This is a genomic window from Gordonia sp. NPDC003422, assembly GCF_053588675.1.
Map to the genome: position 1 here is coordinate 1 of NZ_JBSFQL010000021.1, position 106,058 is coordinate 106,058.

The 106,058-nt window shown below is 66.3% G+C and carries 93 protein-coding genes and 3 pseudogenes; 46 read left to right on the forward strand and 50 right to left on the reverse strand.

Annotation, left to right across the window (positions count from 1 at the left end; all coding sequences use genetic code 11):
* Window positions 1-206 (forward strand): annotated as a pseudogene (locus tag ACWDTF_RS17490) (HNH endonuclease); the annotation flags it as partial.
* Between the two features lie 57 nt (window positions 207-263).
* Window positions 264-716, forward strand: a complete 453-nt coding sequence (locus ACWDTF_RS17495; protein ID WP_449754751.1) for a hypothetical protein — start codon at window positions 264-266, stop codon at window positions 714-716.
* A gap of 64 nt (window positions 717-780) precedes the next feature.
* Here the strand turns inward: ACWDTF_RS17495 and ACWDTF_RS17500 are convergent, their stop codons facing one another.
* From ACWDTF_RS17500 to ACWDTF_RS17525, 6 genes and pseudogenes are all read right to left on the reverse strand, one after another.
* Window positions 781-1,437: an SRPBCC family protein gene (locus tag ACWDTF_RS17500; RefSeq protein WP_240855232.1), complete on the reverse strand. Its 657-nt coding sequence runs from the start codon at window positions 1,435-1,437 to the stop codon at window positions 781-783.
* 2 nt (window positions 1,438-1,439) lie between these two features.
* Window positions 1,440-2,297, reverse strand: a complete 858-nt coding sequence (locus ACWDTF_RS17505; protein WP_240855231.1) for an FAD binding domain-containing protein — start codon at window positions 2,295-2,297, stop codon at window positions 1,440-1,442.
* Window positions 2,294-4,708 (reverse strand): molybdopterin cofactor-binding domain-containing protein, encoded by a 2,415-nt coding sequence (locus tag ACWDTF_RS17510; RefSeq protein ID WP_433256971.1) that lies wholly within the window; start codon window positions 4,706-4,708, stop codon window positions 2,294-2,296. The genes ACWDTF_RS17505 and ACWDTF_RS17510 overlap by 4 nt, the downstream gene beginning before the upstream one ends.
* On the reverse strand, window positions 4,705-5,256 hold the full coding sequence (locus ACWDTF_RS17515; RefSeq protein ID WP_240855228.1) for a (2Fe-2S)-binding protein: 552 nt from the start codon (window positions 5,254-5,256) through the stop codon (window positions 4,705-4,707). Before ACWDTF_RS17515 ends, ACWDTF_RS17510 begins: the two co-directional genes overlap by 4 nt.
* A 135-nt stretch (window positions 5,257-5,391) precedes the next feature.
* Window positions 5,392-6,487 (reverse strand): annotated as a pseudogene (locus tag ACWDTF_RS17520) (vWA domain-containing protein).
* Window positions 6,484-7,374 (reverse strand): AAA family ATPase, encoded by an 891-nt coding sequence (locus ACWDTF_RS17525; protein ID WP_240855224.1) that lies wholly within the window; start codon window positions 7,372-7,374, stop codon window positions 6,484-6,486. Before ACWDTF_RS17525 ends, ACWDTF_RS17520 begins: the two are co-directional and overlap by 4 nt.
* 411 nt (window positions 7,375-7,785) lie before the next feature.
* Here ACWDTF_RS17525 and ACWDTF_RS17530 point away from each other — a divergent pair, with 411 nt between their 5' ends.
* From ACWDTF_RS17530 to ACWDTF_RS17560, 7 genes are read left to right on the forward strand one after another with little or no spacing between them, the layout of a single operon-like run.
* Window positions 7,786-8,910 carry an XdhC family protein gene (locus ACWDTF_RS17530; RefSeq protein ID WP_449754752.1) on the forward strand — a complete coding sequence of 375 codons (1,125 nt, stop codon included), beginning with the start codon at window positions 7,786-7,788 and terminating at the stop codon, window positions 8,908-8,910.
* Window positions 8,911-8,929: 19 nt separating this feature from the next.
* Entirely contained in the window at window positions 8,930-9,817 is an 888-nt protein-coding gene (locus ACWDTF_RS17535; protein WP_449754753.1) for an FAD binding domain-containing protein, read from the forward strand.
* A gap of 33 nt (window positions 9,818-9,850) precedes the next feature.
* Window positions 9,851-10,351, forward strand: coding sequence for a (2Fe-2S)-binding protein (locus ACWDTF_RS17540; RefSeq protein WP_240855220.1), 501 nt, complete (start codon window positions 9,851-9,853; stop codon window positions 10,349-10,351).
* Window positions 10,348-12,747 carry an aerobic carbon-monoxide dehydrogenase large subunit gene (locus tag ACWDTF_RS17545; protein ID WP_355278476.1) on the forward strand — a complete coding sequence of 800 codons (2,400 nt, stop codon included), beginning with the start codon at window positions 10,348-10,350 and terminating at the stop codon, window positions 12,745-12,747. Before ACWDTF_RS17540 ends, ACWDTF_RS17545 begins: the two co-directional genes overlap by 4 nt.
* A 33-nt stretch (window positions 12,748-12,780) precedes the next feature.
* The gene (locus ACWDTF_RS17550) at window positions 12,781-13,707 is read left to right on the forward strand and encodes an XdhC family protein (protein ID WP_449754754.1); all 927 of its coding nucleotides are present in this window, start codon (window positions 12,781-12,783) and stop codon (window positions 13,705-13,707) included.
* Window positions 13,704-14,588, forward strand: coding sequence for an AAA family ATPase (locus tag ACWDTF_RS17555; RefSeq protein WP_355278474.1), 885 nt, complete (start codon window positions 13,704-13,706; stop codon window positions 14,586-14,588). Before ACWDTF_RS17550 ends, ACWDTF_RS17555 begins: the two co-directional genes overlap by 4 nt.
* Complete coding sequence (locus tag ACWDTF_RS17560) at window positions 14,585-15,793, forward strand: vWA domain-containing protein (protein WP_449754755.1); 1,209 nt, start codon at window positions 14,585-14,587, stop codon at window positions 15,791-15,793. The genes ACWDTF_RS17555 and ACWDTF_RS17560 overlap by 4 nt, the downstream gene beginning before the upstream one ends.
* 28 nt (window positions 15,794-15,821) lie before the next feature.
* Here ACWDTF_RS17560 and ACWDTF_RS17565 read toward each other — a convergent pair whose 3' ends face one another.
* The gene (locus tag ACWDTF_RS17565; RefSeq protein WP_355278468.1) at window positions 15,822-16,790 is read right to left on the reverse strand and encodes a LysR family transcriptional regulator; all 969 of its coding nucleotides are present in this window, start codon (window positions 16,788-16,790) and stop codon (window positions 15,822-15,824) included.
* Between the two features lie 141 nt (window positions 16,791-16,931).
* Between ACWDTF_RS17565 and ACWDTF_RS17570 the strand changes: the two genes are divergently transcribed.
* The 3 genes from ACWDTF_RS17570 (at window position 16,932) to ACWDTF_RS17580 (ending at window position 19,379) form a co-directional block, all read left to right on the forward strand.
* A complete protein-coding gene (locus ACWDTF_RS17570; RefSeq protein ID WP_449754756.1) occupies window positions 16,932-17,705 on the forward strand; it encodes an MFS transporter in 774 nt (257 codons plus the stop codon).
* A 94-nt stretch (window positions 17,706-17,799) separates the two neighbouring features.
* The gene (locus ACWDTF_RS17575) at window positions 17,800-19,167 is read left to right on the forward strand and encodes a wax ester/triacylglycerol synthase domain-containing protein (RefSeq protein WP_449754757.1); all 1,368 of its coding nucleotides are present in this window, start codon (window positions 17,800-17,802) and stop codon (window positions 19,165-19,167) included.
* 44 nt (window positions 19,168-19,211) lie between these two features.
* Complete coding sequence (locus ACWDTF_RS17580; protein ID WP_449754758.1) at window positions 19,212-19,379, forward strand: hypothetical protein; 168 nt, start codon at window positions 19,212-19,214, stop codon at window positions 19,377-19,379.
* Window positions 19,380-19,616: 237 nt separating this feature from the next.
* On the opposite strand, the gene ACWDTF_RS17585 is transcribed toward ACWDTF_RS17580, so the two are convergent.
* On the reverse strand, window positions 19,617-21,260 hold the full coding sequence (locus ACWDTF_RS17585; protein WP_449754759.1) for a peroxidase family protein: 1,644 nt from the start codon (window positions 21,258-21,260) through the stop codon (window positions 19,617-19,619).
* A gap of 166 nt (window positions 21,261-21,426) precedes the next feature.
* Between ACWDTF_RS17585 and ACWDTF_RS17590 the strand changes: the two are divergent.
* The 3 genes and pseudogenes from ACWDTF_RS17590 to ACWDTF_RS17600 all read left to right on the forward strand — a co-directional run.
* A pseudogene (locus ACWDTF_RS17590) lies at window positions 21,427-21,579 on the forward strand (type II toxin-antitoxin system VapB family antitoxin); the annotation flags it as partial.
* A 230-nt stretch (window positions 21,580-21,809) separates the two neighbouring features.
* Window positions 21,810-22,052 carry a PIN domain-containing protein gene (locus ACWDTF_RS17595; RefSeq protein WP_240855204.1) on the forward strand — a complete coding sequence of 81 codons (243 nt, stop codon included), beginning with the start codon at window positions 21,810-21,812 and terminating at the stop codon, window positions 22,050-22,052.
* A 14-nt stretch (window positions 22,053-22,066) separates the two neighbouring features.
* The gene (locus ACWDTF_RS17600) at window positions 22,067-22,414 is read left to right on the forward strand and encodes a hypothetical protein (protein ID WP_449754760.1); all 348 of its coding nucleotides are present in this window, start codon (window positions 22,067-22,069) and stop codon (window positions 22,412-22,414) included.
* A 45-nt stretch (window positions 22,415-22,459) separates the two neighbouring features.
* Here the strand turns inward: ACWDTF_RS17600 and ACWDTF_RS17605 are convergent, their stop codons facing one another.
* Window positions 22,460-23,926 (reverse strand): MFS transporter, encoded by a 1,467-nt coding sequence (locus ACWDTF_RS17605; protein ID WP_449754782.1) that lies wholly within the window; start codon window positions 23,924-23,926, stop codon window positions 22,460-22,462.
* 156 nt (window positions 23,927-24,082) lie between these two features.
* On the opposite strand from ACWDTF_RS17605, the gene ACWDTF_RS17610 reads away from it, so the two are divergent.
* Window positions 24,083-24,655 carry a TetR/AcrR family transcriptional regulator gene (locus tag ACWDTF_RS17610; RefSeq protein WP_240855200.1) on the forward strand — a complete coding sequence of 191 codons (573 nt, stop codon included), beginning with the start codon at window positions 24,083-24,085 and terminating at the stop codon, window positions 24,653-24,655.
* 29 nt (window positions 24,656-24,684) lie between these two features.
* Window positions 24,685-25,527, forward strand: a complete 843-nt coding sequence (locus tag ACWDTF_RS17615; protein WP_449754761.1) for a Cof-type HAD-IIB family hydrolase — start codon at window positions 24,685-24,687, stop codon at window positions 25,525-25,527.
* 751 nt (window positions 25,528-26,278) lie between these two features.
* Here ACWDTF_RS17615 and ACWDTF_RS17620 read toward each other — a convergent pair.
* The 8 genes from ACWDTF_RS17620 to ACWDTF_RS17655 all read right to left on the reverse strand — a co-directional run bounded on the left by ACWDTF_RS17620 (window position 26,279) and on the right by ACWDTF_RS17655 (window position 37,040).
* Window positions 26,279-27,328 (reverse strand): agmatine deiminase family protein, encoded by a 1,050-nt coding sequence (locus tag ACWDTF_RS17620; protein WP_449754762.1) that lies wholly within the window; start codon window positions 27,326-27,328, stop codon window positions 26,279-26,281.
* Entirely contained in the window at window positions 27,328-28,323 is a 996-nt protein-coding gene (locus ACWDTF_RS17625; RefSeq protein ID WP_449754763.1) for a nitrilase-related carbon-nitrogen hydrolase, read from the reverse strand. Before ACWDTF_RS17625 ends, ACWDTF_RS17620 begins: the two co-directional genes overlap by 1 nt.
* Window positions 28,324-28,344: 21 nt before the next feature.
* Window positions 28,345-29,880: an APC family permease gene (locus ACWDTF_RS17630; protein ID WP_240855194.1), complete on the reverse strand. Its 1,536-nt coding sequence runs from the start codon at window positions 29,878-29,880 to the stop codon at window positions 28,345-28,347.
* 19 nt (window positions 29,881-29,899) lie between these two features.
* Entirely contained in the window at window positions 29,900-31,375 is a 1,476-nt protein-coding gene (locus ACWDTF_RS17635) for an NAD-dependent succinate-semialdehyde dehydrogenase (RefSeq protein WP_433256948.1), read from the reverse strand.
* Window positions 31,372-32,721 carry a 4-aminobutyrate--2-oxoglutarate transaminase gene (gabT, locus tag ACWDTF_RS17640; RefSeq protein WP_449754764.1) on the reverse strand — a complete coding sequence of 450 codons (1,350 nt, stop codon included), beginning with the start codon at window positions 32,719-32,721 and terminating at the stop codon, window positions 31,372-31,374. Before gabT ends, ACWDTF_RS17635 begins: the two co-directional genes overlap by 4 nt.
* A 62-nt stretch (window positions 32,722-32,783) precedes the next feature.
* Entirely contained in the window at window positions 32,784-33,644 is an 861-nt protein-coding gene (locus ACWDTF_RS17645; protein ID WP_449754765.1) for a universal stress protein, read from the reverse strand.
* Entirely contained in the window at window positions 33,641-35,602 is a 1,962-nt protein-coding gene (locus ACWDTF_RS17650; RefSeq protein ID WP_449754766.1) for a primary-amine oxidase, read from the reverse strand. Before ACWDTF_RS17650 ends, ACWDTF_RS17645 begins: the two co-directional genes overlap by 4 nt.
* A 10-nt stretch (window positions 35,603-35,612) precedes the next feature.
* Window positions 35,613-37,040, reverse strand: a complete 1,428-nt coding sequence (locus tag ACWDTF_RS17655) for an aminobutyraldehyde dehydrogenase (protein WP_240855187.1) — start codon at window positions 37,038-37,040, stop codon at window positions 35,613-35,615.
* 111 nt (window positions 37,041-37,151) lie between these two features.
* Between ACWDTF_RS17655 and ACWDTF_RS17660 the strand changes: the two genes are divergently transcribed.
* The 3 genes from ACWDTF_RS17660 to ACWDTF_RS17670 all read left to right on the forward strand — a co-directional run bounded on the left by ACWDTF_RS17660 (window position 37,152) and on the right by ACWDTF_RS17670 (window position 40,436).
* The gene (locus ACWDTF_RS17660; RefSeq protein WP_449754767.1) at window positions 37,152-38,708 is read left to right on the forward strand and encodes a PucR family transcriptional regulator; all 1,557 of its coding nucleotides are present in this window, start codon (window positions 37,152-37,154) and stop codon (window positions 38,706-38,708) included.
* Window positions 38,709-38,788: 80 nt separating this feature from the next.
* Window positions 38,789-39,241: a YceI family protein gene (locus tag ACWDTF_RS17665; protein ID WP_449754768.1), complete on the forward strand. Its 453-nt coding sequence runs from the start codon at window positions 38,789-38,791 to the stop codon at window positions 39,239-39,241.
* A gap of 541 nt (window positions 39,242-39,782) precedes the next feature.
* The gene (locus tag ACWDTF_RS17670) at window positions 39,783-40,436 is read left to right on the forward strand and encodes a hypothetical protein (RefSeq protein WP_449754769.1); all 654 of its coding nucleotides are present in this window, start codon (window positions 39,783-39,785) and stop codon (window positions 40,434-40,436) included.
* A 55-nt stretch (window positions 40,437-40,491) separates the two neighbouring features.
* Here the strand turns inward: ACWDTF_RS17670 and ACWDTF_RS17675 are convergent, their stop codons facing one another.
* The 3 genes from ACWDTF_RS17675 to ACWDTF_RS17685 are packed head-to-tail and all read right to left on the reverse strand — an operon-like array spanning window position 40,492 to window position 45,732.
* Complete coding sequence (locus ACWDTF_RS17675; protein ID WP_449754770.1) at window positions 40,492-41,928, reverse strand: wax ester/triacylglycerol synthase domain-containing protein; 1,437 nt, start codon at window positions 41,926-41,928, stop codon at window positions 40,492-40,494.
* 25 nt (window positions 41,929-41,953) lie between these two features.
* On the reverse strand, window positions 41,954-43,435 hold the full coding sequence (locus ACWDTF_RS17680) for an HAD-IB family hydrolase (protein WP_240855178.1): 1,482 nt from the start codon (window positions 43,433-43,435) through the stop codon (window positions 41,954-41,956).
* Window positions 43,432-45,732, reverse strand: a complete 2,301-nt coding sequence (locus ACWDTF_RS17685; RefSeq protein WP_433256936.1) for a glycerol-3-phosphate 1-O-acyltransferase — start codon at window positions 45,730-45,732, stop codon at window positions 43,432-43,434. The genes ACWDTF_RS17680 and ACWDTF_RS17685 overlap by 4 nt, the downstream gene beginning before the upstream one ends.
* Before the next feature lie 125 nt (window positions 45,733-45,857).
* Here ACWDTF_RS17685 and ACWDTF_RS17690 point away from each other — a divergent pair, with 125 nt between their 5' ends.
* Window positions 45,858-46,322 carry a cupin domain-containing protein gene (locus ACWDTF_RS17690; RefSeq protein ID WP_449754771.1) on the forward strand — a complete coding sequence of 155 codons (465 nt, stop codon included), beginning with the start codon at window positions 45,858-45,860 and terminating at the stop codon, window positions 46,320-46,322.
* 2 nt (window positions 46,323-46,324) lie between these two features.
* Here the strand turns inward: ACWDTF_RS17690 and ACWDTF_RS17695 are convergent, their stop codons facing one another.
* Complete coding sequence (locus ACWDTF_RS17695; RefSeq protein WP_449754772.1) at window positions 46,325-47,140, reverse strand: DUF1206 domain-containing protein; 816 nt, start codon at window positions 47,138-47,140, stop codon at window positions 46,325-46,327.
* Window positions 47,141-47,336: 196 nt separating this feature from the next.
* Here ACWDTF_RS17695 and ACWDTF_RS17700 point away from each other — a divergent pair, with 196 nt between their 5' ends.
* Window positions 47,337-48,161 (forward strand): SHOCT domain-containing protein, encoded by an 825-nt coding sequence (locus tag ACWDTF_RS17700; protein WP_240855173.1) that lies wholly within the window; start codon window positions 47,337-47,339, stop codon window positions 48,159-48,161.
* A 130-nt stretch (window positions 48,162-48,291) separates the two neighbouring features.
* Here the strand turns inward: ACWDTF_RS17700 and ACWDTF_RS17705 are convergent, their stop codons facing one another.
* Entirely contained in the window at window positions 48,292-48,735 is a 444-nt protein-coding gene (locus tag ACWDTF_RS17705; protein WP_240855171.1) for a nitroreductase family deazaflavin-dependent oxidoreductase, read from the reverse strand.
* A gap of 70 nt (window positions 48,736-48,805) precedes the next feature.
* On the opposite strand from ACWDTF_RS17705, the gene ACWDTF_RS17710 reads away from it, so the two are divergent.
* Window positions 48,806-49,789 carry an MDR family oxidoreductase gene (locus ACWDTF_RS17710; protein WP_240855169.1) on the forward strand — a complete coding sequence of 328 codons (984 nt, stop codon included), beginning with the start codon at window positions 48,806-48,808 and terminating at the stop codon, window positions 49,787-49,789.
* Window positions 49,790-50,196: 407 nt separating this feature from the next.
* Here ACWDTF_RS17710 and ACWDTF_RS17715 read toward each other — a convergent pair whose 3' ends face one another.
* Entirely contained in the window at window positions 50,197-51,117 is a 921-nt protein-coding gene (locus tag ACWDTF_RS17715; protein WP_240855166.1) for a LysR family transcriptional regulator ArgP, read from the reverse strand.
* A gap of 132 nt (window positions 51,118-51,249) precedes the next feature.
* On the opposite strand from ACWDTF_RS17715, the gene ACWDTF_RS17720 reads away from it, so the two are divergent.
* Entirely contained in the window at window positions 51,250-51,405 is a 156-nt protein-coding gene (locus tag ACWDTF_RS17720; protein ID WP_240855164.1) for a DUF6131 family protein, read from the forward strand.
* A gap of 10 nt (window positions 51,406-51,415) precedes the next feature.
* Here the strand turns inward: ACWDTF_RS17720 and ACWDTF_RS17725 are convergent, their stop codons facing one another.
* From ACWDTF_RS17725 to ACWDTF_RS17735, 3 genes are read right to left on the reverse strand one after another with little or no spacing between them, the layout of a single operon-like run.
* Complete coding sequence (locus ACWDTF_RS17725; RefSeq protein WP_240855163.1) at window positions 51,416-52,372, reverse strand: HpcH/HpaI aldolase/citrate lyase family protein; 957 nt, start codon at window positions 52,370-52,372, stop codon at window positions 51,416-51,418.
* A 57-nt stretch (window positions 52,373-52,429) separates the two neighbouring features.
* Entirely contained in the window at window positions 52,430-53,503 is a 1,074-nt protein-coding gene (locus ACWDTF_RS17730; RefSeq protein WP_449754773.1) for a phosphotransferase family protein, read from the reverse strand.
* A gap of 5 nt (window positions 53,504-53,508) precedes the next feature.
* On the reverse strand, window positions 53,509-54,624 hold the full coding sequence (locus ACWDTF_RS17735) for a hypothetical protein (protein WP_449754774.1): 1,116 nt from the start codon (window positions 54,622-54,624) through the stop codon (window positions 53,509-53,511).
* An 85-nt stretch (window positions 54,625-54,709) separates the two neighbouring features.
* On the opposite strand from ACWDTF_RS17735, the gene ACWDTF_RS17740 reads away from it, so the two are divergent.
* Window positions 54,710-55,318: a TetR/AcrR family transcriptional regulator gene (locus ACWDTF_RS17740; protein WP_449754775.1), complete on the forward strand. Its 609-nt coding sequence runs from the start codon at window positions 54,710-54,712 to the stop codon at window positions 55,316-55,318.
* Here ACWDTF_RS17740 and ACWDTF_RS17745 read toward each other — a convergent pair.
* On the reverse strand, window positions 55,302-55,922 hold the full coding sequence (locus ACWDTF_RS17745) for a DedA family protein (protein WP_355274611.1): 621 nt from the start codon (window positions 55,920-55,922) through the stop codon (window positions 55,302-55,304). The two genes, ACWDTF_RS17740 and ACWDTF_RS17745, sit on opposite strands and share 17 nt — an antisense overlap.
* Before the next feature lie 144 nt (window positions 55,923-56,066).
* Between ACWDTF_RS17745 and ACWDTF_RS17750 the strand changes: the two genes are divergently transcribed.
* On the forward strand, window positions 56,067-57,701 hold the full coding sequence (locus ACWDTF_RS17750; RefSeq protein WP_449754776.1) for an acyl-CoA synthetase: 1,635 nt from the start codon (window positions 56,067-56,069) through the stop codon (window positions 57,699-57,701).
* Window positions 57,702-57,848: 147 nt separating this feature from the next.
* Here the strand turns inward: ACWDTF_RS17750 and ACWDTF_RS17755 are convergent, their stop codons facing one another.
* The 11 genes from ACWDTF_RS17755 to ACWDTF_RS17805 form a co-directional block, all read right to left on the reverse strand.
* On the reverse strand, window positions 57,849-58,958 hold the full coding sequence (locus tag ACWDTF_RS17755) for an MSMEG_0565 family glycosyltransferase (protein WP_449754777.1): 1,110 nt from the start codon (window positions 58,956-58,958) through the stop codon (window positions 57,849-57,851).
* Between the two features lie 4 nt (window positions 58,959-58,962).
* Entirely contained in the window at window positions 58,963-59,814 is an 852-nt protein-coding gene (locus ACWDTF_RS17760) for a carbon-nitrogen hydrolase family protein (protein WP_355274614.1), read from the reverse strand.
* Between the two features lie 15 nt (window positions 59,815-59,829).
* Complete coding sequence (locus ACWDTF_RS17765) at window positions 59,830-61,272, reverse strand: MSMEG_0567/sll0787 family protein (protein ID WP_449754778.1); 1,443 nt, start codon at window positions 61,270-61,272, stop codon at window positions 59,830-59,832.
* 3 nt (window positions 61,273-61,275) lie between these two features.
* Entirely contained in the window at window positions 61,276-62,331 is a 1,056-nt protein-coding gene (locus tag ACWDTF_RS17770; RefSeq protein WP_449754779.1) for an MSMEG_0568 family radical SAM protein, read from the reverse strand.
* Window positions 62,332-62,385: 54 nt separating this feature from the next.
* Window positions 62,386-63,678, reverse strand: coding sequence for an MSMEG_0569 family flavin-dependent oxidoreductase (locus ACWDTF_RS17775; RefSeq protein WP_240855144.1), 1,293 nt, complete (start codon window positions 63,676-63,678; stop codon window positions 62,386-62,388).
* A gap of 23 nt (window positions 63,679-63,701) precedes the next feature.
* On the reverse strand, window positions 63,702-63,998 hold the full coding sequence (locus ACWDTF_RS17780; protein WP_240855142.1) for an MSMEG_0570 family nitrogen starvation response protein: 297 nt from the start codon (window positions 63,996-63,998) through the stop codon (window positions 63,702-63,704).
* The gene (locus ACWDTF_RS17785; RefSeq protein WP_240855141.1) at window positions 63,991-64,890 is read right to left on the reverse strand and encodes a carbon-nitrogen hydrolase family protein; all 900 of its coding nucleotides are present in this window, start codon (window positions 64,888-64,890) and stop codon (window positions 63,991-63,993) included. Before ACWDTF_RS17785 ends, ACWDTF_RS17780 begins: the two co-directional genes overlap by 8 nt.
* Before the next feature lie 2 nt (window positions 64,891-64,892).
* Window positions 64,893-65,417 (reverse strand): MSMEG_0572/Sll0783 family nitrogen starvation response protein, encoded by a 525-nt coding sequence (locus ACWDTF_RS17790; RefSeq protein ID WP_240855139.1) that lies wholly within the window; start codon window positions 65,415-65,417, stop codon window positions 64,893-64,895.
* 624 nt (window positions 65,418-66,041) lie between these two features.
* Entirely contained in the window at window positions 66,042-68,096 is a 2,055-nt protein-coding gene (locus ACWDTF_RS17795) for a heavy metal translocating P-type ATPase (RefSeq protein ID WP_433259671.1), read from the reverse strand.
* A gap of 54 nt (window positions 68,097-68,150) precedes the next feature.
* Window positions 68,151-68,780, reverse strand: a complete 630-nt coding sequence (locus ACWDTF_RS17800) for a TetR/AcrR family transcriptional regulator (protein ID WP_240855137.1) — start codon at window positions 68,778-68,780, stop codon at window positions 68,151-68,153.
* A 28-nt stretch (window positions 68,781-68,808) separates the two neighbouring features.
* Window positions 68,809-70,089, reverse strand: coding sequence for a competence/damage-inducible protein A (locus ACWDTF_RS17805; protein WP_355274628.1), 1,281 nt, complete (start codon window positions 70,087-70,089; stop codon window positions 68,809-68,811).
* 129 nt (window positions 70,090-70,218) lie between these two features.
* Here ACWDTF_RS17805 and ACWDTF_RS17810 point away from each other — a divergent pair, with 129 nt between their 5' ends.
* Together ACWDTF_RS17810 and ACWDTF_RS17815 are read left to right on the forward strand one after the other, a co-directional pair.
* On the forward strand, window positions 70,219-71,406 hold the full coding sequence (locus tag ACWDTF_RS17810; protein ID WP_355274631.1) for a DUF1214 domain-containing protein: 1,188 nt from the start codon (window positions 70,219-70,221) through the stop codon (window positions 71,404-71,406).
* Window positions 71,403-72,626: a sulfotransferase family protein gene (locus ACWDTF_RS17815; protein ID WP_355274634.1), complete on the forward strand. Its 1,224-nt coding sequence runs from the start codon at window positions 71,403-71,405 to the stop codon at window positions 72,624-72,626. The genes ACWDTF_RS17810 and ACWDTF_RS17815 overlap by 4 nt, the downstream gene beginning before the upstream one ends.
* A 4-nt stretch (window positions 72,627-72,630) precedes the next feature.
* Here the strand turns inward: ACWDTF_RS17815 and ACWDTF_RS17820 are convergent, their stop codons facing one another.
* The 5 genes from ACWDTF_RS17820 to ACWDTF_RS17840 all read right to left on the reverse strand — a co-directional run bounded on the left by ACWDTF_RS17820 (window position 72,631) and on the right by ACWDTF_RS17840 (window position 80,073).
* On the reverse strand, window positions 72,631-73,494 hold the full coding sequence (locus ACWDTF_RS17820) for an SDR family NAD(P)-dependent oxidoreductase (protein ID WP_240855130.1): 864 nt from the start codon (window positions 73,492-73,494) through the stop codon (window positions 72,631-72,633).
* A 44-nt stretch (window positions 73,495-73,538) separates the two neighbouring features.
* Window positions 73,539-76,529 carry an Ig-like domain-containing protein gene (locus ACWDTF_RS17825; RefSeq protein ID WP_355274637.1) on the reverse strand — a complete coding sequence of 997 codons (2,991 nt, stop codon included), beginning with the start codon at window positions 76,527-76,529 and terminating at the stop codon, window positions 73,539-73,541.
* 163 nt (window positions 76,530-76,692) lie between these two features.
* The gene (locus tag ACWDTF_RS17830) at window positions 76,693-78,327 is read right to left on the reverse strand and encodes an MDR family MFS transporter (protein WP_355274693.1); all 1,635 of its coding nucleotides are present in this window, start codon (window positions 78,325-78,327) and stop codon (window positions 76,693-76,695) included.
* 220 nt (window positions 78,328-78,547) lie between these two features.
* On the reverse strand, window positions 78,548-79,027 hold the full coding sequence (locus ACWDTF_RS17835; protein WP_240855126.1) for a MarR family winged helix-turn-helix transcriptional regulator: 480 nt from the start codon (window positions 79,025-79,027) through the stop codon (window positions 78,548-78,550).
* A 26-nt stretch (window positions 79,028-79,053) separates the two neighbouring features.
* On the reverse strand, window positions 79,054-80,073 hold the full coding sequence (locus tag ACWDTF_RS17840) for a LacI family DNA-binding transcriptional regulator (RefSeq protein ID WP_355274641.1): 1,020 nt from the start codon (window positions 80,071-80,073) through the stop codon (window positions 79,054-79,056).
* A 127-nt stretch (window positions 80,074-80,200) separates the two neighbouring features.
* On the opposite strand from ACWDTF_RS17840, the gene ACWDTF_RS17845 reads away from it, so the two are divergent.
* The 5 genes from ACWDTF_RS17845 (at window position 80,201) to ACWDTF_RS17865 (ending at window position 84,881) form a co-directional block, all read left to right on the forward strand.
* Complete coding sequence (locus tag ACWDTF_RS17845) at window positions 80,201-81,382, forward strand: Gfo/Idh/MocA family protein (RefSeq protein ID WP_355274644.1); 1,182 nt, start codon at window positions 80,201-80,203, stop codon at window positions 81,380-81,382.
* Window positions 81,383-81,427: 45 nt separating this feature from the next.
* Window positions 81,428-82,426 carry a sugar phosphate isomerase/epimerase family protein gene (locus ACWDTF_RS17850; protein ID WP_355274647.1) on the forward strand — a complete coding sequence of 333 codons (999 nt, stop codon included), beginning with the start codon at window positions 81,428-81,430 and terminating at the stop codon, window positions 82,424-82,426.
* Window positions 82,427-82,460: 34 nt separating this feature from the next.
* Window positions 82,461-83,468: a sugar ABC transporter substrate-binding protein gene (locus ACWDTF_RS17855; protein WP_449754780.1), complete on the forward strand. Its 1,008-nt coding sequence runs from the start codon at window positions 82,461-82,463 to the stop codon at window positions 83,466-83,468.
* On the forward strand, window positions 83,468-84,349 hold the full coding sequence (locus ACWDTF_RS17860; RefSeq protein WP_355274650.1) for a sugar phosphate isomerase/epimerase family protein: 882 nt from the start codon (window positions 83,468-83,470) through the stop codon (window positions 84,347-84,349). Before ACWDTF_RS17855 ends, ACWDTF_RS17860 begins: the two co-directional genes overlap by 1 nt.
* Window positions 84,350-84,491: 142 nt before the next feature.
* Window positions 84,492-84,881: a DUF5313 domain-containing protein gene (locus ACWDTF_RS17865; protein WP_355274653.1), complete on the forward strand. Its 390-nt coding sequence runs from the start codon at window positions 84,492-84,494 to the stop codon at window positions 84,879-84,881.
* Between the two features lie 36 nt (window positions 84,882-84,917).
* Here the strand turns inward: ACWDTF_RS17865 and ACWDTF_RS17870 are convergent, their stop codons facing one another.
* Window positions 84,918-85,754 carry an SDR family oxidoreductase gene (locus tag ACWDTF_RS17870; RefSeq protein ID WP_355274656.1) on the reverse strand — a complete coding sequence of 279 codons (837 nt, stop codon included), beginning with the start codon at window positions 85,752-85,754 and terminating at the stop codon, window positions 84,918-84,920.
* Window positions 85,755-85,827: 73 nt separating this feature from the next.
* Complete coding sequence (locus ACWDTF_RS17875) at window positions 85,828-87,054, reverse strand: NAD(P)/FAD-dependent oxidoreductase (RefSeq protein ID WP_355274659.1); 1,227 nt, start codon at window positions 87,052-87,054, stop codon at window positions 85,828-85,830.
* A gap of 328 nt (window positions 87,055-87,382) precedes the next feature.
* Between ACWDTF_RS17875 and ACWDTF_RS17880 the strand changes: the two genes are divergently transcribed.
* Together ACWDTF_RS17880 and ACWDTF_RS17885 are read left to right on the forward strand one after the other, a co-directional pair.
* Window positions 87,383-88,510, forward strand: coding sequence for a TDT family transporter (locus ACWDTF_RS17880; protein ID WP_355274662.1), 1,128 nt, complete (start codon window positions 87,383-87,385; stop codon window positions 88,508-88,510).
* Between the two features lie 180 nt (window positions 88,511-88,690).
* Complete coding sequence (locus tag ACWDTF_RS17885) at window positions 88,691-90,691, forward strand: OPT family oligopeptide transporter (protein ID WP_240855110.1); 2,001 nt, start codon at window positions 88,691-88,693, stop codon at window positions 90,689-90,691.
* A gap of 13 nt (window positions 90,692-90,704) precedes the next feature.
* Here the strand turns inward: ACWDTF_RS17885 and ACWDTF_RS17890 are convergent, their stop codons facing one another.
* Complete coding sequence (locus ACWDTF_RS17890) at window positions 90,705-92,006, reverse strand: aspartate aminotransferase family protein (RefSeq protein WP_355274666.1); 1,302 nt, start codon at window positions 92,004-92,006, stop codon at window positions 90,705-90,707.
* Window positions 92,007-92,072: 66 nt separating this feature from the next.
* Here ACWDTF_RS17890 and ACWDTF_RS17895 point away from each other — a divergent pair, with 66 nt between their 5' ends.
* From ACWDTF_RS17895 to ACWDTF_RS17905, 3 genes are read left to right on the forward strand one after another with little or no spacing between them, the layout of a single operon-like run.
* Window positions 92,073-92,678 (forward strand): maleylpyruvate isomerase family mycothiol-dependent enzyme, encoded by a 606-nt coding sequence (locus ACWDTF_RS17895; protein WP_355274669.1) that lies wholly within the window; start codon window positions 92,073-92,075, stop codon window positions 92,676-92,678.
* A 5-nt stretch (window positions 92,679-92,683) separates the two neighbouring features.
* Window positions 92,684-93,793, forward strand: coding sequence for an NAD(P)/FAD-dependent oxidoreductase (locus ACWDTF_RS17900; RefSeq protein ID WP_355274672.1), 1,110 nt, complete (start codon window positions 92,684-92,686; stop codon window positions 93,791-93,793).
* Window positions 93,794-93,815: 22 nt separating this feature from the next.
* Window positions 93,816-94,952 carry a lipase family protein gene (locus ACWDTF_RS17905; RefSeq protein ID WP_355274675.1) on the forward strand — a complete coding sequence of 379 codons (1,137 nt, stop codon included), beginning with the start codon at window positions 93,816-93,818 and terminating at the stop codon, window positions 94,950-94,952.
* 1 nt (window position 94,953) lies between these two features.
* Here ACWDTF_RS17905 and ACWDTF_RS17910 read toward each other — a convergent pair whose 3' ends face one another.
* The 3 genes from ACWDTF_RS17910 to ACWDTF_RS17920 form a co-directional block, all read right to left on the reverse strand.
* Window positions 94,954-96,336, reverse strand: coding sequence for a linalool dehydratase/isomerase domain-containing protein (locus tag ACWDTF_RS17910; protein WP_355274677.1), 1,383 nt, complete (start codon window positions 96,334-96,336; stop codon window positions 94,954-94,956).
* The gene (locus ACWDTF_RS17915; RefSeq protein ID WP_240855101.1) at window positions 96,257-96,997 is read right to left on the reverse strand and encodes a hypothetical protein; all 741 of its coding nucleotides are present in this window, start codon (window positions 96,995-96,997) and stop codon (window positions 96,257-96,259) included. The genes ACWDTF_RS17910 and ACWDTF_RS17915 overlap by 80 nt, the downstream gene beginning before the upstream one ends.
* 80 nt (window positions 96,998-97,077) lie before the next feature.
* On the reverse strand, window positions 97,078-98,484 hold the full coding sequence (locus tag ACWDTF_RS17920; protein ID WP_355274680.1) for an NAD(P)/FAD-dependent oxidoreductase: 1,407 nt from the start codon (window positions 98,482-98,484) through the stop codon (window positions 97,078-97,080).
* Window positions 98,485-98,588: 104 nt separating this feature from the next.
* On the opposite strand from ACWDTF_RS17920, the gene ACWDTF_RS17925 reads away from it, so the two are divergent.
* The 3 genes from ACWDTF_RS17925 to ACWDTF_RS17935 all read left to right on the forward strand — a co-directional run bounded on the left by ACWDTF_RS17925 (window position 98,589) and on the right by ACWDTF_RS17935 (window position 101,181).
* Window positions 98,589-99,227: a TetR/AcrR family transcriptional regulator gene (locus tag ACWDTF_RS17925; protein WP_240855096.1), complete on the forward strand. Its 639-nt coding sequence runs from the start codon at window positions 98,589-98,591 to the stop codon at window positions 99,225-99,227.
* A 45-nt stretch (window positions 99,228-99,272) separates the two neighbouring features.
* On the forward strand, window positions 99,273-99,929 hold the full coding sequence (locus ACWDTF_RS17930) for an O-methyltransferase (RefSeq protein ID WP_240855095.1): 657 nt from the start codon (window positions 99,273-99,275) through the stop codon (window positions 99,927-99,929).
* Between the two features lie 169 nt (window positions 99,930-100,098).
* Window positions 100,099-101,181, forward strand: coding sequence for an alpha/beta hydrolase (locus ACWDTF_RS17935; RefSeq protein ID WP_355274682.1), 1,083 nt, complete (start codon window positions 100,099-100,101; stop codon window positions 101,179-101,181).
* Between the two features lie 139 nt (window positions 101,182-101,320).
* Here the strand turns inward: ACWDTF_RS17935 and ACWDTF_RS17940 are convergent, their stop codons facing one another.
* The gene (locus ACWDTF_RS17940) at window positions 101,321-102,952 is read right to left on the reverse strand and encodes an FAD-dependent oxidoreductase (RefSeq protein WP_355274698.1); all 1,632 of its coding nucleotides are present in this window, start codon (window positions 102,950-102,952) and stop codon (window positions 101,321-101,323) included.
* 146 nt (window positions 102,953-103,098) lie between these two features.
* Between ACWDTF_RS17940 and ACWDTF_RS17945 the strand changes: the two genes are divergently transcribed.
* The 5 genes from ACWDTF_RS17945 to ACWDTF_RS17965 all read left to right on the forward strand — a co-directional run.
* Window positions 103,099-103,461: an ArsR/SmtB family transcription factor gene (locus ACWDTF_RS17945; RefSeq protein WP_279101584.1), complete on the forward strand. Its 363-nt coding sequence runs from the start codon at window positions 103,099-103,101 to the stop codon at window positions 103,459-103,461.
* A complete protein-coding gene (gene arsB / locus ACWDTF_RS17950; protein WP_279101586.1) occupies window positions 103,458-104,561 on the forward strand; it encodes an ACR3 family arsenite efflux transporter in 1,104 nt (367 codons plus the stop codon). Before ACWDTF_RS17945 ends, arsB begins: the two co-directional genes overlap by 4 nt.
* Window positions 104,554-105,237, forward strand: a complete 684-nt coding sequence (locus tag ACWDTF_RS17955; RefSeq protein WP_012832690.1) for an arsenate reductase ArsC — start codon at window positions 104,554-104,556, stop codon at window positions 105,235-105,237. Before arsB ends, ACWDTF_RS17955 begins: the two co-directional genes overlap by 8 nt.
* A gap of 40 nt (window positions 105,238-105,277) precedes the next feature.
* On the forward strand, window positions 105,278-105,703 hold the full coding sequence (locus ACWDTF_RS17960) for an arsenate reductase ArsC (protein WP_012832689.1): 426 nt from the start codon (window positions 105,278-105,280) through the stop codon (window positions 105,701-105,703).
* Window positions 105,700-106,058, forward strand: a 359-nt coding sequence (locus tag ACWDTF_RS17965; protein WP_449754781.1) for an arsenate-mycothiol transferase ArsC, incomplete at its 3' end; no start/stop codon positions are given. The genes ACWDTF_RS17960 and ACWDTF_RS17965, both read left to right, overlap by 4 nt.

Consider the following 106,058-nt stretch of genomic DNA (forward strand, 5'->3'; position numbering starts at 1 on the left):
AGGACCTGTTCCCGGGGTTGCGTCGTATCCGGTTCGTCGCGCCCGCTCAAGGCCCACCGACTGGTAACGCGCGCAACGATATTGCCACCACCCGCTCTCGTCGTGGTCGGGTGGCAGACAAACACGCCCGACGCCGGGCAGAAAGGAACCGCAACCGACGCGACCGCGACGAACGCGACCGCGCCGCAGGCCCACCACCCTTCTGACATGGAGGTGCGCGCAACCCACCGAGGGGTGCGCGGCGAATCATCTATCGTTGCCCCATGGCAGAGCTGTCTCGTCGGCGCGTGCTATGGGGCGGCGCGATCGTGGTCGTCGCAGTGGTTTTCGTCGTCGTCGCCCTGCTTGGGCGCGACGCGATCAACGAACGGGCGCAGGACGAGTCGCGCGCATCCGAGCGCTGTACCTCGATCATCCGCGGCGACATCGCGTCCCGGCTCGAGGCAGGTGGGAAGACTTCCGCGCAGGCCTCCTCGGCCGAGTTCAGCGATGTCACGACCGACAACAGCGGGCTGTCCATCTCAGACCTGAACGCATTGCGTGAGGCCGGCCGCGATCGATCCACCGTGGCCAACACCTGGCTGATCGCCGGCGACGTGCGCATCCAAGGCGATCTACCCAACGGGTCGGGACTGGGACCCACCAACACCTTTCGCTGTACGGCCGTGGTGTTCAACGACCGCGCTGTTCTGGTGGCGAGCCATCGGATCAACTGACATGCGGTCGAAGCGATGCGGCGATTGACCCCGAGACGCGTCGGCGTTCATCGAGAGCGAACGCTCAGCCACGCAACCGGCGCACCACCACGAACACTATCGCGCCCAGCACAATCGCCCCGACGATCGGTGCGACCCGCTTGAGCACCGAGCCCCCGGCATACGCCATCAGGTCGAGAGCCTCGGCCTCCTCCGGGGGTTGTTCCACCACACGGGGTTTCGACGTGTCGGGCGCAGCAGTTGCACTGGTAGCGGGCGAAGCCGGGGCCGCCGGCTCCGCGTCGCCGAGTTTCTTCGACAGGCACGACGAGAACTGGTCGATGATCTTGCCGCCCACGTCGGAGAGCATGCCTCGGCCGAACTGGGCCGGCTTGCCGGTGATCGCCAGATCGGTGACGACGCTGCCGGTGGTGGTGCCACCCTCGTCTTTGAGTGACATCGACACGGTGGCCTTTGCCGTGCCCTGCCCTCGCGATTCCTTGGCACTGCCCTCGATCACGGCGCGGTGCGCACCCTCGTCTTTCTCGATGAAGTTGCCAACACCCTTGTACACCAAGGCAACCGGGCCGATCTTCACCTTGATCTGTCCGGTGAACTTGTCACCGTCGACCTCGGTGAGCGTCGCCCCGGGCATGCAGCCCGCGACGCGCTCCGGTTCCACCAGGGCCGCCCACACGGTCTCGATCGGTGCGTCGACCGAAAAGCTGTGTTCCAGTTGCATGGTCAGACGCCTGCCGCTGCCACGACCGCTCGCCGGGTGAGCACTTTCGCCAGGTGGGTTCGGTACTCGGCGTCGGCGTTGGGATCGCTCATCGGATCGGTGCCCTCAGCGGCATGGTCGGCGGCCGCGCCGATCACATCGATGGCGGCCGACTGCCCCACCAGCGCCTGCTCCACGGCACGTGCCCGCATCGGCACCGCACGCATGTTGGTCAGGCCGATCGCGGCCTCGCGGATGATGCCGTCGTCGTCGACGTCGAGGGTGGCGGCCACGGCGATGATCGACCAGCTCTGGGCCACCCGATGGAACTTCTCGTAATGCGCCGTCCATCCGGTGTGCTTCGGAATGCGCACCGACACCAAGATCTCGTCGGGTTCCAGAGCGGTGCTGAAGATGTCGGTGAAGAAGTCCTCGGCCGCCACATCACGCTTGCCGTTGGGACCGACGACGGTCATCGTCGCATCCAGCGCGACGGCGACGGCACCCAGATCGCCTGCCGGATCGGCATGGGCGAGCGACCCACCGAACGTGCCCCGGTGGCGGATCTGTGGATCGGCGACGGTCTGCTCGGCGTCGGACAACAACGCCGCGTGCGCGACGACGAGAGAATCGGTCATCACGTCGTGGTGCGTGGTCATCGCTCCGACGACGATCGAGTCGCCGTCCTCACGTACGCCGCGCAACTCCGCGACCCGCCCGAGGTCGACGAGGGCGGTCGGCGAGTTCAGCCGTAACCGCAACACCGGCATCAGGCTTTGCCCGCCGGCGATCACCTTGGCGTCCTCGCCGGCGTCGGCCAGCGCGGAGACCGCCTCGTCGAGGGTGGTCGGGGCGAGGTAGTCGAACTTGGACGGAATCATTGGGCACCTCCCTGAGCAGACCGGGCTGCTTCGGTTTGAGCTGACTGGATGGCTCTCCACACCCGCATCGGACTGCAGGGCATCTCGACGTCGGCCACGCCGAAATGGCGCACCGCGTCGATCACCGAGTTGACGACTGCCGGGGTGGAAGCGATCGTGCCGGCCTCGCCGACACCCTTGACGCCGAGTGCATTTCCGGTGGCGCGGGTCTCGGTGCGGTCGGTGGTGAAGTGCGGCAGGTCGGGTGCTCCGGGCACGAGGTACTCGGCGAACGACCCGGACAGCAACGTGCCGGACTCGTCGTAGATCGCGTCCTCGTAGAGCGCCTGCGCGATGCCCTGCGCGAGTCCGCCGTGCACCTGCCCTTCGACGATCAGCGGGTTGATCACCGCGCCGATGTCGTCGACGCACACGTATTTGCGGATCGTCACCAGACCGGTCTCGGTGTCGACCTCGGCGGCGCACAGATGTGTGCCGTGCGGGAACGAGAAGTTGTCCGGGTCGTAGGTCGCGTCGGAGTCGAGATTCGGCTCGACGCCGTCCGGCATGTTGTGCGCGGCGAACACCGCGAGCGCGACGTCGGTGATCCCGACCGCCGCCTCGGTGCCCTTGACGGTGAACTTGCCGTCGGCGAACTCGAGATCGTCCTCGGAAGCCTCCATCAGATGCGCGGCGATCGGCCGGGCCTTGTCGACGACGCGGTCGGCCGCCTTCACGATCGCCATCCCGCCGACCGCCAGCGAACGCGAACCGTAGGTGTCCAGGCCGCGCGGCGATGTCTGGGTGTCGCCGTGCAACACCTCCACATCCTCGAAGGGCACGCCGAGCCGGTCGGCGACGATCTGGCTGAACGCCGTCTCGTGGCCCTGGCCGTGCGCCGAGACGCCGGTGACCACCTCGACCTTGCCCGTCGGCAGCATCCGGACCGTGGCGTTTTCCCAACCCCCCGCGCCATACGACAGCGAGCCGAGGACACGCGACGGTGCGAGCCCGCACATCTCGGTGAAGGTGGACACACCGATCCCGAGTTGCACCGTGTCGCCGCGGTCGCGTCGTTCCTTCTGCTCACGCCGCAGGCCGTCGTAGTCGAGCAGTTCGGTGGCCTTCGCGGTGGCCGCCTCGTAGTTGCCCGAGTCGTAGGTCAGGCCTGCGACAGTGTCGAACGGGAATTCCTCGTGTTTGATCCAGTTCTTCGCGCGCACCTCGAGCGGATCCATCTCGAGTTCGGCGGCGAGTTCGTCCATGATCCGCTCGATCGCGAAGGTCGCCTCCGGACGTCCGGCACCGCGGTAGGCGTCGGTCGGCGTCTTGTTGGTGAACACGTTGGTGCAGGCGAAGTGGTAGGCGGGGAACTTGTAGATGCCGTTGAACATGAACGCACCCAGAATCGGGACACCCGAGGTGACCAACCGCAAGTAAGCGCCCATATCCGCGAGCAACTCCACCTTGAGGCCCCGGACGCTGCCGTCGCGGTTCGCCGCCAGCGTCAGCTTCTGGATCTGGTCGCGGCCGTGATGGGCCGCCTGCATCGACTCGCTGCGTGATTCGGTGTATTTCACCGGCTTGCCGAGGCGCCGTGCCGCCAGCAGGGCGAGCACCTCCTCCGGGCAGACCTGCAGCTTGCCGCCGAAGCCACCGCCGACGTCGGGCGCGATCACCCGCACCTTGTGCTCGGGGATGCCGAGGGTCATCGCCAGCATCAGCCGCAGGATGTGCGGGACCTGGGTGGCCGACCACATGGTGATCTGTGTGCCGGTGGGGTCGACGACCACCGAGCGCGGTTCCATGAACGCCGGGATGAGGCGTTGCTGCCGGAAGGTGCGTTCGATCACGACCTCGGCGTCGCGGATCTCGTCGTCGACGGCGGTGCCGGTGCCCGCCTCGGCGGAGTCGAAGATCCACACCGCGCTCACGTTGGTGCCGAGATCGGGATGGACGAGGTCGGCGCCATCGGCGGCCGCTGCGGCGAGGTCGAGCACCACCGGCAGGTCGTCGTAGTCGACGTCGATCGTCTCGATGGCGTCCTGTGCCTCGGCGACGGTGCGCGCGACGACCATCGCGACCGCTTCCCCGGCGAACTGCACGGTGTCCACCGCGAGCGACGGAGCCGGCGGAGCCTTCATGTCCTCGGTGATCTGCCAGGCGTTCGGCAGGCTGCCTTGCTCCTCGGCGAGGTCGGCCCCGGTGTAGACGGCGACGACGCCCGGCATCGATCGCGCTTCTTCGACGTCGATGCTCGCGATCCGCGCATGCGCCATGGGACTGCGCAGCAGCGCGATGTGCAGCATGCCGGGCAGCACCAGGTTGTCCGTCCACTTGGTGCGTCCGGTGATGAGGTGGTCGTCTTCCTTGCGGACCCGGGCCTTGCCGATCTCGTGCTCGACGGCGCCCGGTTCGACGGTTGCGGTCATCGTGCACCCCCCGTCTCCTGCATCGGACGGCTGGTGTCCGCGCCGGCCGGCTGACCTGTGCGTTCCACCCGCGGCGATGCGTCGGCCTTCAACCGTTGCGCCGCATCCAGGGCCGCGCGGACGATGTTCTGGTAGCCGGTGCAGCGGCACAGGTTGCCTTCGAGGCCCTCCCGGACGTCATGCTCATCGGGGTTCGGATTCTCGGCGAGAAGGTCGATCGTCGACATGATCATGCCCGGGGTGCAGAAGCCGCACTGGAGTCCGTGATTGTCGCGGAACGCCTCCTGGACGGGATGCAAGGTGCCGTCGGCAGCCTTGAGACCTTCGACGGTGGTGACGTCGGCGCCGTCGGCCTGCACGGCCAGCACCGAGCACGACTTGACGCTGTGTCCGTTCAGCAGCACCGTGCAGGCGCCGCAATTGCTTGTGTCGCAACCGATCACGGTGCCGACCTTGCCCAGCTGATTGCGTAGATGATGTACGAGCAAGGTGCGGGGCTCCACCTCGTCCTCGTAGGTCGTGCCGTCGACGGTGACAGTGACACGCATGTTGGCCTCCAATGCGTTCGCCAAAGGTGGGCTGAGGGCCTGGCGAAGCCCTAGAGAACACTGTGCGCCTCCGCTGCGTGTCAGATGTCCGAAATCGCGGATCACGTGCTTCCGACGGGGGTTTTGGTGAGCCCCTCACGCCTCGCGGATGGCGGCGAGCAGCTCCTGCAGGGTGGCCAACGAGTGACCGGCCAGCAACCCGTCGAGATGCGGCAGTGCAGCGGCGATCCCGCCCTGGATGGGCCGGTAGCCGTCCATCCCGGCGTGCGGGTTGACCCAGAACACCGCTCGGGCCAGACGGTGCAACTGCGCCATCTGCTGGGCCAGCAGCGTCGGATCACCGCGTTCCCAACCGTCGGAGAAGATCACCACCACAGCGCCGCGCGCCACACCTCGGCGTCCCCATCGGTCTCCGAACGCCTGCAGGGTTTCGCCGAGGCGGGTCCCACCCGGCCCAGTCCGGCACCGCTCGACCGGCCGCCGACAGGGCCAGTTCCGGATCGGCTCCGCGCAGCGCGCGCGACAGTCGGGTCAGCCGGGTGCCGAGCGAGAACACCTCTGTCCCGCTCGGATTGGCTCGGGTCACGACGTGTGCGAACCGCAGCAGGGCGTCGGCGTAGGGGCTCATCGAACCGGAGACGTCGAGGAGCAGCACCACCCGTCGTGGACGGGTTGCTCGTCGGTGCCGGCTTGGGCGCACCGGCTCGCCGCCGGCAGCCAGCATGTCGCGCAGGGTCTTCCGGCGATCGACCTCACCGCGTCGTGCGGGAGCGTGACGTAGCGCCGGACGACGCGGCGGCATCGGTTTCAACGTCGCGATGAGCTCGGCGAGGTGGGCGCGTTCGGCCGCCGACAGCGTCGCGATGTCGCGATGCCGCAGCACCTCGGTGTCGTCGGCGGCCACCGCGAGGTGCGGACCCGACCCGCTCGTCTGCTGGGTGTCGGTGGTGCGCAGCGCGGCCATACGGGACGGTCGGGGTTGGGTGGGACGTCGCGTAGTGCGCGGCATCCGGTCCCCGAACCAGGCGTCGAAGGCCAGATCGAAACGGGGACGATCATCGGGATCGCGGCACAGTGTCGCCAGCCCCGCGAAGTACACCTGGTCGACGTCGGCGAGGTCGATCTCGCCCAGTGCGCGCACCCAGGTCTCCACCGTGTCCGTCGCGACCGGTAACCCCGCGTGGGTCAGACTTCGCGCGAAACCCGCGAATCCCACCAGTTCGCCGTTCATGCCAACAGTCGGTCCAGGCCGGCGCGCAGGACCCGGTCGGTGTCTTCGCGGTACTTCAACACCGCACCCAGGGTGGCCGCGGCGACCTCCGCGTCGAGCACGTTGCGGTCGAGTTCGGCGAGCGCGCGAGCCCAGTCCAGTGTCTCGGCGACGCCCGGTGGCTTGAGCAACTCCAGCTTCCGCAGTTCCTGGACCGCGCCGGCTACCTGCGCGGCCAGGGCGTCGGAGATGCCCGGCACGCGACGCGACAGGATGGCGATCTCACGGGCCAGCGAGGGGTGTTCGAGCCAGTGGTAGAGGCAGCGGCGTTTAAGTGCGTCGTGCACCTCGCGAGTGCGGTTGGACGTGAGGATCGCCAGCGGCGGGACGGCCGCCTGCACGTGCCCGAGTTCGGGGATCGTGACCGCGTTCTCGTCGAGCAGTTGGAGCAGGAACGCCTCGAACTCGTCGTCGGCGCGGTCGATCTCGTCGATGAGCAACACGCACGGCGCCTCGGTCAGCGCTTGCAACAGTGGGCGGGCGAGCAGGAATCGGTCGGTGTAGAGCGACGATTCGGCCGCATCGGCATCGAGCGGTCCGACGCTGGCCGCCTCGAGGGTGCGCAGGTGCAGGAGTTGGCGCGGAAAGTCCCAGTCGTAGAGCGCCTGCGAGGAATCGATGCCCTCGTGGCATTGCAGGCGGATCAACGGCAGGTCCAACGCTTGCGACAGCCCGACCGCGAGCGAGGTCTTACCGGTGCCGGGCTCCCCCTCGCAGAACAGCGGCCGACCCATCCGCAGCGCGAGGAAGGCGGCCATGGCCAGGCCGTCGTCGGCGAGATAGCCGGTGGCATCCAGCGCGGCCGCCAGTTCGGCCGGTGACCGGGGGAGGGGCGGTGCGTCGGTCATGACGCGAGCCTATGCCCAGGTGGGGGCCGAGGACTCGAACTCTTCGGAACAGCGACCTGACACGAAACCTGCCCACGATTGCGGCCCCAGGCAAAGCCGCCATCGACACATTGTCAACGGCGGCTCTCCCGAGGGCGCAAGTCTGGGGCGGTTTTCAGGTCTCGATTGTCCGGTCGGCGGGTGCCATCGCATTCGACGCGCGGACCGCCTCCGACCTCTGATGGACTGGGTTCATGGTGGGCATCGTCGCACGACCCGGCGACACTGCGGACGTATCGACGACTAAGGGTGCCCTGACCTCAGCAAACACTGAGGTTCCGGTTGACGTGCGGCAAAACCGGCGCACACTGGACGACGTCACACCACTGTGATCCAAACCACAATGGTGTCCACAGGATTAGAGGTGTCTGAATGCGAGACGTCCTGCCCACGCTCGCGGATCATTGGCGCAGAGGTGAGACGGTCGGGCTGACGACCGTGGTCGCGACGACGGGCTCGGCGCCCCGACAACCCGGGGCGTCGTCGATTCGCCTGGCGGATGGACGCGTCCTGGGGTCCGTGTCAGGCGGGTGCGTCGAAGGTGCTGTCTACGAACTCGCGGGTGAAGTCATGGCATCCGGCACTCCGAGCAGCGAGCGATACGGGATCGCCGACGACGAGGCGTTCGCCGTCGGCCTCACGTGCGGCGGGATACTCGACGTGTTCTGCGAATCCGTCAACCAGGAGACCTGGCCCGGTCTCGGCGACCTCGCCGACGCCGTCGCCGCCCGACGACCCATTGCGGTGGCCACCGTGACCGCCGGTGCGCACGGACAAGTGGGCAGCCACCTGACCGTCACCGCCGACGACGTGATCGGCACGCTCGGCGGACCGAACCTCGACCGGGCGGTCGCACAGGACGCGCGCGGCCTGCTGGATCTGGGCGAGTCGTCGACCCTGCGCTACGGGTCGGCGGGCGAGCGTACGGGCGACGGCGTCGCGGTGTTCGTCAACTCCTTCGCCCCGCCGCCACGCATGATTGTGTTCGGCGCCATCGACTATGCGGCCGCGGTTGCCGCGGCCGGTGCGGCGCTCGGATACCACGTGACGGTGTGCGATGCGCGCAGCGTGTTCGCCACCCGCGATCGATTCCCGGCCGCACACGAGATCGTCGTCGACTGGCCGCACCGCTACCTGCGTGCCGAGAACGCGGCCGGGCGTATCGATTCGCGCACCGCGATCTGCGTCCTCACCCATGACCCGAAATTCGACGTTCCGGCACTTCAAGCGGCCTTCGAAACTCCTGACGGGGTGTACATCGGAGCCATGGGCTCTCGGCGCACACACGACGATCGGCTGCGTCGGTTGCGACAGGAAGGCGTCACCGACGCCGATCTCGCGCGGCTGCATTCACCGATCGGCCTCGACCTCGGCGGGCAGACACCGGCCGAGACCGCCGTGTCGATCGTCGCCGAGATCATCTCGGCCCGACGCGGCGGCAGCGGCGTCAACCTGAACCGGCTCGCCGATCACATCCATCCCGACGCCGTCCGGTGATCGCAACAGAGGAGACATCATGCAGGTTCCGGCACCGTTCGAATATGAACGCGCAACCAGCGTCGACGACGCGATAAGGCTCCTCGGGCAGCTCGGCGACGAGGCACGGCTCATCGCCGGCGGCCACAGTCTTCTTCCGATGATGAAGCTGCGGCTCGCGACACCCGAATACGTCATCGACATCAACGATCTCCACGCCGAGCTCGGCTACATCCGCTTCACCGACGACGACGTCCGCATCGGTGCGCTCACCCGGCACTGCGAACTACTCGCCAACGAACCGCTGTTCTCGTCATTCCCCATCTTCCGCGACGCCGAGCGCGTGATCGCCGACCCGGTGGTACGCAACCGGGGAACCCTCGGCGGCTCGTTGTGCCAGGCCGACCCGTCCGAGGACCTGTCGAGTGTCTGCACCACCCTCGACGCGAGCTGCGTGATCCGCGGCGCAGACGGTGAACGGGTGGTCACGATGGCCGAATTCCACCGCGGCCCTTACGAAACCGCCGTCGAACAGAACGAAATGCTCACCGAGGTGCGCATTCCGATCCGTTCGGGCGGCAGCAGTGCCTACGAGAAGGTGGAGCGCCGCGCGGGAGACTGGGCGGTGGTCGCCGTGGGGGCAGCGCTGTGGCTAACCGACGGTGTCATCGCCGATGCCCGGGTGGGTCTGGCCGCCGTCGGACCCAACACCACCGGCATACCCGCGATCTCGGACGCGTTGCGCGGACAGGAACCCACCGAGGCGGCATGGACCCGCGCGGGTGAGATCGCCGCCGAATCCTGCGACCCGGCCACCGACGGACGCGGAACCGCCGACTACAAGCGGCATCTCGCCGACGAACTGACCCGACGTGCCCTCCGGCGGAGTGCCGCGCGCCTGGGCGTCGGTGCGGACGCCACCGCCTGAACTCCGGACAGCCCTGGAACAGAGGAGAATTCGATGCAAGTGACGATGACCGTCAACGGTGAATCGGTGACCCGAGACATCGAACCCCGTCTGCTGCTCGTGCATTTTCTGCGCGACACGCTCGCGCTCACCGGAACCCACTGGGGATGCGACACGAGCAACTGCGGAACCTGTGTGGTGCAGATCGACGGCGAACCGGTGAAGTCGTGCACCATCCTCGCCGCGATGGCGGGTGGGCACGACGTGCGAACCGTAGAAGGACTCGAACACGGCACCACCCTCGATCCGATCCAGCAGGGCTTCATGGAATGCCATGGGCTGCAATGCGGTTTCTGCACGCCCGGCATGCTGATGACCACCCGCGCACTCCTCGACACCAACCCGGACCCGAGTGAAGACGAGATCCGCGAGGCGATCAGCGGCCAGATCTGCCGATGTACCGGATACACGACGATCGTGCGGTCGGTGCAATGGGCGGCCCGGCATTCCGGTGACGAGGCCACCGACGACGTCACGGCAGGAGCGGCGCAATGACCATCACCACGCCCCCCGAACCGACCGCAGCGGACCTCGTCGACAACAACCAGAAACCCGTCGGATACGGGCGGATGCTGCGCAAGGAGGACCCGCGGTTCATCCGCGGGCTCGGCCGCTACGTCGACGACGTGCAGCTGCCCGGCATGCTGCACATGGCCATCCTGCGCTCACCGGTCGCGCACGCCAAGATCGTCGCAATCGACACCACCGCAGCCGAAGCGCTGCCGAAGGTGAAGGCCGTCATCACCGGTGAAACGCTCAAAGGCCTTGGCCTGGACTGGATGCCGACCCTGTCCAACGACGTGCAGGCGGTGCTCGCCACCGACAAGGTGCGCTTCCAGGGCCAAGAGGTCGCCGCCGTGGTGGCCGAGGATCGTTACGCGGCACGCGATGCCCTCGAACTGATCGACGTCGACTACGACATTCTCGAACCTGTCTGGGACGTCCGGACCGCGCTCGACCCGTCGGCACCGGTGATCCGCGACGACCTCGAGAACAAGACCGACAACCACGTCTTCGACTGGGAGACCGGTGACAAAGCGGCCACCGACGCGGTTTTCGCCACGGCCGACGTGGTGGTCAGCCAGGACATCGTCTACCCGCGCGTGCATCCGGCGCCGATGGAAACCTGCGGCGCCGTCGCCGATTTCGACCGTGTCGACGGAAAACTCACCCTCTGGTCGACGAGCCAGGCGCCGCACGCCCACCGCACGCTGTACGCGATCGTGGCGGGCATCCCGGAACACAAGATCCGCGTCATCTCCCCCGACATCGGCGGCGGATTCGGCAACAAGGTGCCGATCTATCCGGGATATGTGTGTGCGGTGGTCGGCTCGATCGTCACCGGAAAGCCGGTGAAATGGATGGAGGATCGCACGGAGAACCTGACCAGCACCGGTTTCGCCCGCGACTACATCATGCGTGGCGAGATCGCGGCGACCAAGGACGGTCGCATGCTGGCCATCCGCACCAATGTCCTCGCCGACCACGGCGCGTTCAACGGCGTTGCCGCCCCGGTCAAATACCCCGCCGGATTCTTCGGTGTCTTCACCGGTAGCTACCAGCTCGAGGCGGCCCACTGTGCTATGACGGCGGTCTACACCAACAAGGCGCCGGGCGGGGTCGCCTACGCGTGTTCGTTCCGGATCACCGAGGCGGTCTACCTCGTCGAACGGTTGGTCAATTGCCTCGCCTACGAACTGAAGATGGATCAGATCGCGTTGCGACGCAAGAACTTCATCCAGCCCGACCAGTTCCCGTACACCACCAAGACCGGCTGGGTCTACGATTCCGGCAATTATGACGAGACGATGCTCGAGGCGATGCGGATCGCCGACTACGACGCGTTGCTCGCCGAACAGGCGGCCAAACGCGAACGTGGTGAGTTGATGGGGATCGGGGTTGCGTTCTTCACCGAGGCCGTCGGGGCCGGACCGCGCAAGGACATGGACATCCTCGGACTCGGCATGGCCGACGGATGCGACGTGCGGGTGCACCCGACCGGGAAAGCCGTCGTCCGCCTGTCGGTGCAATCCCAAGGGCAGGGACACGAGACGACCTACGCGCAGATCGTCGCCGAAGAGCTGGGCATCCCACCCGACGACATCGACGTCGTCCACGGCGACACCGACAACACGCCGTTCGGACTGGGCACCTACGGCAGCCGCTCGACGCCGGTGTCCGGGGCCGCGGCGGTCGTCGCGGCGCGCCGGATCCGCGACAAGGCCAAGCTCATCGCGTCAGGCATGCTCGAGGTCTCGGTCGCCGACTTGGAATGGGAGAAGGGGACTTTCAAGGTCAAGGGCGATCCTGGCACGTCGGTGACGATCGCGGAGATCGCGATGAAGGCGCACGGCGCGGGCGACCTGCCGCCGGGTGTGGAAGGCGGGTTGGACGCGTCGGTGGTCTACAACCCCGCCAACCTCACCTACCCGTTCGGTGCCTACATCTGTGTGGTCGACATCGATCCCGACACCGCGGTCGTGAAGGTTCGACGCTTCGTCGCCGTCGACGACTGCGGTACCAGGATCAATCCGATGATCATCGAGGGGCAGGTGCACGGCGGACTCACCGACGGTGTGGGGATGGCGCTGATGGAGATCGTCTCCTTCGACGAAGAGGGCAACTGTCTCAACGGGTCGTTCATGGACTATCTGATCCCGACCGCCCTCGAAGTGCCGCACTGGGAAACCGGATTCACTGTCACGCCCTCGCCACATCATCCGATCGGCGCGAAGGGCGTGGGGGAGTCGGCGACCGTCGGTTCACCGCCGGCGGTGGTGAATGCGGTGCTGAATGCGTTGGAACCCTTCGGGGTTCGCCACGCCGATATGCCTCTGACGCCGTCGCGGGTGTGGGAGGCGATGCAGGGGCGGGCGCGGCCGCCGATCTGAGGAGTGTCCCGGACCACGAGAACAGGAGCAGGCATGCCATCGGAACCACGGCGCTTGACCGACATTGCTGCACAGTTCATCTCCGAACGTGTGCCGTTTGCCCGGGCGACCGTGGTGCGTGCCCAGCCACCGACCTCCGCGCATGCCGGGGATTTCGCCTTGGTGACCGCGGACGGGCGCATCGACGGCTTCATCGGCGGACAGTGCGCGCGGGAGTCGGTTCGTCTCGCCGCAACCGACGTCATCAACGCCGGCGAGGGAATGCTGCTGCGCATCGTGCCGGATGGCGGCGATCCGTTCCCGGAGACGCCGGGGGCGCGGGTGGCGGTGAACCCGTGCATGTCCGGTGGTGCCTTGGAGGTGTTCGTCGAACCGGTGCTGCCCGCGCCGATCCTCCACGTCGCCGGTGACACACCGATCGCCACGGCCGTCGCCGAACAGGCCCGTCTGCTGGGATTGGAGGTGACACAGCCTGATTCGTCGTCAGCCGCACTCGCCACGATCGTGTGCACGCACGGCGGCGACGAGGCCGGGCTGATCCGGTCGGCCCTCGAGGGTGGGGTCGGGTTCATCGGGCTGGTGGCCAGTCGCACCCGGGGCGCAGCAGTGCTGGATTCGATGGAACTGACTCCGGCGCAGCGAGACCTGATCCACACTCCGGTGGGTCTCGACATCGGCGCCGTCACCCCGGCCGAGATCGCGTTGTCGATTCTGGCACAAGTGGTCGCCGCCGTCCGGCGCGACGGCCTCCGGACACCGCGGATCGATGCCGACGATGCTTCTGCGGCAACGCCTCCGGCGCAACGGCACGAGGTCGATCCGATCTGCGGCATGACCGTCGTCGTCGCCGAGGACACACCTGGCGTCAGCGACGAATCCGGACAGCACTGGTTCTGCTGTGCCGGCTGCCTCGAAGCCTATCGCGCCCGGACGAGCGGCGACCTGCAGGCGATGAGATGACCGCTCCGGTCAGTCTGTTCGAGTCGCCCCGCGACGTCGTCGAACGCCTGGACGCCGTCGACTACCTGGCCGACGAGGGGATCGCCACCGCTCTGTATCTGGCCACCGCCCTGCAGATGCCTCTGCTCCTGGAAGGTGAACCGGGAGTGGGTAAGACGTCGGCGGCGATCTCGGTTGCGGCGGCCCTCGACACCGACCTGATCCGCCTGCAGTGCTACGAAGGTCTGGCGGCCCACGACGCCTTGTACGAGTGGAACTATCAGCGCCAGCTTCTGGCGATCCGGCTGTCCGAGTCACGGGCCGAGTCGATGTCCGACGCAGATCTGTACGCACCCGAGTACCTGTCCGAACGTCCGCTGCTGGCCGCGATCCGGCATCAGGGCCAGCGGCCGCCGGTGTTGTTGATCGACGAGATAGACCGTGCCGATGACGAATTCGAGGCGCTGCTTTTTGAGTTCCTCGGCGAGGGCGCGGTTTCCATTCCAGAACTCGGCACCATCCGGGCGCAGCGACGACCCATCGTCGTCCTCACCTCCAACCGCAGCCGCGAGCTCCACGATGCGTTGCGCAGGCGCTGTCTGTACCACTGGATCGCGTACCCGGGGGCCGCCCAGGTGGCGGCCGTGCTGCGCCGAACCGTGCCCGCCGCCCCCGAATCCCTCATCGCCGACGCTTCCGTGTTCGTGGGTCGGGTCCGCGAACTCGACCTCGACAAGCCACCCGGCATGGCCGAGGCGATCGACTGGGTGTCGGCGCTCATCACCCTCGGCGTCCCGGAATTGATGCCCGACGCGGTCCTCCCGACCCTCGGCACCCTCGTGAAGACCCCGGACGACCACGCCGACGTCGCCGACGCCCTCGCGCGGGGCGCCCTGTTGTGAACCAAATCCTGAGCCTGGTCGATCGAGCGGCGTTCGCCGCCGGGTTCACCGACCGACTCCGCCGCGCCGGTCTGGCCGTCGGTCAATCCGATGCTGCCGTGTTCGGCCGGGCTCTTGGTGCCGTCGACCGAGGTGTGCTGTCCGACCGGCAGAAACTGTACTGGCTCACTCGGATCGCGCTGGTACGCAAGCACTCCGACCTGGCCACCTTCGATGCCGTGTTCAACGCCGTCTTCAACGATGCGGTGTTCTCCCTCGATCCGGCGGCCCTGCGCGCCACCTCGACGGGACCGCGCGGCGAGCAGTCACTCGCGGTACCCGGCCCGCACGCCGCCGACGACCCGGACACCGAGGGCCTGCCGTGGGCGACACTGCCGCGGATGGCGGCGGGCGCGGACTCCGCAGACGACGAAGACGGCACGCCGGTGTGGATTCCCCGACCGAGCGCGATCGATTCGATCGCGCGGATTCCCTTCGACCAGTTGGACTCCCGGCAACTCGAACTCATCGATTCCTGGCTCGACGACGCCACCCAGCGCTGGCCGCGACGACGGAGTCGACGCGAGCGCGTGATCGGAAGCGGTCGGCGAATAGATCTGCGGCACACGCTGGTACGGGCTCGCCACACGGGTTGGGAGATCGCCGACGTCGCCTACCGGGGCCCGGTGTGGCGGCAGCGGCGCATCGTGATGGTCTGTGATGTGTCGCAGTCGATGCAGGCCTACACGACCGTCTATCTGCACGCGATGCGCGTCCTGTCGAGGCGTGGCCGCGCAGAGACATTCGCCTTTGCCACCCGGCTCACGCGGATGACATCGATCCTGGCGCGGTCGTCCATCGACGATGCGGTCGAATGGGCGAGCGAGAAGGTGGTGGATCGGTTCGGGGGCACCCGGATCGCAGCCAGCCTGGATGCACTCTTGCATTCGCCGCACGGACAGACACTGCGCGGGACGATCTGCGTGATCGCTTCGGACGGATGGGATTCCGGCGAGCCAGAGGTCATGGAACGGGTCATGTCGCGGATTGCGCGCCGCGCATTCACGGTGATCTGGCTCAATCCTCGTGCGGGCGTGCCGGGTTACGCGCCGCTCGTGGGCGGGATGGCGGCAGCGCTGCCGTACTGCGATCGACTGCTACCGGCGGGCACCGTCGACGACCTGCCCGCGGTGATCGCCGCCATCGCCGAGGCGCGTCGACGCTGACACAACAGTGGAATGACAAGCGGCAGAATCAGTTCCATAGCGTGACGTAGACCGCTGGACGGAAGTTCTTCACCGGTACGCCGGTGCCGCGCAGCATCGCCTGCATCGCCTTGGGCGTGCCGACAAACCGCATGAGTTCACTGGCCGTGCGGGTGGGATCGTGCGCCAGGGTCGTCGCGCACCATGTGTTGCGCCGATGCACCTGCTCGCCGTTCACGCGCACCAAGCGACCGTCGGCCACCTCCGTGCGCACCGCGAAGGTGGGCGCAAGGGTCAGCGCGCTGCCGCGTTGCGTCTCCTCCCAGGCGGCGGCATCGCTCTGGAAAATGCGCTGGCAGTCGTCGGGCACACCGAGCTTGCGGAGCATCGTGGGGATGGCTTCATGAACGGCGGCCGCGGACGGTCCGAGGTTCCAGGTCGCGTGCGCGAGTTCCTCCGGGCTGGCCCGGCGCTGAGTGAAGGGATGGCTCGGGGCCGCCATCGCCTCCACGTCGTAGGTGAGAAACTCCTTGATCGTCAACGCGTGACCGCCGTCGGTGACTTCCATGTCGGTCGGCGCCGGCCCGATCGCGACGTCCACCGCCCGCGACGCGAGGAGCGAGGCGAACCGATCCGGGGAGTGCACGCTCAGTTCGACCTCCAGGTCCTTCGCGCGCTTGGTGAACAGATCGATCAGACCGCTCGCCGCATGCTCGGCGAACAGACTCGATGACGCGAGCCGGATCGTGCGCCGTCCACCGGCGGCGGCACCGACCTCGCTGATCGTCTGATCTTGCAGTCCGAGGATCTCGACCGCGCGGGCCGCCAGTCGCAGACCGCCCGGGGTGAAGGCCAGCCCCGACCGCGTCCGACTGAAGAGCTGGTCGCCGAGACTCTTGCGTAGCGCCGCCACATGCATCGACACCGCCTGCTCGGTGAGGGCCAGTTCGGTGGCGGCGTTCTTGACCGATCCGGTCCGCACTACCGCGACGAAGGCGCGCAGCTGTGCCGGCGTCATGAGCTCCGCAACATCTGGTCTCCGTGTCGCACGTTGTCTGACACATGTCGATCCTAGACGCGCATGTACCCCCTCCGGGCCGGGCAGGTGACACGCCGGAGCAGCCGTGAACCTCGCGCCGACTGTGACAAAGTCGGACATATGTCGTCGACGCGAATATCCACACCCGCCGCGTGGGCGGTACTCGTCCTGTCGGTCGCACAGGCCCTCGCGGTGTTCATCCCGCTGCTGACTTTCGGCGGTCAGCCGAACGACGACGACGTCGATCTGTTCATCAGCCCGACCGGCTACGCCTTCGGTATCTGGGCGGTCATCTACCTGCTGTCGATCGCCACCGGTGTTGTCTTCGTGCGCACACGGACGACGGGGACCGGGTCGGCGCAGCGGTTGGCCATCGACCTCGCCGTGGCGTGCGGCGCGGCGGCGCTCTGGCTGGTGGTGTCCGCCGCGTCGATCGAGTGGCTGCCCGCGGTGCTGCTCACCGTGATGACCGTCGTCCTGCTCGATGCTGCTGTCATCGCGGCCGGTCCTGCGGACGATGCCCCACCCGCGGTCACGACGCTGGTGCGCGTCACGATCGGTGTCTATGCCGCCTGGGCGAGCGCCGCCGTGTTCGTCAACTGGGCATCCGACCTCGGGAGCAGTGTCGCCGACCCGACCTCGGCCGGCTGGCAGGTTGCCTTCCTGGTCGCTGCCGCGGCCCTCGGTTCCGCGGTCACGTTCGTGGTCGGCTCCTCGGTCATCGCCTATCCACTCACCCTGCTCTGGGCGTTTGTCGCGATCATCGTCAACGCGACGGGCGAGTCGACCACCGTCGTGGTCGTGGCGGTGGTGGGGATCGTCGCGGTCATCGTGGCCTACCTCGGATCGGTGAAGAGCCGCGAGCGCCGAGACGAGGTGAGTGCGCGGCGGTGACGTCGTGCCCGGTCTGGCTTGCCCAGCATGGGACCTTGGTACCGCAACTGGCCAAAAGCCCATGACGAGCGCCGCCACGGAGAACACTCGAGATATGAGTGACGACGTCGTCCGGATGACCCAAACGGACATGTTCTCCTGGCGCATGGAGCAGAACCCGATCCTGCGCTCGACCATCGTGGCAGTCGCACTGCTCGATGCCTCGCCGGATTGGGATCGTTTCGTCGCAACGGTCGAGCGTGCGACCCAGGTGCTGCCGGCGATGCGACGCAAGCTCGTGCCCGACCGTGGCCTCGCTCCACCGCGGTGGGTCGACGACCCCGACTTCGACCTGGGCTGGCACCTCCGCAGACTCGACGCCCCGCACCCCAAGAACTTCCAGGGAGTTCTCGAGGTCGCACGGACCGCGGGCATGTCGGCCTTCGACCCGGCCCGCCCGCTGTGGACGTACACCCTGCTCGACGGACTCGAGGAGGACGGCGCGGCGGCCGTCGTGATGAAGTTCCATCATTCCCTCACCGACGGTGTCGGTGGCGTCCAGATTGCCGCGGAAACAATGGATTTCGAACGCGAGGGCACCCCGCGCCCACCGGTGGCGGTTCCCGACGCGGTGACGCACAAGCCATCGCTGCGTGACACCGCGGGCTGGTACGCGTCATCGGCCGTCGGGCTCGCGCGTGATTCGGCCTCGGCGGCAGGCCGGCTCGCGGCCCACTCGATCACACGTCCGATTCAGGCGCTGCGCGACGTCGGCGGCACGGCACGGTCGGTGGCGCGCATCGTCGAGCCGGTCATGAGTACGGCGTCACCGGTGATGACCGAACGCAGCACCCGACGTCACTTCGCAACGCTGGACGTACCCGTGGAGAAGCTCGCGGCGGCCGGGAGCGCGGGTGGCGGGACCCTCAACGACGCGTTCCTCGCCGGGATCGTGCTCGGGATGCGCACCTATCACCGCAGCCACGACGCCGAGATCGACCACTTGCGCGTCACCATGCCGATGAACCTTCGGTCGGAGGAGGATGCGCTCGGCGGAAACCGAATCACGTTGCTGCGCTTCGCAGTTCCGTGCGACACCGATGAACCGAAGGAGGTGATCGGGCGGATGCACGAGATCGTCGCGAAGTGGCGGGTCGAACCGGCGGTGCCGCTCGCCGAACCGATCGCCGGAGCTCTCAACGTGCTGCCGTCGTCTGCCGTCGGCGCGATGCTCGAGCACGTTGACTTTGTTGCCTCCGACGTGCCCGGGTCGCCCGTGCCGCTCTACCTGGCCGGCGCGAAGATCATCCGGCAGTACGGATTTGGACCCACCATCGGCGCCGCGTTCAACGTCACCCTGCTGTCCTACGTCGGCGATTGCTGTATGGGCATCGACGTCGACGACGCCGCGGTTCCCGACATCGACCTCCTGGTCGAGAGTCTCGACATCGGATTTCGTGAGGTGTGCGAACTCGTCTCATGAAATGCCGTCGAGCGGATTCTGCGCACACGACCTACGATCCGCCCATGTCCAACAACGTGAAACTGGTCCTCGCCGGGGGCCGTCCGCTCGAGTACGACGAAGCGACCATCAGCATCGAACCCGGCGGCGTGCTCAAGGTGATCGAGACCACCGGCTACGTCACGTACTACGCACCGACCGAATGGCGCACCCTCGGGCACACCCCCGACTGATCCGAGGAGTTCGGTGACCAGCCTTCTGACCTGGGGAAACACGATGGCGCCGTGCCCGCAAAATCTAGGGGAAAAACTTCTTCCCCGGGTTTCATAGTCGTCCGCGAGAAATTTCTGGGGGAGGACTCCAAGGGTAGGGGAAGAAGTTTCTTCCCCTATTTTCTGTGGGCACGCGAGCAGATCGAAGCTCCCTGGATGTGAGGCGTCGGCGGGTGGGTCGCTGATCCGAGGAGTCTCTCAACACTTGAAACTGGCATCAACGGCGTCGGGGTCCGTCGCGTTCCTTTTGATGATCTGTTCGAGCGAGCGGGTCCCTTCGATGATGTCCATGCCCTTCTGGGTGAAGGTGTTGACGTTGAAGACCTCTTTGGCCAGAAGCGGATTGGTGAGTGCCTGGGTGAACGCGTCGTGGGCGACCATGGTGGTCATCGTCCACCCCATCATCATGTAGTCGGGGTAGTCCTCGGCGAAGATGCCGATGTACCACTCGAGATTGTCGATGTGGCCGTACATCTCTCGCAGGCGGTCTTGAACCGCTTCGTCGTCGGTGAGTTCGGCAAAGCTGTGTATTGGGTTGAGGCCGAAGTACTCTCGGTACTCGTTGAATGTCCGCAGCCGTGCATGACGCATGAGGGCGACCGTGCGCTCCTCGACGGATGCGACGTTGGGGTCCATCCGTTCCGAGAGGTAGTGGGGAGTGTTGAACAGACCGATCTTGCCCGACCGCTCGTGCGAGCACTGTGCGATCAGCGACTCGATGCCGCGCGAGAGGACGAGCGGGTTGTTGCTGAGAAAGTCTTTGGCTTCCAACCTGTTTGCGCCCTCGCCGATCCAGTCGGGCGCGAGTGGGTGCCAACGGTAGAGCAGGTTGAATTCGATGGCGCCGCGATTGGCACGATTCCAGCGTTCGCCGTCGGCCATGAACTTCACCATCTCGACGGGGAAGTCGAACGGGCCGATGTGCATGATGTATTCCTCGACCACCAGCTTCAGCAGGAGCACGATCATGATGTTGCGGGTGGTCTGGAACAGCCGTTCGTCGTTCCCCTCCCATTCCGGATGCGCAGCGTTCAGCACGTCGGCGATGCGATTGTGCTCGCGCAAGAAGATCGTGTCGAGCATCGTGTGACCGATCGTCGAATTGCCGTGCTCGAGGCCGACCGCGAAGACGAAATCCATTCGGTCGTCGGGGACACGCGCGAGGATCTCCTTGAAGAGGACATCCTCGTCGTGGAGACCCTTGAACTCCTCTTTGACGATCAGCGGGCCCTTGGGGTCACGGGGCTCGAACAGATAGGGCGGGTACTCCTCGCCCCTGATGCGCTGACTCTTCAGATGACCGCCCGTCTTGGAACGCAACTTGTCGGTCTTCTCGGCGCTGAGACCGTAGATCTGGCACAGGTCGATCTCGTGCGGAGAGGTGTTCTTGGCAGGGTTCTTGCGGTCGGTGCGCAAGAAGCTGTCGGTGAACCATTGCGCGAAGAACACGAACGTCACGCTGGTGTCTGTCGACTTCACTTCCTCATTGCGAGGTCGCCGGAACAGTGCGGTCACGTCCTGCTCGCTGGGTAGATCCTCGGGTGGGGTGGTACTGGGCGGCAGATGTCGCCCCGAGTACGTGCGGTCGGTGAGGCTTTGCCAGGTGGTGTAGTCGGCGGCCATCGAATACGGGTGCGGGCGCGGTGGTGCGGCATTCGCGAACTTGTTGATGGCGAATCGGCTCGCGGCGGTTCGGAATCCCGGAATCCGGCCGATGGGTCCAAGGATTCGCGGAAGCTCACGTTCCCAACTGTCGGGAAGGTCTGGTGGTAGCCGAAGGCGCAGCCGCCTCTCGATGGTCTCTTGTGGTCGACGAAGCAGGAGCATGGTCTGTGAGAGCATTCGTGCCTCCGGGGCGGAGCTCGGTGTGGTGGTGACCTCGTCCTTTCAGCGTCATGCGTGGCGCGCGCATTCTCGCGAGTAGTCGACTACCTGTCTTCGGACCGGGTTGAGAATGATGTTGGACATGTATGCTGGGTGCATATATCACCAACATCAGAGGTGTGCCGTGGCGGTGACTCAGATAGACCTGGACGATGCTGCGTTGGCAGAGGTCATGCGGATAGCCGGGGTTCACACGAAGAAAGAAGCGGTGAACCTCGCGATGCGTGACTATGTCGAGCGGTTCCGGCGCATCGAAGCTCTGGCTCGGAGCCGAGATCAAGCACAGAAATGGGATTACGCGGGCTGGCTCGAGGTACGGGCGGATGAGCGAGCCGTCGGACGGTGATCGGCTTCCTCGTGGACTCGTCTGCTGTTTGGCGACTGCAACGGCAACCGGGCCTCACCGCGACTTGGGAGCCCGCTTTGTTGAGTGGCGCTATCGGTTCGTGCGAACCGCAACGCGCCGAGTTCCGTCGATCTGCAAGAAATGCTGACGAGTTCGACGAGATGAGTCAGATGTTTCGTAACCTCTACCCCGACGTGCCGGTGCCGAAGTCGGTGTGGCAGTGGGCCGAATCCGCGCAGCACCAACTCGCGCGGGTCGGTTCGGCCAGGGCCTTGTCAGTGGTCGACCTGCTGGTCTGTGGTACCGCAGCCATCAAGGGTCTCGTGATCCTCCACGACGACGCCGACTTCGAGTTGGCCGCACGCCATCTCGCCGAGGTCGACGAGCAACGCGTCGTGGGGTGAGGATTCCTGCCGCGATGACCGACGCCTACCATGACCACCTCACGTATCTGGTCGCCTATGCGAACGACGACTGGGTGGGGTTCTCCCCGATCGTCGGCGCCGCCACCGCATTGGCGCGACCGACGCCGACCCGTGACCGCGTGACCGACCTCGTGCTCGGGCTGATCTCCGACTTGCTGGCAACGGGAGTGCTCCCCGGCGATCTCACCGATTCCGACGACGAAACATTCGTGCCGTGGGCGATCGATGTGCCCGCGGTCCTTGTGCGGATTCGCGCCGAGATGACGCAGTTGCCGGAACTCCCGGACTCCGGGGACATCTGCTGGTTCACAACAAGGGCCGGCGATGTCCCCGCTGGGTGACGCTCGGTGCGAAATGCTCACATCTCAGCTCGCGGAGGGGAACTCTCACGCACGCGCGAGGCTGTGTTCCTGATCGGTCGAGGCGTCGTCGGTCTCCGCGACGTGCACCGCGTCGTCGGGACCCGACCCGCGCGGAATCAGCGACGCGATCACCAGCGCCACGAGCGACACGCCCGCGCCGATGAGCAGTGCGACGTTGAATCCGGCCTCCGACGCCATCGTGTGGCCGCCGAACGTGATCGTCATCTGTGCGAGCACCGCACCGATGACGGCCGCGCCGATCGAGGTGCCGAGCGAACGCATCAACGTGTTGAAGCCGTTGGCCGCCGCGGTCTCCGACAGCGGGACCGAACCCATGATGAGCGCGGGCATCGCGCCGTAGGCCAGGCCGACGCCACTGTTGATCACCATGAGCGCCACCATGATTCCCCAGGCCGTGCCGGAGAGCAGCAGCGCCAGACCGTACCCTGCGGCGAGCACGGTGACGCCACACATCAGGGTGAGCTTGGGACCGCGGGCGTCGGTGAGTTTGCCGCCCAATGGGGAGACCACCATCATCATCAGACCGCCCGGCAGCATCCACAGCCCGGCTGCCAGCATGGATTGGCCCAGGCCGTAACCGGTGGCTTCGGGCAACTGCAGCAATTGCGGGAACACCAGCATGCTGGCGTACATGCCGATGCCGACGAAGATCGACGCGATGTTGGTCGTCAGCACGCGTGGGCGTGCGGTGGTGCGCAGGTCGATGAGCGGCTCGCGGGTGCGCAATTCCCAAGCGCCCCAGGCCAGTAGCGCGACAACCGCACCGATGAACAGTCCGACGATGCCGGCCGAGGTCCAGCCCCAATCGGCGCCCTTGGACACCGCGAGCAGCAAGCTCACCAGGCCGATGCCGAGCAGCACCGCGCCCGGGGCGTCGAATCGCTGGCCCTGTGCGGCAGGCCGGACGTCGGGGATCAGTGTCCACACCAGGACCGCGATGATGACCGCGAGGACCGCCGAACCCCAGAACAGCACACGCCAGTCGGCGTACTCGGCGACGGCCGCGGCGATCGGCAGACCGAGTCCGCCGCCGATGCCCATCGACGCGCTCACCAGCGCGATCGACGAACTCAACTTGTGCGATGGGACCGCGTCGCGCAGCAGCGCGATGCCCAACGGCACCATGCCCATGCCGAGGCCCTGCAGGCCGCGGCCGACGATCATCGGGACCACCGACGACGACAGGGCACACACCACCGACCCGACGGCCAGCGGCACGGTCAGCGCGAGCAGCACGCGCTTCTTGCCGAGCAGATCGCCCAGACGACCGGTCACCGGCACACACACGGCGGCGACGAGCAGTGTCACCGTGATGACCCACGTCGAGTTCGACGCGGTGGTGTTCAGGATTGCGGGCAGTTGGGGCAGCAGTGGGGTGACCAGGGTCTGCATGATCGCAGCGACCGTGCCCGCGAACGCGAGGGTGGCGACCACGCCGCCCGCCCGAGTGCCCGCTTCAGGCGTGCCTATCACGAGGTGCTCCTTTCGGAGTGTGGAAGCGCATAAGTAAACATGTGACTACATGACGGTAGGCTTGTGCGGGAGCTAAGTCAACGTGTGTTTACTTGTGAGTGGTCAACGTCACCACGACTAGGCTTGGGCCGTCGACAACAGCAAGGGAGTTCCATGTCCGAGGCGTCCGAACCGCGCCGGCGCAACGCGGCCGCCACCCGTGAGGCGCTGCTCGAGGCGACCCGAACCCTTCTCGCCGAACACGGGGCTCACGTCACCACACGCGACATCGCGGGCGCGGCGGGCGTCAACCAGTCGCTGGTGAACCGCTACTTCGGTTCCAAGGAGAATCTGTTCGTCGAGGCCGTCCGTGGGAGCATCTCGACCACCGTCGACCTGGTCGCCACGGCGCCCCTCGACGAACTGCCCGACGGCATCCTTCGTCAAGTCCTCGAGGTCAGTGACTCCGGTGGCGGGATGACCGGACTGCTGGTCGGTGTCGTCGACAGCGAGACGGTCAACGACGTCATACGCGACGCCATCGAGAAGACGTTCACCGAGACGCTGGGGAACCGCCTCGACGGGCCGGACGCTGCTCTCAAGGCGGAGCTCATCAATGCCCTCGTCGTCGGCATCTCGCTCATGCGCCACCGAATCGCCAGCCGCGAGATCGCCGACGCCGATGTCGAGGACATCTCCCGGTATGTACGGCTGATGGTGGCACCCCTACTCGGCCGGGCGCACTGACACTTGCGGCCGGTGAGACACTGACAGCGATGAACACCCCGATCCCACCCGTTCCCGACGACGTGCGCCTGATCGTCAGCGACATGGACGGCACGCTCCTCGACGAAAGCAAGGGCATCCCGGAGTCGCTGTGGCCGTTGCTCGATGAACTCGGCCGACGCGGAATCGTTTTCAGTCCCGCGAGTGGTCGGCAGGCCGCCACGCTCCTGCATCAACTCGGGCACGCGGTACCCGGCCTGGTGGTGATCGCCGAGAACGGGTCGGTCGTCGCGTGTGATGGCGAGAAACTCAGGGTCACTCGGCTCCAACCCCGGGTCGCCACCACCGTCCTGGGTCGGGCGCGTGACCTCACCGACAGCGGCGCAGCAGATCTCGGCGTCGTACTGTGCGGCCCCGACACCGCGTTCGTGGACCGGTCGGACGACGCATTCCTGGAGCAGGTTGTTCCCTACTATTACGCGCACGAGGTGGTCGACGACCTCAGGGAGGTTCGGACCGAACTTGTCAAGGTGGCGATCTATGACTTCGGCGGCATCGAGAAGGTCACTGCACCAACGCTGATGGCGCTGGATGGTGCCATGGAAGTTGTTGTCTCCGGACAACATTGGCTCGACGTGATGGCGCCGGGCGTCGACAAATCCGTCGCGGTGACCGCCGTGCAGGAGAAATTGGGCATCACGCCCGCGCAGACGATGGTGTTCGGGGATTACCTGAACGACCTGGCCATGCTCGGTTGCGCAGACTGGTCCTACGCCATGGCCAACGCACACCCGCGCATCCTCGCGCAGGCGCGCTACGTCGCGCCGTCCAACGCAGACAACGGCGTGGTGCGGACCGTGCGCGCCGCCCTCGGCCTGCCCGATCTCCTCTGACTCGAAGAGTACTGCCTTTGGCCTCCTGACCTGGGGAGATGCGTGTGCTCCGTCGTCGCAAAACTTGGGGAAGGGTTTCGTCCCCGGGGTTCACAGTCGTCCCCTAGAAATTAGTAGGGGAGGACTCTGAGGCTGCCAGGGGACGAAGGTTCGTCCCCTACTTTCTGCGGACGCCACGACCGTGCCGCGCGTTCTGCGGAACGCGACGGCCGACGAGCGGTGACTGAGATCGGGCCCGTCAGCGTCCGCTTCCGGGAAATACCCGGAGGACCACCGTCACGGGCCCGATCTCAGTCACAGTCACAACGCGCTCTTCCCGCCTCCATGATCGTCGGCAACGCCTACGGTGGGTCCCTGACTCGAAGAGTTCGGTGACCACCGCGCTGACCTGGGGAGACGCAGTCTGCTGCGGAGGCGGTCCAGACACTCTGTGTCCTGTTGGAGAATCTGTGTGCTGCAGCACACAGGTGAGCCGATTCGGCACAGGGTGGTCTGAGTGCACCCGGGGCGCATCACCGACCAGGTCGGGTGCGGCCTGGGCTTGTGTCTGGTCACGTCCCGCGTCGAGCTGCGAGAACTCGAGTTGAGCTGGAGAACGCGAGTGCTGCAGCACTCGCATTCTCCAATTCGGCTCTGGTTGTCGCGGTGCCGGCCGCGCGGAAGATCCCCAGCCGCATGGGCGGCAACGTTCTTCCCGCCTCCACCATCACGCGACGACGTCGGCGGGTGAGTCGCTGACTCCTCGGCGAGGTCAGGTCCCGGCGGGCTGATTCTGTGTGATGCAGTGGATCCCACCGCCCCGGGCGAAGATCGCGCGGGCGTCGATTGCGACGACCTCGCGACCGGGATACACCGAGCCGAGGATCTCGGCGGCCTCGGCGTCGGACGGATCGTCGAACGAGCAGGCGATCACCACGCCGTTGGCGACGTAATGGTTGATGTAGCTGTAGTCGACGAATCCCTCGTCGTCGGTGAGCACCTGCGGGGCGGGCACCGAGATGACATCAAGGGACGACCCGGGACGTCCGGTGCCATGGTCGATCACCGTGTTCTCGAGGATCGTCCGAAGCTCCTGCGATACCGCATGATCGGGGTGATCCGGATTGCGCTGCTCGTGGACGATGACGGTGCCGGGAGTCGGCATCGCAGCGACGATGTCGACGTGTCCGCGCGTCCCGTACCGTTCCGAATCGCGGGTGAGGCCACGAGGTAGCCAGATCACCCGATCGACCCCGATGGTCCGCGCCAACTCCGCCTCGACGTCGCTCTTGCTCAGACCGGGGTTACGGCCCGGGTCGAGTTGCACAGTCTCGGTGACCAATACCGTGCCGGCGCCGTCGACCTGGATGCCGCCACCCTCGTTCACCAGCGACGACGCGATGTGGGAGACGCCGGTGCGTTCGATGATCATCGACGCGATGTGTTGGTCGTTGTCCCAGGTGGCCCAGTCCTGTGCGCCCCAGCCGTTGAACACCCAATCCACCCCGCCGACCCGGGCGCCCGGATCCGCATCGTCGTCGACGACGAACGTCGGACCGATGTCGCGCATCCAGGCGTCGTCCAGCGGTGCGGCCACGATGTCGATCGACGACGACAGATGACGGCGCGCGTGCTCGGTCTGGCTCGGATCGACGACGACGGTCACCGGCTCGAACTCGCTGATCGCGTTGGCCACCGCGGCCCACGCGGTCCGTGCCTCCTCGTGCTCCGCCGGTGAGTCACCCAGTGAGTAGCCCGGAGCGGGAAAGGCCATCCACGTGCGTTCGTGTGGCTCGTGCTCGGCAGGCATCCGCCACGTCATCACGGAACCTCGGTGCCGTTGTTGCCCAACGGATTGTCCCGATCCACCGGCGCGGTGAGCCGAGCGTAGGTGTCGGGACGCCGGGTCATCAGGAACGGGAACAGGGTGAGCCAGTCGCGACGCTGATCGAGATCGAGATCGGCGATGAGCACCGCGGATTCGTCGCGGGGCGCCTGCACGAGCACGCGGCCGTACGGGTCGGAGATGAACGACGAACCGTAGAAGGTGATCTCGCCCTCGTCGCCGTGCCGATTGGGAGCAATCATGAACGTGCCGTTGGCAATTCCGTTGCCGACGATCACGTTCTGCCACAGCGGTTGGGTATCGAACTCCGGATGCCCGGGTTCCGATCCGATGGCAGTCGGGTAGACGATGATCTCGGCTCCGGCCAACGAATACATCCGTGCGACCTCGGGGAACCATTCGTCCCAACACGTCGGCATTGCCAGTCGTGCTCCGCCCAGTTCCTCCGCGGTGTGTACCGGGTACGCGTCGGGTTCGGCGGGACCCGGGCGAAAGTAGGTGTCCTCGTAGTAGCCCTGGGTGACCGGGATGTGCAGTTTGCGGGTGCGGGCCACCAGACCGTCGGGCCCCACGAGGACCGCGGTGTTGAAACCCAGTCCGTCACCATGGATCTCGTGGTTGTCCGGATCGTCGCGCTCGTAGAGGGACGCATGTACCAGCACACCATTGCGCTTGGCCGCATCCGCCGCGAACCGCAGCGTCGGACCGGAGTCGAGATCCTCGGCATCGGCACCCGGGTCGCTCCCGCCGCGGACGAAGGCGGGGTAGCGGCTCAGAGTGAGTTCGGGCAGGAACACCACCTTGGCGCCCTCGGCGGCAGCCAGCGCAATCCCCTCCGAGAGTTCGGCAAGCAGTGCGTCCGTGGACGGCTGCCACCGATGCTGGACAAGCCCGACGCGCAGCGGTTCTCGCGACGGGGCGTCGACGCGTGCCGGCGACTCGGGCGGTGTCAGCGCGGTGATCGTGCGCATGATCGAATGGTCCTCTCGTTGTCAGCGAACGGATGTGGTCTCGGGTGTCGACCGTGGCAGCGTCTCGCCCCGGAAGAAGGCCGGCCGCAGGATGCGCATCACGATCATCAGCACCGCGCCGAGGAGCAGTAGGCCGAACCCGATGTAGAAGATCAGTCCGACGCCGAACAGCGATGCGCCGCTGCCATTCTCGGGGTCGAAGCTCTCACCGACGGAGATCACGAACACAATCAGCAGCGCCGTGCCGCCCAAGAGCGGGCACAGGAACTTGTAGATGATGTTGTGCGCGTTGGCGAACAACTGGTGACGGAAGTACCACACGCACGCGAAGGCAGTGATCCCGTAGTACCAGCAGATCATGATGCCGAGCGCCGCGATCGTGTCGGTCAGGGTTCGCTCGGACAGCAGTGTGACGGCCGTGTAGAAGACGGCGGTGACGACACCGGCCACGGCCGCACCGTAGGCCGGCGACAGAAACCGCGGACTGATCTCGGCGAACTTGGCCGGGAAGGCGCGATAGGAACCCATGGACAGCATCGTGCGGGCGACGGGCAGGAATGTCGTCTGCAGACTTGCCAACGAAGACACCAGGATCGCGAGGAACAGCAAGATGCCGCCCCACCGGCCCATGACAGGCTCGGCGAGAGCGCCGAACACGTTGTCGGCGTTGTCCGGGTTGCCCAACCCCAGACCCTCCTCGCCGACACCGGCGTACATCATCGTCGCCAGGGCGACCAGCAGGTAGGTGCCGAGGATGGTGAGCACGCACAGCAGACCCGCACGACCCGGGGTGCGCTCGGGGTCCTTGCTCTCCTCACCGAGGGTCAGGCAGGTGTCCCAGCCCCAGAACGCGAATATCGATCCGGTCAGGCCGACGGCGAACGCGGTGATGGTCAATCCGGTGAAGGGGTTGAACCAGTCGATGTCGAAGGTCAGACCGCCGGGGGCGCTGCCGTTGCCGACCTTGACGAACGCGATCACCGAGAACACCACCAGGACGATCATCTGGAAGCCGACGAGGTAGTACTGGATGCGTTCGCTGGTGGTGATCCCGCGCATCGAGATGTAGGTGGCGGCCGCCAGCAACGCGAGCGTGGTGAGGATGTTGACCAGCTTGTTGCTGGTGCCGAGATCGGCCAGAGTCGGGTGATCGAAGATGCGGGCCAGCAGGAGGTAGAAGAACTGCACCCCGACGGCGGCGAGGTTGGAGAGCACGATGATGGTCGCGATCACCATGCCCCAACCGCACATCCATCCCACGTACGGACCAAATGCCTTGGTGGACCACGTGAACGACGCGCCCGCATCGGTGGTGTCGGAGTTGAGCTCGCGATAGGCATAAGCGGTCAGGAACATCGGGATGAACCCGGCGATGAAGATGGCCGGCATCTTCAACCCGACCGCTGCGACGATCAGGCCGATGCTTGCAGTCAGGGTGTAGCCGGGGGCGACGGTCGATACGCCGAGAACGGCGCCGGAGAAGACGCCGATCCGATTGGCGGCCAGACCCTTTGACGACGTCTCGGTCAGTTCTGGCTCGGTGGGTGAGGTGGCCATGGCACGCTCCAGTCGTGGGTCAGGCGGTGAGTGCGGTGTACTTGGTGTTCAGATATTCCTCGATGCCCTCGGCCCCGCCTTCGCTGCCGAGGCCCGACTGCTTGATTCCGCCGAAAGGTGCGGCGGGATCCGAGATGATCCCCCGATTGACGCCGACCATGCCGGCCTCGAGAGCTGAGGCGACGCGGGCGGCGCGGTCCAGGTCGCGTGTGTAAAAGTATGCTGCCAAGCCGAATTCGGTGTTGTTGGCGGCGGCGATCGCCTCCTCTTCGGTGTCGAACCCGGTGATTGCGGCGACCGGGCCGAAGATCTCGGCACTCGAGATCTCGGCGTCTGCGCCGACCTCGTCGATGACCGTCGGTGCGTAGAAGTGTCCGGGTCCGGAGATCACCGATCCGCCGGTTCGGATGCGCGCGCCGGCGCTGATCGTACGGTCGACGAGATCGGCGATCCGATCGCGTTGTCGCGCATTGATGATGGGGCCCAGATCGACATCCGCCTCGGCTCCGGCCCCTACCCGCATCGATGCGACGCGTTCGGTCAGTGCCGCGGTGAAGGCGTCGCGGACGGCGTTGTGGACGAGGAACCGGTTGGCCGCTGTGCACGCCTGCCCACCGTTGCGCATCTTGGCTGCCATCGCCCCCTCGACGGCGGCGTCGAGGTCGGCGTCGTCGAAGACGATGAAGGGTGCGTTTCCGCCCAGTTCCATCGATGTGCGCAGAACGTTCTCGCCGGACTGCGCGATGAGTGCCCGGCCGACCGGGGTGGAACCGGTGAACGACAGCTTCCGCAGGCGCGCGTCGCTCATCAGCGCTCCGACGACTGACGGCGCGTTCATGGTGGGGATGACCGACAGCACGCCGTCGGGGAGTCCGGCGTCGCGCAGGACCGAGGCGAGCAGCAGCATGGTGAGCGGGGTGTCCTCGGCCGGTTTGACGATCACCGTGCAGCCGGCGGCGAGCGCCGGACCGATCTTGCGGGTCCCCATCGCGAGCGGAAAGTTCCACGGTGTCACCGCAAGACATGGACCGACCGGTTCCTTGCTGACCAGGATCCGGCCGTTGCCCGACGGTGCGGTGGTGGTGCGTCCGCCGACACGCACCGCCTCTTCGGCGAACCAGCGCAGGAACTCCGCGCCGTAGGCGACCTCGCCCCGGCTCTCGGCGAGTGTCTTGCCCATCTCGGCCGTCATCAGCGTCGCGAAGTCGTCGGCCTGCGCCGTCACGAGTTCCCATGCGCGCCGGAGGATCTCCGAGCGTTGCCGGGGTGGGGTTGCCGCCCACTCCCGTTGGCATTGCGCTGCCGCCGACAACGCGTCGAGGCCGTCGTCGACCCCCGCATCGGCGACGCGTGTCAGGACCGATCCGGTGGCCGGATCGTGGACCGCGAAAGTGGCGCCGGTCCTCGCCTCGCGTGCCTGGCCGCCGATCCACAGCCCGGTGGGCACGCGGGTCAGCACTGCCTCGACGTCGGCCCGCTGCGCGAGCGCAGTCATCGGGCCGATCCGAGCGTGAGGATGGCGTCGCACAGCACGTCGAGGCCGTCGGCGAGCGCGGCGTCGTCGATCACCAGGGGCGGGAGCAGCCGGATCACGTTGCCCGCGGTGCCGCAGGTGAGCACGATGACACCCTGTTCGAGCGCGCGTGCGGCGACGGCGCCGGTCAACTCTGGATTGGGTCGTGTTGTACCGGGTTTGACCAACTCAACCGCCATCATCGCCCCTCGCCCACGAATGTCGCCGACGACGTCGGTGCGTTCGGCGAGCTGCCGCAGCCGCGACTCGATGATGGTCCCGATGTTTCGTGCCCGCGCGGGCAGGTCGAGTTCCCGCATCGTGTCGAATGCGGCGAGCGCGGCCGCGCAGGCGACCGGGTTGCCGCCGTAGGTGCCGCCGAGTCCGCCGGGATGCACGCGGTCGAGCAGGTCTGCGCGGCCGGTGATCGCCGACAGCGGCATGCCGCCGGCGATGCCCTTGGCCATGGTGATGATGTCGGGCACGATGCCCTCGTCGTCGCACGCGAACCACGAGCCGGTCCGCGCGAATCCGGTCTGTACCTCGTCGGCGATGAACACGACGTCGTTGGTGCGCGCCCACTCTCGCAGCGTCGGCAGGAATCCCGTTGCGGGGACTATGAATCCGCCCTCACCCTGGATGGGTTCGATGATGATCGCGGCCACCTGGTCGGCGCCGATCTGGGCCTCGATGGCGGCGATGGCGCGCGCGGCGGCCTGCTCACCGGTGAAACCGTCGGGATCGCGGTACGGATACGACATCGGCATCCGGTACACCTCGGGCGCGAACGGGCCGAAATGCGCCTTGTAGGGCATGTTCTTGGCGGTCAGCGCCATGGTGAGGTTGGTGCGGCCGTGGTAGGCGTTGTCGAATGCGACGACCGCATCTCGTCCGGTCGCCAGGCGGGCGACCTTGACGGCGTTCTCCACCGCCTCGGCACCGGAATTAAAGAGGACGCTGCGCTTTTCGTGGTCGCCTGGCGTCAGGTCGGCGAGCGCCTCGGCAACCTCGATGTAGTTCTCGTACGGGGTCACCATGAAGCAGGTGTGCGTGAAGTGTTCCACCTGCGCAGCCACCGCGGCACGCACCCGGGGATCAGAGGCACCGACGCTGGTCACCGCGATACCCGCACCGAGGTCGAGCAGCGAGTTGCCGTCGAGGTCGACGACGAACCCGCCGTCGGCGTCGGCGGCATACACGGGCACCGCCGACTTCACGCCCGCGGCCACACAACCGGCACGGCGCTGCGCGAGCGCCCGAGACCGCGGGCCGGGCAGTTCGGTGACCAGACTCCGCTTCTGCGGCAGACGGTACGTTATTTCGGACACTGGTCCTCCAAGAAGCAGTCGGGACAGAGGGTTTCATCGGCAGCGGACACCGCCGCGCCGGGTCAGCGCGCGCCGCGCGGCACCACGATCATCGGTACCTGCAGGACGCGCATCATCTTGGCCGCAGTCGATCCGAGGAACAGCCGACGCGGCTGTGCCAGGCGACTCGATCCGACCATGATCAGGTCGCCGTCGTGCCAGTCGAGTTTGTGCACCGCGTCCTCGATGTGACGTCCCTCGACCACCTCTGCGCTCACCGGAACCTCAGCGGGCAGGCGTGATCGGGCGTCGTCGACCAGGCTGCGCGCGTGTGCCCGCGCCGCCTCGAGCGAGCTCTCGTCGTCGCGCACGGCGCCGCTCACCGGTTCCACGGCCACCAGGGAGATCAGCCGTAGACCCACCTTGGCGGCAGCACAGAATCGGGTGGCTGTGTCGAGGAGTTCGTCGGCGCCGGGGCGATCGCCGATGGCGCAGGTGATCTCACGGATACGGGAGATCCCCGCCCGGTAGGCGCCCCGCGGTGCGACGACCAGCGGCAGCGGCGACGAGTGCAGCAGACCGTTGACGACGGTGCCGAGGGAGTGTGTCCCGATGAGGCCACCGCCTCCACCGCCGACGACGATCGCGGACGCCCCGAGCCGCTCGGCGATCTCGATGATCCCGGCGCCCGACGATTCGGCGAACGCGACATGTGTTGTGACCGTGACGTCATCGTCAACCTGGGCGGCGGCGTCGGCCAGCCAGCGGCTCGCACGGTCGGACAGGACGGCCTCGAAGTCGCCGGGCGGGGCCGGGGCCACCCGGTCGGGCGGTAGCACCATGGCGATGTCGAGTTCGGCGCCGAAGCTGCGGGCCAGGCGCGCGCCGAGGGCCAGGGCGTCAGCGCCTCCGGGGGTGGCCAGGTAGGCGACGAGCAGCCTCATGCGTGGCCCCCGGTGGAATCGTGGTGGCACGCGGCGGGCGGTGTCGGGGCGACGTCGAGGGACGGGTTGCGGTCGAAGAATCCGACCGGCTTGAGCCAGAAACTCACCGTGTCCGACGGCATGATCGGCCAGTCCTCGGGCCGGGTGATGTGATGGATTCCGAAGACGTACCAGAGCACCACGTCGGTGTTGTCGATCGACCGGTCGGCGGACGTCCACTCCGGCAGTCCGAGACCGCCGGCGCTCTGGTTGACGAATTCCCCTGCCGGCCAACGCTCATCGGGAGAGTTGGGGGTCGCCCACAGCGTGTGCTCGATGGCCCGGCAGCGGTCGAGGATGGGTGAGTCGGGGTCGAACATGGGGGGGAATGCGGCCCCGGGCACCAACTTGTAGGACGGATGCGTGCCCAGACCGTTGGTTGTGTTCTCGTTCACCACCTTCCAGGCCCGCTGGGTCTGGAAGTTCATGTCCTGCTTGGCTTCCTGCTCGGTGCGCAACGGTGTGTTGACCTGGCGCAGCGAGAGGCCGTACGGATTGTCCGGACCGGTGGGCACCACCTGGGTCTCGGTGGCGTAGAGCGTGTTCTGGCTTCCGTCCACATCGAGGTCGAGCCGGGCGATGAGGAAGTGTTGATGGAACGGCGCATAGGTGCCGTTGTCGACGATCGTGCCGTGTTCGGGGGTTTGTCCGGGGGCCAGTGTGCTGACGACCATGATGCCCGTCGCGCGCACCTCGCATTCGATGTTGCCGTCCTGATAGAACCGCCAGTAGACGAGGTACTCGTAGTTGGCGACGGTGACGTGGCACGACACGGTGAGGCGGCGCATGCGGCGCACCTCGGCGCCGTCGTGGTCGACGTGCTTCCACAGGACGGCGTTGTCCTCCTCGTGGATGCAGATGGCGTTGGTGATGACGTAGGGCTCGCCCTTGCTGTCGTGCAGTACCGCGTCGAGGTAGCGGATCTCGCCGAGACAGTCGCACCCGAGTTCCAGCGACGTGGTCATGAACCCCAGACCCCATTCGCCGATGTCGAATGCGGTTCTGCGGTAATGATCCACGCAGTGATCGCGGTAGGGGACCATCATCTCCGCGAACGACATGCGGTGCGCGATGGGCCGTCGCCTGCCGTTGTCGTTGTAGCTGACCGCGTGCAGGGTCATGCCTTCGCGATGGTTGAATCCCACACGCAGGGACCAGTTCTGCCAGTCGAGGCGATGGCCGGTGAGAGTGAACGACGGGCCGTCGGGTTGCGTGATGTCCAACGCGCGCAGCGGTTCACGAGTGCTCGCGGCTCGGATCTCTTCGGGGAGGTGAGCGGGCACGTATTCGCCCATGATCTCGGGGTTGTCCAGGGTGAAGGTGTCCTCGATCTCCAGCAGCTCCATCGAGTTCAGGTCGATGATGCAGTGGAAGCCGTTGACCGGCCCCGCATAGGGATTCATGCCCGGTCCCTTGCGAACCCAGCTGTCCGACCATCCGATCCGCCTGCCCCGGTAGCGCTCCGGGATCAGGACAGCACCGTAGGTCCAGGTGTCCATGAACACCAGGCTCATGTCGGTGATCCCCCGCCGCGCGAGCGCCGCGATCACATCGGGATGCGACCGCAGTGCTGCATCGGCCTCCTCCCACTCGTCGACGGTGAAATTCGCCTGTACCCCGGGGATGTGCTCCCAGGTGGTGACCGTGGAATCGGTCAGGGACACCAGGGCCTTGTACGTCTTGTTGCTCGCACGCTCGAAACACACGACGTGCGCCGCACGCTCGGGCACGGTTGCGTCGGCGTCGTACCGGGCGAGTGCGGCCTTGTCGGGTTCGGCCATCTCGATACTCGCGTAACGCCATTCGGGGGCCGCTACGCCGTGCGCGGTTCCCAAGATGTCCACCACAGCGGTGAACTCGTCGCGCGTCAGTGGATCGAGCGGGTGAAAATCCTGCGGGTGAAAATCCCTGTCGGTCACTGCGATCCTCTCAGTCGTGGGCGCTCATGACGTGCTTGATACGGGTGTAGTCCTCGACCCCGTATGCAGAGAGGTCTTTGCCGTATCCGGAATGCTTGAATCCGCCATGCGGCATCTCGGCGACCAGCGGGATATGGCAGTTCACCCACACCGCACCGGCATCGATGCGCGCCGAAACACGTTGCACCAGTCCGTGATCGGATGCCCAGATGCTGGATGCGAGGCCGTAGTCGACACCGTTGGCCATGGCGATCGCGTCGTCGGTGTCGTCGAAGCGCTGCACGGTGATGACCGGTCCGAACACCTCGTTCTGCACGATGTCGTCGTCCTGGCGGACGTCGGTGATCACCGTCGGTTCGAAGTAGAACCCCTTGTCGCCGTGCCGGTTGCCGCCGGTCACGATCGTCGCGTGGTCGGGCAGCGCGGCGATCTTCTGGTTGACCGCGGTGAAGTGCCGAATGTTGTTGAGGGGACCGTAGAATGCGTCCTCGTCGTCGACTCCGCCGGGCCGGAGTTTCTGGGCCTGGGCCACCAGGCCGTCGAGGAACTCGTCATACACCGACGCGTGCACGATGGCGCGGGTCGCTGCGGTGCAGTCCTGGCCGGCATTGAAGAAGGCCGCCTCGGCGATGCCGCTGGCCGCCTTGTCGATGTCGGCGTCGCCGAACACGATCGCCGGTGCCTTGCCACCGAGTTCGAGATGCGCGCGTTTGACGTCGGCCGCTGCGGCCGCCGCCACCGCGATGCCCGCGCGTACCGATCCGGTGATCGACACCAGACCGAGGCGTCGGTCGGACACCAGCGCGGCGCCGGTCTCCCCGGTGCCGAGGACCACGTTCAGCACACCGTCGGGCAGGATGCCCCGGGTGAGTTCCGCCAGGGTGAGCGTGCTCTCCGGCGTGGTGTCGCTGGGCTTGAGGACGATGGTGTTGCCCGCCGCCAGCGCCGGGCCGATCTTCCACAGGGCCATCATGAACGGGTAGTTCCACGGCGTGACCTGGCCGACCACCCCGATCGGTTCGCGCCGCACGTAGGACGTGAAGCCCTCCATGTACTCGCCCGCCGACCGGCCTTCCAGCAGGCGGGCGGCACCGGCGAAGAAGCGCATCTGATCGGCGCCGACGAGAACTTCCTCGGATCGCACGAGGGAACGCAACTGACCTGTGTTGCGGACCTGAGCATCGACGATCTCGTCGGCCTTCTTCTCGATCTGGTCCGCGATCGCGAGTAGCGCGGACTGCCGTTCTCGTGGCGTCGTCCGGCCCCACGAGGCGAAAGCGCTCGCCGCGGCATCGACGGCACCGCTCACTTCCGCCGCCGTCGACACCGGCGCGACGGCCACCAGCGACTCGTCGGCCGGGTTGATCACGTCCAGGGATTCGGTGGACGTGGAGGCGACAAATGCGCCGTTGACGAAGTTCTGGAGCCGCTCGGTCATGACGGACCTCTCTGATGGCGGGGTGGTAGAGACAGACTGCACAAGGCGCGGGGCCGCTGCATCTGCCAAAATGGCGTAACTGAATGTGATCTACGCGACAGATTGGAGTGCATGGTGGGCCTCGCCGTCCGTTGGCTCATCGGTCGGGAAGACCTGAGCCTACGACTGCGGGCCGGGTCGGTGGGGGCGATTGCCCAGGTCACCTTCGCGGTGACCACCGAACTGCCCCACCCTGGCCGCTGGTTGTCCGGAGGCGAGGTCGTCCTCACGACGGGGATGGGCCTGCCCGCCGATCCGGCCGGGCGGCGAGCCTACGTGCGCGAGCTCGTCGACAGTGACATCGCGGCGCTGGGATTCGGGGTCGGTCTGTCCTTCAGCGACATTCCCGCCGAGCTTCTCGACGAGGCTGACACCTGCGGTCTTGCCGTGTTCGAGGTTCCGTTCGCAACGCCGTTCGCGGCGGTCGTGAAAGCGGTGATGGAACGGCTCGCCGAGCAGCAGTACGAGCAGATGCTCGCCGCGTCGCGGGCCCAGCCTCGGATGACGCGTGCCGCCGCGAACGGTGGGGTGGCTGCGATCGTGCACGAGTTGTCGCGGGCGAGCGGCGGGCTGGTCACCGTGGTGGATCCGCAGGCGCGGATCGTGGCGCACGGTCACACACCTCCGTCGGACAACGTGATGTCGATGATCGCGTCGCTCGTCGCCGAGTCCCCGCACGGCGATGCCATCGCCGACAGCAGCGTGATCCCCGTCGAGGACTGCACAGTGGTCGTGCAGACGATCCGGTTGGGCCGGCACATCCACGGCTACCTCGTCGTCGAACTGCCCGGCGATGCACGGGCTGTCGACCAGGTCTTGATCGGACACGCGAACTCGCTGCTGGCGCTGGACTTCCACAAGCCACGACGACTCCGTGCCGAGCAGGCCCGGGTCAACACGACGGCGATGCGCATCCTGCTCGCCGGCGAATACGATGAGTCCGCTGCCCGCTCGGTGCTGCTCGCCGCGGCCGATTCCCAGGAGCAGGTCCGCGTCATCGCAGTACGCGGAAGCCACGACCACGCGGCGGTCGGTGAGGCCGTCGACGATCGGCTCGGCGGTGCCGGACGGGCTATGTTCCACACCGTCGGGTCCGACGACCTCATCATCGTCGTGCGCGGCAGCGACGACATCGAGTTCGTCTCCGGACTCTTCGTCGACCTGCCGACCGATGTGCGCGATCACCTGCGGATCGGGGTGAGCGCTGCGCACGATGCGGGCGACCTGCGTGCTGCCGCGGACCAGGCGCGGATGGCAGCGGTGGTGGCGCCTGTCGGGGGTGAACCAGAGGACGCGCTGCGCGCGGTGGGCCGGACGCTGCTCTGCGCACCTGATGTGCGACGGGTCCTCGACACTCTCGCGGGGGTGCTCGTAGACCCGATCGTCGACTACGACACCAAGCACGGCACCGACCTCTTGGCGTCGTTACGCGCCTTTCTGGAGGCCAACGGGCAATGGGAGCACGCGGCGGTCGCGTTGGGCGTTCATCGGCACACGTTGCGGAGCCGGTTGCTCAAGATCCGTGACATCGTGGACTGCGACCTCGACTCCGCCCGGGTGAGGGCGGAGTTGCTGCTGGCCATCACGGCGAGGTCCGGAACAGACGGGGAAACGCAATGGCAGACGTGACATGGACATTCTCCTCGACCGGCGGGTCGATTGTCGTGCACACCGGTGTCAGTGGCCGGGCGGCGCGGACCGGTCACCGGTTGACGATCGAGATGGCCGAGTGGTCGGGATCGGCGACAACGCGCGATGGCCTGCCGGTCAGCGCCCAGGCGTCCATCGTCGTCGACTCGCTCAAGGTGCGTTCGGGGGAAGGCGGGCTGACGCCGCTGACCGGGGCGGAAAAGCTGGTGGCTCGTGGCAACGCGTTGAAATCGCTTCAGCACGACAAGTTTCCGGAGATCCGCTACCAGGCTGATTCGTTCGAAGCGACGCCGGACGGCTTTCGCGCCCACGGAACGCTGAGCATCCACGGGCGTGGGCGCCCGCATGATCTCGATGTCCGCGTCGCCGACGACGGCGATGCGCGGGTCCTGAACGCCGAAAGCACGGTCAACCAGAAGGACTTCGGTATCAAGCCCTACTCGCTCATGATGGGCGCGCTGAAGGTTGCCGACGAGGTGCGGGTGGAGATCGAGATCGTCGCCGAAAAGTAGGCCCCGCGACGATTCACCGAGAATCCACGTCCGCGGCCATGAAGGCTGACGCATCCCTCCCCAGGCTCAACACCGGTTGTCGCGGTGCCGGCGCGCGGAAGCTCTCAGCCGCATGGGTGGCCACGTTCTTCCCGCCTCCAGGATCGTCGGCGTGGCGTCCCACTGAATCTAGGGGAGGAAGTTTCTTCCCCGAGGTTCGGAGTCGTCCCTCAGAAAATTGGCGGGGACGACACCAAGGGTAGGGGACGAGTTTGTTCCCCTATTTTTCGGACGGACCCGCTCTTCCCGCCTCCACGATCGCCGACGGGGGCAAGCTGACTCCTTCTTGCGCAACAGATATTGAATAGTCCGGACACGGCAGGCAACGCGCTGTGCTGGAGCGGAGGGATCGTGCCGCGTATGTCGCATTGCGACGCGCTGTTCATCTGGTGTGCACCGGTGCAGCCCCGGTCGTTGACCCAACCAACCGGTTCCCTCCCTACGTTGAGCGCGAAAAACATTCAGTCCCAGGAGAATCTGGGACCCGAGGGGACAGGCATACATGAAGCTCAACAGAATTATCGCCATCGCCACGATGCTGATCGCATCGATGGGGATCGCGTTCGGCGCCCAGGCGGCACCGCAGACGGCCCACACCACGACGCACTGGAACGTGATGCGCAGCGGCAGCAGCGTTCTCGTGTCCACCAACAACGGAACCCTCAGCACCGACAACGGCAAACTGCTCCTGCGCGACGCCAAGGGTGCTGTGGTCAGTGCCGTGCCGCTGACCGTCGCTGTCAGCAACTACGCTCACCCTGTCAACGCACAGGTGTCCGGCACGACCGCCAAGCTCGCGGTGAACATGAGCCCGGCCCTGGCTCGCTTCCAGCCGTTCACCCACCAGGCCGACCTGGGTGCCGCGGTGTCCGGCGTCAAGGACAACATCACACTCACTGCTGCGATCGGTGGATTCCTAGGTGCTGCAACCGGTTTGGTTGGCGGCTGCCTGCTCGGTGCGATCGCGGCCGGCGTCGTGTCGGCTCCTGCTGTCATGCTGTTCGGTGCCGGCCCGCTCGCCGGGTGCATCGGTGGCGCGCTGCTCCTGGGCGCGGGCGCATCGCTCGCCGGCACCGCGATCGGTGGCATCGGCGCGGTCATCGCCAACGCCGGACCGTTCATCCAGCTTCTTCGCGAGCCGAAGAAGAGCAAGTAACACCATAGCGTTACCTCTCACCGGTCGGCCCGTCTTCGGACGGGCCGACCGCCTTTCACTGCAGTCGCTGCAATGACCCCGGTTGTACGTCGTGGTCCGCGGCCAATGCGAGCACCTCGTCGAATCCCGCGACGAGGCAATCGGCGAACAGGTCGATGTCGGTGACCGCCGCACCATCGGAGTTCAGCCCGATGCAGGCGATTCCGTTGTGCGTGATCATCGTCGCCATGACAGCGCATCCCGGCAGCGGTCCAAACGGGAACATCCGCTCGACCTTGGCCCCGGCAACGTATGTCTCCCAGGGGATTCCCGGCACATTGCTGGCCTGCAGGTCGTTCTGACTGGTCGTCCCGCTGAACTGCATCAGCACCGAACCCGGTAACCAGGCCATGACCGCACCCAGGGTGTTGAACAGGTCCACCGCCGGCTCGTGCCGGGCAGCGCGCACCTGTTCGCGCACCGTGAGCACCCGCTCGAAGGGATCGGCGATGCCGACCGGGCCGGCCAGGCGACCGACCGCAATGCGGTTGCCACCCGCAGGATCTTCGGGACGGCGAACCGAGATCGGGATCGCCACCGGCATCGCCTCGATCGCGGTACCCATCTTCTCGTGGTAGATCCGGAAGCCACCGAGCAGCCCGGCGAGGTAGACGTCGTTGATCGACGCGCGGGTCGCGGTCGCGGCCGCCTTCAGGTCGGCGAACGGAACCTCGAAAGCGCTGAAACGCCAGGAGATACTGCGATTCGCCAGGAGTGGGGAGCCGGGGGGACTGACGAGCCCGGCGACCCGGGGTACTGAACGCCCGTAGCGCAGGGCAGTACTCAGCGCCTGCCGGGGGCTGGCGAGGGACCGGATGCCTTTGATGGTCATATCGATGCGGTGCGGGATGCGGCGCATCTCCTCGTCGAGCTGTCGCGTGATGACGTCCACCGCGGAGATGTGAACGGGATCGGGGCTCGGCGGCTGCGGTTTCCCGGGATTGTGTTCCCGCGTCGGTGAATGTAGTTGGGCCAGGCCGAGAATGGCGCCGAGACCGTCGGTAAGTGCGTGGTGGGCCTTGAGGAAGTAGGCGGCCTTGCCGTCGGGGAGTCCCTCGATCAGCGTGCCCTCCCACGGGGGTCGCGCGGCGTCGAGGGCTGTCATCGCCAGTTGCTCACACGTGGACAACAGTTCGCGCATGCTGCCGTCGCCGCCGAGTCGGATGCGACGTACGTGGTAGTGCAGGTCGAAGTCGGGATCGACCGCCCAACTGGGGGTTCCGGCTCCGATCGGGGAGTCGACGACGCGCTGCCGGAACCGGGGAGCCATGCGAGAGCCCCATTCGTGGGCCGCGATCAGCCGATCCCAATCGGGTGTGCAATCGTAGATCTCGAGCATGCTGATGGTGCCGCGCATCCGACGGTCGGTGTCGCCGCGCCACATGATGGTGTCGACGGGACTCATGTGCGGCTCGTTGGCCCAGTCGAGTGGGCGGTCGGCGTTCTCGGTCATCCCCGAACCTCCTGCGTCGGTACAGTCACACCCGAACCTCCTGCGTCGGTTCATCAGAGCCGTCGTCGAACGATTGCAGCGGCCAGTCGGCCAACGTGGTCACATACATCTGCCGCACTTCCTCGGCATGTTTACCGATGTCCTCGGCCCGCCACCCGGTGGTGTCCACCGGCGGCAGCACCATCACCTCCACCGTACCGGGCCTGATCAATTGGGAACCGCGCCACATCAATTCACCCGTGTTGCGCAGGACCACCGGTACCAGCGGCACGCCGGCCTGCATCGCGATGTGGAACGGTCCCTTCTTGAACGGGCCGATGCGCGGCGTCGACGACCGGGTACCCTCGGGTGCCACCACGAGCGACTTCCCGTCCTCGCGCAGGGCTTTCACCGCGGGGGCGAGTTGCTCGATGGCCTTTCCGGCGTCGGCACGGTCGATGAAGACCAGGCCGGCCTGATCGAGGATCTGGCCCAGCACAGGTACACGCTGGACCTCCTTCTTGGCGACGCCGGTCGCATCGGACCGCACCAGGTTGATCATCACCGGCATGTCGAGTTTGGACTGATGGTTGAAGAGGAACACGCAGGGCCGGTCGGAGATGAGGTGCTCGCCACCGTCGAGGACCTGCACGTGGACGCCCGCGAGGGACAGGCCGACGTCGTTGCCGGTCGGCAGGGTCGCGATGAGGGCATTGGGATCGCGCCGAACCAGTCCGGCCGTGAAACCTATTGCGGCAGAAGCGAGAAACGAGCCATAGAACGCGCTGGTGCGGGCCAGCATGCCGATGCGATTGTAGGTGGGGTTGGTGATGTCGATGATCGGCCACCCCCGCGCCTGCGCCTCGGCACGCAGAGTGCGCATCGGAGACACGGCCGCCGGATTGCCGACGGCCTCGAGGTAGGGGATGTCCTCGTTGCCGTCGCTGTAGGCGAAGGAGGCATCGAGGTCGATCTCGTGGTCGCGGGCCAGCGTCCGGACGGCGGCCGCCTTGCCCGGACCCCACAGCGGCCGGCCGAGGACTCGTCCGGTGACCACCCCGTCGATCACCTCGACCTCGGTGGCCAACGCGTGGTCGGCCTCGATCTCGCGTGCGATGGGTTCGATCTGGAATCGCGTTGCCGACGACGCGATCACGATCATGTGGCCCATCTCGCGATGGGCGCGCAGGATCTGCCACATCTGCGGGCGCAGCTTGGCCGCCGTCTCGTGCTTGAAGAGGCGGTTGCCGAGGTCCTGCAACTCCGCATACGTCTTGCCGGCGAACGTGGGTTTGGTCGCCTCGAGAACCTCGGCGTAGTCCTGTTCGGATTCGACGCCCCGCAATCCGATGAGCAGGAAGTCCGCGAGTTCCCCGAGGCCGAACTCGAGACTGCGCACCCGTGCCCCGACGATGGCCGTCGCCGAGAAGCCCTCGATGAGGGTTCCGTCGTAGTCAAAGAACGCCGCGACCTTCTTTCCGGTTGGTGCGGACCGGATCTGGCGTAGCCGATCGGTGAGTGCACTCATTGCGTCACCCCGGTGAGGACGTCGGCCTGCAACTCCTCGATCGAAGCGATACGCGACAGCCGCCCGCGCATGACCTCCACCTCGTCGAGCCATGCCTCGCGGGCCGCGGTGAGGTCGGCACCTTCCGTGCCCTCGATGAGGCCGCGGTTGTCGGCAAGCTGGTAGGCGGCGTCGTAGAGATCCTTGGACACCGAATCCTTGCTCCGCACAACGCCTTGCAGCGAGAGCTGGCGTCCGAGCCCGAGGCAGTCGGCGAGGATGGCGTCCTTGTCTCGTGACGTGGTGCCCAACTCCACGAGGCGAGTGGCGACCACGAGCTGCGCGTCGAAGAACGGCTGCAGCGTGCGTCGGGCCAGCAGGCCTCCGGTGTGACTGTGCAGGACGTCGTAGGTCCATTCCCGGCTTGGCTTCGCATCCCGCCACTCGACGGCAATGAGGTCGAGCTCAGCACCGAGACGGTGCAAGAACTCGTCCTTCGGCGGGAAGAAGAACTCGAACTTGAGCAAGTCGCGGATACGGAGCGCCTCCCGCTGTGCTGCGGCCAGCAGAGCCTCGTCGGCGACCCCGAACTCGTCTTCGGCGATGGCGACGTCGCCCGGTGTCACCTCGACCGCCCCCTCGGCCACCGCGAGCATGGCCACCTCGACGATCGCGCGGTCGACGAAGTGATGCAGCGCGCCGTTGCGGTAGTAGGCAGCGATCGCGTGATTGTTGGCCGCGATCGACCAGACGGGCTCGGACCCACCGTCGAAGCACGTCACCACGCCCGCGTCGCCAAGGACACGCAATGTCCGGGTCAGCCCGGCGCCCCTGCACTGCGCGGGGTCGGGGCCGGGGAGGTCGCGCCGGCGAATGTAGTCCAGCAGTGGCTCGAGAATCCGCTCGATCTCGGGTTCGGTGTAGGCGCGGTCGCTGGCGCCCAACAGGGCAAAGCCGGCCAGCGAAGTCGCTGAAATCGGTGTAGCGGTGTTGATCTCGTCCATCACTCGGAACGCGACCTTGTCCAGTTGGGACGGTCCGGTACCGGCGTCGGCAAGCGCGGCACGCAGGGAAAGGGGTTCACCGAACCGAATTCTCGCCTCGCCCAGATATCCGCGCTGCGCCTTGGCGTAGCGCAGCAGCCAGCCGATGCCCTCCGGCCGCTTGGTGCCGCCGGCGTCCTCGGCGGCCATGGCCCCGATCTCGTGGAGTTGGTCGTAGACGATGGAAGTGGGCACGATCGTGACGTCGGCTTCGTCGAGTTGTTTCACCGCCTCGACCACGTAGTTGAGCAGGCCCAGCATCGGCTTGCGCAGCTTTCCGGTGCGACTGCGACCACCCTCGATGTACCACTCGAGGTTGAAGCGCTTCTCCACGATGAATGCCAGGTATGCGCGCATCGCGAATTTGTAGACCGGGTCGGAACCGAACTTGCGGCGGATGAAGATGATGCCGGCGCGCTGGGCGATGGGTCCGACGGGCCAGAAGGACAAGTTGATACCGCCGAGCACGAGATTCGGCGGGAAGTCGTGGCCGCGCAGGACCGTGGCGAGCACCAGCGGGTCCACGTAGGAGCGGTGCGACGGCAAGAAGACGAGGCTGGTCGACTTGTTCAGTGTGCGTAGCGAATTGAGCGTGTCGAGGTCGACGGACACGTTCCAGGCCCGGTCGTGCAGCCTGCGGAAGGTCGCCGAGAACACGTCGCTCATCAGCCGACTCTGAGTGGCCACAAAACCCGTCAGCTTGTCGGTGGCGTCGTTGACCACCACGTCGGCGGGCCTGCCGAGTTCGGCGGCGAGTTTGGCGGCGCCGGTCCGGAACCGTGCCGAACTGCTGATCTGCTCGGCCACCAATCGCGGCACCTTGTACCGGTCACCGACGATCTGGCGTTCCGCGCGTTCGGCGGACAGGGAGGCTTGCAGCGCGACGAATTTCGCGAACGGCACATCCTGTGCGACGTCCCGTTCGTGGCGGCGTCGCAGATCGTCGATCGACGCAGGCTCACCCGCCACGACGCGCAGCGCGTCGGGCCGGCGACTGCGGATCAGCGGCTGCGCGAAGCCGACCGGGCGTCGCGGATTGGACAGCACCAGGACGTCGCCGAGCGTCACTCGCCGCTCGCCGCGGCGGACCGCGGGCAGCCAGACCGGTCGGACCGGAACGACGAGTGTGTGGTCGGGCAGCTCGTCGAATGCAACCTCATCGGGCCGGCGGATCGGCGCACCCGGATAGGCGGACTGGGCCCACTCCGTCACCGCACTCATCTCGCATCCCGTGCGCGTCTCCGCCAACACCATCACCGGATCGCTCACGCGCATCACCCTCACATCTCATCGGTTGCACCAGTCCCCGACCTGCCCTCGGCACGCTCATTGTGACTCTGCGCGATGCGCTGAGAGTGAAAACGGGGAGAACGCCTGGGTGAGCGCAGTATGGTTCCGCCATGAACTCACTCGCACGGTTGGTGTTCGCCCCCGCGGCGGCAGTGGTCATCGCGTGCGGCGTCCCGGCGCTCGCGAGCGCGACCCCCTCGTCAGGAGTCACCGCGGTCACCCTGGCCGAGGGCGACATCCCGGCGGGCTTGCTGCCCTTTGTGCCCGACGGAGTGCACGTCGTGGTGCGGGAGATCACGATCGCGCCCGGTGGGACCACCGGCTGGCACTACCACGACGGCAACCTCGTGGGACTTGTCCGATCGGGCACCCTCACCCACCCCGGCGCGGATTGTGTGCCAGTGGTATATCGGACCGGCGACATCATCAAAGAGCCCAAGGGGCAGGCGAATACGCACGTAGGACGCAACCTTGGGTCGGTGCCCGTGGTCCTCGACGTGCTGTATCTGATCCCGCTGGGCAAGCCGTTGTTCGAGGATGCGCCCGCACCCGGCTGCGACAAGCAGGGACGCTGACGTCACATGCGTGCGTGGCGCGCCATCACGAACGAATAGAAGCCGTATGCGGCGATGCCGAATGCCGCGAGCACGAGCAACAATTGTCCGGCCGGTAGACCCGCGAGTGTCTTCACGGCACCGTCGATCCCGGTGGCCTTGGCCGGGTCGGCACGGACGGCCGCGACGATGACGAGGACGCCCGCACCGGTGAGTGCTGCGCCCTTCGCGACGTACCCGATCACTCCGGACCACACGATCAGCGGGGAGTCGCCACCACGCTTGAGATCGTCGAGGAAGCGACGCGTCGCACCCTTGTAGATGTGGTAGCCACCGATGGCGATCACCACGAGTCCCACCACCACGAGCAGGGCCTTGCCGCCGGTGGAACCCATGAGCCGCGCACTGAGCCCGGCATTCTGCTGCCCGCTGGATTGGCCGTGGCCCAGCGCGAACTGCGCGGCCGAATAGGCGAAGGCGATGTAGACCGCGGCCAGGCCCAGGGCTTTGGCGCGATCGGTCCATCCAGTGTCCTCGTCCCGGTGGGAATTGCTGGGTCGGGACTCGCCGGGGTGCGGCCCGAGGATGGCTTCGACGATGCGCCACAGCGCGAGCGCCGCGAACACGATCACCGCCAGCCACAGGGCGATTCGACCGCCGGCGGATTCCGCGAAGATGCCCAGCGCCCCGGACTGATCGGCGTTGCCACCACCCCCGAACGCGAGGCGGAGAATGATGTAGGCGATCAGGATGTGCACGCATCCGCTGGCGAACTGGCCTGCTCGGGCCGCGTTCTCGAACCATGTGCGCTCGGCCGCCTTCTCGGCGATCTCGGACACTGAATCACCCCTGTCGTCGTCACTTGTCCCCACTGACCTGACTCCAGTGGAACACCATCGGGCGCAGATATCTCGCGACCACCGGATTCGACCACGAGTCGAGGTGAGTCCACGCGATCCGCGTCGGTGAGAGCGGTTGGGTGCCTGCTCGTATAGTGGTGGCCTCAGGTTCTCCCGCCGACGAAAGAGTCTCACCATGGAGGCAACGGTCACCCCCGAAGCCGAGCAGGCCGTATCCGACATCGCGCAGCGCTACGGGCTGTCCCGCGACGCGGTGCTGGCCATGCTGTTCGCCGTGAACAACGGTGGCGGCACGATGGCGCAATTCTCCATTCCCGAACTCGGTGGTTCCGGGCAGTGGATGCGTGGTGGCATGACGATGGTCGGCAACATGTTCGACAACGCGCTCAAGGCGCGCGTCGATGGTCTCTGCAACGAGTTGTCGCAGCTGCTCGCCACCACCACCGTGTTCCCGCCGACTCCGGCCGCAAACGTCGGGTTCGGTGGATTCACCGCCAACAACTGGTGGCCCGGCGACCTCGGCGTGCCCAGTTCGACGGGCTCGCAGAACGGCGCACGGTACGCGATCTTCCCCGGCACCCGTCGACTCGCCATCGAGTTCAATGGTGTCACAAGGGTTTTCGATACCGGCGACCATCAGATCGGCGGCGTCCAGCAACAGCAGGGCGGGATGTCGGGCACGTTGAGCTTCACCAGCCAGTTCGGCACCTTCGACACTTCCAGCCTCACCGAACTCGGCACGCAGGCCATCGTCGACACTCCTGTCGCGGCACCGGCTCCACGCCATGCGGCCGAACCCCAATACGCTCCGGAACCCCAGTACGCGCCCGAACCCCAGTACGCCCCGGCCCCGCAGTTCGACGCCCCGGCACCATCGGGTGGATCCGACGCCGACGCCATCGTCGCGGCCATCGAGTCGCTGGCCGGACTGCATCAGCGCGGCATCCTGTCCGACGACGAGTTCGCTCAGAAGAAGGCCGAACTGCTCGGTCGGTTGTGAGCGTCCCGGTGGTGCCGTATGTGGTTGCGGCGTCGGCCGTTTCGGCGGTCGGGTTGCGCACCTATTTCGCGCGAGTTCGCTGAGGCGCTCGGAGGGTGCGCCCGAAGGGGCGCCGCGTTGGATGCGTCGGCTAGCCGGATTCGCGTTCGAGTGTCGACGCGCGCTCGAGCACCACGATCGGGATCACCCGCTCGGTCTTCTTCTGGTACTCGTCGTAGTCGGGCCAGACCTCGGTCATCTTGGCCCACATGGCCGGCTTCTCTTCGTCGGTGGCGACGCGGAAGTGCACCGGAATGCGCTCGTCCTTGACCTGGATCTCGGCGTCGGGGTTGGACTCCAGATTGAGGAACCACGCGGGCGGCTCATCGGTGCCGCCCTTGGAGGCGACGACCAGAAACGCGTCCTCACCCCACGGTCGGAAGATGAGTGCGTGTTTGCGCTCGGCCCCGGTTTTTCGCCCCTTGGTGAAGAGGATGAGGATTTGGGTACCGTTCCAGTGGTAACCGTCCTCGCCGTCGGTTTCGAGGTACCGCTCGACATGTGCATCGCCGTGGAGGTTGTCGACTGAAGCCATACCTGCACCCTGCCACGAATACCGACCGACCATCACCGCCTTCACGACACCGACGTTTCAGGAGCGCACGATGACAACGATCCCGTCCTTCACCGCATATCGGGCTCTCGCCGCCAAGGAACCCGCCCAACTCGTCACACTCGGCGCCGATGATCTCGCCGACGGTGACCTACTCGTACAGGTGCGCTACTCGACGCTGAACTACAAGGACGGTCTGGCCATCCTCGGCAAACCTGGTGTGGTCCGGAGCTTTCCGCTCACCTGTGGCATCGACCTCGCGGGTGATGTCGTGGACGATGCCGCGGGCTTCACGGCGGGCCAGCAGGTGGTCCTCACCGGCGCCGGCCTGTCGGAGACGCGCGACGGCGGCTATTCCGGGTACCAGCGGGTGGATGCGGCAGCAGTTCTCCCGGTTCCTGTCCAACTCGGTTTGTGGGGATCGATGGCAGTCGGAACCGGCGGTCTGACGGCGATGCTGTGCGTGCTGCGGCTCGAGGCCGCGGGGGTCTCACCAGATCAAGGACCGGTGCTGGTCACCGGGGCGACCGGCGGCGTCGGCAGCTTCGCGGTGTCCATCCTGTCGCGCCTCGGCTACGAGGTGCACGCGTCGACGGGCAAGGCAGACGAGCACGACTACCTCCGTGAACTGGGCGCATCCGAGATCGTCGAGCGCGACACCCTCACCGGCGAGCCCCGACCCCTCGCCAAGGAACGGTGGGCGGCCGCCGTCGACAGCGTGGGCGGGGTCACGCTGGCCAACATCCTGCCGCAGATCCGCTACTCGGGTGCGGTCGCCGCCTGCGGCCTCGCCGGCGGACCCGGCCTGGCCACCACCGTCATGCCGTTCATCCTGCGCAATGTGGCTCTGCTCGGTGTCGACTCCGTCAACGCCCCCATCGAACTACGACGCGCGGCCTGGGCACGTCTCGACGAGGCGCTCACCGTCGACGAGCTACAGCGCGTTGCGGTCAACGCCGGATTCGACGAGATTCCGGCGCTGGCGGCGAAGATCCTCGACGGTCAGATCCGCGGACGAGTCGTCATAGAGGTGTAGTCACCGCTGATCCGAAGAGTTGGGTGACAAACGCTCTGAACTGCGCGTAAGCGTCCACCACCCCACCACCCCCACAGGTCCCGGAGGTGCCCGAGGCGCCGGCCGAGGGATGGCCCCGAAGGGCAGGCGACCGGGTCACGTCAGCGCGCCGCCGGGCCACTGAAAGTAGGGAAGGTTCTTCCCCTACTTTCTGCCCCTGCTTGTTGAGTCGTCCGCGAGAAAATTCGCGGGGAGGACTCCAGGGATAGGGGACGAGTTTCTTCCTCTGAGGGTGCCGGGAGCGTGTGGCGCGTTCCGCGGAACGTGTCGATCGACATCGCGGGCTCGACGAGCATATGTCGCCAGCACCCCTGGAGCGGGAAGCGTCCGCGTGCGCCGAGACGGTGGTTCCGAGGCCGGCAGCAAGGTCACTGTAGCGGTAGCAGCTCGGCTCGGGCTGCCGCGACGATCCCGGCGGTCACCGCGTCGAGCAGCGGTGAGCTGAGTTTCCAGTACTGCCAGTACAGCGGGACGTCGTGGTCGGGGTCTGGGTTGTCGGGGTCGAGGAACCTGACGACGCGGCCGGCGTCGAGGGCGTCGGCGATCTGGGCGTGCGGCACCACACCCCATCCCATGCCCATCTCGACCGCGCGGTGGTATTCGACCGACGCCGGGATGTAGATCGTCGGCGGTTCGGAGGCCTGTGACGAGTAGGCGCGCAACACGGTGCGCTGGATGTGGTCGTTGCGGTCGTAGGACACCATCGGCGCGCGCGACAACGTGTCCGACGTCGGACCGTCGGGCATCCACTTGCGCAGGAACTCCGGGGTCGCGACCGGCACGTAGCGCATCACACCGAGCGGTATCACGGTACATCCGCGGATCGCTATCGGATCGGAAGTGATGGCGGCCAACGCCTTTCCCGAGCGCAGGAACTCGCTGTTGCGGGATTCGTCGTCGCGCAGCACCTCCACCACGACGGGGTGCTCACGGTGAATGCGTGCCAGGGCGGGTAGCAGCCAGGTGGCCAGCGAGTCCGAGTTGCCGCCGATCGGTATATGGATGGGTCGGGGACGTTCGCTGTCGGGGGTGTCTCCGATGAGTTCGACACCCGCTTCGGCCGTGAGCAACTCCCATTGCTTCGCGAGACGGATCAACACCTCGCCGTCATCGGTCGCGATCGCCGGTTTGGTGCGCTGCACCAGGACACGCCCGACGGCCACCTCCATCGCCTTGATCCGCTGACTGACCGCGGAGGGGGTCACGTGCAGTTCGGTCGCGGCGGCCTCGAACGTGCCGTGCTCGAGAACGGCGCGCAGGGTGCGCAAGCCGTCGATCGAGATGTCCACGGCGCGAGCTTAGCGTCTCACCTTGGCACCGAAGTCCCCGAAATCCACCGCGAAGCGCACGAAGGTGGTTAGTGTCGCCTTGTACTTGCAGCAGCGTCGAGTGCCATCTCCACCGAACGAGAGGGCTCGATCGTGATCATCCTCGGAATCATCTGTCTCATCCTCGGGTTCATCTTCAGCATCCCGATCCTGTGGACCATCGGCATCGTCCTGGTGGTCATCGGCATCATCCTGGCGATCCTCGGCGCCACCGGACGCGCGGTGGGCGGGCGAGCGCACTACTACTGATCGCCCATCACTACCGATCGGGAGCCCACTTCTCGACGCGGTCGAGCCCGGCGGCCCGGCCCTTTGCTGCGACGACGAGCGCGAGCTTGCGGGACGCCTCGTCGATCATCTCGTCGCCGAGCATGGCCGCGCCGCGTCCACCGCCGGCCGCCGAGGTGTGAAAGGCGTAGGCGTCGAGAATGTTCTCGGCGTGGTCGTAGTCCTGCTGGCTGGGCGTGAAGATCTCGTTGGTCGGGCCGATCTGGTCGGGGTGCAGCACCCACTTGCCGTCGAAGCCGAGCGCCGAGACCTGAGTTGCGCTGCGCCGCAAGCCGTCCAGATCGCGGATCTGTGCCCACGGGCCGTCGATGGCCTGCAAGTCGTTGGCTCGGCAGGCCATCAGGATGCTCATGTGGATGTGGTGGAAGGCGTCGGCGATCTCGTATCCAGGTGGCTGCGCGCCGATCACCAGCGACTTCATGTTGATGCTCGCCATGAAATCGCCCGGACCGAAGACGATGCTCTCGAGTCGCGGTGAGGCCTGGGCGATCTCGTAGATCTTGATCAGTCCTGCGGCATCCTCGATCTGCGCCTCGATGCCGATCCGGCCCACGTCGAATCCCTCGGTCTTCTCGATCTGGGTCAGCAGCATGTCGAGTGCGGCAACCTGATTCGGGTGATTCACCTTGGGGAGGATGATCGCGTCGACCGCCGACCCGACGGCGCCGACCACCTCGATCACGTCGGTATAGGTCCAGGGCGTGGTCCAGTCGTTGACCCGCACCCCGCGGATCTGTGCTTGCCAGTCACCGTCGCCGAGCGCCGCGACGATGTTTTTGCGCGCGACCGGCTTCATCGACGGAGCGCAGGAGTCCTCGAGGTCGAGGAACAGCTGATCGGTACCCAGTGACCGTGCCTTGTCGATCATCTTGGTGCTCGACGCCGGGACGGCGAGGTTGGTCCGGCGCGGACGCAGGGTACGGCTCACAGGTCTCTCCTCGAGGTCTGGACACGACGGTCACCTCGGACCGTACCGCCCCATGACTCAGACCCCGCCGCCGAGTACCAGGTCCAGACGCTGTGCGCAGATGTCGGTGAGGTCGATCCCGTCCAGGCCGAGGGAGGTGTTGAGCCGGATCAGCACGATGCCCAGCAGCAGCGCGGCTGCGACATCGGCGAACAGCATGTTCTCGACCCGGTGGCCGGTGAGCTGTTCGTAGCGGTCGAGGGTTTCGGCTCGACTCGGCGTGCCGGCGGCCGAAGCGTGATCGGGCAGTGGACTGCTCACCCAATCGGTGAGGAACATCCACGCAAGGTCGCCGGCCGGATCGCCGAGGTAGGCGACCTCCCAGTCCACCGCCGCCACCGGGGTCCTGTCCGGCGCGTACAACACGTTGGACATGCGGCTGTCGCCCCAGCAGAGGGTCATGCGCGACGGTTGGTAGGTGTGCTGTTCCAACCACGAGAGTGCCTGTGTGAATGCGGGTTTCATCGGTGCACCATCCGCGGCCCAGGTGAGACCGTGGCGCAGGAAGGAGATGACCTGCTCGGCGGGCTCGGCGCCGAATGCGTCGAGTGCGAGGAAGCCGAGCCGGTGGCGGTCGACGTCGACGGCGTGGGTTGCGGCGATCAGGTCGACACAACCATTCCAGTAACGGGCACGACCGGCGTCGTCGGTGTCGGCGTAGATGCCTTCCTGGTGATACGGCGGCATGTCGCTGACCGTCGAGACGCCGTCGATGCGGTCCATCACGAAGTGAGGCGTCCCGAGTGCGTCGGTGTCCGGGTCGATCCAGCGCATCGTCGGCACCGGGACACCCGATCCACCGAGACGTTGCATCGTCAGATACTGACGGCGAAGGTCGAAATCGGGAAGCACCGCGTACTCGGGCGGCCGTCGCAACACCAGTCCGAGCGGTTCGTCGCCGATATGTCCGTCGCGGCCGCGCACATCGACCACGTCGAAGAGGTACGTTTCGGTGGATCGGCCCATGGGTGCGCTGTGCCAGTTGGTGATTCGTGCGTCCTCGGCGCCGGGTATGCGTGAGCGCACAATGTCGACCACTGCGTCGGGCAGCTGCTCGGGCGTGGGGCGCAGGGTGCGGTGAGCGGTATCCATCGCCCTCACCATCCGGTGTAGCCGTAGCGAGGGTAGGCACCCATGAACACCATCTCGACGAGACCGTGACCCACCTTGCCGTCCATGCGCACCTCGCACAGGGTCTCCGACACCAGGCTCACCGGGGCCACCACATCGGGGTCGGACGAGTCGACGGTGAATCCGTCGATGAAATCGGTTCCGCGCCAATGGCCCGAGGCGTACCCGTTGAACTCCTGATAGCCGGCCAGGCCGGGCCAGAAGTCGCACAGCGGTGTGACTTCGATCGATGTCGACGAGCGGTCGGCGCGCAGGATCGTGAACACACCGCCGGCGATCAGGCGTCGTTGTTCACGGAATTTGAGTTCGTGTTCGACGTCGATGATGGTGTTGGCGGGGCGGCCGGTGTCGATGGGGTGGAGGATCTCGCCCTCGAACTGCCACCGCTGCCCGATGCTGGTCTCGCGTTGCGCGAAATGCACTATATGGTCGTCGAATTGGAAGATTCCCATGTAGTACAGGACGCCGTCGGGGATCTCGCCGGGTTGCATGTGGGTTCCTTCGGGCAGGCTGCCGCCGCCCGGACCGTTGCGGACACCCCAGGAATGGTCACGGCCGAACCACCAGCGGTCGGGGTCGATGTCGAGTCGTTCGCCGTCGACCTCGATGTATCCCTCGACGCGGCCGTTCTGATAGAAGCGCCGCGCATCCTCCTTGATCCGGCCACGCTCGCGGTGGAATGCGGGAGTCTGTTCGTAGGCCGGGAATTCGCCGGTGAGCGTGAGATCCAGCGTGACACCCTGCTCGTTGGCTCGCAGCTGCGAACGAACGCGGCGCAGCGGCTCCTCGACCGAATAGGTGTACGGGCCGACCGTGTAGTGGCCCAATCCGGTGTCGCTGCCCAGTATTTCGGTGGACATGCGCACCACGCGGGTCTCGCCGCCGCGTCGGGTGATCATCGCGTACGCGTCGGTGACGTTGCGATTCGGGTATCGGGCGAGGCCGGTCATCACATTGATGTCGCCGGACTTGTCGAAGCCGTACATCACGATGCGTTCGACCCAGCGCAGGTCGCTCTGGTCGACGTGGTCGAACGAGGTGGGCAGCTGATGACAGAGGAGTTCGTCGTGGGCGGTGAGCATGGGGCGGTCCTTCCTGGGGAGCGACTCGCATTACGTTACGTGCCGTAACGGAATGAAAGTGGCGTTTTCGCGATACTCTTCTCACGTGAGCACCGACCAGGACGTTTCCCGCTCCGAGATCGGCACCGTCGGCCGCCCGCGCGATCCGATCAAGCATCAGGCCGTGGTGCGTGCGACCCGTGAGCTGCTCGACGAGGAGGGATTCGGTGGAGCGACGGTCGCGGCAATCGCCCGTCGTGCGGGTGTGGGCACGCCGACGATCTACCGGCGCTGGCCGCGTCGGGAGGACCTCATCGAGGACGCGGCATTCGGTGCAGAATCCGAATCCCTACCCGAACCGACCGGGGACCTGACGGACGACATCAGCGCGTGGACGGAGCTCTTCCTGCGTCGCCTCGCCGATCCGGTCACCCGTGCGGCGCTCCCTGGTCTGCTGGCGGCCTACCACCATGAACCGGGCCGATACGAGCAGTTGGTGGCCCGATTCGAGGCCGACGTGCGCGAGTCCTTTGCCGCGATGGTGGCATCGGATACCGGTGTCGACCAGGACAGGGCCGTCGACGTCGACACCATCTTCTCGATGCTGGTGTCGTCGACGCTGGCGCGTGCGCTCACCTTCGGTCTCGACGACGCCGACGACTTCCGCGACCGAACAGTGGCGGCGTTGGTGACCCTGGTCAGGGCGCGGGATTAGCGCGGCGCTCCCGCAACCAGCGGTAGAGGTAGTAACCACCGGCAACAACCACCAGTGCGACTGCGGCATAGAAGAGCACGGTGGTGCCGAGGGCAGCGCCGGCGAAGTAGCCGACCAGCAGCACGGTCGTGGCCCAGCTCGTCGCGCCGAGCACATCGGCCACACCGAATCGGGCTCCCTGCATGTTGCTCATGCCGGCCATCGGTGGCACGAGCGTGCGGACGTAGCCGATCCAGCGACCGGTCGCGACCGCGATCATGCCGTCGGAGTTGATGCGTTCGGCGGCACGCGCCCAGCGTTCCTCGCCGAATCGTCGTCCCATCCGGGAGGACTTCATCCGGTGGCCCGAGCGTCGGCCGATCCAATAGCCGACCGCGTCGCCGGCGACCGCGGACACGCACACCGCGATGATGAGGACGACGATCTGCGTCGACCCGATGGCCGCGGCGACGCCCGCCGCGAGCAGGATCGCCTCGCTGGGAACCAGGAGGCCGAGGACCAGCGTGGCGGTCTCGGAGAAGATGACCGCGCAGGTCACGAGGTACACCGCCCATGACGGCACCGATGCGATCAGATCGACGAGCCAATCGGCCAAGGCGTGCACAGCACAGAGACTAATGACGGGCGGTGACAATGTCGTCGTCGGCGATCACCCGCTGGTGATCTCACCAACAGGTGGCCATAGTCTGTGAGCCCACATACATTGGCATCAGACAACGCGCGTTTCCGAAATTGAGGAGTGGCCCACATGGCATCTGTTCGCAACGCACTCGAGATGGTGTCCGACACCGTCGGTGCGATCCGGGTGCTGCACAAATCCGGTGCGATCAATCTGACCAACCCGGGCGAGGCAGTGAAGGCGGTGAAGCGCAGCAAGACCATCGGCCCGGCGTCCGCGGTCATCGTGCACGGCGCCGAGGAGTACCCCGACGCACCCGCGATCACCGATGAGCGCGGCACCGTGACGTTCGGTGAGCTGGACCGCCAGAGCAACGCGCTCGCCAACACGTTGCTGGCCTCCGGTGTGGCGCCAGGATCGGTCGTCGGTGTGCTCGCCCGCGACCATCGCGGCCTGATCTTGGCGTTGAGCGCGGCGGGACGCGCCGGTTACCGCCTGGCGATGATGAACACCGGGTTCGGCAAGACCCAGTTCGTCGAGGTCGCCGAGCGCGAGAAGGTGCGCGCAATGCTGTACGACGAGGAGTTCATCGATCTCCTCGAGGGCTTGCCCGACATGCCCCGAGTTCTCACCTGGGTCGACGGCGATCGCCCGGTACCCGAGGGCGTCCGCACCCTCGACGAGGTGATCGAGACGGGCGACACCGGCATGCCGCCCGAACCCGAGACGTTCGGCGGATTCGTCATCCTCACCAGCGGCACCACCGGCCTGCCGAAGGGTGCGCAACGATCCAAGATGTCGCCGTTCACCAGCGCGCTGCTGCTCGATCGTGTTCCCCTTCCGCAGCACGGCTCGATGGTGATCGTCTCCCCGATCTTCCACTCCACCGGCTTTGCGGTCTGGGGCGTGGGAACCGCACTCGGCAACCAGACGGTGGTGCTGCGTCGGTTCGACGCGGAGAAGACCCTGGCCGCCCTCGCCGAACACCGCGCGGAGGTGTTGGTCGCGGTGCCCACGATGCTGCATCGCATCCTGGCGCTCGGGCCGGAGGTGATCGGCAAGTACGACGTGTCGGCGCTGAAGATCATCGTGATCGCGGGATCGGCTCTGTCACCGGCACTCTCGGAGCGTGTGCAGGACACCTTCGGCGACGTGCTCTACAACATGTACGGCTCCACCGAGGTCGCGATCGCATCCATCGCGCAACCACATGAACTGCGACAGGCACCCGGCACCGTGGGCCGGCCACCGGTGTCGAGTCGCTTGGCGCTGTTCGACGGCGAGGGCAACCGCATCACCGGAAAGAACGTCAGCGGGCGGCTTTTCGTTCGCAACGGGGCGCCCTTCGAGGGTTACACCGACGGTCGCAACAAGGAGGTCATCGATGGCTACATGTCCAGCGGTGACATGGCGCGTGTCGACGACAGTGGACTGTGGTTCATCGAGGGCCGCGACGACGACATGATCGTGTCCGGCGGTGAGAACGTCTACCCGCTCGAGGTGGAGAACCTGCTCGCCGCGCATCCCGAGGTCGCCGACGTCGCGGTCGTCGGGGTCGACGACGAAGAGTTCGGACATCGACTGCGCGCGTTCATCGTTCGGCAACCCGACACCGATCCGCAGCCCGACGACCTGAAGCAACACGTCAAGTCGAACCTGGCCCGCTACAAGGTGCCGCGCGACGTGGTGTTCGTCGAGGAACTACCGCGAAACCCCACCGGCAAACTCGTTCGCCGCAAGCTCCCGACGGGGCGGCTGGACTAGTCCACCTCCGATGGGGGACCTTCCGCCGGCTGAGCACACGCGCACCACCAGGCCTTCGAGGCTCCTCGCTAGCGCTCGTCGCACCTCAGGCAGCGGTAGGGAGTCGCGACTCGCTCGCACCTCAGGGAGCGGAAGGAGGTGGGGTTGCTACTCGGCCAACACCGAGGCCAGGGGATGTGCACGGTAGAAATCGAGATGCGCTCGGGCGGCGGCCTCCCAGGTGAGTGAGCGGGCCAACTCCCGCCCGGCGTCGGTTCGCGCGGGGTCGGGAGTGCGGGCCGCGGCGAGTTCGGAGGCCAGTTCGTCGACGGTCGCGGCGTAACGGACGGCGTCGCCGAAAACCTCTCGGAGGATGGGCAATTCGCGTGCAACCACCGGACGTCCGGCGGCCAGCGCCTCCATCGCGGCGAGACCGAAGCCTTCCTTGATCGACGGGAATGCGAAGACCTCGCAACCGGCGACCAGCGCCGGTAACGCGTCGTCGTCCACGGCGCCGATCACCACCGGTGTGATGCCCAATTCTTCTCGGCGGGAGTCGAAGTCGGCGCGGTAGTCTCGGTAGTCGAAGAGGGTCTCACCGCCTGCGAAGACGAGTTGCAGATCCGGATCCTCGCGACGCAATGTCGCGAAGGCCTCGAGGAGGTCGATACTTCCCTTGCGTGGTTCGATCCCGCCGACTGCGAGCACGTACCGTCCCAGCTGTCCGCGCCAGGTCTCCCGCTCTGTGGTGGCTTCCGGTGTTGCCGACGCGGCGTCGGCGAACCGATCGAAGTCGACGCCGTTGGGGATCACTGCGGGCGAGCGCCCCCATCCTGCGTGCACTTCGTCGGCCACTGCCTGCGAAACACAGATGCGCGCATAGGGATTGACGACAGCCTTCTCGTGGCACTCCACGAGGATCGGCGTCGTGAACTGGTCGAGGTGGTGGATGGTCCGGATACAGGTGCCCACGGCATTGGCGCTGATGCAGTCCTGGGCGTGCACGATGTCGTACTCGGTGGGATCGAATCCGGCGCGCATGGTGTCGATCGATCTGATGATCCGCGGTGTGACCGCTTCACCCTCGACGTCGGCGAAGGGCAGAAGACGTTGGTGCACAGCCGGATCGATCGAACGGAAGAAACCCTCGTCACCGCCGCGAGCCAGGCTCCACACGGTGACGTCGACGCCGATGCGGGCAAGCGCCTCGGCGAGATTGAGCGTGTGGACCACGCCGCCACGTGGCTTGGTCGAATAGGTCAGGAGGGCAACCCGCATGTCGTCACTCTCCTCGAACGGCCGAAGCGCGCGTTGCGTAGATCTCCGGGCGCAACTCGGCGAGGTGATTCAACACGCGTCGTGCTCGCATGATCTCGGCATCGACGTCGACCAATGCTTTTGCCAGACCACCTTTGGAACGCGTCGTCGCCAAGATGTCGCCGCCAGGGCCGACGATCTTGGCCTGGCCGAGAAACTGCAGCGACCCCGTGACGCCGGTGAGGTTCGACGACACGACGAACACCTGGTTCTCGGCGGCGCGTGCGCAGTCATAGAGGTCGAACAGTCGCGACTGTCGGTCCGCCGGCAGACGAGTGGCCCGGTCGGTGACACTGGCCGGCCAGGCAGACAGCGCTGCGATGATGCGGGCGCCGTCGAGGGCGAGTTTGCGGGCGGACTCGGGAAAGGTCTTGTCGTAGTCGATCAGCATTCCGATGGTTCCGACGGGAGTGTCGAAGGTGCTGAACGAGTCGCCCGCCGTGTACGCCTTCGATTCGCCGGCGGGCTGGTGCACCTTGCGGTGCGTGCCGAGAATACCGTCGCCCGAGAGGCATACGGCCGAGTTGTACCGGTCACTACCGGCGGCCTCGGTGTACCCGATGCAGATGGTCATCGGCCCGGCCGCGGCGACCATCGCGGCCAGTTCGGGTCCGTCGGGATCGAGGGCGGGCGGTAGGTCGTCCGGATCGGGGTCACGCAGGTCACCGATGTATCCGCCGAGCGACGCGTCGGGGAACACGAGCAGATCGACACCATCGCGCGCTGCGGCCTCCACGATTCCGACGGCCTTGGACACGCCGCGTTGCACATCGCGGCCGAAATGCGCTGCCAGCGCGCCCAGGGTGAGGGTGCCCATGTCAGCGAACTCTACTCATGCGGCGCCGAGTCCGGTGACCGTGGACCGGATCGCCGTCGTGGTCTCGCCGTCGGGCCAGCGTAGACGCACACCGGGCTCGTCGGTCAGAAATCCGCACGGCGAGGATGCCGCCGGGGCGGCAACCTCGGTGATCGGGGTGGGGTCTGCGATGAGCATCGCGAAGCCGGGAAAGCAGGTGAGCCAGGATCCCATCGACGCATCGGCCGGTCGCGGAACGGCGTCGACATCGAGCACAGCGCCGGTACCCGACGCCTCGGCGAGCATGCCCAGAGTGCCGGCGACCCCCGCCATGCTGACGTCCTTCGCGGCCGCAGGCGCCAGGTCGGCGACCAACGTCGAGAGTGTCGCGAGCTCGTCGGCCGACCGGGAACTCGTACTGTCCCATTGCCGTCCGTGATAGCCAGGGCGCCACGCGCCACCGAGGTCGGCCAGCAGCGACACCGTGTGTCCGGGCCGTCCACCGCCCGCCGCGACCGGACGATCGGTTCGACCCAGGGCGGTCACCGACAGCGACGCGGGCACACCGACCTGTGTATGCCCACCGAGAACCGGTGTGCGCCAGGCGTGTGCGGCCGCCGACATCCCGCGGACGATCCGGGTCAGGTGGGAGCGGGTCGGTGCGCCGACGGCGTCGAGCAGGCCGACGGGACGCGCGCCCATCGCCGACAGGTCGTTCATGTTGACCAGCACCGAGCACCAGCCGGCCCACTCCGGGTCGCGCTCGACCATCGACGGCAGGATCGCGTCACAGGCGGCAATGAGGTCGGTATCGGGTATGAGTGCACCGTCGTCGCCGCGGAAACCCTTGGGACCCAGGCCACCTCGCTGTGCCATCAGTGGTCGGAGGACGTCCGCCAGCAGCGATTTGGAGCTGTCGGCGAGCCGCTGGACGTGATCGATGGGCCAGGTCATCCGACTATGGGCGCGGCCGGCAATTGTCGGGCCCGTGCCCCGCAGCGTCCATCCCAGGGCCGAGAACATCCGCAGGTAACGGTCTTGGACTGTCGCATCGAACCGCAGCACCCCGGCCGATTCGGCATGCGCGCATGCCGCTCGGATCAGAGCCGGGCCGATCCCGGCTGAGTCACTGCCCGCCGCGACGACCAGTCTGCTGCCGGCCCACCAGCCCAGATCCGTTGTGGTGACGGGGGAGAGTCGAACTCCGCCGACGACATCGCCGTCGGTCGTGATTGCCGCGAGCACCACGGTACGTGGATCGTCGTCCGCGTCGTCGCGGTCGGTTCCGGCAAACAATCCTTGACGATCGACGAACTCGTCGTGCCGAAGTCGATGGTAGGCGGCGAGTTGCTTCGCGCCGTCCACCCGGCGAATCAAGTACGACGGTGGTGCAGTCCGCGGGCCGGCGAGAATCGACAGATCAACCCCAGACGCCGGTCGATGAGTGGAGCTCGGATCGAGATGATTGCCGTCCAACATGATTCAGCCTCCCACCGCCGGCAGGATGCTGCATGCGCCACAGGCTGCGCACCCGGCGCGCTGGTCCGAACCCGTCATCCCGATCAGACGCAGGTGGTCGGCGACCTCGCGGCTGATCTTCTCGACCACGGCCGGGTCGGGTGCCCTCGCCTCATCGACGTCGACCGCCAGCGTCCCGCGATGAGGCCGGAACGGAACGACGAACGGGTAGACCCCGGCATCGGCGAGTTCCTTTGCACCCGTAATCAGTTCGTCGGGCTCCTCGCCAAGTCCCACCAGCAGGTAGGTCGACACCTGGTTGCGGCCGAACACGCGAACCGCCTCGGACCACGCGGCGCGGTACTCGGCCAGGGGGACGGTCGACTTTCCCGGCATCCATCGTCTGCGTACGGAATCGTCCAGGGATTCGACGTGGATGCCGATGGCGTCGGCTCCTGCTTCGCGGAGATCGGTGATGGTGGACAAGTCGGCGGGTGGCTCGCATTGCACCTGGATCGGCAGGTCGGGGACGGCGCGCTTCACAGCGCGGACGCAACGCGCGAGATGCCTTGCGCCGCGATCCCGTCCGGCCGAGGTGCCGGTGGTCATCACCATCTGCGTGACGCCGTCGAGCTCCACCGCGGCACGGGCCACTGCGGCGAGCTGCTCGGGCTTCTTGACCGCCACCGTCGAACCCGATCGGAGCGACTCTTCGATGGAGCAGAACCGGCAGCGTTGGTCCTCGGCGTAGCGGATGCAGGTTTGGAGAACGGTGGTCGCAAGGACGTTGCGTCCGTGCAGCTTTGCGAGCTGTTCGAACGGAACCCCATCGTCGGTGGTGAGATCGTAGAATCGTGGGCGCCCGATCACGTCGATCGCGAGTCCCGCATCCTCGCCGTCGAGCAGGACACGTGATCCGTCGAACACGAAGGGACTGTCGGGATTTCGCGGGATCGCGGCATGCAGTCCGTCGACGATCAGGTGTCCGTCGTCGGTGGGACCGGCGCCGCCGGTGCGGTTGACCGGTGGCGTGCCGCGGATTCCGAGAAGCGCCAGATCGACCCTGGTGGAAGCCGTCATCGTGATGTCTCCGTTCGACCCTGTCGTTGACCGTCGGGGCATGCGTCTTCCTGACTACTGACCTGAGGCGAGTCGCAGTTCGGGCCGGCCCAGTGCGGCCCCGATCGACTCCGCGACGTGGCGCGCATCCCGGTCGATCCCGAGGAATCGTCCCGAGCCCCAGGTGTGCATCCAGGGCAGACCGACGAAGCTGAGTCCCCGAATCTGAGTCGCGCCACGGGTTTGCATGGGTCGGCCCGCACCGTCGAACGCGCTGGCCTCGATCCACCGGTAGTCGGGCCGGTAGCCGATGGCCCACACGATCGCGGTGATGCCGGCGGTGTCGAGGTCGAGTTCGGTTGGCTCGCTGTCGGGTTGCCACACCGGCTGGTAGCGCCCGGGTTCGGGTGCCTCGATGCAGTTGTCGTCGATGTAGCGATCGATGTCTACACAGATGGAGTTGTAGACGGTGTCGGCCTTGTCGAGCGAGTCGGTGAGGGTCGGGGCGAACTGCAACGCCGAGTCCTTGCCGCCGGCGAGATGTCCGTAGAGGTGCATGCCTTCGAGTGCGAACCGGCGAAGGTCGATGTCACGTCCGCCGTCGCGGCCGGTCACATAGTGATTGGTCTTTTCCTGCGCAGCTTTGCCGCCCGGATACTGCTGTGCCGCGATGTCATACAAGCCCATGTCGGAGAGCCACGTCATGCAGTCGCGTCCGCGGTAGGTCCGGGCAACCCGGGGCGCGTTCCCGACGGCGAGGTGTACCTCTCGACCGGCGAGGTGGAGGTCCTCGGCGATCTGGGCCCCCGACTGGCCGGTGCCGACCACGAGGACGGCCCCGTCGGGGAGTTGATCGGCGTTGCGATACTGCTCGGAGTGAATCTGTGTGACTGCGGGATTCAGCGACGCGGCGTAGGGCGGGATCACCGGGATCGGGTAGCCGCCGGTGGCCACCACCACCTGGTCACAGGTGAGCACTTGTTCGCCGGTCGGGCCGGTCATCGTGAGTTCGAAGGCGTCGCTGCCGGGTTGGCGCAGACGAGTTACGGATGTGTGCGTGCGCATCGGTGGTTCGAAGGTGGCGAGCCAGCCGTCGAGCCACTCGATCACTTCGTCGCGCGTCATGAATCCGTCCGGATCGGTTCCCGAGTATGTGTAGCCGGGCAGCCGGCAGTGCCAGTTCGGTGTGACCAGGGTGAAGTTGTCCCAGCGCTTGTCGGACCATGCGTGCATGGGGGTCTGCGACTCCACCACGAGGTGTTCGATGCCGGCCCGGCCCAGGTACCAGCTGACGGAGAGTCCGGCCTGCCCGCCGCCGATGATGACGACGGGGACGTGATGTGTTGGGGTATGAGCCGATTCGCTCATGATGGCTCCAGGTGGGTTCTGTGTTAGGTGATGGGCAGTGGCGGGTGCATGGTCACAACCTCGACCATTGATTCGGTGGGGTAGCGGACCGCAGCGGCGCGGATGTCGTCGGCGGTCGCCGCTGCGGACGTGCACGCGAAGCCGAACTTGGCGCGGACGCGTTCGGCTGCTTCGTCGAGGGCCTCGGTGGCGCGTCGGCTGAACTCGCCGACCGTGTAGCTCGTCTCGGGTTGCAGGTGGTCGTGGATCACCAGGCTCGGCGAATAGCATTCCTGCACTGCGCCATCGGGCCACCGCACGGTGAACGTCATCTCAGGCATGGGCCAGACTCCGCCATCCTGCGTCGCCGGTGGCGTCGAGTTCGGTGAGGGCGCCGTAGGCGTCGGGTCGTCGGTCGCGGAGGTGGAACATGCCGGCCCGCATGGCGGTGAAGGTGCCGGCGATGTCGACCTCGGCGACGGCGAGTCCGGCATCGAGCAGGGTCGAATCCAGCACATTGCCGCCGGGATCGACGATCTTCGCGTTGCCTACGTAGCGCAGGGAACCAAACGTCCCGGCCTGATTGGACGCCACCCAGAACACCTGATTGTCCAGTGCCCGTGCCGAATCGAACAGATTGAAGCGGTACGTCCAACGGTCGTCCTGCAGGTTCTCCGCGGTGGCTGTTCGGGCCGCCGGCCATGCCGACAGGCTGGCGATGATCTCCGCACCGCCCAACGCCATCACCCGGGCCGCCTCGGGGAATGCCTTGTCGTAACAGATCTGGAGTCCGACGCGCCCGACCGGAGTGTCGAACACCCCGTAGTCCGTGCCAGACGAGTACGACATGTTCTCGCCGAGTGGCTGATGCACCTTGCGGTAACTGCCGTAGATCGTGGTTCCGTCGAGCACGGCGGCCGCGTTGTAACGCGTCTCTCCGTCCTCCGCGAGTTCGCAGAATCCGATCGCGACGACCATGTCACCGACGATCGATTGCACCCGTTGGATTTCCGGGCCGTCGAGGCGGATTGCGGGAGGTAGCGATCGCGACGTCGTCTTGACCGTGTCGCCATGGTTGCCGAGTGAGGAGAGGTAGCCGCCGATGGCCGCTTCGGGAAAGACGAGGAAGTCGACGCCGCGTTCTCGTGCTCGCGCGACGTACTCGGCGATGGTCTGGTAGTTCTGTTCGAGATCGCGGGTGAAATTCGCCGCAACCGATCCGATGACAGTCATGGTCACACCATGTACGTGGAGTTGATGATGGCGCCCTTGCGGGCGTAGTGGATGATGGCGTCCTGCACGTCGAGTGGGTGAGCGGGGATGACGCCCTCGATCAGGTCCTCCTCGCGTCCGCCGTGCAGTGCCAGGCCGAATCGGCAGCAGAACACCGTGCCGCCCTCGGAGATGAAGGTCTCCAACGAGTTGTTGATGTTCTGCTCGCCGGGGAAACCGGAGTCTCCCGTCGTCGGAAAGCCACGGGTGGCAAGACAATTGATCGCGCCCGGGCCGTAGAAGTAAATGGCCGACTCGAATCCCTTGCGGAGTGCGCGTGTTGCCTGGAGCACGGCCACGAAGGAGACCGAAGACTCGTGCGCGATGCCGTGCACGAGCGTGAAGTACGTCTCGCCGTCCTCGGCCTGGTAGTCCGGGAAGATCTTGGTTCCGCCATAGATGTTGGAGCCCTTGGGAAGTGATGGATGTGGGATCTCCGCGAGAGACGACGCGATGTTGGCGGTGATGGTCTCGTCGAACGACGGCATGGCTGCTCCTGGGAGTCACGTGCGCAGGCACGGTGGCGGGGGTCAGGCGACGCTGCCTGGAGTGATCGAGTTGGACTACGATCGTGGGTAGCGCTGCTGGCTACGAAATACAGTTCACGCCCACAGTATTTCGTGGTGGTTACGAGCGGACTAATTGAGCGGCCGATCCCGTTAACATGACCGCTGGCTCCACCGAGTCAGCGACCCACCCCCCGACGAACACTTGGCGGGTGGTCGTCGAGCCTTGGGGCGCACCAAAAGTGGGGGAAGAAGTTTCGTCCCCTATCCTTGGTGTCGTCCCCACGAAATTTCGCGGGGACGACTTGGAACTTGGGGGAAGAAGTTCTTCCCCTAGATTTTTCGGGCCGGGTGCTGGCGCACTACCCCAGTTCAGAGCGGCAGTCACCAAGCGCTCGGATCATCGACCCACCCGCTGACGTCGTCGGCGATCGTAGAGGCCAGAAGAGCCTGGTCGCCGAGCGCGAGGCATTCCGACCCACCGAACCCACCGCGATCCTGTCGGATGCCTGTGCCCCTCAACCCCACCACGTGCACTATCCACGTGGCCAGCCTCCCAGGTACAGATTTCCGCAGGTCGCCGCGGTGGTCACCCAACATTTCGAGTCAGCGCAGATAGCGCTCGACGGAGCGCTCGGGTGTCAGATCGAGACGGCGAAGCAGTTGTGCGTTGAGCGCGACCACGACCGTCGACGCCGACATGAGGATGGCACCGACGCTCATCGGGAGGACGAATCCGATCGGGGCCGCGATTCCGGCCGCGAGTGGAACCGAGATGAGGTTGTATCCGGCTGCCCACCAGAGGTTTTGCTTCATCTTCCGGTAGGATGCGCGGGAGAGTTCGATGACCGACAGCACCGATCGTGGATCGTCCGACGCGAGGATGACGCCGGCTGAGGCGATCGCTACGTCGGTTCCCGCGCCGATCGCGATCCCTACGTCGGCCGCAGCGAGCGCGGGGGCGTCATTCACGCCGTCGCCGACCATGGCGACCCGGCGTCCTTCGCTCTGCAACTCGGCGACCTTGGCAGCCTTGTCTTCCGGGCGCACACCGGCATACACGCGATCGATGTCGAGTTCGGTGGCGACCGTGGCGGCGACGGCCTCGGCGTCGCCGGTGATCATGACCACCGCAACGCCGGCGTTGTGGAGTGCCTCGACGGCCTGTCGCGATTCGGGCCGGATCTCGTCGTCGAGCCGCAGCGCTCCGATGACCGCGCCGTTGGACACGACGTGCAGGATGATTGCGCCCTCGCGGCGCCACTCGTCGGCGACACCGAGTTCGTCGGCGCGTTCCTCGTCGAGCAGGTGGGGTCCGCCGACCCGCACCCGACGACCGTCGACGGTTGCGGTGACGCCCACCGCTGGAGATGACGAGAAGTCCGACGCCGCAGTAACATCCAATCCTCGCGCGTCGGCCGCGGCGGTGATGGCCCGGCCGAGCGGGTGTTCGCTGTCGGCCTCGGCGGCCGCGGCCACGGCGAGCACGTCGTCGGCGTCGTGCCCGGGGGCGGGCTCGATTCCGGTGACGGCGGGCGCGCCGGCGGTGAGGGTTCCGGTCTTGTCGAACAACACGGCGTCGACGGTCCGCATGGTCTCCAGGGCCAGGCGATCCTTGACGAGGACGCCTCCGCGCGCGGCACGTTCGGTCGCGATGGCAATCACCAGGGGGATGGCCAATCCGAGGGCGTGCGGACAGGCGATCACCAGAACAGTGATCGCTCGGACCACCGCGTCGTCGGGCATGCCGATCGCCGTCCACACCACCGCGGTGATCAGCGCTGCGCCGAGTGCGAACCAGAACAACCAGCCTGCTGCGGTATCGGCAAGGCGTTGTGCGCGGCTGGAACTCGACTGCGCATCCGTGACGAGTCGCTGGATTCCGGCCAGTGCGGTGTCGTTGCCTATTGCGGTGACGCGCACCCGAATCCCAGAGTCCGTGGCCACCGTGCCGGCCACCACGCGATCGCCGAGCCGACGGTCGACGGTCCGCGATTCGCCGGTGACCATCGATTCGTCGATCCCGGCCGAGCCTTCCACGATCACTCCGTCGGCGGGAACCGTGCCACCGGGCCGCACGATGACGACGTCATCGACCACGAGGTCGGCAGGGGTGACGGTCACGACGTCGTCGCCCTCGATCCTCTCGGCCTCGTCGGGCATCAGCGCTGCGAGCGAGTCCAGCGCCGACGTCGTCTGCGCAAGAGAGCGCATCTCGATCCAGTGCCCGAGCAGCATGATGACGACGAGTAGCGCGAGTTCCCACCAGAAGTCCAGGTCGTCGTCGAGCACGCCCAGCGTGGCTCCCCACGACGCCACGAACGCCACGGTGATGGCCAGGGCGATGAGGAGCATCATCCCGGGTTGCCGCTGCCGGATCTCACCGATTGCGCCGGTCAGGAACGGGCGACCGCCCCAGACATATATCACCGTCCCCAACAGCGGGGATACCCACGACACCCAGGTGGCATCCGGTAGGTGGTAGCCGATCAGGTGCGCGAACATCTCGCTGGCCACCACGACCGGGACGCCCAGGACCAGCATGATCCAGAAGAGTCGACGAAAGACGGCCACGTGGTCGGCGTGACCACCGTGGCCCGAGTGGTCGGTGTGGCCGGCATGGCTGCTGTGATCGCCGTGCATCATGTGATCACCGTGCATCGTGGGGTCGTGATGGGAGGTGGCCATGGCGCCACCGTATACCCTATAGGGGTATCAGCGCGACCCGCGACCGGGTTCCATGATCGTCTCCGCAAGCGCGGTCAGGCTGACGGTGAGGATCTGCTGGACTTCGCTCTTGGACAACGACTCTCGATCCAGCCATTCCCGTGCGGCGGCCCGCACCATGCCACCGTAGGCACGAATGGCGGCGGATGCCGTTGCGCGCGAGGCGTCGTCGCCGTCGAACCCGATGGCCTCGAGAACGCGCTGTGCGGCGTGGTCGTCGGCCTCGTCGAGAATGGCACGCACCTCGGGGTCGTCGCCGACGCCTTCGCCGCCGACGGCAAGCCAGGCGCGGCCGTGGGTACCGAGCACTGTCAGGAGCCAGTCGACGGACGATTGCACCCGTTGGTGCAGGGTGCCTTCCGGCAGATTGACCTCGTCGAGCTCGGGCACGAACATCATCGCCCGGACGACCTCGAGGTAGAGGTCGCGTTTGGTGCCGAAATAGTGGTTGAGCAACCCGCGGGCGACTCCGGCGTCACGTGCGACCGAAGCCATTTGCACAGCGGCATAGGGCTGTTCGCCGAATGCGCGGATCGCGGCAGCCAAGATGTCGGACCGGCGTTCATCGGGCCCGAGCCGGCGCCAACGAGGCTCCTCGGATGTGCTCACCCCTGTCATGGTGTCACACGGGGGTGCAGCGTCGGGCTCAGGTGAGCTCGCGGAGGAGCAGATGCAGCACTGCCGTCGTCGCCAGTGACCGGACGGACGCCCGATTGCCCGGGAATCGACGCGTCACGGTGACCGTGTCCCGACCGGCGATGGCGATTCCGAAGCAGACCGTACCGACCGGTTTGTCCGGACTGCCGCCGTCGGGGCCGGCGACACCGGTGGTGGAGACTGCGGTGTCGGTGTCGAGACGATGCAGCGCGCCTTCCGCCATGGCCCGGGCAACCTGCTCGCTCACCGCGCCGAACTCGGCGATCATCTCGGCAGGCACGTCCAGGAGGCCGGTCTTGACGTCGTTCGCGTACGACACCACACCACCCATGACGTAGGCCGACGACCCGGCCCGGTCGGTGAGACGCGCGGCAACCAGTCCGCCGGTGCACGACTCGGCGGTGGCCATGCGCCGACCGGTCAGCGCCGCGGCGATCAGATCTGCGAGCGTGGCGCCGTCGGTCGAGAAGATCTGCCGCTCATGAGCGTCGAGCAACACGCGCACCAGCCCGTCGTAGGACGACGCCGCCTCGGCCGGAAACCGCGTGACGATCTCGACTTCGCCGCCGCGCAGGCAGGTCGTGATCTCCAGGTCGTCGAAGCCGTCGACCTGACCCTCCGCATTGCGGAGGGTCGCGGCCAGTTCGGCTTCTCGCAGGCCGTACGCACGGATGGTCTCCTGGCGGTGCTCGCCGCGTCTCGCGATGGCGTCGGCGATCTGCGGGGTGGCCAGACCGGCCGGCCACATCGCCTGCAGCTCGGCCGGCGGCCCCGGCAGGATGAGGATCGCGGGCCGTGCGGGCTGCGCACTGATCGCCACTCCGGGCGCGGTTCCGACCGGCGCAATCGATTGTGCACCAACGGGTACCAATGCCTGTTTCCGAACGCCTGCCGCAGTCGCGACCGGGTCGGTCTGCACCCCGGAGCGGGACTGCCAGTCGCGCACACGTTCGGCGATATGCGCCTCGAGGTCCGCCTCCACACGCAGTTCCAGCCCCGCAAACGACGCGACGGTGGCGACGGTGGCGACGGTGAGATCGTCGGCCGTCGGGCCCAGGCCGCCGGTGGTGACGATCAGGTCCACCCGTTGCTCGGTGAGGAACGCCAGTTGCGCGGTCAGGTCGGCAGGCCGGTCGCCGCAGATGGTGATGTGTGCGACGTCGACGCCCAGTTCGAGGAGTCGCGCGGCCACCCACGGACCGTTTCGGTCGGTCACCCGACCCGACAGAACCTCGGTACCGGTGACCACGATGCCCGCGCGCACACTCACCTCGTCGAGCCTAGTCGCCTGCTGCCGGAGGGGCGTGCGCCCGCGGGTTGTCCGCATGATCGGCCAATGCCCGGACATCGGGCAGCGTCGTCGCCGATCATGAGTGCAACCGATCTCGAAAGGTGGACGATGAACGGTCGGACGATCGCGACGTCGATGTTGGGGCAGTTCAAGCGGGCCCGGGTCGCCTACTTGAAGCTGCGGGGACAAACACCGGACACCGTCGCCGAGCAGCGCGTCGCCAGCGGCAAGACGTGGGAGGAGTTCTGCGACACGCTCAAGGCGGCGGGCGCGGCGGTCGTGTTCCCCGGGACGCCGACCGACCCGCTCACGCAGGCCGAGGGCTACCGCTACCTCAGTCGCCTCACCCGCGCCGGACTCGAGGCGTTTGTCGAGTACGCCGATCCTCGCGCACCGGTACTGCGCCGCATGGTGCACGAGACCGTGAAGATGGGTTCGGACAACCCCGACAACTTCTACATGAACGCCAATATCGACGGGACACTCGAGTACCGGATCAGCGGCACGCGAGGCACCGTCGACTACCTCGGCTTCGGTACGCAGGAAGGCAATTACGGGGAAGGCGGCCAGATGCCGACCACCGGCTATGTGGAGGCCGCCGAACTCGCCATCGCACCCGACGGCTCCTTCGAACTCATCGTCAGCGCAACCGAGCACAGCGGGAACTGGCTACCGATGACGCCGGAGACCGGACTGCTGATCGTGCGGCAGACCTTTGCCGACCGCACCACCGAGGTCCCTGCCGAAATCGAGATCGAGGTGCTCGGCGGGTCGGCCTCACCGGAGCCCCTGACCGCCGCGCAACTCGACGCCGGACTCGGGCGTGCGAGTCTGTTGGTTGCGGGTGCATCGATGCTGTTCGCCAAGTGGGCCAAGGACTTCCAGAAGTATACCAACGAGTTGCCGATGTTCGATCCGGAGCGTTCGACGAAGGCCGGCGGCGATCCGAACATCATCTACTACCACAGCTATTGGCGGCTCGGACCCGACGAGGCGCTGGTGATCGACAGCGAGATCCCCGAATGTGACGGCTGGAACTTCCAACTCGACAATCACTGGCTGGAATCGTTGGACTACCGCTATCACACGGTGCACGTGAACAAGCACACCGCGAAGTATCGGCCCGACGGCTCGGTGCGGATCATTGTCGCGCACCGGGACCCGGGACTTCCCAACTGGATCGAGACCACCGGGCATGACTGTGGCGCAATGTCATTCCGCTGGATTCGCGCCCAGAACCACCCGCAGCCGCAGACTCGGGTGGTGCGGGTCGACGACCTCGCGGGTCTCCCGTGACCGACGGATTCACCCCCTTCGTTCGGCGGCCGATCCGCCTGCTCAACCGTCTCGGCTCTTTGCTCGAGGAGCGAGGTGTCACGGTGGACCTGTCCGCCGAGACATTGCGTCGTCGTGCGGTGAAGGCCACGGGATTGCCGTGGTCGGCCGATCGTCAGACGGATCTTGCATTGGATGCGTTGTGCCGCTCGATCATCGAGGACGCCCAGCTGAGTACCTTTGGGGCGCTGGTGATCCGGGCCCGCATGCACGGCATCCTCACCACGCGCCTGCGCGTCGCGGCGCTACTCGAACGTTATCCCGACATCGCGACACTGCCCATCGAACCGCCCATCGTCATCGCCGGCCTGCAGCGCAGCGGCACGACGATGCTGCACCGGCTCATCGCCGCGGACCCGGACATGCGGGCCGTCGGCTCCTGGGAGGTGGTGCATCTGCTTCCGCGTAAGCGAGAGAAGTCGGGTCGGCCGACCGTGCGGATCGCCCAGACCAAAGCCGCGGAACTAGCGCTGCGCTACTTGAATCCGCAGTTCTTCGCGATCCATGCAGTGGAGGCCGACGGTCCCGAGGAAGACGTTCTGCTGCAGGAGTATTCGCTGCTCTCGCAGGTTCCCGAGGCTATGCTGCACGTGCCGTCGTATGCCGAGTGGCTGTCGAAGCAGGACATGCACGGTTCGTATGCCTACCTGAAGGTCCTGCTTCAGATCCTGCAGTGGCAAGACCCCCGTCGCCGCTGGGTGTTGAAGACACCTGCACACCTGGAGCACCTCGACACCCTTCTCGACGTCTTCCCGGATGCGCTGATCGTGCAGACCCATCGCGATCCGCTGCGCACCACGGCGTCGTTCTCGAGCATGCTCGCCCACGGACACTCCATGTTCAGTGAGCACGTCGATGCGCGTGAGGTGGCGCGCCACTGGCTGACGCGTAATGCGGACATGGTGAATCGTGCGCTCGACGTACGTGAGCAGCGTCCCGAGGTCTTCCTCGATGTGCGCTACGAGGACCTGGTCGACGATCCGATGGCCCAAGTCGAACGCATCTATGCCGCAGTAGGATTCGAACTGACCGAGGAGGTGCGCGCGCGGATGGAGGAGCACCGGAAGGGGCACGCCCAGCACAGCCACGGCGTGCACAGGTACTCATCGGAGGAGTTCGGGCTGAGCGAAGGTGAGGTAAACGACGCGTACGCGCGATACCGTGCAGCGTTTGCGCTCTGAGCTTTCAGAGCGGGTAGGCGGTGGCGGTGAGTTCTTCACCCTTGGCCCACAGGCGCGCTGCGACATCGAAATCGCATGCAGCCGTCGAGCGTCCGAAGAGCACGGGCTCGCCACGCAGCGCCCAGATGCCGTCGACGCCGACGTAGCTGCCCGGCGCGATGGGCCGGGTCAGGCAGTAGAGCGTGGTCTGCGCACCGGCGTCGTTGTCGTTGGCCAGTAGCGACGCGCCGCTCTGGACGATGCGATGGGCGATACCCAGACCTGGCTTGTTGGAGATGTTCGACGCCACCCAGCCCGGCGTGGTCATCATCGCGCTGACCTCGGATCTGCTGCTGCGCAGTCGTCGATCGAGTTCGAGTCCCCAGAGCATCACGGCCAGTTTCGATCTCGCGTACGCACGGGCGGGATTCCAGCCCTTTGACGTCAGGTCGAGGTCGTCGGGGTCGAGGGTGGCGCCACGATGCGCGTCCGACGCGACCAACACGATCTGCCTCGTGATGCGGGGCAGCAGCAGGTTGGTCAACGCGAACGGGCCGAGGAAGTTGGTGCCGATGCCGAGCTCGAATCCGTCTGTGGTGGTGCGATGCTGGTGTGGGAAGACTCCGGCATTGTTGATGAGATAGTCGACGCTGCCGTCGAGCGTCTCGGTGAACTCCCGCACCGAGGCAAGGTTTGCGAGGTCGAGATGGATGACCTCGCAGTCGCCGCCGAACTCCGCCGCACGTTGCTTCCCGAGTTCGACGTTGCGCACGGCGAGTACCACGCGCACGTCCGCTTGCGCGAGGGCTCGCGCGGTGGCCATGCCGAGACCGTTGGTGGCGCCGGTGACAACGGCTCTGCGTCCGGCCAGCGCGGTGAGGTCTTCCATGCGCTCAGTGTGTCACCGTACAGTCCATCCTCGATAGGACTCGGTCAGACGCCAGTGGTGGAGTTCACCGTGACCGCCACTGGGGTCGATCCGCCATGCCCGTCGCTCACGGTGACGACAAACGTGTCCGACCAGTTGACCCCCGGTTGATTGCCCGTGTAGGTCCACGCCCCGGTCGTCTCGTCGATGACGACTGTGCCGTGCGAGGGTGCGGTGGTCACCGCGTAGATGAGGGCGTCTTCGTCGGCGTCCGACCCGGTCACGACCCCCGATCTCACCGGCGTGGTAAAGGCCTGCAGGTCGGTGGTGAAAGCGTCTGTGACGTAGAGGGTCTTCCCGTCCGGCGACACGACCAGATCGTTGGGTAGGTAGCCAGAGCTGGTCACCGCGAGGGTACTGACGCTCTCGCCGCTGACTGTATCGATGACCGCAACACTCTTGTTGCCCTGCCCGTTGACGGTGGCGACATAGAGCGATTTGCCATCAGGAGTTATCGCCGCAGCCGTTGTCTGGCGTCCGAGCGGGATCACCTTGGTAACCGCCATCGTCGCCGAGTCCAAGACATATACGGAGTTGCTCGTCCCGCCGGTGACATAGAGCGTGTCACCGTCGGGCGATATCACGATGTCGGTGATGCCGACGGAGGACAAGGCTGACGGAGTGGTTTCACCGGTCTCGATGTCTATGCGCGCCACCGTGCCCGAGTGGGCGGCGTAGATCGCGGTACCGTCGGGGCTCGGCCTGACAATGTAGGCGGCGTCACCGCTCACGTTCGGGACGGTGGAGACGGCGAGGGTCTCCGCGTCGATCACCGCCACCGACGGGCCGGCGGCGTCGCTGCCGACGTAGATCCATCGTCCGTCGGAACTCACCGCGACCGTAGTGGGTTTCTGGACCGGGATGGTGTGGGTGACCGTGCCGGAGGCGGTGTCGACGACGGACACGCTGTTGCCCCAAAAGTTCGCGACGTATGCCGTCGTGCCGTCGGGACTCAGCGCAACCGCTTGCGGGTTCTGTCCCACCGTGACCTTCGTGATGCTGCCGTTCGTGGTGTCGAGGATGACCAGGTGCCCCGTCTGGTACTCCTGGCTGGGCATATACACGTACCGCCCGTCCGGGCTTACCGCGCTGCCATTGAGCCACTCGTAATGGATTCTGCCGCCAACGGTGCCGATGGCGCCGACGGTGGTGGTCGTGCGCGTGCTGTTTTGGGACGACAGCACGGTGTAGCCGGCCGTGGGTGCGTTGTTGAAGGGATAGAGCGTGACGGGGATCGCGTGGGTGGTCGTGCCGCCGTGGCCGTCGGTGGTGGTGACGGTGATCGTGTCTGTGGCCGGGAGGCTGGGATCGCCCGCGAGTGCGTGGACGTAGTCAGGATCGGCGCCGTAGTACACGGTGATGGAACCGTCGGTGTTGTTGATGACGGTGGCGACCCCGCGTTGGGATGAGGCAGTGGTGGTGAGGTCATCGCCGTCGCCGTCGGTGCGGGTGAAGGTGTAGGAAACGCTGTTGTACGCGTTCTGGGCGTCCGTGAGCGTGAGTACCGGGGCGCTGTTGACGGGTGCGATCAGCGGGCTCAGCGTGACTGTGCTCGTGCCGCCGTGACCGTCGTCTGCGGTGACGGTGAAGGTGTCGCTGCCGAGCGGGATGCCGTCGGCGGCGAGTTGGTGGGCGTAGTCGGCATCGGGTACGTAAATGATCGCGACGGTCCCGTCCCCGTGATCGTTGATATCGATCGTGCCGTGTGCGGGCGTGGTGTGGGTGATCACGAGGTCATCGCCGTCGCCGTCGGTGCGGGCCAGGATGTAGACGCTGGTGTTGTCTGGGTAGGTTCCGCCGCTGAGCACCGCCAGCGACGGCCCCTGATTCTGGGCGGTGACCGGCACGGTGATGGTTGCTGTTGTTCCGGATGCTGGTGTGACGCTGTAGGTGTGGCGTTGACCGTCGGTGGCGGTGATGGTGAAGGTGTCGGTGGCCGGCAGGGTGGGGTCGGCGGCGAGGGCGTGGGCGTAGGTGGGGTCGGGGGTGTAGGTGTAGGTGCCGTCGGGGTTGATGGTGACGGTGCCGTGGTCGGGTGCGTCGATCAGGGTGTAGGTGAGGGTGTCGCGGTCGGGGTCGGTGGCGCCGAGGGTGCCGGTGACGGTTCCGGTTGTGGTGTCGACGGTTTGGCCGGTGGGGGCGAGGTTGGGTGCGCTGTTGAGGTAGCGGCGGTTGAGTTGTTGCCATGCGGCCCACACGAACACGAGAGCGGGTTGTGCGGGGGTGGGATTCGGGCTGGATTGGTGGGGGTTGTAGCCGAACAGGGTGAGGATGCCGGCCACGATGCGGGTGGGGGTGTTCTCGACGGGGGCGCCGTTGTCGGTGGTGGTGGCCGGTGCGGGGCCGTTGCCGGTGACCGTGCCGCCTTCGGGGGTGGCGGGTGGTGTGGTGGTCTGCAGGAGTGCGGGGGTCTCGGTGACAGTTGTCGGTGCTGCGGGTGAATGTCGTTGTGTGTCGGGGTGTTCGGCCACCTGGGTGGTGTCGGGTGTAGTGGTGGTGGCTGGTTCGTGGCGGTCGGGGGTGGGGGTGGTCTCGGTGGCGGCGGTCGGCGCGTTGTTTGCGATCGTGGGGGTGGGTTCGGGTGTGGCCGTGGCGCTGTCGGGTGTGACGGTCACCACCGCGGGCGGGGTGTCGGCGTTGTCGTCGGTCTGGTCGGTGTCGTCGGGCGTGGTGGTCGAATCGGCGTCGTTGTCGGTGTTGTCGGCCGCATCGCCGTCGGTGGTCTCGTTGTCGGAGTTCTGTCCTGCGGCGGCTGCCGGGTCCGAATCGTTGTTCGTCGAGTTCGATGAACTGGAATCATCTCGCGAGTGATCGGACTCCGATTCCGAGGACGAGTCGTCGGAGGTGTCGTCCGAGGTGGAGTTGGAGCTGTTGGACGATCCGTCGGAGGGTTCGGCGAAGGCGACGACGGGGCTGCCGCCGAGCCAGAGTGCGGCTCCGGCGCCGGTGGCCGCTGCGAGGGCTTTGATGCGATGGGTGGTGGTGCGGTGGTGCATCGCTGCGGTCCTCCTGGGAATGAGAAGGGCCGCAGCCGGATTCGTCCGGTCCAGGCTCTCCTTCTCGCCTCACCCGCAACGTTACGAATGTCGACGCGGTGAGGTAAGTCCCAGTTTGGGGCCACGGTTAGCGACGCTAACCATGAACTTTGCTCGCGCTACATCATCGAGAATGCTTGCCGGAGAACTCCTTTTCGCTTTCGATGATGCCGTCGAACTCGGCGTCCACCTTTGCGGTGTCCATCAACTCGGTGTCGAGCAGCTCGGGTGCGGACGCTGCCAGTTGCGCACTCTCCTCGAGCGACGAGCTCGTCTTGAGCGCGACTTCCTTGATGAACAGGATGGCGACCAGGCTGAGCGCGGCCATCACGCCGGCGACCAGGAAGATCCGGGCCGTGCCGTCGCCGTATGCGCCGCGGACGATGTCGGCGATCGGACTCGGCAACTCGTTGAGGTTCGACAATCCCGCATCGGACCCACCGGTTTGCGCGGGGTTGATGCCGACGGCGCGTAGGCCCGACGCGATCAGGTCGGTCACGTGGTTGGAGAGAACGGCACCCAGCACGGACACGCCCGCCGCGCCACCGAGGGAACGGAAGAACGTGACTGTCGAGGTGGCGGCACCGAGGTTGTCCGGGGTGACGTTGTTCTGCACGGCGAGGACCAGGTTCTGCATCGTCATACCCATGCCGAGCCCCAGGATGAAGAGGTATCCGCCCAGCAACACCATGTTGGTGTGCGCGTCGATCGTCGACAGGAGCCCGAAGCCCGCGGTCATCGCTGCGGCGCCGGCCACCAGGAAGCCCTTCCATCGGCCGTACCGGGTGATGAGTTGGCCCGACACGGTGGCCGACACCATCGAACCGATGATCATCGGCAGCGTGAGCAGACCGGCCGCCGTCGGTGAGTAGCCACGTGCGATCTGGAAGTACTGGCCGAGGAACACGGCACCGCCGAACAGGGCGACACCGACTGCGACGCTCGCGAGAGTGGCCAGCGCGGTGGTCCGATCGCGGAACAGGCGCAGCGGAATGATCGGGTCGGCGACGCGCGACTCGGTGATCAGTGCCGCGATGAGCAACACCACGCCCAGTGCGACAAGGCCGATCGACATCCCCGACGACCAATCGAAGCTCTTGCCCGCCAGGGTGACCCAGATGAGCAGAGTGCTGACACCGGCAGCGATGAGCACGGCACCGAGGTAGTCGATGTGCACGCCGGCCTTGCGGACGACCGGCAGGTTCAGGGTGCGCTGGATGACCAGCAGTGCGATGACCGCAAGCGGAACGCACACGTAGAAGGTCCAGCGCCAGCCCAGCCAGCTGGTGTCGACGATGACGCCGCCGATGAGCGGGCCGGCCACCGTGGCCAACGACATCACGGCCGCGATCGGACCCTGGTAGCGGCCACGCTCACGCGGGCTGAACATCGACGCGATCACGATGACGACGAGTGCCTGGAGGCCGCCCAGGCCCAGACCCTGGATGACGCGGAAGCCGATGAGCATGCCCACCGACTGGGACAGGCCGGCGAGTATCGAGCCGAGGGTGAACAGCATCAGCGACAGCTGCACGAGGAGCTTCTTGCTGATCAGATCGGAGAGTTTGCCCCAGATGGGGGTCGTCGCCGTCGACGCCAGGAGGGTCGCGGTGACCACCCAGGTGTACTGATCCTGGGTGCCGTGCAGGTCGGTGATGATGGTCGGGAGCGCGTTGGACACGATCGTCGACGAGAGAAATGCGACGAACATGCCCATGAGCAGGCCGATCAGTGCCTCGATGCGTTGCCGATGGGTCATCGGCGCACCCGAGGCCTGTTCGGCTCGCGTGGTTGTCGTGGTCAAGGTGAGACCTCCGGGTTCAGGTGGCAGGACGCCGCTGTGCGCGGAGTCGGAAAGGGGGGCGACCCGCCAGCGCGGGCGGTCGTCGGATCGGTGGCGCGTGGGGGTGAGCACGCACCGAATTAGTTGATAGCCGCAACTATAACCAACTATGGTTGCAACCCGCAACTATCTTTGCCTATTCCGCGGAATGCTCCGGGTCGGGGTGTTTCGCGTCACCGTCGCCGTCGCCGGACACGTCGGCGAGGCGCCGAAGCAGCTCGGTGAGGGTACGGATGTCGGCGGCGTCCCATCGATTCAGGCGGGCGCGCCAGTCCGCGACGGCCGACGCCACCACGGCATCGACCCGTTCCCGGCCGGCGCCGGTCAGGGCGACCACTCGAGCGCGTGCGTCGTCGGGGTCGGGCGTCCGGCGGGCCAATCCCAGCCGCTCCACGGAATCGATCTGGCGGGTGACGGTCGACTTGTCGAGGTCGAGCATCGCCACGAGCTGTGTGATCCGCAGGGATTCGTGGCGGTAGAGGATGGTCAGGAGCGGGTAGCAGGACGGGTCGAGACGCGGGTCGATCGCACGAGCACGATTGCGCGTTCGAGCCCGACCGCGTCGCCAGAAGTCGGCGAGTTCGGACTCGAGGTCGGTGATCGGATCGCTACCCACCCTGTGCAGGGTAATCGCGCGTCGGGTCAGGAGGAGGCGACCCGCGCGGTGGTGCTGCGGATCACCAGTTCGGGTGTGAGAGCCGACGCCGCCCGGTCGGTGCGGCCGGCGTCGAGCCTGCTGACGACGTCGGCGATGGCGGCCTGCGCCTGTGCTTGTGGCTGCTGGCTCACGGTGGTGAGGTCGATGTTGGCAAGGCGGGCGAGCGTGCTGTCGTCGTAGCCGGTGATCGACACCTCGCCTGGCACGTCGACACCTGCGCGACGAAGGGTGTCGAGGAGGCCGACGGCGAGACGGTCGTTGGCGCAGACGACGGCGGTCGGCAGTGTGCGCGACAGGATCTGCTGGGCCGCGCGGATTCCGGCGTCTTCGGTGAAGGCCCCGCCCTCGACGACTGCGGCGTCGGCGGCCAGGCCGTGGCGTCGTAGCGCGCGCAGGAACCCGCTGCGACGATCGGCGGCGATGGTTCCGGGTCCGCCCGCGACGTGGATGATCTCGCGGTGTCCGAGCTCGACGAGATGGTCGACGACGAGCGAGATGCCCTTGGCATCGTTGGTGCGGATCACGTCGACGGTCGGCGACGAGGTGCGTCGACCGATCACCACCGTCGGAACCCGATCGCCCAATGCGGAGATGGCCCGGGTGTCCAGCTCGGGCCCGACGAGAAGCATTCCCTCGCAGCGGAAGTCGAGAAGTGTCTCGACCACGCGGGACTCGTCGTGGCTGGGGGTCACCGCACCGAGAACGATCTCGTATCCCGCGAGATCGGCTGCGGACACGAGATATTCGGCGATCTCGGCGTGAAAGCTGTTGCGGATCTGGGCCACCACGCCGATGAGGTGTGAGCGCCGGGCAGTCATCAACGCGGCCGTCCGATTTCTCCGGTAGCCGAGTTCCTCGGCGGCCTGTTCGACGTCGCGTCTCGTTGCGTCGCCGACGCCCGGCGCCTGGCGGAACACCAACGACACCGTCGCCTTGGAGACACCCACCCGGTCGGCGACATCCTGCATGGTCGGACGGCGCCCGGCTGCCGACGTCTCGGTCATTCGCAACCTCCTCGTTGATGAATCAGGGGTTGACAGCTCCCTGTGGTGTGGCTCATAGTCGTCAACATCGTACACAACTAGACCGGTTTAGTAGACCGGGCTAGTACCAAGGAAACGGGAGTTCACAGTGACCAACGAATCGATCGGTGTCGCCGTCATCGGAGGCGGAATGGCCGGGCGAGCGCATGCTGCCGGGTATCGCAACACCGGCACGCTGTTCGGCCTCGACCGGCCGGAAGTCCGGCTGGTCGCCATCGCCGACGCGAATCCGGCCGTGGCCGACGACAACGCCAAGCGGTACGGGTACGATCGCGCCGAATACGACTGGCGTGCGATCGCCGAGGCCGACGACATCGACGCGGTCAGCGTCGTGGTGGCCAACCACCTGCATCGCGAGATGGTCGAGGGATTGCTCGCCGCCGGCAAGCATGTGCTGTGCGAGAAGCCGCTGGCCGGTTCGCTCGCCGACGCCGAAGCCATGCTCGCCGCCGCCGACAGCACCCGGGACCGGGTTGCTGCGGTCGGCTACACCTATCGTCGGGCGCCTGCCGTGGAGCAGATCCGTCGCGAGTTGGCGGCCGGGACCGTCGGCGACCTCGTCCACTTCAACGGCCACTACTGGTGCGACTACGCCCTCGACCCCACGTCGCCGATCACGTGGCGCTACCAGGGCGGGCCCGGCACCGGAGCCCTCGCCGACGTCGGCAGTCACCTCATCGATCTGGCCGAGTTCGTCTGTGGACCCATCGCGGAGATCTCGGGTGCGCGGTTCCACACGGTGATCACCGAGCGGCCGATTCCCCTCGGTACCACCTACGGCCACACCAAGGGCGCGGTCAGCAGCGAGAAGGCGCCGGTGGAGAACGAGGACATCGCCACCTTCACCGCGACATTCGCCGGTGGGGCCGCCGCCACCTTCTCGGCTTCCCGCGTTGCACACAGCCTTCCGGACGGACTCGGTTTCGAGCTCTTCGGAACTGCCGGATCGGCTTCCTGGGAACTCGCCCGCATCGCCGAATTCCACCTCGCCGCAGACGATGTGCGTGCCGACCTGAACGGTCCGCGGCGCATCACCATCGGACCCGACCACCCCTACATCCGCGGCGGACTGCCCATGGATGCGGGTGGCGTCGGACATGGCAAGGCCGAGCTGTTCACCTACCAGGCGCGGGCGTTCCTCGACCAGGTCGCCGGCATCGACGTCCTCGGACCGCTGCCCGGCTTCGACACCGGCCTGCACAGCATGCGTGTCGTGGCCGCCATCGCCGAATCCGCAGCGGGCGGCGGCGCGACCGTCAAAGTCGGCTGACAGACCACACGATCACCAATCACTCTGCAAGTAAGGACAATTCCTATGAAACTCGGTGTCTACACCGCGATCCTGCACGACCGCTCCCTGCGCGACGCCCTGGAGGTGATCGGCTCACTCGGCCTGACCGGTGCGGAGATCAACGCCGGCGGCTTCTTGCCCACCCCGCATCTGCCGGTGCGTGAACTGCTCTCGGGCGAGGTCAGTGCGAGTGAGTACCTCGCCACCTTCGACGGCACCGGTGTCGAGATCGCCGGCCTCAACTGCAACGGCAACCCGCTGCATCCCGACCCCGAGGTAGGGCCCGAGGACGCCGACGACCTGCGCAACGCCATTCGCGTCGCCGGCCTGCTCGGAGTTGACCGGGTGGTGACGATGTCGGGTCTGCCGCATGCGCATCCGGGCGGTCAGTGGCCGGCGTGGCACGTGAACACCTGGGACTCGGGCTATCTGGACTCGCTCGACTACCAGTGGGACGAGGTGGCGGTCCCGTTCTGGCGTGAGATCGACGCCCTCGCAGGCGAGAACGGCGTCAAGGTGGCGATCGAGATGCACCCGCAGAACCTCGTCTTCAACCCGCCCACCATGCGACGTCTCGTCGAGAAGACCGGCGCCACGAACGTCGGCGCGGAGATGGATCCGTCGCACCTGTTCTGGCAGGGCATCGATCCGGTCGCGGCCATCGAATGGCTCGGACCGCTCGTGTTCCATGCAGCTGCCAAGGACACCCGGATCAACGAGAACTGCAAGATCTACGGCGTCCTCGACGAACGATTCACACGTATCCCGCTGTCGGACAACCCCACCGGACTCGGCGGACGGCACGTCGTGAACAAGTGGCCCGAGGACTCGGCCTGGGATTTCGTCGCCGTCGGCCGTGGTCACGACGTGGACTTCTGGACGCGGTTCCTCCAGGCGCTGGAGAAGGTCGACCCGGACATGGCGGTCAACATCGAGCACGAGGACGTCGAACTCGGGCAGATCGAGGGCCTGCAGATCGCCGCGGAAACCCTCAAGGCCGCCAACTCGGTCGCGGCCCGCTGATACCCACTCGGAACCCAGAGAGAAGCGATTGACGGTGAGCACCAACCATTCCCGGCGTCGCCGGCTACTCGCGGCGGCCGCATGTGTCGCCACGATCGCGGTGGCGGCCGCATGCTCGAGCACCGGCGGCAAGCCCCGCGACGACGACGGCGGCATGGCTGCCGGTCAGGCCAACACACCCCGATTCACCGTTGCGATGGTGACGCACGGCCCGCCCGGTGACACCTTCTGGGATCTCATCCGCAAGGGCGCCGAGACGGCTGCAGCCAAAGACAACCTCGAGCTGAGGTACTCGTCCGAACTTCAGGGTCCCGACCAGTCGAATCTGCTGCAGAATGCGGTCGACAGCAAGGTCGACGCCATCGCGGTGACACTGGCCAAGCCGGAGGCCATGGCGCCTGCGGTGCGGCGTGCCGTCGAAGCCGGCATCCCCGTCGTCGCGTTCAATGCGGGCATCGATGCGTGGAGTTCGCTGGGTGTGCTGTCGTATTTCGGTCAGGACGAACAGATCTCGGGTGAAGCGGCCGGTCGTCGGCTGAAGCAGGATGGGGCGTCGAAGGTGCTGTGCGTCATCCAGGACCAGGGCAACGTCGCACTCGAATCACGTTGTGCTGGAGTCAAGTCCGGTATGGGCGGTAATGGCGTGGAGAATCTCAACGTGAACGGGACCGACATGCCGAGCGTCCAGGCCACCATCGCGGCCAAGCTGCAGCAGGATCCCGGCATCGATCACGTCATCACGTTGGGTGCTCCCATCGCATTGGCCGCGGTCAAATCCAAGGATGCCGCCGGTAGCGAGACCAAGATCGCCACCTTCGACACCAACGCCGCCCTCGTCGACGCCATCAAGTCCGGTCAGGTGCAGTGGGCAGTCGATCAGCAGCCCTTCCTGCAGGGCTACCTGGCAGTGGATCAACTGTGGCTGTATCTCAACAACCGCAACGTGATCGGCGGCGGTCAACCGACGCTGACCGGGCCGGCCTTCATCGACCAGACCAACATCGACGCCATCGCCGAATACGCGCGGAACGGAACACGCTGATGAAGATCGCACTCGATCCGACGCCCTTCCATCACGATCACGACCTGCTCGAGTTCCCAAGGCTGGTGGCCGAACTCGGCTACGAATATCTGCAACTGACCCCGCACCGAGACTTCATCCCGTTCTTCAATCATCCACGCGCCGACGATGATCTGGTGCGCAGCTTTCGCAAGGCATGCGACGACGCGGGTGTGCAGGTCGCGTCGGTGCTGCCGGTGCTGCGCTGGTCGGCACCCGACGAGGATGCGCGTGAGGCGGCCGTCCGGAACTGGAAGCGGGTCATCGAGATCACCGTCGACCTCGGTGTCAACGTGATCAACACCGAGTTCTCGGGGCGTCCGGAGCGTGCCGAAGAGTCCGAACGTGCCTTCTTCCGGTCGATGGAGGAGTTGCTGCCGATCATCGAACGAGAGGGTATCGACGTCCGAATCGACCCGCACCCAGACGATTTCGTCGAGGATGGGCTGGAAGCCGTACGCATCATCCGCGGTGTCAACTCACCCAACATCGGCATGGTGTACGTCGCGTGCCACACCTTTCACATGGGTGGAAACATGGCTGAGATCATGGCCGCCGCCGGTGATCGGCTACGGCTGGTGCACGTCGCCGATTCGATGGATCACCGCCGTTCGCACGGACTTCGGTACATCACCAACCCGCCCGGGAACCCGGTACGAGTGCATCAGCACCTCAAGATCGGCGACGGCGACGTCGACTGGGACGAGTTCTTCGGCGGCCTCGGCGGACTTGGCTTCTACGACCGCGACGACACGGTGATGGTGTCATCGGTGTTCGCCGAGGACGAGAACGCGGTGGAGGTGTCGCGGTATCAGCTGTCGACGATGCAGGCGTATATCGACAAGTACTCCACCGCTCCTTGAGAGGGACCAAGGTCACTACTGTCCAATTCAATCGTGTGCTACTAATTGAGGAGGCAGCGAGCAGCATGAGGTGAGAACGGTGCAGGTCACTACGATGGCGGATACAAGCAACTCGATCGACCAGACGGGGAATGAGACTGCGATGTCCGCTGACCGCTCACGCCCGGGCGCATGGCAGTACTTCAAGTACGCCTATGGCGCCCGACTGCCCGAATCGATGCGTGAGTGGGTGGCCAACGATCTCGCCGGCCCCGGAGCGGCGTTCCGGATGGTGGCGCGCTGGTCGGTGCCCTGCATTCTGCTGCTGGTTCCCATGTTGTTCGTGCCGACGGAGTGGATCATTCGGCTGAACATGACGATCCCGATCCTCATCCCGTACGTCTTCTTCTCGATCGCACTGAACAAGGTGTATCGGCGTTACCGGCTCACCCAACACGGGCTCGACCCGGATCTGGTCAACAAGCTCGAACGCGAGAAGAACGCCGATATGTATGAGGAGTACAACCGCAAGTACCGCGGCGGCCGCAGTTAGCGGTGATCAGGACTGAGCCCTTAGTACAGGTAGTCCTCAGTACAGGTAGTCCTCGCCGCTGGCGCGCACCGTCACATCCGACAAGCTGATTCCCCACGGCTGATCGATGACGTGTACGACGGCGTTGGCGAGGTCGTCGGGAGTGATCAGCCAGTACTTCACCGAGTCGACGTCGACGAGTTCGGCGGGCATCTCGCCCTTGACGAGGCTGGTCACGTGTTCCTTGTAGGAGAGCGCACGCTGGCCGACGATGCCCATGATGGCGCGATCGTTGACGATCCAACTCGCGAGGTTGGTGCCCGCGACGCCCGTCGGTTTGACGGTCGTCACCTTGATCTTGCCCTTGGCCTCGATGCGTAGGGAGTCCGACAGCGTCGTGACGGCGGCCTTGGTTGCCGAGTAGACACCGGAACCCTCGAATCCACCGTTGCCGTAGATCGACGAGATGTTGACGACCTGTCCGCGGCCCTGCTCGATCATCTGGTCGTAGACGGCGGAGATGCCGTTGACGACGCCCTTGATGTTGATGTCGATTGCCTTGTGCCACTTCTGCCATGCCCGCTCGTGGTCGGCGAAGTAGGCCAGCGGCATGACGCCCGCGTTGTTGACCATGACGTCTATCGCGCCGTACGTCTCGACGGCAAGCGTGGCCGCGGCGCGCATCTGTTCCATGTCGGTGACGTCGGCCACCTGGTGAACCGCCGAACCGCCCTGGGCGACAATTGCTTCCGTGGTCTGCGCGAGGCCGTCGGCGTTGATGTCGACGCCCACCACGTGTGCGCCGCCAGCTGCGCACTTCTCGGCGATGAGCTTGCCGAAGCCGCCGCCGGCTCCGGTGGCGATGATGACTTTGCCCTGCAGATACTGCGACATGACTCCCCTAACCGGCCGTGCGATCGAGAGGATCGTAGCAGTGGTGCCCGAGCGATCGTTCGGTAGTCCCGCGTCAGTCGACGGTCACGTCCGACAGGGCGACGTCGGCATCGGCCAGCTTTGCCGGATCCAGCGCGGCTCCGGCGGAGATCAACTCCTTGATGCCGTCGAGTTGATCCCAGATGTTGACCTGCATGCCGGCTCGGAGGTGATCTTCGTCGTCGAGCCAGAATGCGAGGAACTCCAGGCTGTCGGGGCTGCCGCGAAGTACGACGCGGTGCTCACCAGACGCGAGACCGGAATACTCCATGCCGAGGTTGTACTGGTCGGTGAAAAAGTAGGGAAGATTGGTGTATTCGGCGCTGCCACCAAGCATGTTGGCAACCGCGACGGCGGGTTGATTGAGTGCGTTGGCCCAGTGTTCCGTGCGCACCCGACGCCCGAGAACGGGGTGCTCGGCGTTGGCGATGTCACCGACCGCGAAGATGTCCGGATCACTGCTGCGCAGTCCGGCGCTCACCAGGACACCGCCGTCGCCGATGTCGAGTCCGGCGCTCTCGGCGAGTTCGATGTTCGGGACCGCTCCCGCGGCCACCAGCACCGCATCCGCGTCGATGGTGTCGCCGCCCTTGAGCCCGATGCCAACCGCGCGCCCGTCCTCGACCAGGATCTCGGCCACGGCCACGTCGGTGCGCAGATCCACCCCATGCTTGCGGTGCAGGTCGGCGAAGATCGCGCCCACCTCTGCGCCCAGGGCGCCGATCAGCGGTTGCGGCGCCGTCTCGGCGACGGCAACCTGCGCGCCGCGGTTGCGCGCGCTCGCCGCCACCTCGAGCCCGATCCAGCCGCCGCCGACGATCGCCACGCGCATGTTCTCGTCGATCGCCTCGCTCAGCGCCACCGCGTCGTCGTAGCTGCGCAGGTAGTGGACACCATCAGCGTCCGCGCCGGGGAGGTCGAGATGCCGGGACCGTGAACCCGTTGCCAGAAGCAATTTCTCGTATGCAAGGGTGCTTCCATCCGGCAGTGTCACGGTGTGCGCTGCGGCGTCGATCTCCTCGATCATGGTTCCGGGGTGGACATCAATTCGATTGTCCCGATACCAGTTTCCGTCGTGCACTGTGAAATCGTCGAGCTTCTGCGAGCCCGCAAGAAATTCCTTCGACAATGGTGGGCGCTCGTAGGGAAGATGCTCTTCGGAGCCGAAGAGGACGATCTCGCCGTCAAAATCCTTTTCCCGCAAGGCCTCTGCGGCCTTGGCGCCGGCGAGTCCGCCACCGACGATGACGATGGTTGGCATGATGCCTCCCTGCAGTCGCGTATGTCCTTCGTCCTGCGTAGGACCTACTGTACGCCCGCAGCGCGCGCAACATTGGCTCGATGCGGTGCGAGCATGCGAATCGTGCGCCGTTGCGCGCCCGCGGCATTGCGAGTTCGCAGGCCATGCCGATGAATGTCGCTGGTATCGGATCCCCCTGCGGGTCGGCAGCTGATCCGAAGACGTGGCGGGGCGGGGAGGTACAGCTTTCGTACAGGCGGCGAGCGTTGTCCAACCCACAACCAAGAGTTGTGACCTCACAAATCGAAGCCCGCTTCCGCCGATGGCGCCGAGAGCGGAAGCTCGATGCATGGCAACTCTCACCGACACCCGCAACACGGCCCGCTCCGAGGCGAACTCGCAGATCCGCAGCGGCGCAACGCTGTTGGCTCATGTGACGCCGAACTGGTTTGGCGCGGTCATGGGAACCGGGATCGTCGCCACCGCCGCGGCGGGCCTGCCGGTCGGGACGGCCGCGCTCGAACCCTTCGCCGTCGCGATGTGGCTGGTCGCCGCCGGGCTCCTGGTCGTGGTCGCGTCGGCCTTCGTCGGGCACTGGATGCATCACCCCGAGAATGCCCGCGGCTACGCACGTCACCCCATGATGGGCCACTTCTACGGCGCCCCGGCGATGGCGTTGCTGACTGTTGGCGCCGCCACCCTGTTGGTCGGACGGGACGTCGTCGGCGACCATCCGGCGGTGTGGATCGACGCAGTGTTGTGGACGGTCGGCACCCTACTGGGGGTCGCGACCAGCGTGTGTCTGCCCTATTCGATGATGACCCGCCGTTCCGACGAACCACGGGTGGCGATGCCGTGCTGGCTGATGTCGGTGGTCCCGCCGATGGTGTCGGCCACCACTGGAGCGCTGCTCGTCGGGCACATCCCGGCGGGACAGGCTCGGCTGACGATGCTCTGCGGGTGCTACGGACTGTTCGGTCTGAGTCTGTTCCTCGGCATGATCACGATGACCCTCATCTACTCCCGTGCCATCCAGGACGGTCCGCCGGCAGGCGCAGCCGCACCGACGTTCTGGATCACTCTCGGTCTCATCGGGCAGTCGGTCACCGCCGCGAACCTGCTGGGCAACGCTTCACAGGGTGTCTTCACCGACGAGCAGGCGTACATCGCCCAGGGACTGCGAGTTTTCGGCATCGGGTATGGAATGGCGATGGCAGGTTTCGGAGTTGCCATGTTCGCATTGGCGGTGGCGGTCACCGTGCGCGCCGTTCGCCGGCGGATGCCCTTCGCGATCACGTGGTGGAGTTTCACCTTCCCGGTCGGCACGTGCGTCACCGGCCTGGCCGCTCTCGGCAAGGTCCTGCACGCCGCCCCGATCGAGGCACTGTCGGTGGTGCTGTTCGTTGCCCTCGTGGGCGCGTGGACGCTCGTCGCGTCGATGACGGTGGTCCACCGCCGCGCAGTGCTGGCGCCTTGATCAATCTCGGGAGGGACCCCGATTCGGGCAAAAAGGGCAGATTCCGGGTGGACGTTCGCAACGTCGCACGCGGGGTCGATCTCGGCTTTACAGTTGGTCGACAACCCATACATGCCACGGTCGAGGGGGCGGTCGGGCTGATCGCGTTCCGTTCTGCGGTGCGCAGTGAGGGGCCGAGGAATGACCACATCAGGCATGACCCCGATCGAGTCCCGCGGACAGGCGAACCTTCGCGAACTCACCATGCGCGGTGTGATCCTCGGCGGGATCATCACGCTGGTCTTCACCGCAGCGAACGTCTACCTGGGCCTGCGCGTCGGTCTCACGTTTGCCACCGCCATCCCGGCCGCGGTCATCTCGATGGCGATCCTGCGCTACTTCGCCGATCACTCGGTGGTCGAGAACAACATCGTGCAGACCATCGCGTCGGCCGCGGGCACGCTTTCGGCCATCGTGTTCATCCTGCCCGGCCTGGTGATGGTGGGCTGGTGGACCGGCTTCCCGTACTGGGTGACGGTGTCGGTGTGTGCGATCGGCGGCGTGCTCGGCGTCATGTATTCGATCCCGTTGCGTCGGGCCCTGGTCACCGGATCCGATCTGCCCTATCCGGAAGGTGTTGCGGCAGCGGAGGTTCTGAAGGTCGGCGACTCGTCGGGCGGGGCCCGGGAGAACAAGGCCGGCCTGCGGATCATCGTCGTCGGCTCGGTTGCGTCGGCGGCCTTCTCGCTGCTCACCAAGCTCAAGGTGGTGAGCGACTCGGTCTATGGAGCGATCAAGATCGGCACCGGCGGCACGCTTTTCAACGCCGGGCTGCTGATGTCGCTCATCGGTATCGGGCATCTGGTGGGCGTGTCGGTAGGTGTCGCGATGCTCGTCGGGCTCATCATCTCCTTCGGTGTGTTGCTGCCAGTGATGAGCCAGGGCAATCTCCCCGACGGTGACGGCCTGTATGACCAGGTGAACACCTTCTTCGGCAGCGACGTCCGACTCGTAGGCGCCGGTGCCATTGCGATCGCCGCCTTGTGGACGCTCGCCAAGATCATGATGCCGATCATCCGTGGTATCCAGTCGGCGCTCGCGTCGACGAGGTCGCGCCAGAAGGGTGTGAGCGTCGACCTCACCGAGCGTGACCTGCCGATGACCATCGTCGGTTCCACCATCCTGGTGCTCCTCATTCCGATCGGCTTCATGTTGTGGGACTTCGTGCACGACACGGTCCTCGAGGGCAGCGCGGCCGGGATCATCACCCTCAGTATCGTCTTCATCTTCGTGATCGGTTTGGCGGTCGCATCGGTGTGTGGGTACATGGCCGGTCTCATCGGATCGTCCAACAGTCCGATCTCCGGTGTCGGCATCCTGGTGGTGCTGATCGCGGCGATTCTGATCAAGATCGTCTACGGCTCCACCGATGCCGCGCACACCGCCGCGCTGGTGGCCTACACGCTGTTCACCGCCGCGATCGTGTTCGGCGTGGCGACCATCTCCAACGACAACTTGCAGGACCTCAAGACGGGCCAACTCGTCGGAGCAACACCGTGGAAGCAGCAGGTGGCCCTGATCATCGGCGTCGCCTTCGGAGCCGCGGTGATCCCCCCGATCCTGCAACTCATGTACACGTCGTTCGGGTTTGTGGGCGCGCCGGGCGAGACCGCGGACTCATTGGCCGCGCCGCAGGCGAGTCTGCTGTCGAGCTTGACCACCGGCGTACTCGGCGGCGACCTGAACTGGTGGCTGATCGGACTTGGAGCGCTGCTTGGCGCGATCATCATCGGCATCGACGAGGCGTTGGGCCGGGCGACACGATTCCGATTGCCGCCGCTAGCGGTCGGGATGGGCATGTATCTGCCCATGTCGGTGACCCTGGTCATCCCGATCGGTGCGTTCATCGGCCACTACTACAACCAGTGGGCCGAACGCAGCGGTGGCGCAGTCGACCACAAGAAGCGCATGGGAACGTTGTTGGCCACCGGCCTCATCGTCGGTGAGGCACTTTTCGGTGTGGTGTTCGCCGGGATCGTGGCCGCCACCGGTGACGACGCGGTGCTCGCGGTCGTGGGCGACGGCTTCGAGAAGTGGGCCGAGGCGCTGGGCGTCATTGTCTTCGCCGCGTCGGTCGCCTGGCTGTACAAGTGGACGTCGAAGACTGCCGCGGAGAGTAGCTCGGACCCGGTCAAGGAGTGAATCCGACTGCTGTTCAGGTGGATTCGGTGAGTGCCTGATCGAGGATGGCGAGTCCTTGCCGCAGTTCGTCGTCGGTCGCGGTGAGTGGCGGTGCGATGCGGAATATGCCGCCCATGCCGGGGAGTTGGACGACGTTCATGTGCAGCCCGAGGTCGAAACAGCGTCGGGTCACTTCGACGCCGAGACGGTCGGCGCCACGCTTGGTGACACGATCCTCCACGAGCTCGACGCCGTGCATGAGCCCACGGCCACGCACATCACCGATGCTGGGGTGGCGGTCCTGCAGCTCGAGCAGCCCGTCGCGCAGCAGCGAACCCGCTTGTGCGGCTCGATCATCGAGATGATCGCGCTCCAGCACGTCGAGCACGGTGTTGCCGACCGCGGCGACCAGCGGGTCGGAGACGTGGGTGGTGAAGAACAGGAACCCTGCGTCGTGTGCGGCGGCCTCGATCTCGGGTGAGGTGATCATCGCGGCCAGCGGCAGTCCGGCACCGAGAGTCTTGGACAGAGTGAGGATGTCGGGCACGATACCGTCGCGCTCGAAGGCATACCAGGAGCCGGTGCGGCACAGTCCGGTCTGCGCCTCGTCGACGATGAGCAACATTCCTCGCTCTTCACACCGACGTTTCAGCTCCGCGAAATAGCCTGGCGGAGGCTCGATCACGCCACCGGACGAAAGGATGGGCTCGACGATGCACGCCGCGAGTGAGCCGACCGACTGTGCGTCGATCAGGTCGAATCCGAAGTCGAGTTGTCGTTGCCAGTCCAGCGCGCCGTCGGCGTCGACGAAATCGGGGCGATAGGGGTTGGGGGTGGGTAGCGCGAAGTTGCCCGGCGCCACCGGGCCGTAGCCGCGTCGTCCGGCACTGTAGGTGGAAGCCGCTGCGGCGTGGGTCATTCCGTGCCAGGAACGCGCGAACGACACTATCTCGTGCTTGCCGGTGACCAGCTTGGCCATCCGGATCGCCGCCTCGTTGGATTCGGCGCCGGTGCTCAGCAGCAGCACCTTGCTCAAGGGTTCCGGCAGGGTGGCGCTGAGGCGTTCGGCAAGTGTGAGCACCGGTTCGGAGAGCATGCCGCTGAAGAGGTGGTCGAGTTCGGCGATCTGACGCGACACCGTCGACACGATGTCGGGGTGGGAGTGGCCGAGGATCGCCGACATCTGGCCCGACGTGAAATCCAGGACGGGCCGGTCGTCTGCGGTGTAGACCCAGCTGCCGGCCGCCCGCGCGATCAGTTCGGGACTGAACTGACCTCCGTAGCGAACCAGGTGGCGGGTGTCGACGGCAGAGGGCGTGACCTGCGAGTGTGGCATCGCTTCACGGTACGTCACCCCCTGATTCGGGTGCATGGTGGACGGTGAGGGGTGCACACTCGACGTATGGACGAGGTGCAAGCGTTTCGAGCGGCGGCCGACCATTTCGTAGCGCTCGTGTCGGAGATCGACGACCAACAGTGGGATGCGCCGGGACTCGGTGAGTGGGATGTCCGGGCGCTGGTCGGGCATACCGGACGCGCGCTGTCGACGGTTCGCGACTACGTGGCTCAACCGTCGCCGGATGTCTGCGAGATTCTCACCATCGCAGACTATTTCGACATCGCAGCGCAGCCCGGGCAGCCCGCTGCAATCGCCGAACGAGGACGGCAGGCCGGTGCCGCGCTGGGATCCGATCCGCTCGCAGCGGTCGAGCAACTGCGCGCCGACGCCCTCGCGGTCCTCGCGGAGACATCTGGCGACCGGGTGGTGCCGACGGCGGCCGGCAGCATGCGACTGAGCGTTTACCTGCCCACCAGAACCTTCGAACTTGCGGTGCATGGCCTCGACATCGCCCGGGCAACCGGACAGGAACCGGAACTGCCGGATGAGGTGGCGGCGGACGCGCTGGCGACGGCGTCGGCGATCGCCGTGCGGAAGGGGCAGGCGGCGGCTTTGTTGCTCGCGCTCTGTGGACGGACGCCGTTTGACACGTTGTCGCGCGTGGTGTGAGCGATATGAGTACGACGTCGGATGTCGCGGTGATCGGTGCCGGGATCGTGGGTCTCGCCGCCGCGTACGAGTTGTCCCGCCAGGGACTCAGTGTCACCGTTTTCGAGTCGGGCCAACCAGGCTTTGGCCAGTCGGCCGGCCAGTCCCGGATCTTTCGACACGCCCACGACGATCCTCGTCTGGTCAAGCTGGCCGTGCGCGCACGTGTTCGGTGGATGGCGTGGGAGGAGGAACTCGGCACCGAACTCATCTCGCGGGACGGTGGAATCGCTCTGGGCCCGTCGGCTTCTCGCCGGTTGGCGCAGCTCGTCACGCATCCGCAGATCGACGCTCGTGCGATCGACGCCGACGAACTGGCCCATTTGTTGCCGATGCTCGCGGGATATGCGGGAGACGCGGTGTTCGACGCGACCGCGGGATCGATCCACACGCGCGCCGCGATCGAAGCGCTGGCACAGTGCTTTGCCGATGTGACCGTGCGCGAGCAGGTGATCACGCTCCGCGATCGACGCGGTGGAGTCGAAGTACGCTGTCCCACAGGTCTGTTCACACACGGTGCGGCGGTGGTGTGTGCCGGCCGGGGGACGGCTGCGCTCGCCCGGGGTGTCGGGATTGACGTGCCGATCGAGCTGGGCGCACATGTTCGGGTGTCGTTCGGGATCCGAACGCCCGTGGCGTCACTTCCGACGCTGCAGGATGGAAGCGGCCATTTCGGGTTCACCGGAGTCTACGCGGCGGCCTACCCTGATCGCTCAGGTTACGGCCTCGGACTGTCGGATTCCGTCGCGGCAACCTCGGACGGAACCATCGTCGAACCCCAAGTGCTCGGCGAACTTGCCGATCGCGCAGCGGAATACGTTGGTGCTGCGCTGCCCGGTCTGGACCCGACGCCCCGCGATGTCGTGCACTGCTGGGTCACCACGCTGCCCTGGGGCGACGACGGAATCGCGATCGACTCGGCTGAATCGACCTATGTGATCGTCGGGCACAACATGTTCAAACATGCTCCGGCGCTTGGTGAGGCGTTGGCTCGATCGGTGCTCGACGGTCGGGTGGTGGACGGGTTCGGGCGGGGCAACCGACTCGGTTCTGCCGAAAGCGCCCCGACGCCCTGACCTGCGGAACTACCATCGGCGCATGCTGATCACGACTGCCGAACGCTATTCCCTGGACGACCTGCGTCCGACGCTGGCGCTGTCGCAGGCGGCGGATCTGGAGCCCGCGAGCAATTTTCCGATATACGACGACCTGACCGAGACATTGGTGACCGCTGGGCCGGAGGATTCGACCCTCCGGCACGTTCTCGCGGTCGCGTCGGGTTACTCGTACTCCGACATCGACACGCAGGCCATGATGATGACCCGACTGGGACTCGATGAGAGTTACTGCCGTGCAATCGAGATGACCGTGGATGCGATGTTCATAAGATCGACGGCCCACATCATCCAGAGCAAGGATGGGCGCGTGGTGATCGTCGCGTATCGCGGCACAGAGCCGACCAACGCGATCAGTTGGCTCGCCGATGCCGAGGTCACCCCCGAGTTCGTGGAGGTACCGACCCAACCGGGTGTCGAGCCGCCTCGGCAGGCCGTCCACGCCGGTTTCTACCGGAACATGCGGAGCATCCGTTGGCAGGTGGTCGAGGCCCTCACACGCGCGCATGAGGGCTTGTCGATCAACGGGGACAGGGCATCAGCGCGCCTGGAACATCCCATGGAGCGGTTGTATCTGACCGGCCACAGTTTGGGAGGCGCAACGGCCCTGCTGATGGGAATGGCGCTGTGCGCCAACGAAGTCTATCGGAAGGCCTTCTGGCCGTCGATGGCCGGAATCCACACCTTCGGGCAGCCGATGGTCGGAACACAGAATCTCGTGGATGCATTCTCAGCGGATATGCAGAAGAAGGTGTTTCGCTACGTCTTCGGCAAAGACCCCGTTCCGCATCTGCCGCCCACAGCGACCGGAACCCTCGCGCACATCGGTACGGAGTTTCACTCGGTGCCCGGCGTCGGCTACGTGAAGGAGCAAGGCGAGCAGCGTGAAGTACCAACCTACACATGGGAAGAGGGCCCCACTTCCACACAGGACGAGGGTGCGCTGGGGCTGATCACGCTGCCGTTCGGCTTCATCACCCGAAAGATCCCGTTGCTGCGATGCATTCCGTACGAATACGCGATCGACGACCATTTCCCGCAGTACTACGTGAGCACGTCGACACCGCCGACGTCTGTCAACGAGTTCGGTGACGACCCGTTGGTCACACCATCGCGCTGATTCACAGTGTGGCGCTGATCCGCACCTCGTGCCGACCGCCGAGGTCGACGTCGATGATCGCCGTTCCGTCGCTGTCCGCCTTGATACTGGGTTCCACCGCGCCGTCGACCCGATAGGTCTGCCGGGGGCGCAATCGGCCGATCCGCAGCGGCGTGCGAACTCCGCCGGCACCCGGGTGGAGGACGAGGTCGAGTCCGGTCCCGTCGCTGACCGCCTTGGCGACAAGCACTTCGGGGTAGGCGGCCTCGGTGAGCATGGGTCCCGATCGCCACGCGTCGGGCACCCGTCCGTTGATCAGCCCCTGCAGGCTGTCCTTGCCGACGAACCGGGAGAAGGCGTACGCGCAATTGACCCAGGTGGACACGCCCTCCAGCTTCTGGGCGCCGTCGGGCGACCGGTCGACGTCGGTGTTGATCCGAATGTGGTGGGAAACCCCTTGTACGACTTCGTCATCGCCCATTTCTCTGGCCGCGCAGAGCACGTTGACCCAGGCCCATGCGTCGCCGAGGTGGTACGAGCCGACGTCGAGCCGATCGATGGGTCGGATGCGGAGCTCCACCTTGTCACCGTGAACGCGAAGTCGATGAGTGCGCAGCGAGGACCAGGTCTCCTCCGCGAGGTCCGGCATGATGCCGTTGAGCCAGTAGACCATGACGGCGTCGTTGGCCAGCATCGGCGGCATCTTCAGGCCCATCGGTCCGCGTCCGAACAGGAATCTGCCGTTCCCCAGTAGATATCCGTTGTGTACCAGCGAATCTCGCGTCTTGTCGATCAGGTTGTCGGTGAGGTCGGTGTCGTGGAGGCGGTCGTAGCCGGCCAGCCCGGCGAGCGCGATGGTGTTGCACATCGGGTAGATGAGGTGCGGCTCGCACGGATACATCGTGTCGGGGCTGGCATGCATGTTGTTCTCGATGGCCCGGGCGATCTTGGTGAACCCGTAGTCGTACGTATTGCGGCGGTTCCACACGAGGGGGAGCGCGCCGTCGGCGTCAAAGCTGTGGTCGTCGTTCATGGTTTCGTACATGGCGAGCATCGCTGCGAAGAAGCCGGTGTACATGACGTTCGCGAACACCATCGGGTCGGGATTCCACCGCAGGTATCCGGCCAGACGTTCGGTTGCCCAATAGCCCCACACGCGTTTGTCGCACATCTTGCGAATGAGGTTGCCCTGGGCCTCAGCGAGGTAGCCGCCGAACGCCGGTGTGCGGGTGTATTGCGCCAGGGACAGGGCGTACGACGCGTAGGCCAGCTGATATCGGAGAGCGCTGCCGCCGATCTGTTCCAGCCGGGTGAACCCGGTGAAGTCATCGACCGGCTGGAGCGCCAGATCGAACAGATAGCGCTGCGACGCCAACTCGTCGGGCGTCGACTCGGTGACCGTCACGCTCGTCTCCGGGCTCAACCGCAGGGACGGACGATACGGGGCGCTCTGCAGTGATTCGGTCATCATCTTCCAGACGTGAGGAGGGGCGAACACTCGATGGGAACGCCAACAGCAGGCCGACGAAGGCGGCTGCGAGCGGCAGCACGTGCATCACGGTGTGCAGGGTGACGTTGTGTACGTGATAGAGCGACGCGACATGCATGTCGAGCGCCATCAACTCCAGGCTCGCGATGGCGATGCCGACGCAGGCGCAGCCGACGATTTGACTCCGGGTGCAGGGGTCGTCTCCCCGACGCATGAGCCTCGACGCAACACGTATGGCGACAGCGGCCAGGAGGAGAGCGCCTGCGGTGCGTACCAGCCAGATGGTCTGCGCGGCATCGCCGGTGGCGATTCCGCATGTCACCAGGAGTGCGCTCATGGCCAGGTAGACACCCAGCCCGACTGCGACGAAACGCAACGTCCAGGCAGCGACCCCGGTTCGGGTGTCAAGGGTGCGATCGGGGTGCCGCGGTGGCAGAAACGCCGCCGACGCTTCGCCGGGAGCCGGCCGGTTCGCGGTGGGGGCAAAGCCGTCGTCGCTGAGCGCACGACGCGCCCGCCACGGTGCCAGCCGGTGATAGACGGCTATCAGCAGCGCTGCGACGATGCAGCAGGCCATCGCAACCCTCCGTATCTGGAAACATGGCGTTCCAGATACGCTATCGCGTTTGCGTCTCAGATGTAACCGGGATCACTCGTCTATCCGCGGAAGCGACGACGCTCGCGCCAGTCCGACACCATTCGGCCGGTCTGGGTCCGCAGGTCGGCGGCCACATCGAGGACCGAGACGTCGGGTCGCCGCAACGCGCGGGCGGTGGTACCCGCCAGTGCGGATGGCGGCGTCATCGCGGCGGGCGGTTGGACGCGGTTGTAGATGTCGCTGAGCACCGCAGCATATTCGGGGCGTTCGCGGGCGCGGTGATAGAGCTCGTACTCCAGCGGCGACGGCGGGAGGCCCGCGGCCAGGAAATTGGTCCACTGGTAGATCTCGATGCAATCGCGTTCACGCTGCCGAGCCCAGTCGGCGGTGGCGCGGTCGACGGTCTGCGGATCGGGTGGGCCGGCGTGCCCGGCGCGGGTACCCAGGACGGGCGCGAGGTATTCGCCGAGCAGTCGCCCGTAGCGGTAGGCGTCGCGAATTCCCTGCGCGGTGACCGGATCCTTGAAGTGCCCGGCGTCGCCGGGAAGCACCCAGCCTGGCCCGCTTGACGTCCGGAAGTACGATTCGATCCCCGTGCAGGCACGCACCCTCGAGGCCAACTCGCAACCTTCGAGGCGCTTTGCCAGGCCGGGCAGATTCTGGATGCCCTGCAGGTAGGCATCGGTCACCTTGCGTCCGCGGAACTGGGGGATGAGATCGATGGGCGGTTGCAGCAGGCACAGCAGTTCGCCGCCGTCGCACGGGAACGCGGTGCCCAGGAGACCCTCGACCCGCCACTGGGATGCGATGTGGCGCAGGTCGTCTCGATCATCCTTCCAGTAGGCGAAGTAGCAGGCACGGCCGCTCGGTGCGCTGATGATCGGTGTGCGTGCGCCCACTTGTTCGGCGACAAAGCTCTTGCGACCGTCGGCGCCGATCACGATCGGCGCGCGCACCACGTGACGGCGCTCATCGGCGTCGGAGTATTCGATTCCGGCGGCACGCCCGCCGTCCCAGATCACCTTGGTGGCGGTGCACTGTTCACGAATCTCGGCGCCCGCGGTCTTGGCGGTACGGACCAGTGCGTCGTCGAGGTGGGTGCGTCGGACGCACATCCCGTAGTCGATCCCGGATACCGCGGAATATGGAGTGCGCCAGCCTATCTCGTCGAGTATTGCCTCGGCGATCGGCATGCGTGGCGCGCCGATTGCCTCCACAGCGTCAAGCGCGCCGAGGGCGTGGATCTCGGCCATCGTCGACGGCCACAACAGATGTGTGGAGAGGGTGTCGGACGGGAAGCGGGCCGAATCGATGGCGAGGACGTTCAGGCCGCGCTGCGCGAGTGCGATCGCGGTTGCCGCGCCCGCGCAACGCGCTCCCACAATGACCGCATCGAAATACTCGCTGTCACCCGACGGAACGCCATCCTGCTCCTCGACACCCGATCCGCTCCCCGCAGCGTTCATCACCGACTCCCGCCCATTCTTCTTGGACACATTGTCTGACACAGTGTCAGGAGACCGTATTGCCTGCGCACAGAGGGTGTCAAGGGTGGCGTAGCATCCTGGCCATGGGATCGGTGACCAGGCCCGCGTCGAATGCGAGTCAACGTCGCGGCGAGGTCACCGAACGGGTGCTCACCGCGGTAGAACAACTGCTGGCCGACGGCGAACGATTCACCGAGATCCCGGTGCAACGGATCGCGGAGAGTTCGGGAATGTCGCGTCCGGCGTTTTACCAGTACTTTCCGAACAAGAGTGAGGTCCTCATCCAGGTGGCCGACGTGGCCTCCCAGGAGTTCTTCGCCGGACCCGCACGCTGGTTTGCCGACGACGGCTCCCTGGGCCGCGGGGTCGACGGCGTCGCGGCGGCAATCCGAATGATGGTGTCGGAGTTCCGGAAACACTGGTCGCTCATGCGCGCGCTGAGCGAGGTCGCTGCCTACGACGCCCGGGTCGCGGACTTCTGGTTCGGTCGCATCGAGTCGTTCATTGCCGCCGCGTCGGGACAGGTCGACCGCTGGCGTGCCGACGGCCGGGTGGACGCAAGCGTGACCAGGGAGTCGGTGGCGGCGGTGACCTGGATGGTCGAACGGTCGGTGACCCAGCACGTCCTGCATCCCGACGACGACACGCCGGATGCGGACGAACGGTTGGTTGCGGCACTGTCGCGCACGATCTGGCTCACCATCACCGGCGGTCCCCGCTGATCCGACTCACAGCCGACGTCCAGCATCGATGGATACGTTGGGCCCATGACCTCCACACTGCACACCGACCCCGTCGCGTCGACCATCGCCGCGATGTACGACGACGCCCGAGCGCAATTCGACCGGGCGGCAGGCGGCGGACGTCCGCGATTGTCCGACGACGCAACCGCGCAGGAACGGGCCGACGCGGCGAGCGACGCGTACATGCCGGTGAGTCCGATGGCCGGACAGCTGATGTACTCGCTGGTCCGGGCCACTCGGCCGGACGTCGTCGTCGAATTCGGGATGTCGTACGGAATCTCGACGCTGCATCTGGCCGCCGCGGTCCGCGACAACGGCCACGGCCAGGTCCACACAACCGAGATGAGCGCCAAGAAACTCGCTGCCGCGGCCGACACGTTTTCTCGAGTGGGCTTGGACGATGTGATCACCATCCACGCCGGCGACGCGCTCACCACCCTCGCCGACCTCGACGGACCGGTGGGCTTCCTCTTTCTCGACGGCTGGAAGGACATGTATCTTCCGGTGCTCGAGCTGCTCGAGGACCGGCTGCCGTCAGGGACGCTCATTCTCGCCGACAACACCGAACGCGAGGGGGTCGCGCCGTACCTGGCGCGGGTTCGGGACCCGGAGGCCGGCTATGCCGGCGTCAACTTCCCTGGCAAGGGCGCCGACACGATGGAGTTGAGCGTTCGGCTCTGAGGCGAAGGGCGGCCCAGGGAGGTGTTACCGACACTCTGTGTCCTGTCGGAGAGTCTGTGTGCTGCAGCACCCAGTTGACCCGATTCGACACAGGGTGTGGCCAGGAATCGAGTTGGGTTGGAGACCGTGTTGAATGTCGGGGACGGTCGACGAGGAGGGATGGGCGCGGATGGGCAGGTTTGACGGGGTTGGGACGCTGTATCGCGTGTTTCGGGGTGAACAGGTCGGCGAACCATTCGCGACGCCGCACGTGGTGGTCGCCGACGGTCGTCACCGGCTGCTCAAGCGCTACGACCCGACGGGCACGCGGATCGATGCTCCGCCGGTGCTCCTGATCCCGCCGCTCGCGGTGTCGTCGAGTTGCTACGACCTCGCCCCCGGCCTCTCGTTCATCGAGTTCCTGACTTCGACCGGGCGGACCGTCTACCTCGTCGACTTCGGGGACATGGATCGCACGGACCGCGATCTCGGGTTCGCCGGTTTCTTCGCCGACATCGTTCCGGAAGCGATTCGACGAGTGATCGGCGACAGCGGTGCCGAGATGGTCGACCTGGTGGCGTGGAGCATCGGCGGCACCCTGGGGTTCCTCACCCTGGCCGCAGACCCGGGGCTCCCGGTGAGGTCGATGACGGCCGTCGGCACGCCGCTCGACTACGCGCCGGTTGCCATGTACCGGCTGGGCAGAGCACTCACGCGGCCGACGAATGGCAAGGCGATCACGGTGGTCTTGCGCGCGCTCGGTGGTATCCCGGCGCCAGTGGTGCGCACGGTGTATCGCGCAACCGCATGGCAGCGCGAACTGAAGAAGCCGGGCTACATCATGAGCAACGCCGACAATCCCGACGCGCTCGCGAGAATGCAGGCCATCGATCGGTTTCAGGCCACGATGCCCGGATATCCGGGCAAGGTGTCCGAGGAGATGTGGGAGAACTTCGTCTATCGTGCCGAACTTGCCGGCGGTACATTGCATTTCGGCGACCGGGTGCTGGAACTCTCGTCGATCACCCAGCCCATCGCCCTCTTCGGCAGTCACCGCGACGCGATCGTCAGTTGGGAGGCCGCGCATCACGGCGTCGAGCTGTTCGACGGTGCGCAGCACGTCGAGTTCACGACGGTCGAGTCGAGTCACCTCGGCTTGATCGCCGGGTCCGACGCTGTCGCACACACCTGGCCGCGGATCGACGAGTTCCTGCGGGAACTCGATTCGCGGCCAGGTGGCGACGGTCACCAGGCCTTCGAGGCTCCTCGCTAGCGCTTGTCGCACCTCAGGCAGCGGTAGGCGGCTGTGCGCTTGTCGCACCTCAGGCAGCGGTAGGCGGCTGTGCGCTTGTCGCACCTCACGCAGCGGTTGGCGGCTGTGCGCTCGTCGCACCTCAGGCAGTGGGCTGATCCTAGAGTTGTTGTCGGCGTAGGTGATCGAGCCAGGCATGCACGAGCGGCACCACGCTGGCGCCTTCGCCGCTGGCGGCCGCGACCCGTTTCATGGAGCCGGACCGAATGTCGCCGGCCGCGAACACGCCGGGGGTGCTGGTGGCGAGGTTCGGCGGCGGCAGACCGTCGGCCCAGCGCTCGCGCGGTACGTCCCGTCCGGTGAGGACGAAGCCGTCGTCGTCGCGGTCGACCTCCGGTGGCAGCCAGTCGCAGGTGGGTTCGGCGCCGATCAGCACGAAAAGTCCACCGGCGGTGACCTGTTCGGTGTTTCCGGTGGGTCGGTCGCAGAGCTGCAACCACTCGAGTCGTCCGTCGCCGCCACCGTCGATGACGTCGCAATTGCCGCGCACCGATATCCGGGGGTTGAACGTGATCTCGCCGATGAGGTACTGGGACATGGTGGCGCGGAGATCTTCTCGACGGATCACGATGGTCACCGACCGCGCGTGCCGCGCCAGATGGATCGCCGCCTGTCCGGCGGAATTGCCGCCCCCGATCACGAACACGTCACGACCGTCCATCTCGCGGGCCGCCGACATCGCTGCCCCGTAGTGCACACCGCGCCCGACAAGGTGCTCGAGTGGATCGATACCCAGACGGCGATAGGTGACGCCCGTGCTGATCAACACGGCTCGCGCGACGACGTCGCCGCCCTCGGTGCACACGCGATGCGGTGTGCCGTCGGTTCCGGGCAGGATCGACTGCACGTCCCATCCCGTATAGAACTGGGCCCCGAACCGCACGGCCTGCGTCCGGGCCCGCTGCGCGAGTCGCATGCCGGAGATTCCGCGCGGGAAGCCGAGGTAGTTCCGGATCATCGAACTCGTCCCGGCCTGCCCCCCGATGGCCTCGGATTCGATGACGACCGTCGAAAGTCCTTCCGAGGCAGCGTAAACCGCTGCTGCGAGTCCGGCGGGTCCGGAACCGACGACGGCGAGGTCGACCACGGTGCCCACGTCGACATCTGACGGCCGTCCGTAGATGAGCACGGCCACGTCGCGCACCGTCTCGGCCGCGATGACCGATCGCCCGTCGTCGGCGCGCAGGGAATGCACCAGCGGGTAGACGCCGACGCTGGACGCGAGTTCCTCGGCCTGTCGGCCCTCTGGACTGTCCGGCGGGTAGGTGCGGTTGGGCATGCCCATGCGATCGAGGAAGTCGCGGATCGCCAGCGACAGCAGCGTCGTCGTGGGCGTGATGATGCGGATCGCGTCGACTTCGGGTGCCGCCACCGTTGCGCCCCAGTCGGAGAGCATTTCGGTTATGGCGTAATGGAATTCCTCATCCCGGGCGCCACGGGGCAGTAGCAGGAACGTGTCGAACTTGCCCTTCTGCAGCGCCGGCCGCAACGTGGTGGTGTGCTCGGCGAAGTTCTGCCACGCGATCACGACCACCCGCCGCGCCGTCGGCACGATGCTCCGGAACGCCGACAGCGCCTCCAGGAGGTTCATGTCGGGCAGTTCGGACGACACCACGATCAGCGCCACCGGATGTCCCTCGCTCGCGAGTCGGCCGAGCAGCGCTATCGCCTCGATTGCACTGCGCGTGCAGGTGACATGGTAATCCCTGGCGTACCTGCTGAATTCGAGCATGAGCGCATCGCCGTGATCGGCCGACACGAGGACAATCGACGGTGTCCGCGGGTCGTCGGCAGCGGATCTCAATGCGGGAACGCAAGTGCGCTCCCGGGTATCGGAGGGCCTTGTCCCGTTGAATCGATGTATGTCAATATTGACGGGTGTCGAATAAGAACTTGCTTCTCTTGCCAGGCCGCGGCCTGAGTGGTGACGAGACCGGAGCGGTTACCCCGCTGCTGAAGGCGCTCGCGGATCCGGTTCGGCTGCGGTTGCTGTCGGAGGTCGCCGCGCATCCGGGAGGTGAGGCGTGCGTGTGCGACATCTCCGGGCCGTTCGAGCTGTCGCAGCCGACGATCTCGCATCATCTCAAGGTGCTGCGTCAGGCGGGTCTGGTGACGAGCGAACGCCGCGCGACGTGGGTGTACTACCGGGTGAACGCTGAAGCGCTGCAGCAACTGTCGGACCTGCTGGACGATCTCGCCACGGTCGTGGGGGAAACACGCTCGTGTGAGGTGGACCAGTGACCGCCTCCGACACCGCGGTCGCGGGCAAGCTGTCGACGCTGGACCGATTCCTGCCGGTGTGGATCGGCGCAGCGATGGTCGCGGGCCTGCTGCTGGGCCGCACCGTTCCCGGCCTGGGTGACGCCCTGGCGGCCGTGGAGATCGACGGCATCTCGCTGCCGATCGCTCTCGGACTGCTGATCATGATGTATCCGGTGCTGGCCAAGGTGCGCTACGACCGACTCGACTCGGTCACCGGCGACCGTCGCCTGCTGCTCGGGTCGCTGGCGTTGAACTGGATCCTCGGACCCGCGTTGATGTTCGCGCTGGCCTGGCTCCTGCTCCCCGACCTACCGGAGTACCGGACCGGACTGATCATCGTCGGTCTGGCGCGCTGTATCGCGATGGTCATCATCTGGAACGACCTGGCGTGCGGCGACCGCGAGGCGGCTGCCGTCCTCGTCGCACTGAACTCGGTGTTCCAGGTGATCATGTTCGCCGTGCTGGGCTGGTTCTACCTCTCGGTGCTACCCGGATGGCTCGGCCTGGAACAGACGACCATCGACACCTCGCCGTGGCAGATCGCGAAGTCGGTGCTGATCTTCCTCGGAATCCCGTTGGTCGCCGGCTATCTCACCCGCCGCATCGGCGAACGGGCCAGAGGCCGCGAATGGTACGAATCCTCGTTCCTCCCCCGATTGGGGCCGTGGGCCCTCTACGGCCTGCTGTTCACCATCGTCATCCTGTTCGCCCTGCAGGGGGAGCAGATCACCTCTCACCCGTGGGACGTCGTGCGGATCGCGCTGCCGCTGCTGATCTACTTCGCGGTGATGTGGGGTGGCGGATTCGTCCTCGGCGCCGCGATGGGGCTGGGTTACGCACGGACCACCACGCTGGCGTTCACCGCCGCCGGCAACAACTTCGAACTCGCCATCGCCGTTGCGATCGCGACCTATGGTGCGACCTCCGGTCAGGCTCTCGCCGGAGTCATCGGCCCACTCATCGAGGTGCCCGTCCTCGTCGCGCTGGTCTATGTGTCCCTGGCACTGCGGAAACGCTTCACCAGTCCGACGACCGCCTCCAGCCCAGATGTATCGAAGGAGCCTGTTCGCGATGTCTGAGAATGTGTTGGACGAACAGCTAAGTCGCGGCGAACACCGCGCCCAACCCGAACTGTTGATGCCGCATACCGTGCTCGCCCGTACCGCAGCTGACTTGGCCGCCAAGTACGAGGGGGTGGTGTCTCGGCAGACGGTGGAACGCTGTGTTTTCGAGTCCTACACCGCGTTACGGCGCACCTCCCGGGTGCATGCGCATCTGACGACCTTGGCGGGCCGGTTCGCTGCCGATCGATTACGCGCCCTGGCCCAGGCCGATGGATCGGCGCCCAAGGATGTGCCCGAAGTCCTGTTCATCTGCGTGCAGAACGCCGGCCGCTCGCAGATGGCCGCCGGATTGATGACCCACCACGCCACAGGTCGGGTACACGTGCGCTCCGCCGGGTCAGCCCCCGCGCACTCGATCAACCCGACCGTCGTCGAAGCAATGACCGAGATCGGCGTCGACTTGGGCACGCAGTACCCCAAACCACTCACCGACGATGTAGTCGCCGCCGCCGACGTGGTCGTAGCCATGGGCTGCGGCGACGCGTGCCCGATCTATCCCGGCAAGCGGTATCTCGATTGGACGGTCTCCGATCCCGAAGGCCGTCCACTTAGCGAGGTTCGCGCGATCCGCGATGACCTTGACGCCCGGGTTCGTGAGCTCCTTGCCGAACTCACGGCCAACCATGTGTGACTTTCCGAGCATTCTCCACAGCTGAAAGGGACTGTTTCTCATGCCTTCCTCTCGACCTAGCGTGCTGTTCGTGTGCGTCCACAATGCCGGCCGCTCACAGATGGCCGCGGGGTTCCTCACCGCTCTGAGCCAGGGCAGTGTCGAGGTCCGCTCCGCCGGATCTGCGCCCGCCGACTCAATCAATCCCGCCGCGGTCGAGGCGATGGCCGAAGTCGGTATCGACATCTCGGCACAGTCACCCAAGGTCCTCACCCCCGACACCGTCGAATCCTCCGATGTGGTGATCACCATGGGCTGTGGCGATACATGCCCAGTATTCCCCGGCGTCAGCTACCGCGACTGGGCCCTCGACGACCCCGCCGGCCAAGGCATCGACGCGGTCCGCCCGATCCGCGATCAGATCCGCGCACTGGTCGCGGACCTCCTCGACGAACTGCTCCCCGCTAACCAGCAGGTCGGCCAGTGAGCACACCACCGAAGGTGTTGTTCGTGTGCGTGTCCAACCGCGGCAAATCCGTGATGGCCGAACACCTCACACCCACGGTCACCGACCGGATCACCCCATCCTCGGCCGGAACGAGTGCGAAGATCGGCGGACAGGTCAACGACCTGTCCGCCCAGGCGCTCGCCGAAGTCGGCGCCGACGTCGCCGGACACCAGCCGCGGCAACTCACCGACGAACTGATGCAAACTGCAGATCTCGTCGTGGTGGTCGGCACCGCCGAGGTCACCCCACCCGACGGCGTCGCCCTCGAAGTGTGGAACACCGACGAACCCTCCGAACGGGGCATCGACGGCATCGAACGGATGCGACTAATCCG

What these genes read in the sequence shown, in the direction of transcription:
- ACWDTF_RS17790 (WP_240855139.1), bottom strand. Translation starts at nt 65,417, where the DNA reads ATGCCGTCGTTCGACGAGACCATCACCGCCAACATCGCGTCGTCTCTC.
- ACWDTF_RS17700 (WP_240855173.1), top strand. Translation starts at nt 47,337, where the DNA reads ATGGAGGCAACGGTCACCCCCGAAGCCGAGCAGGCCGTATCCGACATC.
- ACWDTF_RS17550 (WP_449754754.1), top strand. Translation starts at nt 12,781, where the DNA reads ATGCCATCGGAACCACGGCGCTTGACCGACATTGCTGCACAGTTCATC.
- ACWDTF_RS17870 (WP_355274656.1), bottom strand. Translation starts at nt 85,754, where the DNA reads ATGTCGCAGTATCTGCAGGGCAAAGTCATCATCGCCACCGGAGCCGGC.
- ACWDTF_RS17940 (WP_355274698.1), bottom strand. Translation starts at nt 102,952, where the DNA reads ATGCTCGAATTCAGCAGGTACGCCAGGGATTACCATGTCACCTGCACG.
- ACWDTF_RS17860 (WP_355274650.1), top strand. Translation starts at nt 83,468, where the DNA reads ATGAAGATCGCACTCGATCCGACGCCCTTCCATCACGATCACGACCTG.
- ACWDTF_RS17915 (WP_240855101.1), bottom strand. Translation starts at nt 96,997, where the DNA reads ATGGCCTGCTGCATCGTCGCAGCGCTGCTGATAGCCGTCTATCACCGG.
- ACWDTF_RS17905 (WP_355274675.1), top strand. Translation starts at nt 93,816, where the DNA reads ATGCTGATCACGACTGCCGAACGCTATTCCCTGGACGACCTGCGTCCG.
- ACWDTF_RS17595 (WP_240855204.1), top strand. Translation starts at nt 21,810, where the DNA reads ATGAGTCAGATGTTTCGTAACCTCTACCCCGACGTGCCGGTGCCGAAG.
- ACWDTF_RS17545 (WP_355278476.1), top strand. Translation starts at nt 10,348, where the DNA reads ATGACCATCACCACGCCCCCCGAACCGACCGCAGCGGACCTCGTCGAC.
- ACWDTF_RS17800 (WP_240855137.1), bottom strand. Translation starts at nt 68,780, where the DNA reads ATGACAGGGGTGAGCACATCCGAGGAGCCTCGTTGGCGCCGGCTCGGG.
- ACWDTF_RS17850 (WP_355274647.1), top strand. Translation starts at nt 81,428, where the DNA reads ATGAAACTCGGTGTCTACACCGCGATCCTGCACGACCGCTCCCTGCGC.
- ACWDTF_RS17820 (WP_240855130.1), bottom strand. Translation starts at nt 73,494, where the DNA reads ATGGAAGACCTCACCGCGCTGGCCGGACGCAGAGCCGTTGTCACCGGC.
- ACWDTF_RS17960 (WP_012832689.1), top strand. Translation starts at nt 105,278, where the DNA reads ATGCCTTCCTCTCGACCTAGCGTGCTGTTCGTGTGCGTCCACAATGCC.
- ACWDTF_RS17575 (WP_449754757.1), top strand. Translation starts at nt 17,800, where the DNA reads ATGAGTGACGACGTCGTCCGGATGACCCAAACGGACATGTTCTCCTGG.
- ACWDTF_RS17935 (WP_355274682.1), top strand. Translation starts at nt 100,099, where the DNA reads ATGGGCAGGTTTGACGGGGTTGGGACGCTGTATCGCGTGTTTCGGGGT.
- ACWDTF_RS17710 (WP_240855169.1), top strand. Translation starts at nt 48,806, where the DNA reads ATGACAACGATCCCGTCCTTCACCGCATATCGGGCTCTCGCCGCCAAG.
- ACWDTF_RS17755 (WP_449754777.1), bottom strand. Translation starts at nt 58,958, where the DNA reads ATGCGGGTTGCCCTCCTGACCTATTCGACCAAGCCACGTGGCGGCGTG.
- ACWDTF_RS17500 (WP_240855232.1), bottom strand. Translation starts at nt 1,437, where the DNA reads ATGCAACTGGAACACAGCTTTTCGGTCGACGCACCGATCGAGACCGTG.
- ACWDTF_RS17785 (WP_240855141.1), bottom strand. Translation starts at nt 64,890, where the DNA reads ATGACTGTCATCGGATCGGTTGCGGCGAATTTCACCCGCGATCTCGAA.
- ACWDTF_RS17795 (WP_433259671.1), bottom strand. Translation starts at nt 68,096, where the DNA reads ATGCACGGTGATCACATGATGCACGGCGATCACAGCAGCCATGCCGGC.
- ACWDTF_RS17655 (WP_240855187.1), bottom strand. Translation starts at nt 37,040, where the DNA reads ATGACCGAGCGGCTCCAGAACTTCGTCAACGGCGCATTTGTCGCCTCC.
- ACWDTF_RS17830 (WP_355274693.1), bottom strand. Translation starts at nt 78,327, where the DNA reads ATGACCCATCGGCAACGCATCGAGGCACTGATCGGCCTGCTCATGGGC.
- ACWDTF_RS17765 (WP_449754778.1), bottom strand. Translation starts at nt 61,272, where the DNA reads ATGTTGGACGGCAATCATCTCGATCCGAGCTCCACTCATCGACCGGCG.
- ACWDTF_RS17505 (WP_240855231.1), bottom strand. Translation starts at nt 2,297, where the DNA reads ATGATTCCGTCCAAGTTCGACTACCTCGCCCCGACCACCCTCGACGAG.
- ACWDTF_RS17580 (WP_449754758.1), top strand. Translation starts at nt 19,212, where the DNA reads ATGTCCAACAACGTGAAACTGGTCCTCGCCGGGGGCCGTCCGCTCGAG.
- ACWDTF_RS17750 (WP_449754776.1), top strand. Translation starts at nt 56,067, where the DNA reads ATGGCATCTGTTCGCAACGCACTCGAGATGGTGTCCGACACCGTCGGT.
- ACWDTF_RS17685 (WP_433256936.1), bottom strand. Translation starts at nt 45,732, where the DNA reads ATGCGCGTGAGCGATCCGGTGATGGTGTTGGCGGAGACGCGCACGGGA.
- ACWDTF_RS17840 (WP_355274641.1), bottom strand. Translation starts at nt 80,073, where the DNA reads ATGACCGAGACGTCGGCAGCCGGGCGCCGTCCGACCATGCAGGATGTC.
- ACWDTF_RS17890 (WP_355274666.1), bottom strand. Translation starts at nt 92,006, where the DNA reads ATGCCACACTCGCAGGTCACGCCCTCTGCCGTCGACACCCGCCACCTG.
- ACWDTF_RS17675 (WP_449754770.1), bottom strand. Translation starts at nt 41,928, where the DNA reads ATGACCGAGAACGCCGACCGCCCACTCGACTGGGCCAACGAGCCGCAC.
- ACWDTF_RS17690 (WP_449754771.1), top strand. Translation starts at nt 45,858, where the DNA reads ATGAACTCACTCGCACGGTTGGTGTTCGCCCCCGCGGCGGCAGTGGTC.
- ACWDTF_RS17525 (WP_240855224.1), bottom strand. Translation starts at nt 7,374, where the DNA reads ATGACCGACGCACCGCCCCTCCCCCGGTCACCGGCCGAACTGGCGGCC.
- ACWDTF_RS17615 (WP_449754761.1), top strand. Translation starts at nt 24,685, where the DNA reads ATGAACACCCCGATCCCACCCGTTCCCGACGACGTGCGCCTGATCGTC.
- ACWDTF_RS17535 (WP_449754753.1), top strand. Translation starts at nt 8,930, where the DNA reads ATGCAGGTTCCGGCACCGTTCGAATATGAACGCGCAACCAGCGTCGAC.
- ACWDTF_RS17705 (WP_240855171.1), bottom strand. Translation starts at nt 48,735, where the DNA reads ATGGCTTCAGTCGACAACCTCCACGGCGATGCACATGTCGAGCGGTAC.
- ACWDTF_RS17760 (WP_355274614.1), bottom strand. Translation starts at nt 59,814, where the DNA reads ATGGGCACCCTCACCCTGGGCGCGCTGGCAGCGCATTTCGGCCGCGAT.
- ACWDTF_RS17670 (WP_449754769.1), top strand. Translation starts at nt 39,783, where the DNA reads ATGAAGCTCAACAGAATTATCGCCATCGCCACGATGCTGATCGCATCG.
- ACWDTF_RS17620 (WP_449754762.1), bottom strand. Translation starts at nt 27,328, where the DNA reads ATGACGTGGCGGATGCCTGCCGAGCACGAGCCACACGAACGCACGTGG.
- ACWDTF_RS17810 (WP_355274631.1), top strand. Translation starts at nt 70,219, where the DNA reads ATGAACGGTCGGACGATCGCGACGTCGATGTTGGGGCAGTTCAAGCGG.
- ACWDTF_RS17930 (WP_240855095.1), top strand. Translation starts at nt 99,273, where the DNA reads ATGACCTCCACACTGCACACCGACCCCGTCGCGTCGACCATCGCCGCG.
- ACWDTF_RS17680 (WP_240855178.1), bottom strand. Translation starts at nt 43,435, where the DNA reads ATGAGTGCACTCACCGATCGGCTACGCCAGATCCGGTCCGCACCAACC.
- ACWDTF_RS17630 (WP_240855194.1), bottom strand. Translation starts at nt 29,880, where the DNA reads ATGGCCACCTCACCCACCGAGCCAGAACTGACCGAGACGTCGTCAAAG.
- ACWDTF_RS17780 (WP_240855142.1), bottom strand. Translation starts at nt 63,998, where the DNA reads ATGCCTGAGATGACGTTCACCGTGCGGTGGCCCGATGGCGCAGTGCAG.
- ACWDTF_RS17885 (WP_240855110.1), top strand. Translation starts at nt 88,691, where the DNA reads ATGACCACATCAGGCATGACCCCGATCGAGTCCCGCGGACAGGCGAAC.
- ACWDTF_RS17770 (WP_449754779.1), bottom strand. Translation starts at nt 62,331, where the DNA reads ATGACGGCTTCCACCAGGGTCGATCTGGCGCTTCTCGGAATCCGCGGC.
- ACWDTF_RS17880 (WP_355274662.1), top strand. Translation starts at nt 87,383, where the DNA reads ATGGCAACTCTCACCGACACCCGCAACACGGCCCGCTCCGAGGCGAAC.
- ACWDTF_RS17610 (WP_240855200.1), top strand. Translation starts at nt 24,083, where the DNA reads ATGTCCGAGGCGTCCGAACCGCGCCGGCGCAACGCGGCCGCCACCCGT.
- ACWDTF_RS17495 (WP_449754751.1), top strand. Translation starts at nt 264, where the DNA reads ATGGCAGAGCTGTCTCGTCGGCGCGTGCTATGGGGCGGCGCGATCGTG.
- ACWDTF_RS17540 (WP_240855220.1), top strand. Translation starts at nt 9,851, where the DNA reads ATGCAAGTGACGATGACCGTCAACGGTGAATCGGTGACCCGAGACATC.
- ACWDTF_RS17625 (WP_449754763.1), bottom strand. Translation starts at nt 28,323, where the DNA reads ATGCGCACGATCACCGCGCTGACACCGCCCGAGTCGCCGGCACGCGTC.
- ACWDTF_RS17645 (WP_449754765.1), bottom strand. Translation starts at nt 33,644, where the DNA reads ATGAGGCTGCTCGTCGCCTACCTGGCCACCCCCGGAGGCGCTGACGCC.
- ACWDTF_RS17875 (WP_355274659.1), bottom strand. Translation starts at nt 87,054, where the DNA reads ATGCCAACCATCGTCATCGTCGGTGGCGGACTCGCCGGCGCCAAGGCC.
- ACWDTF_RS17825 (WP_355274637.1), bottom strand. Translation starts at nt 76,529, where the DNA reads ATGCACCACCGCACCACCACCCATCGCATCAAAGCCCTCGCAGCGGCC.
- ACWDTF_RS17585 (WP_449754759.1), bottom strand. Translation starts at nt 21,260, where the DNA reads ATGCTCTCACAGACCATGCTCCTGCTTCGTCGACCACAAGAGACCATC.
- ACWDTF_RS17515 (WP_240855228.1), bottom strand. Translation starts at nt 5,256, where the DNA reads ATGCGTGTCACTGTCACCGTCGACGGCACGACCTACGAGGACGAGGTG.
- ACWDTF_RS17660 (WP_449754767.1), top strand. Translation starts at nt 37,152, where the DNA reads ATGGTGGGCCTCGCCGTCCGTTGGCTCATCGGTCGGGAAGACCTGAGC.
- ACWDTF_RS17925 (WP_240855096.1), top strand. Translation starts at nt 98,589, where the DNA reads ATGGGATCGGTGACCAGGCCCGCGTCGAATGCGAGTCAACGTCGCGGC.
- ACWDTF_RS17635 (WP_433256948.1), bottom strand. Translation starts at nt 31,375, where the DNA reads ATGACTGCGCTCGCGCAGCGGGCCGACGTCGAGGCAGTGCTGACCCGC.
- ACWDTF_RS17900 (WP_355274672.1), top strand. Translation starts at nt 92,684, where the DNA reads ATGAGTACGACGTCGGATGTCGCGGTGATCGGTGCCGGGATCGTGGGT.
- ACWDTF_RS17955 (WP_012832690.1), top strand. Translation starts at nt 104,554, where the DNA reads ATGTCTGAGAATGTGTTGGACGAACAGCTAAGTCGCGGCGAACACCGC.
- ACWDTF_RS17895 (WP_355274669.1), top strand. Translation starts at nt 92,073, where the DNA reads ATGGACGAGGTGCAAGCGTTTCGAGCGGCGGCCGACCATTTCGTAGCG.
- ACWDTF_RS17510 (WP_433256971.1), bottom strand. Translation starts at nt 4,708, where the DNA reads ATGACCGCAACCGTCGAACCGGGCGCCGTCGAGCACGAGATCGGCAAG.
- ACWDTF_RS17730 (WP_449754773.1), bottom strand. Translation starts at nt 53,503, where the DNA reads ATGGATACCGCTCACCGCACCCTGCGCCCCACGCCCGAGCAGCTGCCC.
- ACWDTF_RS17920 (WP_355274680.1), bottom strand. Translation starts at nt 98,484, where the DNA reads ATGAACGCTGCGGGGAGCGGATCGGGTGTCGAGGAGCAGGATGGCGTT.
- ACWDTF_RS17735 (WP_449754774.1), bottom strand. Translation starts at nt 54,624, where the DNA reads ATGCTCACCGCCCACGACGAACTCCTCTGTCATCAGCTGCCCACCTCG.
- ACWDTF_RS17565 (WP_355278468.1), bottom strand. Translation starts at nt 16,790, where the DNA reads ATGACGCCGGCACAGCTGCGCGCCTTCGTCGCGGTAGTGCGGACCGGA.
- ACWDTF_RS17555 (WP_355278474.1), top strand. Translation starts at nt 13,704, where the DNA reads ATGACCGCTCCGGTCAGTCTGTTCGAGTCGCCCCGCGACGTCGTCGAA.
- ACWDTF_RS17600 (WP_449754760.1), top strand. Translation starts at nt 22,067, where the DNA reads ATGACCGACGCCTACCATGACCACCTCACGTATCTGGTCGCCTATGCG.
- ACWDTF_RS17570 (WP_449754756.1), top strand. Translation starts at nt 16,932, where the DNA reads ATGTCGTCGACGCGAATATCCACACCCGCCGCGTGGGCGGTACTCGTC.
- ACWDTF_RS17530 (WP_449754752.1), top strand. Translation starts at nt 7,786, where the DNA reads ATGCGAGACGTCCTGCCCACGCTCGCGGATCATTGGCGCAGAGGTGAG.
- ACWDTF_RS17775 (WP_240855144.1), bottom strand. Translation starts at nt 63,678, where the DNA reads ATGAGCGAATCGGCTCATACCCCAACACATCACGTCCCCGTCGTCATC.
- ACWDTF_RS17865 (WP_355274653.1), top strand. Translation starts at nt 84,492, where the DNA reads ATGTCCGCTGACCGCTCACGCCCGGGCGCATGGCAGTACTTCAAGTAC.